Consider the following 115,343-nt stretch of genomic DNA (forward strand, 5'->3'; position numbering starts at 1 on the left):
GTTAAGGGTTAAAGTTTTGTGTTCTTTATTAGTGCCCCCTGATTTGGGGAAGAGCCGGGAAGAGCCAGAAATTTTGAAAATTATAGGTTAAGGGTTAAAGTTTTGTGTTCTTGATTAGTGCCCCCTGATTTGGGGAAGAGCCCAAGTTTTGTGTTATTGATTAGTGCCCCCGGAAATGGGGAAGATCCAACTCTTTCGGTTCGAACACTTCCGGGCCAATGACATTAGATGCCTTGGCTAAATCTCGGAGTGATTCTTTGCTTTTTGTTGATTTTATGAAAAATGGCGCGCCCGGAAGGATTCGAACCTCCGACCCCCTGGTTCGTAGCCAGATACTCTATCCAACTGAGCTACGGGCGCGTTGACTGGCGGAGAGAGAGGGATTCGAACCCTCGATGGGATTTCTCCCATACTCCCTTAGCAGGGGAGCGCCTTCGACCACTCGGCCATCTCTCCAATCAATGGTTGCGGAGTATATCAGGTATTTTGAAGCCGTCAATATCTCTTCTTTATAAATTAAATTTTAAAGCGTGCTAAAGTCTTTATATGCTTCATAGTGAGCAATAATTAATCAATAAAGGGTGAGTTACTTGCACAACTGGATAGTACTCAATTTTTCAAGAAGTTAGGATAATTATTTTTTTATATAATGCTTTATAAAATTTCCATATTTTTATGATTACTGCTAATCTTTATCATTCATAAATCAAAGCCAATTTCAGTGACGACTAATGGCGTGAAGTTAAAAGATTTAGGTCTTTTTTGTTACTTACAAGAGGGATGTCGTTATTTATTGAGCTTTGGAGTAACTGTTCTTTTAACAAAACATCATTGCAGGACTGCGACCCAATTTTAATATAAGGAGGATCGATGAAACAGAAGTCGAATTTACATGGTCGAGACGTGTATATAGTTGATGGAAATCGAACACCATTTCTCAAGGCCAAAGGAATAGGTCCTTTTTCTGGATCTGATTTGGCGGTAGCGGCAGGTACGACATTATTAAATCGACAACCTTTTGCTCCAACTGAGTTGGATGAAGTGATTATTGGCTGTGCTATGCCTAGTCCAGATGAGGCAAATATTGCTCGAGTGGTTTCCTTGCGCTTGGGATGCGGTGATAAAGTACCTGCGTTTACAGTAATGAGAAATTGTGCCTCCGGAATGCAAGCTCTGGATAATGCAGCAATGCAAATTGCAAGCGGTCGTAGTGACTTGGTGCTTGCCGGTGGTACCGATTCTATGAGCCATGCTCCTTTATTATTTAATCAAAAAATGGCCTCCTGGTTAGCTAGTTGGTATGGATCTAAGAGTTTCAGCCAAAAATTAGGACTAATCACTCAATTTAGACCTGCTTATCTTGCTCCTGTTATTGCTTTGCTACGCGGACTTACTGATCCCATTGTTGGTATGAACATGGGGCAAACAGCAGAAAAAGTTGCTTACCGTTTTAACTTAACTCGTGAGCAAATGGATGAATTTGCGAACCAAAGCCATTTAAAGCTGGCAACAGCTTATAGCGAAAATAGAATGACAGAAGTATCACCAATTATTGATTATAAAGGACGTGTTTATTCTCAAGATGATGGACTACGAGCAGATTCAACTGTCGAAAAATTAGCAAAATTAAAGCCATTCTTTGATAAAAAATACGGTATGGTAACGGCTGGAAATAGCTCGCAAATAACGGATGGTGCTTGTTTGTTATTACTAGCTAGTGCAGATGCGGTTAAGAAATATGGTTTAAAGATCCTAGCTAGAATAGTGGACTCACAATGGTCAGCACTTGACCCATCACAAATGGGACTTGGCCCTGTGCATGCGGTAACCCCTATTTTACAAAGACAGAAATTAAAATCTGAAGACATCGATTGCTGGGAAATTAATGAAGCATTTGCAGCGCAAGTTTTGGGTTGTGTCGCTGCCTGGAATGATGAGAATTATTGCCGCACTCACTTAGGTTTGGAAAAAGCATTAGGTGGCCCTTCATTAGAAAAACTTAATCGTGATGGTGGTGCAATTGCAGCAGGGCATCCTATAGGTGCAAGTGGTGCACGTATCGTATTACACGTTTTAAAATCATTGGAACAAAGAAATGAGTCGCGGGGTATGGCTTCTATCTGTATTGGTGGAGGACAGGGCGGGGCTATGTATCTTGAACGAGTGACTGAGGTGAAAGGACATGAATAATTACAAACATTGGGACTTGAAAAGAGATAGCGACAATATTCTGTGGTTAGGACTGGATAGAAAAGATACGTCTGTAAATAGCATCAATGAAGAGGTATTAGACGAGCTTAACAGTCTTCTGCATGAAATATCACAAGATAAAAATGCTATAGGTCTGATTATTTATTCAGCTAAAGAAAAAGGTTTTATCGCGGGTGCGGATGTGAATGCGTTCTCAAAATTTGAAACCCCAGCACAAGCGGTGGATTTTTTACGAAAAGGACAAGCGGTATTTGCTCGTCTACAGGCGCTAACAATTCCCAGCGTGGCTATGATAGATGGTTTCTGCATGGGCGGTGGTTATGAATTGGCTCTAGCCTGCACTTATCGAGTTGCCAGTGATGAAAAGGATTCCCGTATCGGTTTGCCTGAAGTGATGTTGGGCATACATCCAGGCTGGGGAGGGTCTGTGCGATTACCCCAATTGATTGGTGGTTTTCATGCCTTATCACAAATCATTTTGACTGGAAGTGCAGTGCCTGCTGTAAAAGCCAAAAGTTTAGGCATGATTGATGACGTGGTCCCGATTCGCCAGTTAAAGCGAGCTGCTGTTTATTTTATAAAAAACAAGCCACCAAAACATAAACCTTCATTCATACATGGATTAACAAATAGCTCTTGGATGAGGAAACCTATTGCTGCTTTAATGCGCCGTAACGTTGCCAAACGAGTACGAATAGAACATTACCCAGCGCCTTATGCCATTATTGATCTGTGGGAAAAAGAAGGTGGTATGGGCGATAGGGCATACTTGAAAGAAATAGATTCCGTAGAACATTTGGTATCTACTGGAATTACTTCAAAAAATTTGATCCGCGCTTTTTCCTTGCGTGAACGTTTGAAAGGTTTTGCAAAAGGTAGCGATTTTAAGGCAACCCACGTACACGTTATAGGTGCGGGTGTAATGGGAGGCGATATTGCTGCTTGGTGTGCTCTACGTGGTTTGCGGGTAACTTTGCAAGATCAAACTTATGCTCAAATTGCTCCAGCAATTGGTCGCGCTCATACTTTGTATAAGAAAAAATTACGTAAGCCTCGACTTATACAAGCTGCAATGGATAATTTAATCCCTGATCCTGAAGGTCATGGTATTGCACGTGCAGATGTAATTATTGAAGCTGTTTTCGAAAATCTTGCAGTTAAGCAAGAAATTATGAAAAAGGTTGAAAAACTTGCTAAAAAAAATGCCATCATTGCCACGAATACATCCAGTATTCCCTTGGATGAAATGAGTAGTGTCATGAGTAATCCGAATCGTCTGGTTGGTATTCATTTCTTTAATCCAGTTGCAAAAATGGACTTGGTTGAAGTAGTTAGTAGTGCAAAAACCTCCAAGACAGTTGAACTCGATTCCTGTGCTTTTGTCAATCAAATTGGCAAACTGCCGTTACCTGTTAAATCCAGCCCAGGATTTTTAGTAAATCGAGTGTTGATGCCTTATCTTATGGAGTGTGTCCAATTACTGGATGAAGGATATAGTGCTGAAACGATTGATGAAGCAGCCTTATCTTTTGGTATGTTTATGGGGCCTGTAGAACTTGCAGACACAGTAGGATTAGATGTTGGTCTTGCTGTTGCTGAAAATTTAACGGGGCATTTTGGTGGGACTGTGCCACAAAAACTTCGTGATATGGTTAAAGAGGGTAAACTTGGTCGTAAAACAGGTCAAGGATTTTACCAGTACAAAAATGGTAAGGCAGTTAAAAGACAACCCAGTACACCAATTAACCCGCATATTGCTGATCGATTAATTCTGAGAATGGTAAATGAGTCGGCTGCCTGTTTGCGAGAGGGCGTTGTAGCTGACGCTGATTTACTTGACGCAGGTATGATTTTTGCTACAGGTTTTGCTCCATTTCGTGGTGGTCCAATGAATTATGCAAAGGATTTCGGAACAAATAATCTGGAAAATTTATTTAAGACCTTGGAATCCAAGTATGGTGAGCGTTTTAAGGTAGATGAAAGTTTATAATTTTGATTCTACTTTTTTATGAAACTATGTTGAAGCTCAGGTATAGGCAGCTGTTATTAAGTTAATGATTTTTGTCATTCCCGCGAAGGCGGGAATTTATTCTCAAAAGTAGCACAATGCTCGCTAGAAATGGGTTCCCGTCTTCGCGGGAACTACATTTTGCCATAATATAATTGAAGTGCTGTTTCACTTCACCCAAGCCTTGAGGTTACGTTCCAACATGGGATATTCATTACAAATGATCTTAAACAAGCAAAATTTACTTTTTTTTATGTTCATACAAATTTTTTGCGTGTTTATTTCCCATGCGGCAACTTTAGTTTTACCAGTGACGGGTAATGTTGTTGGAGAGATTCAATATGCGTTAGCTGAGGCAAATGAAACAATTGATGAGATAGGCAGACGTTTTGATGTTGGGTATTATGAGCTCGTCAGAGCAAACCCGCAAATCGATGCCAGACAATCTTTAATTGCTAATTCTCGGCTTGTAATTCCTGCACAGTATATTTTGCCTAATGTTCCTCGAAAGGGAATTGTAATCAATTTAGCAGAATATAGACTGTATTATTTTCCTGAGAATGAGAATGTGGTAATTACTTTTCCAGTTGGCATTGGCCGAAAGGGATGGAGTACGCCTTTGGGAATAACCAAAATTGTAGCCAAAGAAGCAAATCCTAAGTGGCGACCAACAGAACGACTTCGTGTCGAAGCAGAGAAAAATGGTGATTTTCTTCCTGATGAATTTCCTTCTGGGCCATATAATCCCTTAGGTCAGTACGCCTTGCGCCTGGGATGGCCAACATTCCTTATACATGGTACCAACAGACTCAATGGAATTGGCTCGCGTGTCAGCGCGGGATGTCTTCGTATGTTTCCTGATGATATTGAGTATTTATTTCGAATGGTTCCAATAGGAACCCCAGTAAGGGTGATTAATGAACCAGTAAAAATTGGTAAACAGGATGGCACATGGGTCGTTCAAGTACATCCTATTTTAAGTGAACAAAAGGGTATGACGCTGCAATCAGCACTGGATAAATTATTAAAAGGCCATAATATTTCCAATTTAGGCCACAGTAAAGTAATTCAAAATGAACTTAATTATCCAACAGGCATAGTCCGAAAAATTTAAATTATTGTTTAGTCCAGTTAACTTGAGTTGAGCCGAGAAAAGTTAGAATTTTAAACAATCTTTCATCTGATCCCTGATGTTCGCTTTGCTGCTCTAATACTACTGTATTTCAAAGAATAGTAGCTTAAAAGCAAAACAATAAAGCCCCCTATGATATCGATTAAGTAATGCCATCCTAATAAAACACAAGATGCAATAAGCAAAAGATTAATTATAAATAATAGAATGCAAGGAATTGGCCATTCTCTAAGAAGATTCACACATAATATTGCCCAAATCGCGTGAAAAGAAGGAAGTGCTATTAACCCACCTTCATTTGTAGTTGGATTAATGTAATGATGAATTTGTTTGAACTTAAGGCCTGTATCGATTTGCTCAGGAGAAAAAAAAGGGCTATTGATAATACTCGCGGGAGCAGTAGTAGGGAAAAAATAATAAAATGCAAAACCAATTAAAACAGTACTCAACATATAAAAATAATATTCTCTGATTAAATGAAATCGACAGGTGAAAATGACCAGTAAGGGCAAAATGCTCATTTGATAGGTGAGACTATCATAAATTACACCGAGTATATATTTGAACTGAGGATGATTGTGAGTCCAGGCTAATATCGCTTCCATATGGATATCCATATGTTCTTCGATCGTGTTAATTAAGGGATCAATAATTGGGAATGGAGTTAATTGCACTGCATTTGTTGCGATGGCGATTAAACACATCACTAAAAAAAAATAAATCAGTTCTCTTCCGACTTGCCTGAGTTTGTCCCCCTTGGGGAAATAGAGAACGAGCCCAAGATTTATAAGAATTAATACTAGAGCTAGAAACGGGATACCCTCAGGAAAATAGTTATTACTAGGATATTTATAAAAAAAATGATTTATTGAAAAAACAATAGATGATAAAGCCAGGACTAAACCAGAAAGGATAATAATTGAACGCGATGACACTTGATACATTTCAGACGAATTATTCAACTGTTTCTAATAGCTGCTTTTGTTTAATGGCATGAAAGATCTCTTCTCTATGCACATTAACTGACCTGGGAGCATCTACACCAAATTTTATATTTCCATGCTCCTGTGTTTTAAAAGCTAAGATTTTAACAGCAGTATCACCAATATGAATCATTAAAGGTTCTTCAAATTGAAGAGAAATTATATCCATTAAAAACCTCTGTACTTTCAAATAAGTTGATTATAAATCAATGACATTTACTTTTTATGCACGGTAACCTAATTCATAGATATTTGTCACTAAAAATTAATACAAAATTAGTAAAAAAAATTTTATTAGAGAGTTTTATTTGCCTCGCATCATAATTTAATTATTTTTAATTGATTGAGAATTGTATGATGCGACCAAAATGGTTATAATTAGCAGCTTTTTTTAAACCTTGCCTTACTGTTATTTCAGATAACAGGAGGCTATTATCCATAAGGAGAAATCATGAGACATTATGAAATTATGTTTCTTGTGCACCCGGATCAAAGCGAACAAGTGCCAGCAATGGTAGAGCGCTATGAAGGGATCATAAGCAAGCACAATGGGGTCATCCACCGTAAAGAAGATTTGGGTCGTCGCCAGTTAGCTTATCCAATTTGTGATGTACATAAAGCACATTACATTCTTATGAACATTGAGTGTAGCCTTGAAGCTCTGGAAGAAATTAAAAATGCATTTAAATTTAATGATGCAATTATCAGAAATTTAATCACTCGTCAAAAACAAGCGATCACGACTGAATCAGTTTTGATGAAGAAAGAAAAAGAAACCAGATCTGCTTAAGAGGAGTTTTATTATGTCAGCTTATTTTCGTAGAAAAAAAATGTGCCGTTTCAGTGCTGAAGGCGGCAATGAAATTGATTATAAAGATATCAATTTACTGAAAAACTATATTTCTGAAACTGGTAAAATTGTGCCAAGTCGTATTACTGGTACTCAAACCCGTTTTCAAAGACAATTAGCTAGAGCAATTATGCAAGCCAGATTTCTTGGCCTGTTGCCATATTGTGATAGCCACAGATAAATAATAATGATGCGAGCAGGCAATTTTATAATAAAACAATGTAAGGTAATGCTTGAAAGTAAACAGCAATCAATTGTTTTTGCTGCAATTTTTTCAGTATTACCCTTTGCATCTTGGCTTTCAGTCGCTTTAGTGTGTTTAGTGACCTTAAGAAAAGGTGCTCGATCTGGTTTTGATATTTTATTGCCTGCACTTGTTATTCATTCTGTTCCATTGATGATGTTAATTCCATTGTCCGGAGCACTGATTAATACTCTAATCGCTTATCTTCCATGTTACTTTGCAGCATTGAGCCTGCGAAATACTGAAAAATGGCAGGTGGCCGCGGGAGTGTTTTTTATACTGGCCTTTTTGGGATGCTTACTCATTCAACTTTTAGCCCCTGGTTTTATTGTCGAACAATTTAGGCTGTTTAAATTAATTTTGACACAATACCAGGACTTAGTTGATCCCACTCTTAATGGCATAAACTCAGTAATTTTAGCGCAGTTATTCTTCGGAATTCAGATATTAAGTGTGATTGTTTCCGCAACAATTTCCTTGATGTTCGCGCGAGCAATTCAAGCAAGATTATTTTTACCTGGTGGTTTCAGGAATGAGCTAATGTTATTTCGTAGTGGTAGACTTTCATTTTTAGTTTTCATGGGAGTTTCATTGGCAACTTTTTATGAGATCCCTTTGGCTTTGAATGTGCTTCCAATTATGCTTTGTTATTTTTTGGCTTCTGGATTTGGATTGGTTTATTTTATCTTTTCTCAAAAAAGACAAGTGAAGGTATTTATTTTATTGATGTTATTAATATTAGTGAAACCAACTTTTGTATTATGTACCTACATCATCCTTGGTTTATTAGATAGTTTAGTTAATTTTAGATCGTATTTCCCTTCAAGGGTCGGCGAGTCAATTTAAGGGGTTATTAAGATGGAAGTTATCTTATTAGAAAAAGTGAGAAATTTAGGTAACCTGGGTGATAGAGTAAATGTAAAATCAGGTTATGGTCGTAATTTCTTGATACCACAAAATAAAGCGGTTTTTGCTACACCAAAAAATATTGAGTTATTTGAACAGCGCCGCGTTGAGCTTGAGAAAAAAGCCCAGCAGTCTTTTGCTGTTGCTGAGCAGCGTGCCGCCAAGTTGAATGATACTACTATAATTATTAATGCTATGGCGAGTGACGAAGGCAAATTGTACGGTTCCGTTGGTGTTAATGAAATTAAAGATGCTTTGGTAGATAAAGGTATCGATATAGTCAAGCGTGAAATTGTAATGCCAGAGGGACCTCTTCATTCAATCGGTAATTTCGTTGTTGAAGTACATGTTCACAGTGATGTTATTGCCAAATTGCACGTTGAGATTGTTCCTGCCAAGTAAGTTAATCTATCTTGTAGCCTGGGTAAAACGTATCGCGTAACCCAGGTTTTCCTAAAGTTACGCATCGATTTGTTTATTTTATACGAAAAGTATTCGGTAAAGAGCAAGCAATGCAATCGCTGTATTCAAAAACGCCCAAATATAAGAAGGATATAATCCTTTATACGCGTTATAGTAAGCATATATCGCGATAAATGTGCTCCCTGAAAAAAATATCCATTTATCATTGTAGGCAAAACCCATAGAAAGCAAAGCAATACCAAACACTCCCAATATTAAAAACACACTATTTTCTTTGCCAAACATTAAATAGAATGTGAGGAGTTGACAGCACATTAATATAGGCAAGAAAAACTGGGTATAAGGGCCACTACCTAATAGAATTGCGGCGTGTCCAGCAATAAGTATTAATTGTAGGGCTATAAAAAAAAACAACTTAAAATGAATGGCGGTTATGAGCAAGGCAACACCGCCAATGAAATAATAAAGTTGAGAATAAAAATGAGGAGGTGAAGTTCCGAAAAACTTCAAAAGGCCACTCAATATAATAAGTGAGCCAATGCATCCCAACAAAATATATGTATTTTTAGCCACGCATCACCATTTTAAGTAAATTCCTTTCGCCACTGATTCTTGGATAATTTCACCTTGGGATTTGTTAAATGAAATCCAATAATTTCCCATGTTACTTAGAGCGAACTTAACTCTTGGATATTCACATACTTCTAATACACTACGACAGTCCACAAGAGTAGTATTTTCATCAACGTGTTTATAACATTTAAAATTTAAGTTCCTAACATCAGAAGCAAATGCACCCCAACTCATTGGTTCGAATGTAGCATGCAAAGGGGGGCTCATAAATACTTCTTCAGTATTTACACGTTCCATTTCGATTTTAGAATCAGAATGATTTTGTATTAAATAATAAGACTGCTTTCCTGTTTCATTTAAAATCAGATAATTTTGACTATAGCCGAAACCTGTAACCTCGCATCCTCTTGGGAAGGTACTTGCAACTTGAGCTTGTGCCGCGCTAATTAGAACAGCAGAGAAAATAATCGATTTATTAATTTTGTGGAACACAGACATAAATACCTCAATAAGTAAACTTTGTGGGTTATTTTAATCATAAAAAATACAAAGTCTATCCCACAGCAAAAAAATAGGACCTATTCTTTTTGCGCAGCAATTTTAGCTTTAATCATAGGATAATAAGTTCTGTAAAAACTTAAAAATATGTACATTCCAACATAAGCTAATGAAAGTGTAAGGAAAATGATGTTTGTATTCGGATAACTAATGAGCAAACAAACTGAACTAATAGCATAGATAATAGAACAAACATGCATAAGCACTTTTAATATCCTGGATTCAGTTAAATAGTCGAGTCTTGAGGGATATACGTATTTTACAGGTACAAAAATAAGTATAGAAAGGATTGTTAATATAATGGCATTTGTTGTGGCAGTAGTATTAAAGATAAACATATATAAAATAGTAACGTTCCAATAACATGGAAATCCTTTAAAAAAATGGTCTGGGGTTTTTGCATCAGACTGACAAAATTGATAAGCAGAAGTTATTGAAACCGCCGCAATTAACAAAACTGAATAGGTAGGCGGAAGCATACCGGGCTTCACAAGCAAGAAAAAGCATGGAGTTATAACGTAATTTAAGTAATCAACGATATTATCAAGCAATGCGCCATCTATTTTGGGTAAAATTTCCTTAATATTAACTAAGCGAGCAAGGCTTCCATCCACTGCATCAATAACAACAGTAATAAGCATGAGCCACAAAGCAAAAATGTATTCATGTTGATACATTTTTACTAATGAAAAAACACCAATACAGGCTGCGCTTGCGGTAAAGAGATGCACTAACCAAGCCGCTACGTACTGTAATGGGTGGAATTTCGGTTTACTTAAGTTCATTAATAATCCTAGTGTTAATAGAAAACAATCATTAAAAGCTGTGCTATTAAAGATGGATTTCTGAAATATTTATTAATTGTATAAACATATTGGTTTAAACTATGTTGCTTTTAATGAAAAGCTAAAAATATAAAAATAGTATCAATAATCAAAAGTAGTACGCAAGGAGAGTTGGTAACTTTAATTAAATATACTTTATTCTGTATGGAGACATCATGATAATTCAAACTGTAAATCCCGCAACAGAACAGATCCTGAAAACTTATAATTGCTTGAGCAAGCAAGAAGTTAATGAAAAACTCAACAAAGCGCATGAAGCATATCTGGAATGGAAAAAAACCTCTTTTAGCAAAAGAAAAGCTTTAATGCTACGGCTCGCCCAACTGTTAAAATCAAAAACAGATGAATTGGCTCATCTAATGTCAAATGAAATGGGCAAGCCAATAACTGCAGGTATCGCAGAAATTAATAAATGTGCCTGGTTATGTGAGCATTATGCAGAACATGCAGAAGAGTACCTTGCTGCCAAAGTAGTGCAAACGGATATGAAAAAATCTAAAGTATGTCATTTACCACTTGGGGTGGTTTTTGCCATCATGCCTTGGAATTTTCCATTTTGGCAGGTATTTCGCTTTGCTGTTCCTACGCTCATGGCTGGCAATGTTGCTGTCTTAAAGCATGCACCTATCTCTTCTGGAACTGGCAATAAAATAGAAGAGTTATTTCTGGAGGCAGGATTTCCCGATTATGTTTTCCAACACTTAATTGTCGATAATGATGGAGCGGCTAGAATTATAGAGCATCCCTCAGTTATTGCGGTTACTTTGACAGGAAGCGGACGTGCAGGAAGCGCTGTTGCAAGTCATGCAGGAAAATTTTTAAAGAAAGCAGTATTAGAGCTAGGGGGGAGCGATCCTTATCTCGTTCTTGAAGATGCTGATTTAGATCTGGCTGCACGTTGTATTGTTAATTCAAGACTCAATAATTCAGGCCAAGTTTGTATTGCTGCCAAGCGCATCATTGTTTTAAAATCAATTGAAGAAGAGTTGATACAAAAAATAATTGAGCAAGTTTCTGCATTTAAAATGGGGGATCCACTTAATCCCGAAACCCAGCTTGGCCCATTAGCGCGTTCAGACTTGCGCGAAAACTTGCATATTCAAGTAGAAAAATCACTAAAACAAGGTGCTAAATTATTGCTAGGTGGTATAATTCCCGATGGAAAAGGTTTTTATTATCCACCAACTTTGTTAACTCATGTGACACCTGGCATGCCAGCTTTTGATGAAGAGTTATTTGGACCTGTTATTGCTATTATTACAGTCAATAATGAAAAAGAAGGCATTGCTTATGCCAATCAAAGCCAATATGGTTTAGGTGCCGCGGTGTTTACTCGCGATTTGGAGAGGGGAGAACATATAGCTACTTATGAAATAGAAGCTGGCGCGTGTTTCGTTAATGCTTTTGTGGCTTCTGATCCCAGATTACCATTTGGTGGAATAAAAGAATCAGGGTTTGGCCGTGAGTTATCAAAAGAAGGTATTTTAGAGTTTGTTAACACTAAAACCATAGCCATCGGTGATTCATAACATTAAAGTTTGCAGTCATTTACTCAAAGCGTAAATGGCTTCAACATGATTTTTTGGCCACTCTCATTAAACCAGTTTATTTATTGGCTTGGTGTGAGTGGCTGGTTATTTTTATTTAAACAATAATTCTCGCTGTAGGGCTGAGGCAAAATCGACGAGGTATAACAACAATGTCTTATAAATTTGAAGAAGGTAAAGATGTATTAATTGAAGCCATTGTAGATAAAATTAGAAGCTCTATGGGTGGTGATCAAATTGAGTTTTGCGCCGAATTTGCCAAACAGTTGTATGGTACTGTAGCAATGGAAGACCTGAGTTCATGGACTATTGATGATCTTTATGGTGCTGTAGTAAATTTTTGGTCTTTAATTAGTGAACGAGCTCCTCATGAGACAAAAATTAGAATCTATAATCCAGATTATGAACGTCATGGATGGCAAACTACTCATACTGTAATTGAGGTTATTTGTGATGACATGCCTTTTCTGGTTGACTCAATTCGTTTGGTAATCCATAGAATGGGGCTATCCTCTCATCTAACGATTCATATGGGGGGTATTCGCGTTAAAAGAGATAAAATGAATCGAGTCTGTGAAATTTTACCTCGTGCTCAAATATTAGATGAGAAAGACGTAATTCATGAGGCGCCAATATTTCTTGAAATTGATCGACAAACTGACCCTAAAGTGCTTGAAGAATTGCATAAGGGATGCGCGCGCGCTCTTGAAGACAACCGAGTAGTTTTTGAGGATTGGGAAAAAATGCGCGCTTCAGTTCGAGAAGCAATATCAGAAATTGATAAAGTATCTTCTGTACTCGATTTAGATGAAGTAGAAGAAACTAAAGCATTTTTACATTGGATTGAAGATCATCATTTTACCTTTTTAGGAATGAGAGATTATGAATTAGCAGAAAAGGGTAAAGAAACAATTTTACAAGCGGTTCCAAATACTGGATTGGGACTTTTGCGTGAAAGTGTTACTAAATCAATGACACGAAGTATTTCTGCAATGACACCAGAAGCACGCGAATTTACCTTATCTCCACGCATATTAGTTACTTCGAAAACAAATACCCTAGCAAGTGTCCACCGTGATGCGTATACCGATTATATAGGAATTAAACGATTTAATGCCCAAGGACAGGTAATTGGGGAACGAAGAATTATTGGACTTTATACTTCTGCTGCCTATCATACTAACCCAAAACAAATTCCATTTTTGAGACGTAAGGTAGCGCTCATTATGGAAAATTCCAAATTAAATCCACGCAGTCATGCGGGTAAAATTTTGTTGAATATTCTAGAAACGCTACCACGGGATGATTTGATTCAAGGAACAGAAGAAGAGCTTCTGGAAATTGCAATGGGTATATTTTATATGCAAGACAGAAAGCGTATACGACTATTCGCGCGAGTTGACGTTTATCGTCGATTTGTTTCTTGCTTGGTATATGTACCTAAAGATAGAATTAATACCGAATTAAGAATGGCGATGAAAAACATTCTTGATGAAAGCTTTAATTCTATTGAGACTACATATTCAACTCAATTTACCGAGTCTGTTTTAGCACGAGTACATTTTATTATTAAAATTAATCCGAATATACCACTCGAATATGATTTAAAAGACATTGAACGAAAACTAATCGAAGCAGGGCGGTCATGGACAGACGATTTGCAATCTCATTTAAATGAGACATATGGAGAGGAACAAGCCAATACCCTTTTTGCACGTTATAAAAATGCATTTCCGATTGCCTATTGTGATATGTTTTCTGCAAGAACAGCAGTTTATGATATTAAGCATATTGAGTTACTCACATCTGAGCATCCGTTGGGTATTAACTTTTATAAACCATTGGATGAGTCAGAAAATAGTTTTAGATTAAAAGTTTATCAGCATGATAATACGATACCTTTATCTGATGTTTTACCAATATTAGAAAAACTAGGTTTACGTGCAATAAGTGAGCGTCCTTATTCATTAAAATTTGAAGATGGTAAAGTTGCTTGGATTAACGATTTTGCCATGCAATATAATAAACCGATTGAGTTTGATCTGGATGAGATAAAAGAATTATTCCAGAATGCTTTTGCCAAAGTCTGGTTTGGTCAAGCTGAAAATGATGGCTTTAATCAGTTGGTTTTAGCGGCGGGACTTAATTGGCGTGAAGTAGCTGTATTGCGCACCTACGCCAAATATTTCAAGCAAATTGGTATTACTTTTAGCCAAGACTATATGGAAATGGCGTTAAATAATAATGTCACTATTGCTAAAAAGTTAGTGAAATTATTTGAAATTCGCTGTAATCCTGCTGATGATCCCAATAGAGAAGATCGTTTCACTGATTTGTCTATTGAAATATTAAACGATCTCGATACTGTATCGAATCTTGATGAAGATAAAATAATCAGACAGTACATCCATGCGATTAGTGCTACATTACGAACCAATTTTTATCAAGTAAATCAAGATGGACACCATAAACCTTATATTTCTCTAAAATTAAACAGCAAGATTATTCCTGGTGTGCCAAAACCACATCCTATGTTTGAAATCTTTGTTTATTCTCCAAGATTTGAAGGGGTTCACTTGCGTTGTGGCAAGGTTGCTCGCGGAGGATTACGTTGGTCTGATCGAAGAGAGGATTTCCGTACAGAAATACTTGGTTTGATGAAAGCGCAGCAAGTCAAGAACTCAGTAATTGTTCCTAGTGGCGCCAAGGGTGGTTTTGTACCCAAATTTTTACCTGTAAACGGTACGCGAGAAGAAATAATGGCTGAAGGGATCGGCTGTTATCAATTATTTATTCGTGGTCTTCTCGATATTACAGACAATTATGTTGAAGGTAAGGTAGTTAAACCAAATAATGTCGTCTGCTATGATGAGGATGATCCCTACCTTGTTGTTGCGGCAGATAAAGGTACCGCAACGTTCTCTGATATTGCTAATGCTATTTCTTTAGAGTATGGCTTTTGGTTGGGAGATGCTTTTGCATCAGGTGGCTCAATCGGTTATGACCATAAGAAAATGGGGATTACGGCCAAAGGTGCATGGGAATCAGTGAAACGACACTTTTATGAATTGAATATAGACATTGAAAATAATGATTTTACTGTCGTGGGTATTGGCGATATGGCTGGAGATGTTTTTGGTAATGGTATGTTGTTATCAAAACACATCAAGTTGGTTGGGGCCTTTAACCATATTCATATTTTTGTCGATCCTGATCCTGATGCAGAAGCCAGTTTCAAAGAGCGTGAGCGTTTATTCCATTTGCCACGTTCAAATTGGACTGATTATGATAAAAAACTTATTTCCAAGGGCGGTGGTGTATTCAATCGTAATGCCAAATCCATCCCTGTCAGTAAGGAAATGCAAGCTGTTTTCGGAATTAAACAGAATGAAATTGAACCCAATGAGTTAATTAAAGCGATTTTAAAAGCCAAAGTTGATTTACTTTGGAGCGCAGGAATTGGTACATATGTTAAGGCCAGTACTGAATCAAACGCTAATGTTGGTGACCGAACCAATGATACAACTAGAGTCAATGCCAAACAATTACGTTGCAAAGTTGTGGGTGAGGGCGGTAACTTAGGATTAACCCAATTGGCACGTGTTGAATACTCATTAAATGGCGGAATGGTTTATACCGACTTTATTGATAATTCTGGTGGTGTTAATTGTTCTGATAAAGAAGTAAATATTAAGATTCTTCTTAACAGTATTGTTGCAGTTGGTGATTTAACTCCAAAACAACGTAATGAATTGTTAATTGAAATGACTGATGAAGTAAGTAAATTGGTGCTTCGTGACAATTTCTTACAAACACGAGCAATTAGTTTATCTGCATCACAGCCTCTTCAGGCATTGGATCTACAAAGTCGCTATATCAGTGAATTAGAACGAACCGGAAAAATTGATCGTAATCTGGAATACTTGCCAGACGATAAGATTATTATGGAACGCAAATTAATGGGTAAAGGCCTGATGCGTCCAAGTATTGCCGTATTAATGTGTTACAGTAAAACAATTCTTAAAGAGCAAATTCTGGCCTCTGGTGTTCCTGAAGAAGGGTATATGACTCAATTTTTAATTAGTTCATTTCCCAAGCCTTTGCAAGAGCGATTTAGCAAGCAAATGCAATCTCATCCACTAAGAAGAGAAATAATAGCAACCAAGTTAAGCAATATTATAGTAAATGAGATGGGCTTTACTTACATTTACAGATTACAGGATGAAACTGGTGCTCCTGTTTCAGCGATTGTAAGAGCTTACGTCATTACTCGCTCTGTACTTAATTTAGAATCTGTTTGGAAGCAAATTGAGGAATTGGGCACGAAGATCAGTGCTAAAAAGCAAGTAGAAATGATGATGCTTTATGCTAGATTGGCGCGACGTATTACACGTTGGTTCTTGCGTAGTCAGCGTAGAACTGTTGATATTTCCGAGGTTGTAAAACTCTACTCGCAAGGAATTGTTGAGTTGAAGATGTCCATACCAGCAATCTTAAATGAAGAACGACGGGTAAAATATAATGAGGAGTATCAAGGGCTTGTTAATGAAGGTATTCCACCAACATTAGCACATGATTTGACTGTAACCCGAGGCTTATTTGCTGCAACCGACATTATAGAAATCGCTGATAAGAGAAATATGAAAGTCGCTCAGGTTGCTGAAATTTATTTTGGAGTAGGCGAGTTCTTGGATCTTGCATGGATTAGAAAACAAATTATTATGCATCCGAGTGAAAATCATTGGGAATCCTTGTCCAGAGAAGCATTACGAGATGATTTGGATTGGCAACAGCGTCAACTCACTGCTGGACTTATTAACTATGACGGTGAGAACCCCGATTTGCAGGCACGTCTTGCTTCTTGGGGAGAGTCTCATCGCGCATTAATACAGCGTTGGCGCTTTATTTTAGCAGATCTGAAAGCAAGCTCGGTTCTAAACTATACGATGTTCTTTGTTGCAATCAGAGAGTTGCTTGATCTGACGCAAACTACGTTGCAATCGTATGAGTTAGTTGAGCAAGAAGCATAATATTAGTCTGTTCATGTTGGTTGGGCCTTGGCTCAACCAACATGAACTTTGTATATACAAGAAGATTTTATTATGTAAGTGGATTTGATAAAGTAACTGATGGATTGGTCAATTCTATTGACTGATTATGTCCTTCAAGAAATACCGTCTGCTCATTTCCTTTCAATATACTTACTGCAATTAAATACCGCCCAGGCTTCAGAATCGAAAAGTCAACTAACTGACCCAGTTCTGTTCCCTCTGGATTTTCAAATAATTTTTGTCCAGAATAGATCTTTTGATCTGTCATAATTTCATAAAGTTTCATTTGGTGTTTTAAGGTAGCTTTATAGTGCATTCGTGCAATAATTTCCTGACCCTTATAGCAACCCTTATTGAAATTGATGTATGGAGTTTTTTGCAAATCGAGCCTGTGTGGTAAAAACAAACCTCGAGATTCGGGATAAATTTCTATTTGTTGTTGATATAGCCTTAAAGTATGCCAGGTTAAAGAACCAAGAAATTGTTCTTTTCTCATAAAACGATCTTGGATTTCATGTGCATGCTCAGCCAGCACTAGAAAAATATAGAATCCATTGCCTAAATGATAAATACAAGAGCGGGCATTGTATGTATGTGCATAAAGAGCATTAGGAAAAAACTCTGTATCGGGAATAATATCTTCTTGATTTTGGAGATAAAATCCAAAAATTTTAAATTGGGCGTTTGACTTAAGGCTAACACGGGATAATAGAGCATATTTACTTAATGAATGAATAGTCGCTTCTTGTAAATCTTCAGGCAGTATTAACTTGACTCCTTGCCAGTTAATAATATCCATCAAAGCGAGGATCCGTCCTTTAAGATTGCACTGTGCTCCTTGAATCATTTGTATATCAGATAAGGAGCCTAAGTCACAAGTTAATTGGCCTTGAAGAAAGTCAATGGCTTTATTTCCCTCAACATCAATAGCAGATAGATAAGATAAATCAAATAAATAATTCTTTTGAGGCAAGAGCTCTAACTCATTATTCAAGGCTTTAAAGGTAGTTAAGGCTCTGTTATTAATTAAATGTGTAAAAGTCGTACTCATTATTCTTACCTAAAAAACAGTTACTTTTATATTATGGATAACTGCGAATCAAAATCTTAAGAGTTTTTCTAATTCTTTAAACTCACCATACGAAATGTATTTTAAATGAAAATTTAATGATTTCCGTTTACAAAGACAGTAGTGTATCATTTGTCTGTAATAAGATCACAAAGAGATTTAACATGTTGGATATCAAGGAAAAAGCAAAACTTGCATGGCATTGCCGTCGGGGAATGCTGGAATTAGACCTTATTTTGCAACGGTTTCTTGAACATCAAGTGGATCATTTATCAACACAAGAACTTGCTGCTTTTAATTCATTATTAAGTTGTACTGATCCAGAGCTGTTTGCTTGGTTAATGGGCCATGAAGATCCTCAAGATAAAGAGTTAAAAGAAATTGTCACTATTATCCGAAATAATAATTGAGCCAGGAAAGTCAAAAATTTATTTACGTTTGATTTTAGTGGTATATCTCATTACAACTATTTTAATTCTTTTTTCATCCATATATCTATTGATCAAACTAATTTTGCTGGGTCTAATTTTCGTTTTATTGTACATTGATTGGGTTAATCAAAGTCCGTGGTCATCAATTAAAAAAATTCAATTTATTGGTAATAAATGGATTTTGGAAATGCAAAAAGGTAATAAAGAATCATATACCCAAGCCGTAGTTCTAATTCATAATCCTTTTTTTCAACTTATTGAATTTGTAAATTCCAAACAAAAAAAACGAATCGTTTTATTTCTTGATCAAATTACGAATCATCAATTACGCCTGCTACATCTCAAAATAAGCCAAAGTAGTATATAATTGAACATAAGGTACAAATAAAGACCAATCATTTAAATAATGGAATTATGAGGAAGTGATGAGTAAAGAAACTTCTTACAGTGATGAGGACTTGATTAATTTGGCGAGACAAGGTGACATGGAAGCTTATAATCTGTTGTTGTCGCGTTATAACAATAAAATACAACAAATTATTCACTTACATATTCAAGATAGAGCAAATGCTAGTGATCTGGCACAAGAAGTATTAATTAAAGTATATCGCTACTTACATTATTTTAAAGAAAAATGTCGGTTTTCTACATGGTTGTACCGAATTACTCAAAATACAATTAAAAATCACTATCGTGCTGCTAATCTACGTATGGATCTGGAAGCTGAATATGCTGATAATTATTATCCCTCAGTGCAGCTGTCTCCAGAATATTTATTAATTAATATCGAATTTGGTGAACAATTGGAGCTAGTTCTTTCTACTTTATCAAAAGAGTTACGTCTTTGTTATGCTATGTATATCCTAGATGGTCAATCTTATGAAGACATTGCAAAAAAGATGGATTGCCCAATCGGAACAGTGCGTTCTCGTATTTTTAGGGCACGAAAACTAATCATGGAATCAATAAGTCAATTTGTTTAATAGACATTTCTTCTTTCCACTATTATGATATGAACGCAATTTTTGATTATTTATTAATCAGTTACTTTTATAAATATTATGAAGAGTTAAATTCATGCCTAATCCTCTGGAAAGACGTTTAGAAAGTTGTCGTGATAAACTTTTACGGCTTTATATAGAAAACGAACATGAAACAATGATTCTGCAACAACTAACAAAAGTTGATGCGTATTATAAGCGTTCATTCGATAAATCAACCTATCATCCCCAGGCAATTGTAGAAGCTTATGAATTATTTGTTGAGCATCTAGTCAAAGTTAAAAATGGTGAGCTTTCTGCAGAACAGGCATTACAAAAAATTCAAGAGACTACCTTTAACAGAAAATTAGGTATTGTCTTTTATAATATTGCTAAGGCACTGGAAATGGCTTTTTGGGCTATAGCAACTCCTGTTTGCTTATTTTGTGCTACCTCAGTAACCGCACCCAATCCAATTTGTGGACTAAGTTTAGCAATCCTTTTCACTGCACTAATGATAAAATCAATAAATAAATTTTTTGAATGCATTGATGATTTCAAATCTTGTACTCGATTGTTTGAAGAAGATGAGCGAGAACGAAGCTTGGTATCATTTTTTAAACCAGACATTTCCTCCACACAGGAATTAAGAGTCGCAAGTTCACATGCGCAATTGTCTGTAGATATGACTCCAATATATGGTTAGTTTGGGAGATGAAATTTATTTTATTTTTAATGTTTTTTTTCAATTGGTTACATCATCTTTAATAGTCCTTTCAATTATGATATAAAACGCCCTGATTATTTACTAGGGTCTGTTGACAATTTCTCCATTAGCCTACGTTCTGCGCTTTATGCGCGGAATCCAGTAAAACCACATTAAAAATAGGTACATCTTAGTGTGTCTCTATATTGCCCGCGCATAAAAAACGGGAAATAAGAGGAATTAAATGAAATGTCAACGGACTCTAATCAAAGCCGTTGTTATTTTTTCTTCGTTAAATTAAGGGATGAATTATGACTAGTTCATTGGAAATACGTTTACAAGAATGCGATAAAAAAATTGATGCACTTTATAAAGGAGTGGCGCTGAATGAAGAAATTGAAAAACAATTAAAAACAATTAAAGCTTATTATCACAAATTATATATTGATGCGATTGATAAACAAGCAGAAAAAGAAAGCATTAAAATATATGAGCTCCTTGTTACTGGCCTCGAAGGACTAAAAAACGGGCAGCTAAAATCTGAGGACGTGTTAAAAGAACTTGATGAAATAAAAGCACTTAGAAAATCAAACATAGTTCTTGAAAATATTCTCACTTCATTAGAATTACTATGTTGGGCTACGCTTTCAGGTATATTCTTTTCTTATTGTGTTTTATTGGCGCCTCCACTGGTAGCAGTTAATCCTTTTTTTGCTCTTGCTATACTAACAATTGCTTGCATGACGGCAATCTACTCAACAGCGAACTTTTTTAATTGTATTGATGAATTTAAATCATGTACTCATGTTGAGCAGGAGTTTAAACGAGAAAAAAAATTAATATCATTTTTTAAGTGTACGCCACCTTCTGAGTCACCCTCTAAAGAATTTGAGTTGAATGAATATTCCAAAGAAGGGCAACTGCAGGTATTAATAAACTAACAAACTCAATTTACTCTACAAATACTTGACAAAATGAAGCCAGGATAAAGATTGATATTATCCTGGGCTCAGGTGAAATATCATTTCAACGAGGATATTTAGTTAAATTTTTAGATTTTCTCTGCATATATTCAACAAATAAGCTGCTAATAAAAAAACATATGATAAAATGCTAACATTCAATTGAACTCTAAAAGAACTTTTATGCTGGAAAGTGACCGCTTAATCAGTACTCAAAGTACTGCCTCGGAAGAGGCCATTGATCGTGCGATTAGACCCCTAAGTCTTCGTGAGTATATAGGGCAGGATGCCGTGAGTTCGCAGATGCAGATTTTTATTGATGCAGCCAAAAAGCGAAAGGATGCCTTGGATCATGTTTTAATCTTTGGTCCTCCTGGCCTTGGTAAAACTACTTTAGCCAACATTATTGCCCATGAAATGGGTGTTAATTTGCGTCAAACATCAGGTCCTGTGATTGAACGTGCAGGTGACATTGCAGCAATACTTACCAACCTTCAAGCAAATGATGTACTCTTCATTGATGAAATTCATAGACTTAGCCCTGTAATTGAAGAAATACTCTATCCTGCAATGGAAGATTATAAACTGGATATCATGATTGGTGAGGGGCCTGCCGCACGCTCTATCAAACTGGAATTGCCGCCTTTTACCTTGATTGGAGCAACAACCCGAGCTGGGTTACTTACTTCACCCCTCAGAGATCGATTTGGTATTGTGCAGCGTCTGGAATATTATTCTGTTGATTCATTAACACAAATTGTTGCACGGTCGGCACAATTACTTAATGTAAAAACTAAACCCGAAGGAGCAAAAGAAATTGCATTGAGGTCAAGAGGCACACCACGTATTGCAAATCGTTTGTTACGACGAGTTAGAGATTATGCGGAAGTTAAAGGTGGCGGCATCATTAATGTTGATATAGCGCAAAAAGCTCTAGAAATGTTGGATGTAGACAAATATGGTTTCGATCTCATGGATAGGAAATTGCTGTTAGCAGTAATTGAACAATTTAATGGAGGTCCGGTAGGAGTTGATAGCATAGCCGCAGCAATTGGTGAGGAAAAGGGCACAATCGAAGACGTTTTGGAACCATTTTTAATACAACAAGGATTCCTTATGCGCACACCAAGAGGTAGAATAGCCACACCACGAGCGTACCAGCATTTTGGTTTAAACACTGTGGAACAGGATTGATCAATGGATGCTACAACCGTGCATCAACAATCCTTTCGTGTTTACGCTGAAGACGTAGACTACATGGGAATTGTTTATCATGCGAACTATCTTTGTTATTTTGAGCGGGCTCGAACAGAAATGTTAAGGCAAAATAATTTAATTCTGTCTGATTTAATGAAACAGGATACTCTTTTTGCTATATACGATGCACATGTTCGTTATAAAGCACCTGCTCGATTAGATGATTTGTTAACAGTTAAAACTCAAGTTCAACAATTAGGAGCTTGTAGTTTTTTATTTGAGCAAACCATGCAAAATCAGCAAGGCAAAGTAATTTGTGAAGCTAAAATTCAAGTGGTATGTGTGGATAGCAAACTGAAACCAAAACGATTTTCACTTGATTAAAGAGTTGTTATCGTTGCCGGCTTGCAGGTAAAACTATAATCCGATGACGATTAATAAAATAAGATCTTGGTACTGGAGATAATATAAATGGGTAATCAAGCAAATGTATTAATGTACTTTATGCAAGCAGGTCTAGTTGTTAAATCAGTCATGATGTTACTCGCTGCTGCTTCCATTACTTCATGGACATTAATATTTCAACGCGCCTGGTTTTTTAATCGTAAAAAACAGCTCACTGATTCTTTTAATCAAAGATTTTGGGATAGCGGTGATTTAAGCAGACTTTATGCAGATATCGATAGTAATTCAGAAGAACGAGATGGTATGGCAGCTATTTTCCATGCTGGCTTTAAAGAATTTGTACGGGCTAGAAAACTAGGCAATGTAATTATTGAACCCATCCAACGAGTTATGCAAATTACCCATGCAAAAGAAGCAGAAAAGCTGGAAAAACATTTACCGTTTTTTGCTTCCGTCGGCTCTATTGCACCTTACGTAGGATTATTTGGTACTGTTTGGGGGATAATGACCTCATTTCAGGCATTAGGCCATGCTCAACAAGCAACCATCGCTATGGTCGCTCCAGGTATTTCTGAAGCGTTAGTAGCCACAGCTTTGGGCTTATTTACAGCAATACCGGCAGTTATTGCATATAACCGATATACAACGCGTGCTAATGATTTATTAAATCGATTTGACTTGTTTCAGGAAGAATTAATATCGCTTATAGAACAACAAAACAGTGAAACTGTAAGAGGGTAGAATTTGAAATGATCAGAGCAAAAACCAAACGTGAGCGTCCCATATCAGAAATTAATGTCGTACCTTATATCGATGTAATGTTGGTTTTACTTGTTATCTTTATGATCACAGCACCAATGCTAAGTCAGGGAGTAACTGTAGATTTGCCTAAAGCCGCAAGCCAGAATTTGGCACCTACAGATAGAGAACCTATTATTGTTTCAGTGAATCAGCAAGGTACTTATTTTCTTAATATCAGCAGCACACCCGCTGAGCCTATAGAGTCCCAAGCTTTAGTTGTTCGTGTCGCTGCAGAGTTGGAATTAGCAAAGCAATCAGGCCAAAAGCTTAATGTTTTAGTAAAGGGGGATCAGGGCGTTGCATATGGAAAGGTTGTTCAGGCAATGGCTTTACTTAAGCAAGCAGGTGCAGAACAAGTAGGATTGTTGACTGATTCAGAGCAAGAAAAATCAGAGGGGCAAGCATGATAATCGATCCAAGTTATCGTAAACCTTTTTTTGTCGCAATTGGCTTGCATCTTTTTTTAGTGGTGATGCTTTTGACTGATAACTCAAGCCAACGGCCTGTTTTAACTGCTGAAACGAAGAACACGCCTGGGGTAGAGCAACCAATCGCTGTGAAACCACAAACTGAAATAGTGAAAGCGGTTAGTGTCGATAACAAACAGGTTATGGAAACAGTCAATCGTTTGAAACAGGAGCGTGAGCAACAAAAAAGGGCCGAAATTAATCGACAAAATGAACTCAAGCGACAGGCTGAAGCGGCAAGGCAACAAAGAATAAAAGAACAACAACAACTTGCTCGACTTAAAGAAGAAGCGAATAGAATTGCTATTGCCCGTAAAAAACAAGCAGAGGAAGAAAAAAAGCGATTAAAAAAACTTGAAGAGCAAAAGGCATTGGAAGCTAAGCGTATTGAAGATTTAAAGAAACAAAAAGAAGAGTTGGTTAAGCAACAGAAACTGGAAGCGAAAAAGCTTGCTGATTTGAATAAGAAAAAAATGGCAGAGAAGGAACAAGCTGAAAAATTAAAAGAGGAACAAGCCCGAAAAGAAAAAGCTGCGCTTGCAAAAGCAGAAATGGAACGAAAAAATCAAGCTGAGGCTGCAGCTGCAGCAAAACAAGCACAAGCAGCAGAAAATGCCGCGAAGCAGGCACGTATTGCTGGTGAAGTTGATAAATATAAAGCGCTCATTGTTAATGCTATAGGTAGGAACTGGATATTACCTGAAAATGTTGACAGTAGCTTATCAAGTCAATTCAGAATACGCCTTGCTCCCGATGGAATGGTATTGGAAGTTACTTTAACCCGTAGTAGCGGTGATCCATTGCTTGATCGTTCAGCGCAAACTGCTATTTATAAAGCATCACCACTTCCTGTGCCTGCAGATCAAGAAACATTTAGTTTGTTTCGCGATATAAGTTTAACCGTTCGACCAGAACAAGTGAGGGGGTAAAACTCGTGATTAACCGAATTATTACACTGTTTTTAGTATTTTTTACGCAGCAAATTTTTGCTCTTGATTTAGAATTGACCCAAGGGATTAATTCAGCTTTACCTATAGCAATCAACTCTTTTGGCTCAAATAATACATCTCAAGAAATCGGACAAATTATTGAAAATGACTTAAATTTATCAGGTCAGTTTCGAATTGTTTCTGGCCCACAAGGCGCGAACTCACAATCATCAATTAGTACTTTAAAACAGCTCGGTGCTGACAGTGTTGTTACGGGGCGTGTTAACCAAGTAGGAAGTCATTATGAGGTGAGTTTTACTTTAACTGATGCAGTAGCTAATGGAGCGACTTTATTAACAAAAACCTATCAAATCAGCGCCAATCAAATCAGGCCTTTAGCACATCATATTAGTGATGAAATATACCAAAAGTTGACAGGTGAAAAGGGGATTTTCTCTACCCGCATTGCTTATATTTCTGTCCAAAGAACTAGGAGCAGTACCCATTACTCGCTTGAAGTGGCTGATGCGGATGGACATAATCCACAAAGCTTGTTGATTTCATCCGAGCCTATTATGTCTCCAGCGTGGGCTCCTGATGGTAAAACTATTTCCTATGTTTCTTTCGAGAAAAAACGAGCACAAATATTTACTGTTTCAGTTGAGACAGGCCAAAGACGTTTAATTACTAGTTTCCCAGGAATTAACGGGGCACCTGCGTGGTCTCCGGATGGCAGGGAATTGGCTGTAGTGTTATCTAAAAGTGGGACACCAAAAATATACAGTATAGACATCAATACCGGGAATATGAAGCAATTGACCTTTGGTGACGCTATTGATACTGAACCACGGTATGCTCCGGATGGAAAAAGCTTATTATTTACCTCAGGTAGAGGTGGTTCACCTCAAATATATCGATTATCTTTAGCCAATGGCCAAGTAAGTCGAGTAACGTTTGAAGGCAACTATAATGCGCGTGCTTCTTATACTCCAGATATGAAAAATATCATTATGTTGCATCGCGACGACAAGCAATTTAACATAGGATTACAAAGTGCAAGCGGTGGGCCAATTGTAAGCCTGACATTCTCTGGCCGCGATGAGTCTCCATCTATTGCACCCAATGGTCGTTTAATTCTATACGCGACCCATAATCAAGATAAAGGTGTACTGGGTATCGTTTCTCTGGACGGTAGAATAAGAATGAGACTCCCCGCGCGAGAAGGAGATGTACAAGAACCTGCGTGGTCTCCCTATTTGGGTTAATTATGTCACGAATTATTTATGTGCTTGTTTTGTGTTTAGGGTTTTTAAATTGCTATGCTTGGAATGCGGCAGGCCACAAGGTCGTGGCACAAATTGCCTACGATAATTTATCACCAAAAGCGAAAGACATGTGCTATAAATATCTTCGTTCGCGCAGGCATAACACACCTAACTCGAGTTTTGTTAGTGCTTCAACTTGGATGGATGAAATTAGGTGGAGGGAAGTATATTGGTATGATGTAATGCATTATATCGATATCCCTTTTTCCAGTGATGGAACTCGCTTACCTCCTGTTGAAAGTACTAATGCAATAAAGGCAATTAAACAAGCATCGTCTGTGCTTACCTCTAAAAAAACGAATCCATCAGACAAAAAACTTGCATTACGGATGTTAATTCATATTGCAGGTGATATACATCAACCTTTACATGCCGTAACCCACGTCAGTGCACAACACCCGAAAGGGGACCTAGGTGGTAATTTATTCTTTTTAGGGAAAAACCCAGTAGGGGCTAATTTACATCAATACTGGGACAATGGGGCTGGTTTTTTTCTTGGGCAATATGATGATGCGCGAATTAAAAGCACAGCGCAGCAATTAGAACAAAAATTACCTTGTTCAGATATTGATGCCCAGATTAAACCTGCTAAATGGGCAAAAATGTCCCATAAACTGGCCTTAAAAAATGTTTATCAAATTAATCCTAATGAAACGCCTAGTGATAAATATCAAGAAAATGCTCAGCTATTAGTTCAAAAACAGGCTACTTATGCAGGATGCCGGTTAGCTGCATTGCTGAATAAGATTGCACAAACATAGTTTTTTGTACTATTCAAAAGGAAAGCTTGTGATTGCTGTTGCAATAGCTGAAACTGAATCTGTGAATTAGCGATGTGTACAAAACTCAAGGCTCGTCTGCGGGAAATAGGTGGAATTAAATAAAAGGTCAACATATTCTATTTAGTGAACCGTATTTTCAATATACTCAAAAGTTCTTTTGTGTAAAATTATCTTTTGCACCTTCGTCAAGATTTTCCTGTAATGCTAACTGGTCATACAGTTCAACTAGCTTGCCTATTAATTTAGGAAAGTTATTTTCGAGCAGTTCCTTCTTCTTCACATTCTTAGCATGATGCAATCGAGTGACAGCATGGGGTTTATTGAGTGTTGAATAGGCTTTTTTGTGTGTTTTTTCAAAGTTGTTTTCTGCTTTTTCCAAGTCTATTATATTTTTATTGAAATCCTTAATCAGGTTATTCAACTGAAGTGAAAACTCCGTGCTTTTATCCTTATGCAATTTGATTTTAAGACTGATTAATTCAACAAAAATATTAAACAGCCATTGATAATGCAATAAATCGAATAAGTCTAGTTTGTAACAAAGACATGGAGCTAAATTGTTTTGCAAGAGTTTGATTGCTTGATCTGATGAGCATGGGGCCTCAAATAATGGAAGCTGTCTGCGAGTATTTTTTGTGAAGAAGGGTATAATTGAATATTTAGTAGTTTCTATTATTGCTGGTTTAGCACTTAATTCCTCACTAACCCAAGGTATGGTTTCCTTACAAAGATAAAGATGAAGTTTATATTGCTCTTCTGCATGTTTCTTCAGGTAAAAATCAAGTTTTTCTTCTTCTGTACTTGCTATTCCCGTGTTTATAACCTCAATTTTTAGTCGGTTACTTTGGGATTGATAGTGCTCTATAATTGTTTGAGGCTCAGTATCATCAAATACCACAAATTTAGCTTCATGTGCCTTCTTAAATTCGTCCTCATTAAGTAAAATAATGACATTTGAAATACCAACTTTATCAAGTTGGTACAAGTGTCCAAAAGGAATATCGGTATATTCTACGTTTGACCAAATTACTGCAGTTTTCATTTGTATTTACAATTTGGTTAGCATGCATATTTATTAAATATAGCTTAGGAAATGGAGTATTTTGATATAGACGATGATAATCAGTGGCGAATAGGTGGTTGGCAGTACTCAACAATTATTGCCGATATATGTTGCTTATGAATACTGTAATGACACATCCCTTTTCTCCGCACCTGATTTTGCAAAACAACCCAAGTCGGCAAAAGCATATTATAATTTGTTGAATAATGGCGAGAAAGATTCTTGGTTTCGTGAGGGTTCTATGTTGGTAGTGGTTCTGCTTTTAAGAGCATTGATATGAACCAAGAGTAGATGGGATCAGTTTTAGAACTGATTCAATCAAGTGGGTTTTATTGGTTTAGCAGAGTTTACCTAAATGTACATTGCGAACATACATTAATCTTAAGTCACTCCATTCTCATTTAATGTGTATTTAAACTTCGAAATATATGATGAAAAGCAGAATATAAATATTGTGCTATATTTTAGAGGCAATTGTTTAAAAATAGGATTTTTTCCTCAATGAAAAGGAATTATAAAAATGAATAAATTATTTGCAAAGATGGGTATATTTAGCTTATTAATGAGTGTTTCTTTATTTGGTTGGACCGGACCTTGCAAAGTCATTGCAATTACTTGTATGCAAAATGGTTATTTTAAAGGCGGGGAGAATGCGGGTAAAGAACTAGTCAAAGACTGTGTTTTACCTGTCGCAATGGGTAACAAACAATTACCAAATACCAATTTTAGTCCAGAACAATTGCAACAATGCAAAATGAAGTTAGCAGAAAAAGTAAAAAGTAAAATGCAACAAAAAATGCAACAGTAACATTTAAACTCCTCACCCCTTGAGGGAGAGGAGTTTTACCTTATTCCTTTTGTAATGATTCCATCACAGCCCCTAAGAAGCGAGTTGCTTCGCCTCCAGTTACTGCTCTGTGGTCAAAACTAAGTGATAGGGGAAGTATATTATGTGCTTCTACAGATCCTTGGGTAGTGACAACCGCTCCTTGATAGAGTCTACCCACGGCTAAAATGGCAACCATTGGCGGAACAATAATTGGACTTGCAAAGCGGCCAGCAAATTTTCCAAAATTAGAAAGGGTTATCGTTGCTCCTTTCAATTTATCTGCAGTAATTTCTCGATTACTGACAGATTTTTTAAAATCATTAATCATTTTTCGCAGATCGGCATCGGAAAGTTTTGCCGCATCATGAATAACAGGTACAAACAAACCTTCCTCATTATCCATTGCTAAACCGAGGTGCACCTGCTCAAAACATTGTCGTGCACTATGTTTTGTATCAAACCATGCATTTAAGGCGGGTTCTTTGTTAGCGGCATAGATTATTGCTCGAACAAGGCGAACTGTAATATCAGTACCAGGCTTCCAAGCACTAATATCTGCTTCATCAAAAATACTTACGGGAACAACTTCGGCGTGAGATTGAACCATACTGTTGAGCATTGCGCGTCTTACTCCGCGTAGAGGTTCAAAGCCTGCTGGAACTTCGGAGTTTTTATCTGCTTGCGCCTGAACATCATTACGAGTAATGACACCAAATTCTCCGGTTCCTTTAACTGTAGATAAATCAACACCAAGTTTTTTAGCAAGCATTTTAACAGCTGGTGTTGTCTTGATACGATTTCTACTACTGTGTTGGGCTCCAATAGTGAAGTTATCTTCAAAGATTTCACTACTTTCTTCTAAGTTACCGACAACTGTTCCTTTATCTGCAGCTTTGGCACTTGTTGATTCAAAAGCTACCAAAGGCTCACCCGTTTTAATTACATCTCCAGGGTTACCGTATAATTTGCTAATAGTTCCAGACTGAGGACAAGGTACATCAACTACTGCTTTTGCAGTTTCCATAGAAACTAAAGGTTGATCTGCTACTACTGTATCACCTTCTTTGACAAACCATTCATGAATCTCAGCATCCGGTAGGCCTTCACCCAAATCAGGTAGATTGAATATATTCATTATTACTCCATTATGCTCATAACGCTGTTTTTAATACGTGTAACACTGGGTATGTATTGTTTTTCCAGTTGGAAATACGGCATTACAGTATCATATCCAGTTACCCGTTGAACCGGAGCCATTAACTCAGTCATAGAATTTTCCATAATCTGTGCTGAAATTTCGGCACCAACTCCACAAGTTTTTGCTCCCTCATGAACGATAACACAACGTCCAGTTTTCTCAACTGAGGCTAGAATTGTTTCGATATCTAGTGGTTTAATTGTTGCTACATCAATGACTTCACAAGAAATTCCTTCATCACCCAATTGTTTCGCTGCTTGTTGCGTTTCGTGAATACTAGCGCCCCAACTTACTAATGTAACGTCATCACCTTGTTGCAAAGTAAAACATTTACCTAGAGGAAGAGCCTCGCCATTATCTTCCACAGGTTGTTTGACCAAACGATAAATTCGTTTTGGTTCAAGAAAAATTACGGGATCTGGATTACGCATAGCCGCTAAGAGTAAGCCATAAGCTCGTCGTGGAGAGGAGGGAATCACAACCTGTAAACCAGGAATATGAGCAAATAATGCTTCGGTGCTTTCTGAATGATGTTCAGGTGCTCGAATACCACCACCAAAAGGAGCGCGGAACACAAGTGGGCAGTGTAGTCGCCCGCGCGTCCTATTACGCATACGAGCGGCATGAGAAATAATTTGGTTCATGGCTGGATAGATAAATCCCATGAATTGGAATTCAGCAACAGGTTTCAGACCCTGTATTGACATACCAATTGCTAATCCAGCAATCATGGATTCTGCTAGAGGAGTATCAAAAACTCTTTTTTCACCGAATCGTTCTTGTAATCCTACTGTGGCACGGAAAACACCACCATTTTTACCGACATCCTCTCCAAAAACCACAACATTTTCATCATGTGCTAACTCATAAGCCAAAGCCTGAGTTACTGCTTCAATTAAAGTAATATCAGGCATGAGTTGCTTCCTCCATAGCTATTGCACGTTGCTCCACTAAATACTCAGGTAGTTCCGCATAATGATAATCAAAAATGCTACTAATCGGTTGGGTCTTCATACTTAAATATTCATTAACAGCTTCTTCAACCTCTTTAGAACACTGGATTACCAAACTCTCTTCATCTTGAGCATTCCAGATCTTATGTTCTATAAGAAATTCTTTGAATCGCGTTATAGGTTCTTTCGGTTTTGCTTTTTCAACTTCTTGACATGGTTGATACCGGGTTGCGTCATCAGCTGTGGTATGATCCGATAAACGGTAAGACAGGGCTTCGATTAAAGTCGGCCCCTCACCACGGCGTGCTTTTTCAATCGCATCACCAATAATTTGTCTTGTTGCAAGAATATCATTTCCGTCAATTTGCATGCCTGTAAAACCAGCAGCTATAGCTTTTTGGGCAATAGTTTGTGAACCAGTCTGTTGATTTCTGGGTACTGAAATTGCCCATTGGTTATTATTAACTATAAAAACTACAGGTAACTTCCAAGTACCTGCAACATTCATGGCCTCGTAGAAATCACCTTCTGAAGTACCACCTTCACCCAGGCATACTACCGCAACACGTGGTTGATTTCTGTATTGAAAGGCAAATGCAACGCCTGCTGCATGTAAGCACTGAGAGGCGATGGGCACACATATTGGTAAATCTTCCGAGTTACATGAAAACTGACTGCCGCGCTCATCTCCACCCCAAAATGCTAAGATTTCAGACATTTTTACACCGCGTTGAAATTGAGCCGCATAATCTCGGTAATAAGGCACAAAAACGTCTTCAGGACGCATGGCATGACCTATAGCTGCTGAAATTGCTTCTTGTCCATTAATCGGAGCATAAGTTCCCATTTTACCTGTTCTTTGCAAAGCGATAGCTTTTTTATCGAAAGTGCGTGTAAGAACCATGATTTTATAAAGTTCTTTGAGCGCAGAATGATCATGGGCAAAAGGAGGTAGTTGACCGACCAGTTTTCCATTCTCATTTAAAAATTGAGTATATGTAATATCAAATTGAGCAACTGTTGCCATGTAAGGCTCCTTGTCAATAAAGCGTTTGCATAGCATACTCACAAATTAATTCAAAAACCAGAGAATAAGTAAGAAACTTGTAGGCTACTGAAGCATAGAGGAACCTGCGAAATGTCTAAAATACTAATCATCAGGTTCGCGTCGCTTCACTCAGCATCTGTATTAAAGAAAGTTTTTGTAATAATTACCTAAGAGGAACATTTTGAGTCAAATTGTATTATATTCATTGGACTATAGCGATTCATTACATGAGTACTATCAAAAATTGCACCATTTACCGGGTTTTGTTCTTCTAGAAAGTACAGACCGTTTTCATGGACGTTATGATATTATCAGTGCTTATCCTTATGATTTTATTCAAATCGAACAAAATTGCCAAGATTTGCCGGGTTTATTAAAGAGAATAAATCAAATCTTATCGCCCGTACCTTCTGTGGTGGATCTTCCTTTTCAAGGCGGTGCTCTTGGCTATGTTTCATATGATCTTGGTGCAAAGTTAATAGGGATAGACTCTAGTATACAGCCTACATTAGAGAATATGCCTTTGCTGGACTTTGGATTATATGATTGGGCAATTATTGTAGATCATCATCAAAAAGAAATAACATTATTTGCTGCAAATATGCATCAATCAACTCCCAAAGTAGTTGATGAAGTATTGGAACTGTGGAATGCCGTTAGCAAGCAGCCTTGTGATGCGTTCATTAAAAGTGATTTTACTCCTTTGTTGGATAAACAGGATTACATGAATGCTTTTTCTTCCGTATATCAATTTTTAAAAGAGGGAAGAAGTTATCAGGTCAATCTTACTCAACCATTTCATGCTGCTTATGAAGGAAATAGTTGGGCATTTTATAAAAAAATCTGTATGAAAAACCCTGTGCCTTTTTCCGCCTTTCTAAGGACTCCCGCAGCTGATATTTTAAGTTTTTCACCAGAACGTTTTCTTTTCTACGACGAAGGAAAACTAGTTACATCGCCAATTAAAGGGACCATTGGACGCTCCACGAATGAAGCTGAGGATGATGGGCTAAAAAATAAATTGTCATCTTGTGAAAAAAATCGAGCCGAGAATGTAATGATCGTTGATTTATTGAGAAATGATCTGGGTAAAATTGCTAAATCTGGCTCGGTGAATGTGACTAATTTATGTGAAATACAAAGTTATAATTCAGTTCATCATTTAGTAAGCACAATTGAAGCTCAATGTTTGCCAACTATTCTGCCATTTGAAGCATTTTTGTCTTGTTTTCCAGGTGGTTCTATTACAGGAGCACCCAAAATTGAGTCTATGAGAATTATTGATGAACAAGAGTCTTATGCTCGCGGGGTTTATTGTGGGGCTATAGGCTATTTTTCGCGGCATGGGCGATTTGACACGAACATTGCTATTCGAACGATTACCGCTAAAGAGAATATTTTACATTTAGCTGCTGGCGGTGGAATAGTTATTGACTCAGACTGTGAAGATGAATATCGTGAATGTTTTATCAAAATAGCAGCGGTTATTAATGGACTTAAATGAATTTAAAGGGAAAAAACTTGAGCATTCGGCAGTAGTTGTCTTGTATGAACAATTATCTGATTCATTAATTCTGACGCAACGCAGCGATCAATTGCGCACCCATCCAGGAGAGATTTGTTTTCCTGGTGGTACATGGGAAGAGGGGGATGAGAATTATTATGTTACGGCGCTTAGAGAGTTGTATGAAGAGTTAGGTATTAACCCAGAACGCATAACCCTAATCAAAGAATTAAACACTCAAAAAACACTATTAGGAAGTATTATTCATCCTTGGCTTGCGAGCATCGAGTCGGTACACCCATATCAATTAAATTATCATGAAGTCGTCCGCTTAATCTCGATCCCAATGGCACTAGTACAAGATGCTCAAAATTATAAAGAATTTATGATTAAACGTGACGGTCGCCGTTATGTCACTTGTGAGTTTACTGCGAATAAGGATTGGGTGTGGGGAGCAACAGCTCGCATAATGAAACAATTGGTAAAATAAAACTTCTTTTGACACGTCACTAAAGAGTGACATTGTTGCGGAGTAGCGATACTAAGGGACGAGAGTTAATTCTATTCAATTTAGACATCCCGGGCTTCGCTGTGTGCTTCACCCGGGTACATATTTATATAGCAACAGCCGGTTTTTTTTCGGGGTGGCTGGGAGAAGTATGGGAATCTTTAAGTGCCCGACGAAGAATTTTCCCAACATTTGTTTTTGGGAGTTCATCATAGAACTCAACAATTTTGGGAACTTTATAAGCAGTTAGATGCTCTCGGCAATAAGCAATAACTTGTTCTTCAGTTAAATCAGGATCTTTTTTAACAACGCATGCTTTGACGCGCTCACCAGACTCCTTGTCAATTACACCCACTACACCAACTTCTAGAACACCAGGATGCATTGCAATAACTTGTTCCACCTCATTAGGATAAACATTAAAGCCAGATACGAGTAACATGTCTTTTTTGCGGTCGACTAAATAAATAAAGCCTTCTTCATTCATTTTGCCGATGTCACCTGTTTTTAAGTAGCCACTTTTAGTAAACACCAAAGCGGTTTCATCGGGTCGTTTCCAATATCCTGGGGTTACTTGTGGACCTTTAATGCATATCTCTCCGCTTGTTCCTATAGGTACTTCATGTTCGTCATCATCAAGAATAACGACATCGGTAGAAGGGATAGGCACTCCTATACTCCCGCTATATTCGGTCATATTCATGGGATTCATGATGGCCGCGGGACTGGTCTCAGTTAATCCATAAGCTTCCAGTACCGGTGTTTTGGTGACCTCACGCCATTTAAGAGCTACACTCTTTTGTAACGCCATGCCTCCGGCAAGTGAAATTTTTAGTTTACTGAAATCAACTTCTTTAAATTTGGGTTGGTTCAATAAACCATTAAAGAGTGTATTAACACCGGTAATTGCTGTAAAACCTACTTTTTTGATTTCTTTGATAAAATGTCCCATATCACGAGGATTCGTAATCAGTACATTTCTTGCTCCATGTTTCAAGAAGGTCAAACAATTAGCCGTGAGCGAGAAAACATGGTAAAGAGGAATCGCAGTAACAATAATATCATCGCCATTGATACCTATCACAGGTCTAATCCATGCATCTGCTTGCAAGACATTAGAGACCATATTGCCATGAGTCAAAATGGCACCTTTTGCAACGCCTGTTGTGCCTCCGGTGTATTGTAAAAATGCAATATCATCATGCTCTAAATCAACATGATGTATAGGTGCTTGTTTTCCCTCAAGTAACACATAGTTAAACGCGACTGCATGAGGAATGTTATAAGCAGGTACCATTTTTTTAACATACTTTATTATTGAATTAATAATTAGTCGTTTCGGTGTTGGGAAAAGATCTGCTATTTCAGTCACAATGACATGTTTTAATGTCGGAATGGAATTTAATCCTTTTTCAACCGTTTTTGCAAAATTAGCAAGCACGACGATCGCCTCGGCTCCAGAATCATTCAACTGATGAACAAGCTCGTCCGTAGTGTAAAGTGGATTTGTATTAACAACAACATAACCTGCCCGTAAGATTCCAAACAGAGCCACTGGGTATTGAAGAACATTAGGAAGCATGATTGCTACTCGAGTTCCTTTATCCAGTTTAAGCTGCTGGAGATAAGCAGCAAAATCTCGACTTAACTCATCCAGCTCACTAAAAGTAATACTACTCCCCATATTGCTATATGAGATTTTATTAGCATGACGCGTGCAGGATTCTTTAAACAAATCTACGAGGGAAGAATATTGACTTGGGTCAATTTCATGGGGAACTCCTTTCTGATATTGTTCAAACCACCGTTTATCCACCTTAATATCCTTCTGTTATTGGTTTTCACATGTTAGTATAAACAAAAATATTGGTTATGGATATCATACTCATGAGTGAAAATACAACACAAACTCAAGCATTTAGATTAAAAGGTCGCCTTTATACATTTACTGTATTACAAGTATTAAATACGGATCCTGAGGCTTTTAAGCATCAACTGGACGATACTATTGCCAAAGCCCCTAAATTATTTGAGCATACGCCAGTTGTTTTTGATTTATCTTCGGTACACCAATTAGAATTTGATTTACAGGCTTTACTCCAACTAGCTCGTTCCCATGGCATGATTCCTGTTGCCATTCAGGGAGGAAGTATAATACATGATACCCTGGCTCAATGTAACGGATTGGCCGTACTGCATGCTTCTTCAACGCAGGATAAACCCATTATTGAGCGACCAATTGAAAATAGTCATCATGAAACTACAAAATCAAAACTAGTTACTACACCTGTTCGCTCGGGGCAGCAAGTTGTAGCAAAAGGTGCTGATCTTGTAGTGGCTTCTTCAGTAAGTCATGGTGCTGAATTATTAGCTGATGGTTGTATTCATGTATATGGAGCTCTAAGAGGAAGGGCTCTGGCTGGGATTTCTGGTGATAAAGAGGCACGAATTTTTTGTCAATCACTTGATGCGGAATTGGTATCAATAGCTGGATTTTATCGCTTAAGCGATGCGATCGAACCTTATAATGGACCCTGTCAAATTTATTTATTGGATGAGCATATACATATAGAGCCCCTATGATAGAAGCTGTTTTTATTTCTGATCTTCATTTACACCCGGATGATCAGGCCATTCAAGAGCGTTTTAATCAATTTATTGAATGGGCTAGAGTTTCTGTCAAGAATGTTTATATTCTGGGCGACTTTTTCCATGCATGGGCAGGAGATGATACCGTCGATGAATGGAGCACGGTGATTGCTCGTCAGTTATATTCCTTAAAAATACAAGGAATTAACTTGTTTTATATGCATGGAAACCGTGACTTTTTGCTGGGAAAAGCCTTTGCTCATATGGCAGGGTGGACTATTTTATCTGAGCCAACTGTCATTCAGTTAGGACAGGAAAAAATACTACTGGTGCATGGAGATCGATATTGCACTAAAGATAGAGCACACCAACGTTTTCGTTTTTTAACCAGAAACAGAATCTTTTCTACCTTATTCTTAAGTTTACCATTGAAATATCGCAACCGATTAGTAAATCAAGTGCGATATCGTAGTCAGATGAATCAGAGCAAATCTATAGAGGAAATGGATGTAGTTGCTGAAGTGGTAATTGACCATATGCTATACTATCAAGTGAGTCAATTAATTCATGGTCATACCCATAAATTTGGCATGACAACTCATCAAAAAAATTCGCAAAAATTAAAGCGTTATGTTCTCAGTGATTGGGATGACAAACCCCAGTTATTGTGTTATGATAATACAAAAGGGCTCTATTTTGCCCACTTGTGATGTTTGTGGAGAAGCAGGTTATGGCGGCTAAAAGTAAAGACCAGATGGAAACAGAATTAAAGAAAGTGAATGAACTTTCTGCAAAAGGAATGGCTCAACTCCGAGAGGAAAAAAATAAGAAAGATCTCGATGATTATATTGCTGAAAAGCGTAAAGAAGAGCAGATGAAATATTCCAAATGGTTGGATGAGTTGAGAAATAAACATAAAAAAATAAACGAAAGAACAGGTAAGGAAACAACTTATGATGAGGAATTAAAGGAACTAGCTGATGCGGTGATTAATTCAGAGCAAAATGCCTATAATGACTGGCGCTCCAATATGATGTCCTTGTTGAATTTATTCGGAAAAATGAATAAAGCAGTAAGTATCTCAGCAGATCAAGTTGCTGGAGAGGCATGGAATAGACTTAAGAATCCAGATCTAGAGAATAGCTGGGCAGCTACACAGGGTATTGGATACCTAATTAACAAAGCAGGAGATGGCTATACTGGTGTTAAAGCTAAGATGTTACATGCAATAAAAGGGGAGGGTGAGCTTCAGCTACCTACCTTGGAACATAAAGTTACATTTAAAGATGGAAAGGTTATGGTAGCCAATTTGACTTATAACCAAGGTGTTCAAATCAATTCACCACAAAAGCAAGGCGAACCAGCCAAACCAGAGAATCAAGCAAATCAAGCATTTAGGTCAATGGTTGCTCTTTGGTTAGCAGAAAATGATTATCTTCCTGTTGATGGTAAAGAAGGAGAATATAAGCACTATGCGAGTGGTGCCGTATTGGATGAAGATACATTTAAAAGATTGAATGCTGATCCAGAAACTAGTTTATCCAAGTTCCTAAAAGATAATGCCAACTTGAAATATGAGGAGCAACAAGAATCCCGAGCTACTCCTACTCCTCCATAATTGGTGAATGATTTATTAAGTATTTATTGAATTTGCGGTATTCCGCTATGGAAGCGAAATACCGTATCATTTGCTAAAATAAAATCATTTTCTATAGTTAAGAACAATTTTAGACGTTCTTCTATATTCCCCCCATATAATTTCGCCAGTCGCAGATAATCTTCAAAATGACGCGCTTCCGATTTAATTAAAGTACCGTAAAATTTTACCAAATCCTGGTCTTCAAGGAAGGGAATAATTGCGTAAAACCGCTCACAAGAACGGGCTTCAATAATCGCTCCAATAATCAACTGATCACATAAACGCTGGAGAACATTTCTGCTCGTAACCTGCTTATGCATCTGAGTTGCATATCCTGATGGTTGTAAGGGGCAAAATTCAATGCCTTTGTTAGTCATAAAGGTAATGACTTTTTCAAAATGAAGTAGTTCCTCACGAGCTAGAGGAGACATCACCTCAACCAGTTCTCTTTTTTCCGGATATTTGCTCATAAAATTTATTGCAGTTGCAGCAGCCTTACGTTCACAGTGAGCATGGTCAATCAATAACAGGGGAATATGATCTGCTGCGAAATCTAACCATCTTTGCGGTGTTTTTACTTGAAGAAAGTCAATTAATATTTGTAAATCAGCATCTAATCGTTTTAACATCTGCGTAATACACTATACTTATCGAATAAACAGTCTTATATCATAGGACCTTTTTACAATTCTACTATTTCGGTGGTAATGCCTTGATTTTCTAGGCTCGATGCCGATGTATATTGTGCTTTCGTGCCAGGAATTTCGACTTAATCTAGCGAATTGTAAATAATCCTAATATTTTGAAAATTTAATTTGGATGAAAAATGAACGGGGAAAATGCTGATAATGAATTAAGCCATTGGTTTTCAACTTACGGGGTAATCACAGCTGAGCGTATATTAGGTAGGTACAAAGTCAATTTGGCGCAAAGTGAATTAGTAGAAGCAATTAAAAGTCCATATAGTTTTTATCATCGAATATTGCGTGTTCCTCTAAAAAGTGTACTTAATGGTATCGTGCTGCAACAAGCAAATGATTATCATGTCTATACTCAAAAATTATTTATCGACTATTTATTGTCTGGGGAAAATTCTAAAGGTGAGGAAGCACAAGGTGCTTCTATACGTGAAGATCTTGAAAATGAACGACAACAACTGGTTACGGTTGGTGATGAGTTTCATAATGTTAATGGGCAACATGATTATTTGATAGCTCACAGTCAGGCTGCGTTGATACGAGTAGCACAAATATTTAATGCAGAGATGGAAAAAGCGATTACCGCTTTGAGAACGTTACTCAAAAGTACTGGTCTTTCAGAGAAAAAAAGTAAAATTCGACAAGCAATTAATCATGCTTTGATTTATTGCAATATATTAGAAATCCAAGACAATCAATATCTTTTTATAGAGAAAATGAACGAAGTTCTTAATATTTCACTTACAGAAGATTTAGAGAAAAAAATGCTCATGATCTTATCTGAAATTTTGCAAATCGATATGGATTTTGATGAACAAATCAGTGATTTTGTTGCGCAAACTGAAGAGCTAAGTCGAGCAGCTAACTCATACCGAACTCTTTTTTATGAAACGATTCTTCGCGTTGTTGAGTTAATGAAATCTTTACCTGATTACAAAATTGATCCTGAACAAGATGCTATTAATAGACAACCTTTATACTTTGATAAAACGATTGGTGCATTAGAATAGTATTGTGCAAAGAAAAGTAAAACGAGTTCTATATATGAAATGGGTAGCTATTAGGGTTTTGCTTTATTTATGAAGACTATAATCAATTGGAATGAATTTATATTAGCCATATAGCTTGGATTTCGTGTATAATACTGCACTTTAACTAAACCCCTATGGAGCGCATGATGGCAAAAGAAACAACATTGTCAATTATTAAACCCGATGCAGTAGCTAAATCTGTTATTGGTCAAATCTATACTCGCTTTGAAAACGCAGGCCTAAACATAGTTGCTGCTAAAATGATGCAACTTTCTCGTGAACAAGCAGAAAGTTTTTATGACATTCATCGTGCTCGCCCTTTCTTTAAGGATTTAGTTGAGTTCATGATTTCTGGTCCAGTAATGGTTCAGGCATTACAAGGCGAAAATGCTGTATTGAAAAACAGAGACATCATGGGTGCAACAAACCCTAAAGAAGCTGCTCCTGGAACCATTCGTGCTGATTTTGCTGATAGTATTGATGCCAATGCTGTGCATGGTTCGGACAGTCTTGAAAATGCGGCTCGTGAAATTGCCTTCTTCTTTGAACCACACGAAATTTGTGAACGATAAGATCTGGTTTTTTGATATTTAATGACTCGTATCATGTAGCCTGGGTGCAGCGTAGCGAAACCCGGGTTTCTTTTAAATGATTGGAATCCCTGATTGCGTTATGCTCACCCAGTCTACAAATCGTTTATTATATTTTTATCTCTGTCATTAAATTTGGAGTAAAAATGACTGCACAAAAAGTAAATCTGCTGGATTACAACTATCAACAAATGCGTGAATTACTTAATAGTTGGGGTGAGCAACCCTATCGCGCTCAGCAGCTAATACAGTGGATTCATCAGGCAGGTTTTACTGATTTCACAAAAATGACTAATCTTAGCAAGACGCTAAGAGAAAAATTAACACAACTATCTTGCATTAAATTACCAGAAATTGTTGCTTGCCAAAAATCCAATGATGGTACCCATAAATGGCTTTTGAAACTGGACTGTGGTAACTGCATCGAAACGGTATTTATTCCCGAAGCCAATCGAGGCACTTTATGTGTTTCTTCACAAGTGGGATGTGCTTTAAACTGTTCTTTTTGCTCTACTGCGAAACAAGGATTTAATCGTAATTTATCCACCGGAGAAATTATTGGTCAAGTATGGTTGGCTGTGCGTGAATTATCACAACAGCAAGGAGCTCACGACAAAAGAGTAACCAATGTGGTGATGATGGGGATGGGAGAACCCTTACTTAATTTTGATAATGTCGTGTCAGCAATGGATATTATGATGGATGATTTTGCTTATGGCTTATCAAAGCGACGTGTTACTTTAAGTACTTCTGGAGTTTTACCCGATCTGGAACGTTTAAGAGAAGTCAGCCCTGTGGCTTTGGCTGTTTCATTACATGCACCTACTGATGAGCTGCGAAATGAACTTGTTCCTATAAATAAGAAATATCCTTTGGCCCAGTTGATGGCTTTATGCAAAACCTATTTTAAAAATGAACCACGAAGAAAAGTAACTTTTGAGTATGTAATGCTCAAGGGAGTAAATGACCAACCCGAGCATGCGAATCAGTTGATAAAATTACTGCGTAATATTCCATCAAAAGTCAATTTAATTCCTTTTAATCCTTTTCCGATGTCACAATATGAGCGTTCATCCCAGGAAACAATTAATGCATTTAGAGATAAATTAATAGCACACGGCATTAACACGATTACTCGTAAAACACGAGGTGATGATATCGATGCGGCGTGTGGACAACTAGCCGGAGAAGTAAAGGATAGGACAAGTCGCTCACAAAGATGGCAAAAACTACATTTTACGCCTAAAGAAAATCAGGAACCGCAGGCTGTAGAATGATGATTGTAGCAGAGCCAATCCCGATTAAGAGATCATCGACACTTGGATTCGCAGTATGCTGTATCTAAAATTCTGCCATTTGAATCAACAATAAAATCATTATTTGTGACAAATCATTTTTAATTTATTTATAAGCGGTTATAATGCGCAATCATTTCTAACCTTAGTGTGAAATATTGTGTTAAAAAAGTTTTGTCTTTTGTTTATTATGACCTGTCTGTTTTTACAGGCTTGTGTGCATAATGAAGAAGATGAAAAGCAAAATTTTAAAAAACCTGATCTCAGCAAAGCTGCATCGTATAATGTACAGTTAGGCCTAGGCTATTTAAAACAAGGTGATAGACCTAGGGCGAAAAAAAAGATCCTCACTGCATTAGAGCAAGAACCTTCATCACCTGATGTTAACTCAGCAATGGCTTATTATTTTGAGCAAACTAAAGAACTGGATCAGGCAGAAAAGTACTATTTGAAAGCACTATCATTAGCAGGAAATGGAGGCGCTCAGTTAAATAACTATGGAGCCTTTTTATGTCGAAAAGGCGATTATAAAAAAGCTGAAAGTTACTTTTTAAAAGCTGTTAATGATTTAAAATATGTGCATACAGCCGGAGCTTATGAAAATGCAGGTCTTTGTGCTCTATCAGCTCCTAATGAAAACAATGCTAAGCTTTATTTTGCAAAAGCATTAAATCAAGATCCTTCAAGAAAGGTATCTTTTTATGAATTACTGAAACTTGAAGTTAAAAGCGGAAATGATTCAGAAGCTTTTGCTCTGTTACAAAAGCATCCCGATTTAATTTTAAATGATAGAGTGCTCTTGTCTTTGGCCAAAGAGGTTTCTGAGAAAGTTGGACAATATACTCTTGCAGCAGAATATCAACAAAGCATTAATAATTTAAATTCCAATATCGACACTAGTGGAGTAAATAATGAATACAATAACCACACTGGATGAAAATATAGTTGAGCATAATAAAAATCCAGGCGAGCAGCTTGCCAGTATACGTGAACAAAGAGGGTATACAGTTGAGTACGTTGCCAATAAATTACATTTAAGAACTCGTATTATTGAGTTAATTGAAAGTAATGAATTTCATTTGTTGCCAGAACCTGTTTTCGTTAAAGGATATTTGCGTGCATATGCAAAATTATTAGGAACTTCACCTGAACCTTATTTGGCAATATTTAATGAACAGTATGTAGTTGAGAAAAAATCCGATAGGGCACTGTTATGGCAACAAAGTAAACGTGAATCTCATAAAGCGGAACATATTATTCGCTGGTTCACAATATTATTTGCTGTAGGTGTGCTAGTTGCTGTAGGAATTTGGTGGCAAAAAAACAGAGATACAGAGCAAGTGTTTCCAACTAAGAGTACTCCTGTTGATTTATCACTAAATCAAACACCAGCAGTAGAAACGCAAGAATTGAAACTTACTGACATATCAAAAATGCAATCTTTATTAAATCCCAAACCGGAAATGACTCCGATGGAGAAAATTGGTGGCTGATCGAATTCAAGCAATAAGAGGCATGAATGATATTTTGCCTGATACAACGCCATTGTGGCGTTCTATTGAACAAGTATTTATAAGTGTACTGTCCAGTTATGGTTATCAGGAAATACGCTTCCCGCTTATTGAAAGCACTCAATTATTCAAACGGACTATAGGTGAAGTCACTGATATAGTCGAAAAAGAAATGTATACTTTTAATGACTTAAATGGCGATAGCATTACTCTGAGACCCGAAGGGACTGCTGGTTGTGTGCGTGCTTGCCTGCAAAATGGACTATTACATAATCAGCAGCAAAAATTATGGTATATGGGACCCATGTTTCGTCATGAAAGACCACAGAAAGGACGATACAGACAGTTCAATCAATTAGGTGTTGAGGCATTTGGTATGCCTGGAGCCATGGCTGAATTGGAATTGATTTCCATTTGCCGTAAATTTTGGGAACAATTAGGTTTTGCAGATTTTGTACAATTACAAGTAAATACATTAGGTGAGTTAACAGAGCGTCAGCGCTATAAAAAAGTTCTTGTTGAATATTTGACGGATCATGAGCATCAGTTAGATGAGGACAGTAAGCGCAGGCTAACTCGTAATCCATTGCGTATTTTGGACAGTAAAAACCCAGAAATGCAAGAATTATTGGCTAATGCACCTAAACTGATTGATGTTCTTGATGAAAAAAGTCGCGCACATTTTCAATCTTTTTGTGATGGCTTAGACGCATTAAATGTACCTTATGTAGTTAACCCTGTTTTGGTTAGAGGTCTTGATTATTATGGGCATACGGTGTTTGAGTGGGTAACTGATAAATTAGGAAGTCAAGCTACAGTTTGTGCAGGAGGTCGATACGACATACTGGTGGAACAGTTAGGCGGTAATCCCACACCTGCAGTAGGTTTTGCATTAGGCATTGAAAGAATATATCTTCTCATGGAAACTCTTAATGTCTTAAGACAGGTGAATAAAAGGAATGGGTTGTATATTATTGCTACCAATGATAATGCTGTGGTACAAGGACTCGTGATTTCTGAATCAATACGTACTGCTTATCCGGAAATTGAAGTATCAGTAAATACCGCCGGCGGTAGCTTTAAAAGTCAATTCAAAAAAGCAGATAAAAGCGGGGCGCGACTGGCTTTAATTTTAGGTGAGGATGAGTTGGCAAATAAGCAAATTAGTATTAAGGATTTGCGTCACGAAGCTGAGCAAATCACGGTAGATCAAAACATGATCAATCAGGTTTTAAAAGATTATTTAGAGTGAGTGCAGGAGAGTGTTATGTCAGTGTATATGACTGAAGAGGAACAATTAGAATCGATAAAAAAATGGTGGAAGCAATACGGTACTCTCGTCACTGTAGTATTATCGCTTGTACTCTTTGGCATTGCCGGATATCGATATTTGCATTGGCATCAGGAAAAGCTTACCCAACAAGCTTCAGTTGCATATGAGCAAATGATGGTTGCTCTATCAAATCAAAATATCAAAGCAGTAAGAGCCTATGCGAATGAATTAATTCATGAACACGGCCGTACGGTTTATGCCGACGCAGCACATATGACACTTGCAAAAGTTTATGTGTCGAAAAATAAACTGGATAAGGCTGCACAAGAGTTGCAGGCTGTTGCTTCGAACAGTAAGATGCCGACTCTAAAGCAAATTGCCAAAATCCGTATTGCACGTATCCTTGCAGCTGAAAAATCTTATACAAATGCTCTTAAAGAATTGAGTAGTGTTGAGGATGATACTTATTTACCAGTTATTAATGAATTAAAAGGTGATATTTATGGAGCCACTGGGCAATATAAAGAGGCGATGAATTCCTATAAACTGGCTTTAGATCAAGTTAAAAATAACGGAATGGGTAATTTATTTTTGGAAATGAAAACCAATGCAATTGCGAGTAAGTCGCATTCGATGGTTTCTGGAGATAAAAAAGTAGAATCTGCATAACATTTTGTTATCAGCTTAAGAGGTTCATAAAAACATACACCATTTTGATGTTCTCTTTATCAGGGCTAAAACATAATGAGTGTGTTTATTGATATGTTTTGTAAAAATTGAGGTTTGATTTTCATGAAAGTGAAATTATTTATTTTAATTCTTTGTACCATAATCCAAGGGTGTTCAAAACTTGATGATTACATGTTAGGTAAAGATAACACGCCAAAACCTAAAGAACTCAAGCAAATTAAGGACAAAGTTAAAGTCGAGCAAAACTGGACAGTAGCTGTTGGTAAGTCATCAAAAAGCAAAGAATATTTAAGACTGAAACCGGTAGTTAAAGGAGGGGTTATTTACACTGCTGATGCCAGTGGGTTAGTTCAAGCAATTAATAAGCACAATGGCAAAATGAAATGGTCTACTGCATTGAAGCATGGTTTGGTCAGTGGACCTGCTGTGGCCAGTGGATATGTTGCTGTGGGCACTAATAATTCTTCATTAGTTGTATTAAATGAGAATAATGGTACTAAATTATGGCAAACAAAGGTTACCGGAGAAATTTTATCACCACCAGCTATTTTGGGTGGAAAGGTAATCGTTAAGACAATCGATGGTCGAGTTTATGCATTCAATGCAGCTGATGGCAAACAAATTTGGATGACAGAGCATGGTTCCCCTAGTTTAATCCTCAAGGCAAGTTCATCTCCTGTTGCCATGGGAAATCTGGTTCTAATTGGCTTTTCTGATGGAAAGCTAGATGCATTAGAGTTAAAAACAGGCCGTGTTATGTGGCAACGAAGTATTGCTTATGCGTCAGGACCAAGCGATGTAGAGCGATTAGTTGATATCGATGCAGATCCAATTGTAGAAAATAATGTGGTTTATCTTGCGAGCTATCAAGGCTATATTGGGGCACTGTCTTTATCAGACGGACAGTTTATTTGGAGAAAACCAGGTTCTGTATTCAAAAATATGATTCTAAGTGGTAATACTTTATATATTACTGACAGCCATGATGTCGTTTGGTCTATTGATAAACGCAGTGGACAAGTCAATTGGAAACAGACTGGGTTGAAGGCGAGAGTATTAACCGAGCCAGCATTGGTTAAAAATGATTTGGTAGTAGGTGATAAAACTGGTTATCTACATTTTATTGATTCACAGACGGGTGAAATTATAGCTCGATCAAAAGTTTCAAGCGGTGTTAGTATTTCTCCAAGCGTGAGCGGAAGAAAGTTATATGTATTAACAGACAACGGAATGCTAAATCAATTATCTGTGAGTTAATAAATGATCCCTGTGATTGCACTTGTTGGACGTCCTAATGTTGGTAAGTCTACATTATTTAATAGGCTGACTAAGACACAAGATGCCCTGGTTGCTGATTTTCCTGGCTTAACTCGTGACCGACAATATGGTCAAGCCATTCATGAAAATAAACACTATATTGTTGTCGACACCGGAGGTATCGGTGTTGACGATATTGCAGTTGATAATTTAATGTCTAAACAATCAGAAATTGCGCTCAATGAGGCTGATATTGTCCTTTTTTTGGTTGATGGAAGAGCTGGCTTGACTGGTATTGATGAAAAAATTGCTAGTAATTTACGTAAGTTAAATAAAAAGGTACACCTTGTTGTTAATAAAACTGAAGGACTGGACGATGATGTCGTTTGTGCCGACTTTCATGCTCTAGGCATTGCAGATATTCACTCTATTTCCTCATCGCATGGCAGTGGTATTAGAACCCTACTCGAAGAGGTTTTATCACCATTTTCAGCTCATATTGATGAAAATGAAGAAGATAATGCGATTAAAATCGCTTTTGCGGGTCGTCCTAATGTTGGTAAATCTACTTTGATTAATCGAATTCTAGGTGAGGAACGAGTCGTTGTTTATGATATGCCAGGTACAACCAGAGATAGTATTTCGATTCCTTTTGTAAGAGATGAACAAAACTATGTTCTAATTGATACAGCGGGTGTACGTAGGAAATCGCGCATTGATGAAAAAATAGAAAAATTCTCTGTGATTAAAACGCTACAAGCCATTGAAAAATCTAATGTATGTTTGCAAGTTCTAGATGCCAGGGAAGGGATTACTGATCAAGACATGAATTTACTCGGCTTTATTATTGAATCCGGAAAAGCATTAGTTATTGCGGTGAATAAGTGGGATGGCTTAGATGAAGAGCATAAAGAAAAAGTAAAAAGCGAATTATCTAGAAGATTACACTTCGCCAATTTTGCAAAAATAAGATTCATATCGGCATTGCATGGCAGTGGTGTAGGTGGTTTATTTAAAGATATAAATGAAGCGTATGCTTCAGCTGTCCAATCTTTTTCAACACCAAGATTGACTCGATTGCTTCAAGATATTAGCACGAAACACACTCCTCCTTGTGTGAATGGACGCAGGATAAAATTAAGGTATGCGCATCTTGGCGGTCACAATCCCCCGGTGATTGTCATCCATGGAAATCAATTGGCGGATTTACCTGATAGCTATAAGCGTTATCTTAGTAATGAATTTATAAAACATCTAGGATTAGTCGGAACTCCACTAAAATTTGAGTTTAAAGGCGGAACAAACCCTTTTGCAGATAAGAAGGTTAAGTTATCACAGCGACAAGTAAATAAAAAAAGAAGATTAATGAGTCACGTTAAAAAGAAAGCTAAAAGCAAAAAGAAGTAGGAGTATATTTTTGTGTTGTTTCTTGCTTCGTAGCCTCTGTTTCTTAATCACATCTTTGCCTACGCTGGGCGATTTGTTAGTGGGGCGTAGTGTTTTAGGGCAGACCGCCTAAATCCCATGGACAAGCCGCGGAACGTCGGAATAGATCTGGGCTGGTTATTTCTGCGATGTGTAGAAGATTCGGCTCATAGCTTGGCGGGAAGCAAAGTGGAGCCTGGTTTTTCTTATCGTAGATTTCCTGGGTTACGGCAAATTACCTCATCAAGTTATACTACCCCTAAGTTAGCGATTAATTTTTAGAGAGTGCATGGCATTGCGCAATAATCTGTTTCATTCTTGTCGCACTAATATTTAATTTGTTAAGAAGTTTAGGACTTTCACTAATTGTTTTGCATAAGAGAATGTTTTCTCCAAGCAAGAATTCAATTTCAGCTTTTGTAAAGTTAGTAATGCAGGTTATAGGGTATAGGCCAGAACACTCTATTAATTCTTTTAAACTTCCTTTTTGGGGATAGTCCCAGCCAATTAAATGTAAACCAGAACACTGACCATATTGTATTGCATCATTGGTAAAGCGAGTATTGGTCACAAGCCAACCCTTGAGTTGTTCATGATTTTCTCTATTGTATGCCTGTTCAATATCAAGAAATCGTGCCTTGATATACAAGGTAATCTTTACATCACAAGCAAGGCCCAAACGATTATGGTATTTGCATTCTACAAAAACATGCTCATTCTGGCGCTTTCCAACTACATCTACTTCATGATTAACGCAATATCCCTTAATAATTTGATTATTAAGGACATTAAATCCTTGATGGCGCATAATTTCAGCAACAAATTTTTCAAATGGATATCCAGAAAATCCAAGTTGCATAATTGCACGTTTTAGATGATATTTTCCAGCGATGCTTCTTGATTCATTGCGTAGGTGACGAAAGGTAATTCGATAAATTTCTTGTGTTGTCATTCCCTCGACTATCGATTGAGATACGTCATTAATGATCTTGTTAATGAGGGCTTCGTCAGTACCAACCCGTTTTAATGAGCGATAGATACGTTGGGGATCAAATGGTACTTTTTCTCCAGAGGTTTTAATTATATAAATAGGCTGTTCAGGCGTAGTCACTTTATTCATTTATGGTATTCCAATTAAGCAAAAAATAGATAATATCCTGACTGACATCGATATTATTTGATGTATGCGGAATTGTATTGCAGGTAATAATCTTTGTTGCACGGGACAGTAAAAGCTTTTGATATGCATTTTCTGCAAAAACGGCATGAACACCAATGCAAACAGCCGGTTTCATATTTAATGCACTTAAATGGGCTAATGTTTCCATCATAGTCATTCCCGTCGAGATTATATCATCAATAAGAATTGGCGTTGCGTTCTGGTATTGCTTTATTCCAGGGATAGAAATTTCTACTTGTGTATCGCTTGATCTTCTTTTTTCTAAAATAGTAAATGGTACGGAAGACTTTTGTGCAATTGATTCAACCCATTGTGCACTTTCAGAATCAGGTCCAATAAGAATTGGATTCGATACATGCTGAGATATCCAAGCTGAAATCTTATACGTTGCATGAAGTACTTTAGTTGGTATTTTATAAATCGCATTTAAATCTGGCCAGCGATGTAGATGTGGGTCAACTGTTATTAAGTAATCAAAATAAGAGGAAATCAATTCCGCAAAGTATAGGGATGTAATCCCTTGGCCTGGTTGAAATACTTTGTCTTGACGCATATATGTAAGATATGGAGTTATTAATACTATTTTCGATGCGCCTAAAGACTTAGCTGTTTGTGCAGCAAATAGAAGAGGAAGAGTTTTCGGATTAGGATGTACTAAATTGGCAACAAATATAACAACGCGCTTTGCTACATCGGATTCAATTTTCACAAGAGTTTCTTTATCAGGAAATTGATGGAAACTGATTTTTCCTAGCTCATAATGACATTTATGATGAATTGTAGATGTCAGCTCATCGTGTCCAAATAGTGCAAAAATGATGGGTGATTTTTTCATACGCTGGCCTCAATTTGAAATACTTCATGACCCTGCTTTAAGAAATCAAGAGCATAATTGAGCTCTCCTCGTGTGTCTGCATAGATTCTAAAAAGAGGTTCAGATTTTTTTACTATTGAATGCAGGGGAGTTAATAACTCAACGCCTGCAGCTTTTGAGCGTGGTGCCCCTGCCAATTTAGCTAATTGAGAAATGTGTCGATTATCAATGTTAATTATGATACCCGAGAGTTTTGATTCTACAGTATGAACAATTGGAGCTTTTTTAATCTCACGCAGGCCGCCTTGAGCCCTACAAATTGCTTCAAATTTAGCTAATGCCTTGCCACTGTTTAGAAGGTGAGTTGCAATACCCAATCCTTGTCCCGGTAAAACCTGAGGGGAAAATTCTATGATATGAGCCGCTAATACTAAAGCATGCTCACGTAGATCTTGTGGCGCATGTTTATCGCAATTCAGTACTGATAATACATCAAGTGCCTCAAGAACAGGTCCTATTCCACGGCCTACTGGCTGTGAACCATCACTTAATATTACTTTTGTTCTGATATCAAACTCTTCGGCAACAAATTTTAATAATTTTTTTAGCGAATTGGCGCGTTCAATTGAACGAACTTTAGCTGTAGTCCCTATAGGCATATCAATGACAAGATGATTAGAACCTGCGGCAATTTTTTTTGATAAAATTGAAGCGACCATTTGTCCTTCACTATCGATATTTGCAGTTCTCTCAATTCGGATGAGTAAATCATCTGCTGGGCTTAAAGCCATAGAGCCCCCCCAAACAAGGCAGCCATTTTCTTGCTCAACAACGTTTTTCATTTCATTAATGTTCAGGTCGACGTTAGTGAATACTTCCATCGTATCTGCTGTTCCTGCAGGTGATGTGATGGCACGAGAAGATGTTTTAGGAATAACTAAGCCGAAAGCAGCAACAATTGAAACCACAATAGGGGTCGTACGATTTCCTGGTAAACCGCCCACAGAATGCTTGTCAACAATGAAAGGCATGTCCCATGATAATTGCTGACCAGAATGAATCATCGCTCGAGTTAGATCAATAATCTCTTTATTTGAAAGCCTATCTCCGCCACTGGCGGCAAGATACATGGCAATATTAATGTCAGAGAGTTGTCCTGACACGATATCATTGATTATATGGGTTGTTTGTTCTGCAGAGAGCTCATTTCCATAAATCTTTGAGCGAATGTAACTTAGAGAGTCCAGTTGTTGTGGATGAGATAATGCAATTTTATCGCCTTCTTTTGCAGCGAGTAGTTCCCAAGCATAAATTGAAAGACCTGCTTCATTATGTCTTAATAAATTGGATTCAACTGTATTCACTGTGGCAACAATAGAACGTTCATTTAGTATTACTCTAACACGAGCCTGAGCAGTGAATCCTTCTGATTTACATATATAACAATCATCACGCATGTAAATGACAGGTTCCTTATGGGTATTAATCCCCAAATATTTCAGCGTCAAGGTAGTGTGCTTTTTGCTCATAATTGTTCTTTTTGTCCATATTCAGGAATATCGCATTGCCAACCGAGCTGTGTTTCAATTTTAGATTTTAAAGATAAGGAGGCCTCGGGCTCCCCATGCGTTATAAAAGTCTTTTTAGGTGGTTGTTGAAACTGATTAAGCCAACCAAGTATCTCGCCATAATCTGCATGTGCTGAGGTGCTGTGCATTGATTCAACTTGAGCATTTATAGGGATAATTTTGCCATGAGTTTCAATAAACTTTTTACCTGAGATTATCTCTGCGCCCAGAGTCTCCTCAGACTGAAATCCAGTAAATAATAAGGTATTACGTGGATCTGATGCGTACGCTTTGATGTGATATACGATTCGTCCACCAGAGGCCATGCCACTTGCAGAAAGAATTATTTTGGGTGATTTATCCAAGTCAAGCTCAATCGATTCTCCTACATCTTGCACGTATGTGGCTACATCACAGAGATCCTGACATTGGGTTGGAGTCAAGCGAAGATCTTCTATGTGTTTATATAAGATTTGTGTCGCATTGATGGCCATAGGACTGTCGAGATATATAGGTACATCTGGAATTGCATTTTCTTTTTTTAATTCAGAAAGATAGTGCAGTATTATTTGTGAACGCCCAACAGCAAATGCGGGAATAATTACTGAACCTCCTCGATGAATGGTTTTATTGATAATATTTTTTAAAGTCACCTTAGGTGGTTCTTTTTCATGAAGACGGTCTCCATAGGTTGACTCAATCACAAGATAATCAGTTTGCTTAATTTCAGTGGGTTTTTTCATAACGGGATCATGCATTCTACCCAAATCTCCACTAAAAAGAAGTGATGTATCTTGATGCTGTAGCCTTACAAAGGACGAACCTATAATATGTCCCGCTGGAATTAATTGAAAACTGATATTGTCATGTAGGTTAATTATCTTATTGTAAGCTTGGGGCTTAAATAGTTGTAATGCATTTTCTGCATCAGCTGCGGTATATAGAGGAAGAGCAGGGCGATGTTTGGAATAATGATGTTCATTAGCATGTCTGGCATCCTCTTCTTGTAAGTGTGCACTGTCAGGTAATAATATGTCACATAAATCTTTAGTCCCATAAGTGCAATATATTGGTTTATTAAATCCATTCTTAACTAACAGTGGTAAATATCCCGAGTGGTCAATATGAGCGTGGGTGAGAATAATGGCATCCAAGAGTTCAGGACTGAATGGGAGTGGATTCCAATTTCTTAATCGTAGCTCTTTAGGTCCTTGAAAAAGCCCACAATCTACCAAAATATTCTTTTTATTAAACGACAGAAGATATTTGGAACCTGTTACAGTTCCAGTGGCACCAAGAAATGTGATTTGCATCATTAATCCTTTAATAATAGCGCTGATAAAAAATTAATTTTTAAAGTCGTAATGTTAATACATCACAAGGGGCATGATTAACTGTAGCATGTGCTGTGCTCCCCAAGAACGAATGCAAACCAACAGAAGAATGACTGCCAATAATAATAAGCTGACAATCCAATTCTTTTACCTTATTAAAAATATGCTCTTTTACCGAACCTACTTCGACAAATTGATGGTTGCGTGGAATGTTAAAATTTTCTCCCAATAGGGCTAACACAGTCTGTGCATCGTCTTTAGCTGGGTTGGCTAACTCTGTAAAACCAAGTCCTTGAGCTAATTGGAAACTAGCAGGTAGTTCAATGACATGTAACAGATATAATTTGGCACTAAATTGCTTTGCGATAGCGATTGCTTTTTCTGTGAGATGATTATGTTCCTTGAGCAAATCCGTAGCAAATAAAATATTCTTATACATTGTAGCCTCACAATTAAAATTATTATTGTAAATAATAGTAGATTCCTTGATATAAGTACCTATTTTACATCACAAAATGTGAAAATAATTTACTTTGAGGTTGATGCTTGGCAGTTCGTAGTTTATTTATTAGGCATTAATCAGGAGTAGATGAGATAATTTTACAATCAAGATTTTTTAAATTTGTAATTGGGATTTATTTCCATTAAAGGAATTAAGACAAAATCTCTAAATTGAATCTGTGGATGGGGAATTACAAGTTTTTTAGATCGGATAATTTGATTTTCATAAAACAAAATATCAATATCAATAACTCTTGGTCCCCAGTGCCTTTTTCGAACTCGCCCCTGTTTCTTTTCAATTTTCTGGCATGCATCAAGTAATTGTGAAGGAGATAAACGAGTAGCGATCTCGATTACTGTATTACAAAAATCTTGTTGACCTTGCAATCCCCAGGCTTTATTCCAATAAAAAGAGGAAATTTTGGTAACCACAGTAGAGGGCAAAGCTTTTATAGATTTAATTGCTTTTCGAAGTTGACGTTCAGGCACTTGCTGATTTGAGCCCAGACCTAAATAACAAACATTCATTGTGGATCACTAACTTTATTGCTTTTGGGCTTACGGCGTCGCTTACGCTTAGGCATATCTGGTTTGAGTTGGGCTACCATTTTAGCTTGCTCTGCTTCACCAGCATCTTGAAAAGCTGTCCACCATTGCGCTAGCTCCATAGATTCATCGCCTGCAAGGGCACGTAACGCCATGAAATCAAAGGCTGCTCTAAAACGAGGGTGTTGCAAAAGATTAAAGGCTCTTCCTCCAAGTCTTTTTGCAAAGCGATACTGTAATAACCAGATTTCACGAATAATTTGTGTATAGCGTTTGGGAATTGAAATAATTTGATTTTGTTCTGCAATGACAAGTGACATTGCTTTATCTATAGAAGGCAGTGGATCTATTCCAGTTTTTTGTAGTTCCTGTGCGCGTTCAATCATGGGGAACCATAAAAGAACCGCAAATAAGAATGCTGGGGTTACGGGTTTTTCTTCATGAATACGAGTATCTGTGTTCTCAAGAGCAATAGCCAATAATGCATGTACTGGATGAGCGCTGTTCAATAGAGCATTTGTTTGAGGGCATAAATGTTGAAACAAGCCATATTGCATGAGCAATCTTTGAACTGCTACCGCATTGCCACATTGATATAGCTTCGTCATTTCATCAAATAAGCGTGAACTGGAAACATGAGTAATAAGATGACTAATCTCAGGAAAAGGTGCTTCCGTCTCTTGTGCAAGTTTGAAATTTAATTTGGCACTAAAGCGAATTGCACGCAACATGCGTACGGGGTCTTCCTGATAACGTTTTACTGGGTCACCAATCATGCGAATAAGCTTATTTTCAACATCTTTTACACCGCCAGTAAAATCAACAATAGAGGAATCATTGATGTTGTAGTAAAGCGAGTTAATTGTGAAATCACGTCTCCAGGCATCTTCATCAAGGGAGCCATAGGCATTATCACGCACTAACATTCCACGTTCATTTGTTTGTTGATTCTCATCCTCCGCCACATGACTTCGGAACGTAGCTACTTCAATAATTTCGCGATGGAACAGTATATGTACAAGCTTGAATCGACGCCCAATAATTCGTCCATTTCGAAACAAATTCTTAACTTGATTTGGCGTTGCATCGGTTGCAACATCGAAATCTTTGGGAGCCTTATGCAGTAATAAATCCCTAACGCTGCCTCCAACAATGTATGCTTGAAAGCCAGCACTAATTAAGCGGTTAAGCACTTTGAGCGCATTGCTGCTAATGTCCGCTTTAGATATGGAATGTTTATTCCTTGGGATGATATAAGCTGAGGCAACAGCTGGCACATGAGCCCTGTTTCTCTTTAATAGCTTTTTAATAAATTTGATGATCTTTCTATCTCACAAGACTAATAAAAAATTTATATTATATCGAAGCAAAAGAATAAAGTGAATCTTTTGTGCTTACAAACCTTGATCTTTCAGTAAAATTTTGTGTTGTGGATTATACAAAAAGATGTAGGTAAATATCTAGTTAAGAGTATATCATATAATTTTTCAATTTCTGACATCTGGGGATTTGATGGATTTTATTGATATTACAATAGGCTTAATTGTCTTAATTATATTAGAAATAGTTTTGGGAATTGACAATTTGGTAATTTTATCTATTTTGTCTGAAAAATTACCCCCAAAACAGAGAAAAAAAGCAAGGCGATGGGGGCTCACGCTTTCTTGGGTTATGCGTTTAATCTTGCTGGCGCTGGCAGTAGATCTCATCAAATTAACCAAACCATTACTTACCGTGGCTGACATGTCGTTTTCTGCTCGTGATTTTTTCCTCATGGGAGGTGGTGCTTTCTTAATTTGGAAAGCAACAGAAGAAATTCACCAGGATGTGACCGAAGAGCTTGTAGCAACGGATGAAAAGACAGTAACTTTTAAGGCAACATTTCGTGCAGTTATTTTCCAAATTGCATTAATGGATATTATATTTTCCTTAGACAGTGTGTTGACAGCAGTGGGCTTGACCTCATATTTTTGGGTGATGGCTGTTGCGATTACTTGCGCCATCCTAATAATGATTTTTGCAAGTGAAGTAGTAAGCGCATTTATTAAAGAACATCCTACAATCAAAATGCTTGCACTAAGTTATTTAATTTTGATTGGAATGGTCCTTGTTGCAGATGGGTTTTCTTTCCATATTCCTCGAGGATATATTTATTTTGCCATGGGATTTTCTTTAGGTGTTGAGTCGCTGAATTTGCTGAAACACTCACGGAAAAAACGAAAGCATCGTTCAGGAAATTAATTATGTTGTTTATTAAAGCATTTCATATTATTGCTATGGTTGCCTGGTTTGCCGGATTATTTTATTTACCCAGACTATTTGTTTATCATGCTGATACTCAGGATGAGACGAGTCTTACTCGTTTTAAAATAATGGAGAGGCGGCTCTATTATGGAATTACGTGGCCTGCTGCGATACTGACCACTTTATTGGGAATATGGCTTATTAGCTATAATCTGTCTTATTACATGAGTGTGGGATGGATGCATGCTAAATTGAGTCTGGTGGTTATTTTATGGATTTACCACCTCTTATGTGGGCATTATTTAAAGTTGTTTGCACAGCATAAAAATCAAAAAAACTCTCGTTTCTTTCGAATTTATAATGAATTACCAACTCTGCTGCTAATAGGGATCGTGATTTTGGTTGTGGTGAAACCGTAGTTCTAAACTCGTAGCCTGGTTAAGTGAAGTGGAACCCGGAACTCCTAACTTTCTAAAATCTCTTGATCCCGGGTTTCGTATGTTCTTGATAAAGGTACTAATATTGAAACTTATTCCATTTCCACCATATCAAAATCTTCTTTACCAGCGCCACAATCTGGACAGAACCAGTTTTCTGGTACGTCTTCCCAACGTGTTCCTGGCTCAATTCCATCCTCAGGCCAACCCTCAGCTTCATCATAAATAAAACCACAGATGACACAAATATATTTTTTATATTCTTGCATGATAATACTCATTTAAAATAGCGTAATTTAGCTATTGTGGACGTCGATGTAAAGATAAACTGCTTTTTTTGCCAATTTTTAATATTCTCTGTAATATTATACTGCAAAATTATGGAGATTTTTATGACTCGCTCAACAGATTTATTTCATCAGGCTCAAGCGCTTATTCCTGGAGGTGTCAATTCACCAGTAAGGGCATTTAAAGGTGTCGGTGGCGATCCGATTTTTTTTAAACAAGGTAAAGGTGCTTATCTTGTTGACGTTGATAATAATGAGTACATTGATTATGTTGGGTCGTGGGGGCCATTAATTCTTGGGCATTGTCATCCAGCTGTAATTGAAGCAGTAAATAATGTGCTGCATAGTGGCATGAGTTTTGGCGCGCCTACAGAGCTTGAAGTACAATTGGCTGCAAAAATAATCTCGTTAATTCCCTCGATTGAAAAAGTACGAATGGTTAATTCTGGTACTGAGGCAACGATGACTGCCATTAGATTGGCGCGTGGTGTAACCAAAAAAAATAAATTTATTAAATTTAATGGTTGTTATCATGGACATAGTGATAGTTTGCTAGTCAAAGCAGGTTCTGGTCTTCTTACATTAGGCATCCCATCTACGCCGGGAATCCCACAAAGCGTTACAGAACATACTTTAACTGCAAACTTTAATAACCTGGAACAAACGGCACAATTATTTGAAAAATTTCCTGATGATATTGCAGCAGTAATATTGGAACCAGTTGCTGGAAACATGGGGTTTGTTTTACCTGAACAAGAGTTCTTGAATGGATTACGTCAATTATGCGATCGATATAATGCTTTATTGATATTTGATGAAGTAATGACTGGTTTTAGAGTAGGGTTAACTGGAGCCCAGGGGGTATTTGGTATCACCCCTGATATTACTACTCTTGGTAAAGTCATTGGAGGGGGAATGCCTGTGGGTGCTTTAGGTGGTAAGGCAGAAATTATGTCCTTTTTAGCCCCTGAGGGACCAGTGTATCAAGCAGGTACTCTTTCTGGTAACCCATTAGCTATGGCAGCAGGTCTTGCAACTTTATCTGAAATTGAAAAACCAGGTTTTTTTGCACAGTTAAGTGAAACAACTCAAAGCTTAACTCAGGCTTTAGCTTCTGTTGCTGAAATGTTAAATATTCCATTTTTTACTGCTTCATTAGGTGGCATGTTTGGTTTTTGTTTTACAGAAAAAAAACGCATTGCGGATTATGCTGATGTTGCTGCCTCTGACGAGGTTTTATTTAAAAAGTTCTATCATGGAATGTTAGAGAAAGGTATTTATTTTGCTCCCTCTATGTATGAAGCTGGATTTGTATCCAGTGCCCATGGTGAAAATGAAGTCACTAAAACCCAAATGGCCGCCGAGGAAGTTCTTAATCAATTAAAAAGATAGCATTGTAAGGTGTCGACCAGATGCTTTTTTAGGCTGGGTGAAGCAATAGCGGCACCCAGTTTTAAAGAAGTTTATTTATCTCTCAATAAACGGATTTTGTTGTAATGCAGCATAATAACCTATTGAAATAATATATTTTTAAAATATATTTATTAAAATACCTAGACAGTGATTTTTCCACATGTCATATTCAAAGACGATCTTGAATAAACAAGGAAGGTCATATGTCGATAATGACAAATAAAAAGGAATTTATTAAGTCAATGCCCCAAGGAATCATTCCTCTTTTTTTTATTCAAATTGTTTCTACTTTAAGTTTTAGCGTTTTGTACTCTACACTTGTTTTGTATATGAAGGGTAAATTAGGACTCCAAATTAGCACCGCCAACAGTATCATGGGTGTTTTTATCGCATTTAATTATGGGTTGCATTTACTTGGAGGTTTTTGGGGTGGGCGTTTGCTCTCTAATCGTGCGTTGTTTTGTGCGGGAATGGTAGCGCAAATTATTGGCTGCGTCCTGTTGTCATTCGGCGATATTTCATTTCTCTATTATGGTTTGGCAGCTTTCTTAACCGGCTCTGGTTTAAATGTAACATGCGTGAACTGTATGTTAACTCAATGTTTCTCTCCAGAAGATACTCGACGGGAAACAGCATTTCTCATGAATTATGCAGGTATGAATATCGGTTTTTTTGTTGGTTTTAGTTTGAGTGGACTATTTCAGTTGACTCAGAACTATGAGCGACTTTTTTTGCTTAGTAGTTTAGGGAATTTGATTGCCTTAATCATTTGTTTATATTGTTGGCAGCAATTATCAGATAAAGATACAATTTTCTCTAAAAAAGATAAGGTTTCTCAGAAAAGAGCTGTTCTGTTAGGTTGCATCCTGATTTTAGTTCTTCCTTTCTTTTTAGGTCAAATGCTCCAATATGCTGACTGGGCTAAAAAATTAGTTTTGATAACAGGCATTGTAATGCTCGGAGTTATTTTATATCTGGCAAGAAAACAACCAACAAAAGAGGCTAAAGATAAAATAGTAGCATTTGCAGTGTTTATGGTTGTAGGGACTGTTTTTTGGATGCTGTACCAAATAGCACCCATGGGGCTTACATTTTTTATTGATCATAATGTTCAGCGTGAGTATGCAAGTTGGATTATTCCACCACAATGGTTCCAAAATATAAATACAGTCGCAATTGTTATTGGAGGTCCATTGTTAGGTGTATTGTTGCATAAAATGCGTAAAAATGGGGTTCAAATTAATATTCCAACCCAGTTTGCATTGTCATTGCTGCTTATTGGTATCGCTTTTGTAATATTGCCTATTGGTATTGCTTATGCCAATTATGAAGGACTAGTGAATCCCAGCTGGATTATCTTGAGTTATGTTTTGCAGAGTATTGGTGAGCTTTTAATATCTCCAATTGGTTATGCTATGATAGGATATTTGGCTCCTACAACATTACAGGGTGTGATGATGGGAATGTGGATGCTTAATTCTGGGGTTGGTGCAACTTTATCTAGCTATAGTTCAAATTTGATGATTGAAGGGCAAGATAGTGTTTCACCTTTAGTAACTAATAGTGGTTATAGCCATGTATTTTTAATGTTAGGATTATTTGCAATTGGTTCTTCAATTGTACTTTTTATCCTAGTGCCTAAGTTAAGGGATTTAATTCAGGAAAAAAAGCCAACTGAATTAAAAGAAGCCAAAGGGATGGCTACGAATCGAGTAGTTGTATGTGAGTAATTTTTTTGTACCTATAAATAAGGCAGAGGTGGATTGGCATGATACTCTGCCTTTCTCGACACGATATGATGACATTTACCATTCTTCTGAAGGCGGAATAAATCAAGCCCTTCATGTATTTGTTGATGGAAATGATTTAATTAACCGCTGGCAATCATTTTCTGATGATAAACCTCAAAGGTTTACGATTGCAGAAACGGGCTTTGGAATTGGTTTGAATTTTCTCGTAAGCTGGAGTTTATGGGAGCAATATGCACCCAAGTCCAGCCAGTTGCATTTTATTTCATGTGAAAAACATCCTTTATCTCTTGCTGATTTAAGAAAAAGTCTTGCCTCCTGGCCACAATTGGAAAAGTATGCCCTGCAGCTTATAACAAGCTATCCAGTCTTGACTCCTGGATATCATCATTTGTCTTTTTGTAATGGCAGAGTAACACTGACCTTAATGTTAGGCGATGCCCTAGAATGTTATGAACAACTACTAATTTGTGGCGAATCTACGCTAGAAAAGGAACTTAGAACGGCTTTTATTGATGCATGGTTTCTAGATGGCTTTGCCCCAGCTAAAAATAAAAGTATGTGGTCTGATGCTTTGATTAACGTAATAGCGATGTTATCTAAAGAAAATACCACTTTAGCAACCTATACCGCCGCAGGCTCTGTTAAAGCAGGATTAAGCCAGAATGGATTTGATGTAGAAAAACGTACAGGATTTGGGCCAAAACGTCATATGATTTGTGCTCGTTTTACGAAAACACCGATACAAAATAACGCGAAACGACACGCACCTTGGCATGTGGGGAAGCCTGAAAAGTATTTCAGCAAATCAGCGATTATTGTCGGTGCCGGTTTAGCTGGTTGTTTTACAGCTCATGCACTTAATAAGAGAGGGTGGAACGTAACAATTATTGATGAAATGGGTCAAGTCGGTAGCGGGGGGTCGGCAAATCAGCAAGCAGTTTTATTTCCTAAACTATCTGCCTACCGATCTCCTTTAACTCAATTTATGTTAACCGCGTTTTTATACGCTGCACGAACGTATCAATGTGTTTTAAATCAAACACAGATTGGTGAACTGAATGGCTCATTATTACTTGCATACTCTGAGAAAGAAAAAGCCGCTCAGTCCAGCTTACGTTCCTGGCTTACTCATTACCCCGAGTTGGGATCTCTCGTAGATGCAGAGCGGGCATCAGAGTTGACAGGACTATCTTTAGACAAACCCGGATTACATATCCCTTTATCAGGATGGATTAATTCTCCGGAATTATGTAAGTATTTAGTGAATGCAGAAGGTATTTCCTTGCTTACTGATACTTCTGTAAGCCAATTGAATTTTGATAAACGATGGTTTGTGAATGATTTAGAAGCAGAAGTGCTCATTTTGGCGAATGGTCACAAAATCAGCTCTTTTAAAGAAACAGAGTATTTGCCAGTTAAACCGATACGTGGGCAAATGACAGGAATTTCCTCAACAGAGCAAAGTGCTTGCTTAAAAATGCCTCTTTGTGGCGATGGTCATGTGCTTCCAGCAATACAAGGTATACACCTGCTCGGTGCTACCTATGAGTTAAAATCAGCGGACTCCCAAATCAAACCACAGGATGATCAAAGTAATTTAGCTAAACTTAAACAATTAGCACCTGAGGTTTTGTGGTCTGGAACCGTAAACAATCATTGGGCTGGAGTCAGAGCATCAACTCCCGATTATCTTCCTTTAGTTGGTAAAATTGCTGATGCCGAACAATTTCTACAGCAATTTGCTCGATTGGAAACTAATGCAAAACGTTGGATAGCCCAAGCAGGTCCTTATTATCCTGGTCTTTATGCTTGTGCTGGATTTGGTTCTCGAGGCCTGACAACAATTCCTTTATGTGCGGAATGGCTTGCATCTGTAATTAATAACGAAATAGGTTGTTTACCCAGAAACTTGCAATATGCTTTATCGCCTGCACGTTTCTTACGTAAAAATATAATTAGGGGTGAGATTAAAATCGATTGAGATGGTATTCTCATTAGAGCATAATATTATCCTTGTAGCTGGGATGAAACGAACTATCGATGCTTTGACGAAAGGCTCGAGTTCCATATTATTTTTCCAGCTGGATAGGTTTACATTACGATCAAGGAGTGACAGCTAATGGCAAGTTCCATGGGAAAAGCCTTCAAACAGACAGTCAAAGAAAATAAACCCTTACCCGTATTGGGTACCATAAATGCTTATTCTGCTATGCTCGCACAATCTGCTGGAGCTAAGGCAATATATCTTTCAGGAGCTGGCGTTGCAAATGCATCTTACGGCATACCTGACCTTGGCATGACCAATTTATCTCAGGTTCTTGAGGATGCACGTCGAATTACCGAAGCGTGTCCTTTACCACTGCTCGTCGATGTGGACACTGGATGGGGGCATGCGTTTAATATTGCCAGAACGGTAAAGCTCATGGAGAAAACAGGCGTCGCCGCCATTCACATTGAAGATCAAGTGTTGGCAAAACGATGTGGGCATAGACCCAATAAAGCCATTGTGTCTCTGAAAGAAATGGGTGATCGAATTAAATCAGCCGTTGATGCGCGCCAAGATCCTGATTTTGTAATTATGGCAAGAACTGATGCCTATGCTGTTGAGGGTATGAATGCGGCTATTGAACGAGCATTACTTTGTGTTGAATTAGGGGCTGATATGATATTTCCTGAGGCAATGACACGTTTAGAAGACTATCAAACTTTTACTCAGGCAGTTCCCGTACCCGTTTTGGCGAATATTACCGAGTTTGGGAAAACTCCTTTATTTAATCAAGAAGACCTTAAACAGGTAGGTGTATCATTAATTTTGTACCCCTTAAGTGCATTTAGAGCCATGTCACAAGCAGCGCTAAATACCTATCGTGCGATTCTTCTGGATGGAACGCAAAAGTCTATGCTCGATACAATGCAGACTCGAGAGGAACTATATGAAGTACTTGGTTATTATGAATACGAACAAAAACTAGACCAATTGATGGAGGAAGACAATGAGTGTTAAAAGCGGCGGTTTAGCCGGAGTTGTTGCAGGTCAATCAGCAATTTGTACAGTTGGACTAGCAGGGAAGGGTTTGAATTACAGAGGCTACTCAATTGATGATTTGGCAGAATATGCTACGTTTGAAGAGGTTGCCTATTTATTGTTTTATGGAAAACTACCTACTCAAAAGGAATTGGATGAGTATACAAAAAGACTGGTTAGTCTTAAAACATTGCCAGATACTTTAAAAACCGTACTTAAATTAATTCCTAAAAATACACATCCCATGGATGTTCTAAGAACCGCTTGTTCATTTTTGGGTACAATTGAACCAGAAAATAATTTTTCAGAACAATATGATATTGCAGATCGGCTGCTGGCTTTATTTCCAGGGATAATGTGCTACTGGTATGCATGGCATTTTCACAACAAAGAAATTTCTGGCTTAAGTGATGAGCAAACAATAGGTGCTCATTTTCTTGCTTTATTACATGGACATAAGCCAAGTAAAATCGAAGCTCAGATGATGAATGTTTCTTTGATTTTATATGCTGAGCATGAATTTAATGCCTCTACTTTTGCTGCACGGGTCACTGCAGCAACACTGGCTGATTTTTACTCCGCAATTACGAGCGCTATTGGTACATTACGCGGTCCTTTACACGGTGGGGCAAATGAAGCAGCAATGGAGCTTATAGGACGTTTTAATAGTCCAGATCAAGCTGAAACTGATCTCAAAAAAATGTTGCATGATAAAGCCCTTATAATGGGATTTGGACATCGAGTATATACCACCAGTGACCCACGTTCTGACATCATCAAAAAATGGTCATTCCGATTGGGTGAAGCTAAGGGCGATCTTCTTTTATACCACATCTCAGAACGCATTGAAGAAGTAATGTGGAATGAAAAGAAATTATTCCCTAATTTAGATTTTTATAGTGCTTCGGCATACCACTACTGCGGTATTCCTACATTCTTGTTCACACCCATTTTTGTTATGTCGCGTATCACAGGATGGGCAGCACATGTATTTGAGCAAAGAGCGAATAACAAGTTGATAAGACCTACATCTGAATATACTGGACCCGAACCCCAAAAATTTCCAGCTATTGAGACGAGAGGGTAGTTAATTAATACATGTAATTTGAATGTAGCCTGGGTGCTGTCAAACATAGCCCGGGAATGCTTTCTAATGAGAACATTATTAGATACAAGAGGTTATTATGCACAGTTATGTAGAAGATAACATTAAGCCTGATTACGATCAGGTTATGATTGATATTGCGGATTATGTGCTAAACAAGAAAATTGATAGCGCTTTGGCTTATGAGACAGCACGTTTATGTCTCATGGATACGTTGGGATGTGGTATTTTGGCGTTAAATTTTCCTGAATGTACCAAACTTTTGGGCCCAGTTGTTCCCGGTGCTACTCTTGTTGGAGGAGCACGTGTACCTGGTACAGGATATGAGCTAGACCCTATTCAGGCTGCATTCAATATCGGTGCTATGATACGCTGGCTGGATTTTAATGACACATGGCTTGCTGCAGAGTGGGGGCATCCTTCTGACAATTTAGGTGCTATTCTTGCAGTAGCAGATTATATGTGCCGGCAAAATTGTACTACGGGTAAAGCACCAATTTTAATGCAGGATGTGCTTACTGCCATGATTAAGGCGCATGAAATTCAAGGCTGTTTGGCTTTGGAAAACAGTTTCAACCGAGTTGGTCTGGATCATGTCTTTTTAGTTAAAGTTGCTAGTGCTGCTGTTGCTGCTCAGCTCTTTGGTGCAGATAGAGATATGATGTTAAGAACTTTATCTCAAGTTTTTGTCGATGGCCAAAGCCTCAGAACTTATAGACATGCTCCCAATGCTGGTTCAAGAAAATCATGGGCGGCAGGGGATGCTACGTCAAGAGCAGTACGGTTAGCATTAATTGCTAAAGCCGGAGAAATGGGTTATCCAAGTGCATTAAGCGTTCCTACCTGGGGATTCTATGATGTGCTTTTTGACAAAAAAATATTTAAGTTTCAACGTCCTTATGGCAGTTATGTTATGGAAAATGTTTTATTTAAGTTATCTTATCCTGCTGAATTTCATGCACAGACTGCTGTTGAGTGTGCTGTAATGCTGCATCCCATTGTGAAACATCGTTTTGATGATATTGCTCGAATTGATTTAGTAACCCATGAATCTGCAATTCGAATTATCAGTAAACAAGGTGCTTTGCACAATCCAGCTGATAGAGATCATTGTTTACAGTATATGGTTGCTATCGGTTTATTATTTGGTGATTTAAAGGCAGAACATTATGAAAATGACATCGCCGCAGATCCCAGGATAGATGCATTACGTGAAAAAATGCATGTTACTGAAAATGAACGTTTTTCTCGTGAGTACCACGATCCGGAAAAACGTTCGATTGCAAACAGTATCAAAATCATATTTAAAGATGGTACCGAAAGTGATTTGATTACTGTGGAATATCCAATTGGCCATAAACGCAGACGCGAGGAAGGAATTCCTGTTTTATTATCCAAATTTAAAAAGAACATAAGCACCCAATTTCATGCAGATCGTGTTGAACGAATTATGCAAGCAATGAGTGATACAAATGAACTTGCGGCAATGAAAGTGGATGATTTTATGCAGTTATGGGTTGTATCATAATTCTTTTCTATGGCCTCAATTCAACGTTATGGAACATTAGATTATTAATATCTAGAGTTCCATAACGTTAATTCAATTTACCATGAATCAATAAGTAGCACATTTGCGTATCCCGGTTATATGTATATAATTTAATCAGGTATCTACTAAGTAACCTGGGAGAAGTAATGAAATTACAAAAGACATGTCTCTCTGTGTTATCAGCCATATTGATGTTTGATTGTTCCATTTCTGCTGTACATGCTGATGTTGTACCTAATGAAAAAGTCGTCTCTGTCTATTTGCTTCTTGATACTCCTGAGCAGCTTCAGCGCTACGTTAACGATTTGCTTAAACTAAAAAAACCTAATTTCAACCGGGTAATCTTTTCATTTGTTAAGCCGACCTTGATCGATTATCAGCAGGGTAATTTAGCAGCAACAGGCATATTAGGTTACTTTACGGATCATGATGGCAAAGGTGCTCAGGCTTTTAATGCACTAAAATCTGCAATCAAATTATCTGAAGAGAAAAAGATTCAAACATTTCTGGCAGTAGGTGGTTGGAATTACAGTTGTAACTTCAATGAAGCACAAGAGGCTTGTGGCCCAGCACCTTCAGCTAAAAATCAAGTGCTCTATGATTGGTTTCCTGACCCAACAGACCCCGATCAGGCTGTAAAGGCAAAAACATCCTATGAAAATTTAGTAAAACTGGCAAATGACTTAGGTGTGGATGGTATTGATTTTGACTATGAGGAAGTTTGGCATGCAGACCAATATGCAGTTGCTTGGGGACCTAGTACAAGTGGTGAATGGTCAACTGATATTGCCCAAAGCATACTTAATGCTGGAGGTCCAACTTATAAAAATCTCATAAAGTATGGAATAAATTCTGGATCATCTTACGTGATGCCTAAAACAATTGATAAAGTCGATGCAATTTTGCATGCCATAATGAATAATCCCAATGCAAAATATCTTAAATTTACTACAGCATCACCACCCGTAGGGGCTCGTCCAATTACCGGTTTCGTATCTGGAGACAAATATCCGGACATCGATACAAAGGGAGGTCTTTGGTGGAAAGGAAACTTGAAGGGATTATGGTATGAGCTTACAAATAAGGATGAGGCAATCGTTTCACGCTTTGATAGCATGGGATTGATGACCTATGATCTATGTGGGGATAATCCGGTTGTGTGTGCGCCATATGCTAATGGGCCTTTAGATTTGCCTGGTCAAGTAAGTGCGTACATGAAAGATTATACCAATTGGCTTAAAGCAGAGCGCATCAGTAAACCCAGTTTAACAATTGATAGCATCGGAAAAGTAACTTTTTTACCAGCCAAATATCATATTAATGCCAAAATACAATTTGGTTTTCAAGTAAATCAACCCGCCTATCCTAAAAATATTAATGGGCAATTGCAGCTGACTAATCAATTGGTCGATAAAATTCTTGGACAACAGAGAGATAGTGGAGGTGTTATTATTTGGCAAATGTACTCCAGGAAAAATACTGCTGTATCAGATGCGACAACAGTAAAATATACTATCAATCAGAGTTGTAAGACCTTTTTAGCTAATGATAGTCGATATGATTGTAATGCAGATTTTCCTGGTTCTTCCGATTAACTTCTCACCTCGTGCGGTTGTTGTTCAATTTCCTGGGTTTTGCGTGCGCTCTACCCAGGATGCATTAAAATATGGATGAGGAAACGCAACCTACTCATATTTTACGTTGTAACCCTGATGCTGCAAGGATTTTGGTTGATATTTCCTCAATAGAATATTTTGTCGAATTAATATACGAAATCTTTTCCTTTTGATACATGGCTTCCACTTCCTTTACTTCCAAGCGACATTGTTCTGGGGAAGCATATTTACTGTTAGGTCTGCGTTCTGCCCTGATTTGTTGTAAACGCTGTGGATCAATGGTCAATCCGAACAGTTTATTTTTATAAGGCTTTAGTACCTCAGGTAATTTAAAACCAATAATATCTTCTTCAGTAAAAGGGTAATTTGCAGCCAAAATTCCATATTGAAGTGCCATGTACAAGCAACTAGGTGTTTTCCCACAACGCGAAACACCAATAAGAATAATATCTGCCTTGTCGTAGCCCCGAGTTTTTACGCCATCATCATGCGATAATGCAAAATCGATTGCTTCGAGTCGATGCAAATAGAGCTTACTGTTAACAACACCATGAGTTTTTCCGACTGTATAAGAAGATTTTTCATTAAGCTCCTCTTCCATGGGGCCAATAAAAGTATTAAACAAGTCAAATACGCGAGCATTTGCTTTTTTAAAATAATTTCTGACTTCTGGATCGATCAAAGTCGTAAACACAAGAGGTTTGATGCCTTGTTCCTCAAAGGCTTGATTAATCTGCGCAACAGCATGTTCCGCTTTTTTTAAAGAATCAACATAGGGAATAGTGAGTCGCTCAAATTTAGTATGTTCAAATTGGGTAATTAAGCTATGGCCTAAAGTTTCAGCAGTAATTCCTGTGCCATCGGAAATCATAAAAACATAACGCTTCATGTAATGCCCTATAATTAAAATATTATGTATATTCTATTTTAAAATGAATTGGTTAATATCACCAGCAAGTGTACTTATTTAAATCCATCTGCTATCTTAAATTAAGGAAAAGGCTATTTTAGGGGTGATATGGAACAAGATCGATTTAGTAGCAACAGCAAGCTCTATATCTTAGGCATGATTTGCTTAGTTTTTTGCTTGGGATTATTTTTCTTTAGTTTATATATATTACCCTTTCTTGCTTGGGGACTAAACTATAATGTTCCTGAAGTTATTATGACACTTTTGAGTTCTTTGCAAGATGATTATAACTATAGTGTTGGGTCTAGCAAGTTTATTGTTTGGTTAATATTTTTTGTACCTAGCCTAATTACTGGATTGATTTCTTATTTTGTATCTAATCATATTGATAATAATCTTTATAAGTCAGAATTAAACATTAAAGAAGAGCAAGAAAGTCCTCCTAGTAAACAAATTGGGAAGGAAATAAAAGAATCCGCTGGTTTTGGACTAAAGATTCTTGGTTTGATGATCTTGATTGTAATAGCGATTTTTTTATTACAATATTTGATCCAGATAACATCATAGTAAATGGCAGGAGAGTTTATGGCCTATTTAAAACGTTGGAAGATTAAAAGAATTACCAAGAAAATAAAAGCAATGCAGGCGAACCGGGTAAATAATCAACCCGGAGATGAAATGCTTAAAAAGGAAATTGCATACTATTTTGAATTGGCGGCTATTTACAATAAATTGAAACGAAATAAAAAATTTCCTTATGCATATTTAATGTACATGGAATGTTATAGAGCAGCCGCAATGCTTGATGATGCAGAAGCTAATTATCAATTAGGACAAATGGTTCTTGAGGAAGCCAAGTTCAGGCAAAATTTGGAAAAAGAAGGGGTTTTCAAAAGCGAATCGAATCTAAAAAAATGCAATCAGCTCTTTGAAGAGGCACATGCTTATTTATTGGCAGCAATAGCTCTAGGCCATATTGCAGCAAAACGTCTAAGAGGACTCAGTTTTATTAATGGCTGGGGATTGGACGCTGATAAAAAAACTGGGTTTGAGTTAATTGTTGCAAGTATTGAGGAAGAGGGTTCTTGGGATAAAGTACCTCAGATTTTTGCATCTATGGGATTAAACAAACCTGAATTTTTTTCGCAAATTATGCAGCGCAGAAAATCATCATAAATATTTAGTACCTATAAACCTACAGCCCAGGTGTTCAATAAAACAGCAACTCCTGGGCAATATATCGCATATTTATATTAAAGTTCTACGTAATGTAATAGAACGATTAGTTGGTATTAATATCGCTTTTAATGTAAAATTGTTAACCTCTCAGATTTGGGTTTATTCAAAAATAGCTCGCATCTCTATTGTTGATTTATGTCATTACATCAATACACAAAAAAAGTTCAACGTCCAATTACACCCAGTGAAAAACTGTATCTTGTTGGCGATGCAATGAACCACTCTTTTTCACTGCAGTTGGTACTTGAGATGAACTCGCAAGTGGATGTGTCATCTCTGAATAAGGCAATTGTTCAGGCGAGCTCAGCCAATCCATATGTTCATATGCGAGCAAAATTAAGATATATCAATTCAATTTGGTATAACGACCCAGAGAAATCAATAGATTCCGAGGCTTCTCAAGTTATAAAGATGGAATGGGATGGGAACAATATCCAAGGTCTATCATTGTTCCATGGACATAAGTTTGAACCGTCACATTCTGCGACACAAATTATCTATATCAAAGGAAAACGACATTTTTTGGTGTTCCGTGCCTTTCATGGAGTAATGGATGGTATGGGTTTATACCATTGGGTGAAGGAGATTTTTCGAGCGTGGAGAAAAAAGCCATTGATTGGTACAGATCTGACAATGACGGACTATGAATTTCTTATGCAAAAAAGGAAAATTGAATATCGTCCGAATTTTCCATTGAATTGCATTGCACCAACAGGTAACAACGGCTCTGCTCACACTCATTATTTATGGCATAAAGTAACGCTTTCTGGAAAAGTTAATGCGATAATCGCGAAGATTTGTCAAATATTATTAGAGAACAGTGCTGAGCTAGGTGCTGAAAAGGCTCGCTTTATGATTCCAGTAGATTTGCGTCATCATGTTGAAGCAAATACTACAGCAAATTTTTCAAATCCTATTTTTATTGAGGCAAAAAAGGGAGGGGACTGGTCGACCATTTATTGTGATATAGTCAAGCAACTTAGTTGTCAAAATGAACTGCATATTGGAACGTATGATGCTTATTTACATCATTTGCCTTTGTCCTTGTTAAAAGTCCTGCTTAACGCTTTAATTTACTATCAAAATAAAAAAAATCAGTACATGATGTCTGGAATTGTATCGAAACTATCGATTGATTTATCAGATCTTAATTTGGAACAGGACTGTAAAGCCATCGATGGATTTTTTTTGCCAATTAATGTTCCTATTGCGCCTATTGTTCTTATTGTGACGGAACATAACAGTGCAACAACCATTTGCTTCTCTGTCTCAAACGCGCATGCCACACTTGAAACATGTACCCATTTGGCCAATCAATTTAAAAAATTGGTTGGCGAGCCTGAGCTTGTTCCAGATAACAATTTACCTTATTGCGATACACTGTGGCCTGTATATAACAATACCTTGGTTGAATTTCCTCAAGAAAAAACAATTTTTACAAAAATATTGGAGAGCTCAATAGAACATTCTCATAAGCATGCTTTGATTTCAAAAGCACAAACTATAACTTACAAACAATTGAGTCATCGTGTTTTGGAAATTGCCAGTTTCTTTTCCGATATAGGTGTAGGATGTGGGGATAAAGTTGCTATTTATTTACCAAGAAATGAAGATATGATTTGTTCTATGCTCGCTTGCTGGTATTTAGGTGCAGCTTATATTCCAATTGATATAAAATCACCCATCGCTTGGGTTTTAGCGTTATTGGAAGATGCCCAACCTGCATTAGTGATTCATGAAGAGTTTGCTTTATTAAAACAGCATTATCCAGGATTAAGTACTCATATTCCATTACAAATTATTAGCTCCAAAACGCCGAGAAGCAATGGAAACTCGCTAACTCAGTTGGCTTATATTATTTACACATCAGGTTCCACGGGCACGCCTAAGGGCGTCATGATTAATCATGGTCAATTATTGAATTATTTGTCTTGGGCATTTAAGACATATCGGAATAATAATCAACCTTATCATACGGCATTATTTACAAGCATTGCCTTCGATTTAACAGTGACGTCACTTTTTTTACCATTACTGTCAGGCGGTAGTTTGATGTTAATCCCTGAGCCCATTAACACGGTAACATTAAAAGACATACTTACAAAGCAAACGATTAACTTTTTAAAGCTAACTCCATCCCATTTGCGAATGATAAGCCTTTTACCTATGAGCTTGGGGCATCAATTAACGTTGGTAGTTGGCGGCGAAGATTTGCCTTGTAAATTAGCTCAATCAATTGTTGAAAAGATACCTGCCGTTCGAATATTTAATGAATACGGGCCGACTGAAACTACTGTTGGCTGTATGGTTCATCAATTTGATGTAACAAAGGATCTTCACGGCAGTGTCCCCATTGGTATTCCCGCAGCAAATACACGCATCTATTGTTTGAACAGCGAACTTAAACCAGTCAGACTCGCAGAAGAGGGAGAAATTTATATTGCTGGTTGTAATGTTGGAGTTGGTTATTTAAACGAACCTCAGTTAACAAGTAAATATTTTATGGATGATCCTTTTTTTCCAGGAGAACGTATGTATCAAAGTGGTGATTTAGCGAAACATCGAGAAGATGGTTTGCTTGTTTACCTGAGGAGAAAAGATCAACAAACAAAAATTCGTGGTCATCGCATTGAATTGGCTGAAATTGAAAATGTTTTATTAGCAATTGAGGGTATCTCACAAGCCGTAGTAACGCTCATAAAACAGAAGTATTTTTTGGATGAAGAACATAATGAGTTAGCTGCATATGTAGTATCAGAGTCAAAAGGGCAAGAAATCAATTTGCGTGGTGAGTTATCTGCAGTTCTTCCTTCTTATATGATACCGAAATATTTTATTTATTTGACTGAGTTGCCTTTAACAATTAATGGAAAAGTTGATTACAAAAAACTACCAGACCCTGCTTCTGAATTGATTGATAAAAACATAGACGGTCATGATGATTTATTAGCGCAAATTCGCCAATTATTTGCTAACGTATTATCGTTACCTCTTGAAGTTATTGATAATCATGCTACTTTTGGCGACATGGGTGGAGATTCCATGCAAATGGCTTACATGATTAATGAACTGATTACCAAAATGATTTCTCCGCAGCATCATATTGTTTTTTCTAATGAATTAGAGCGGTTATTAGTTCGTGCAACGCCGTATAATTTTTATAAACATCTGTCAAAAATTATTTAAAAGAATATTATCGTACTAAGGAGAACTGAGGCAAAATATCTTTATCTTTTATATTAAATGCTGGATTTGCAAGGTAGATTAATTGGTTTAAAGGAAGTGATGTAAATGAAGATTTTAGTTACTGGAGGTAGGGCGCCGGCTACTATGGATATTATGCGCAGCCTCATTAATCAGGGATATGAGGTTTATGGTGCCGAGAGCATGCTTTATCCGCTCGCGCGATTTGTTAAAGGAGTAAAGAAGCATTTTGTTATTCCTAAGCCGAACCAAGACCTGACAGCTTTTTTAAAGGCAATTAAAGAAATAGTAATTCAACATAAAATAGATCTGATTATTCCTACATGTGAGGAGATTTTTCATATAAGCCAAGGCTATGAAGAATTATCAAAGCATACCAAGATATTTTGTGAATCTTTTGAACGACTGAATCAATTGCACGATAAATACGCATTTAACCACCTCGTTAGTGAATATGGTTTAACAGCACCCCAAAGCTGGTTAATTAATACAGATAAAGACAAGGAGCATCTCCCCAAGGATATAGGATTGGTACTAAAGCCGGTATTCTCTCGTTTTGGCTCGCGTACACTTATTAAACCGTCACCAAAAGTCATAGCAAATCTTACAATTAATGAGCCTTATATTGCTCAACACTTTATTCAAGGAAAAGAATACAGCACTTATACTATTGCTCATAAGGGTGAGGTATTAATTCAATCGTGCTATCACTCTAAATATCAAGCTGGCCGCTCTACAGGAATATACTTTGAACCCGCAGAAATTAAACCGATAACTGAGTTTATTAAGGTATTTTGCAAACGGTTTCAATTCAGTGGCCAAATTGCCTTTGATTTTATTTTGATGAACGACAAGGCATATGTTTTAGAGTGTAATCCGCGGGTAACCAGTGGACTTCATCTGCTTACTGATAAGATTGATTGGCATACCATTTTGAGTGGCCAAAGACAGTATGATATACCTAATATGCAACATATGCAGCCTTTCATGTTGGGGCAGGGAATGATGCTCCATTGTTTGAAATATATACTGAAAAATCCACGTCAATTCATTAAAGATTATCGAAGAGCACATGACATATTGAAACATAAAGCTTATCCATTGTTTAAGCTGAAGAGTATGCTGATGATGCTTAATGTACTTTGTAGAGCTATCAGAGTGCGGAAGGGATTTTATCCTGCTTCAACGTATGATATTGATTTTAATGGAATTGAAAATCTGTAAATAAATTTAATCTCCAATATTTGATATCAAAGGAGTAGTTAGTCGATGAAAATAGCAGTATGCAGTGATGAGCTCTATCCAGTCAATGAGTTCGTTGTGCGAGAACTTGAGCGTTTAGGGCATCAGGTTATCCCATTTGGTGCAATCAAATCACGTCAAAATGAATCGTGGATTCAAACTGCTCAAATTGCTGCTGAAGCGATTCGTCATGGTGAATGTGATGAGGGTATTTTCTTTTGTTGGACAGGTACAGGCATTTCTATTGTAGCGAATAAAATTCCGGGTATCAGAGCGGCGTTATGCACCGATGCCCAAACAGCAAAAGGTGCAAGAATATGGAACAGAGCTAATGTCTTGGCACTATCCAATCGGCTTCTAACCCAGGATTTAGCAAAAGAAATCTTGGACTCTTGGTTTAATACCAAAACTGATGAAGACGATAAGCAAATCATTAAGGAAATTGAAGCAATAGAGCGAAAACATTACTAGAACTGTTGACATTTCATTTAATTCCGCCTATTTCGCCCGCTTTATGCGGGGCTCTATACAGAGACATACTAAAATGTACCTATTAATACGGCCTCTATTGGATTCCGCGCATTAACTGGGGAGATAGGCGAATAAAGTAATTATCAACAGAGCCTAGTTTATTTATCACTAGGAACGTATAGTGCAATCGCTACCTAATCAGAGAGAATATCTAAACGTAATTAGCTGATAGTAAAATATTTTTAAGAAGTATTTGTAATATATCGAATTATTAAAACTTGTATAATGAACTACTTTCTGGCTAAATTGGAGTATCACCTTTCACATAGGTTTTTATGTTAAAACGGGATATTTCAACGGCTAATATTCTCATTGCCTCTGCTGGCGGAATGATTGGATCCGGGTGGTTGTTCAGCCCGTTTATTAGTGCCCAAATGGCGGGAAGTAATTCATTAATTTCATGGATTATTGCTGCTGTTTTTATGATCTTTATTGCTCTGCCGCTATGTGAACTTGGTACAATGTTTCCGATCTCCGGAGGGATGTCTAATTATCCTACTTTTACCCATGGGAAGGAAGTTGGGTTTTTATTTGCGTGGACATCATGGCTGTCTTATGTTGTGATGACTCCCATAGAAATACAGGCAATTCTGCAGTATTCAAGTCATTTTTTTCCAATATTAATTGTGAAAAATTCAACAGCATTCACACTTTCTGGGTACGGCTATGTTGTAGCAATGGTGATCATGCTCTTTGTCGTGATATTGAACTCTTATGGAATTAAATTGCTTGTTGAGTGTAATAAATATGCAAGTATCATTAAATTTATATTACCAAGTATTGCAATCGTTTCCTTGCTTCATGTTGCACCAACGCTGGATAACGTCAAAATTAATTTGTCAGATAAAGAAAGTTGGGTAAATATTTTTACGGCACTTTCAGCTGGAGGTATTGCTTTTGCCTTTACTGGATTTCAAAATGGCTTGGTATTAGCAGGAGAGGTAAAAAATCCACAACGAAATATACCCCTTGCTATTTTAGGTGCTGTACTGATTGGATTTATTTTGTATTTCATGCTGGAACTAAGTTTTATCGCTGCAGTGCCACAAAAATATTTAACACAGGGTTGGCAAGCTCTGAGTTATCCAGGAGATAGCGGACCTTTAGTGGGCTTAACTTTGCTTTTAGGTTTAGGGGTTGTAGCCACTTTGCTGATGATAGATGCTGCTTTTTCTCCCTTTGGAACAACCTTGGTTTATACAGCTGCAACTTCACGAATTGTATATGGAATGGCATTAAATGATCATTTACCCAAAATCTTTTTAAAGGTAAATCGTCATAAAATCCCCTATGTGACTCTTTATGCAAATTTATTAGTTGGAATGTTTTCATTTCTCCCATTTCCAGGATGGCAGAAGTTAGTCGCTTTTCTTTCTTCTGCAAGTATTCTTTCTTACAGTATTGGTCCAATATGCCTTTTGGCAATGCGTAAATTACAGCCATTATCACCGAGACCCTTTAGGCTCGCAGGAGCACTGTTTTGTTCGCATATTGCATTTTATTTTTGTAATTTAATGCTTTATTGGTGCGGATTTTCGATCATATGGAAGTTGGATATTGCTTTACTCGTTGGTATTTTTATTTATTGTATCTATCATCGCAGAAACTCCTGGGATAATGGTTCACTTTTATACTGGTTCTTATCTTACATGGTTGCCATATTTGTTGTTTCCTATTTAGGTGCTTTTGGTGGCATAGGTATTCTAAAGTTTCCTTTTGATCTCTTGAGTCTATTACCCATAAGTATCGTGATTCTGTACTTATCTCAAAGATTGCTATGTCCAACACGACATAAGCATGTTGTTTCTATAGTAGAAGAGTCAAATGCTGTAATAAAGAATGAAATTCTTACATAAAGACTCTTCAATGATATGATTGCACTTTATTTTATTTTCCCAGGTTTATTTTATGGCAGCGGAGTTTCTTGGACAGGGGATAGGAAAACTCCTGCTGATAAATTTATAGATGATGTATCTCATAGTGGGTATAACACTTGGGTTAAAGGAGATACAGATGCTAAAAGTTATGAATCGATGCTAATTGATGCATGTAGGAACCTATGGATGAGCCTCATTTATTAAAACTACTTCATTGGTTGGATAAAACGCAGCATCCATATATTTCCATATCAAACTAAATATACTTTTAAAAGCGTAGACCAAAATACTTGGATTAGGGGTTGCACTTCGGCTCTGAATCGGTAAAGCTATACTTCATGGATCTTATTAGGGTAAATGCCGTGCGCTATTCTAATTATTTATGTTTCTTTGCCGCTTTTTTCTTCAATCAAATAGGAAATTCTCAAACGCTTTCAGAGAAAATAGATGGGATTATTGCACAAAAATTGCCACATGCAACCGTTGGTATTCTCATTAAAGAGGCGGAAACTGGCCAGGTAGTTTACAGCAGGAATGCGGATAAATTACTTTCTCCAGCTAGTGGCATGAAGTTATTTACCGCTGCAGCAGCCCTATACCAATTAAAACCCGATTATCGTTTTATAACAACGCTTTCTCGCAAAAATCAAGATTACTATGTTCAATTTACAGGGTCACCTTCGTTTACTGCAGATAATTTAACTTCATTAATGATGAACTTGAAAAAGAATAATATAAGCTCCATAAAAGGAAATATAATAATTGACAGTTCACAATATCAAACTCCAAATTATCCAAGTGGAACTTCTTATGACGATTTAGGGTGGTATTACGCTGCTCCAGATACAGCAGCAATATTGAATGAAAATAAAGTGCCTTATGAACTCATCAGTGCGAAAGAACTAGGTAAACCCACCGAAATTAAACCGAAAACACTACTTAAAGCACTGACGGTTGTTAATGAAGTAGTAACAGTAAGTAAAGAAGAGGGGAAAGATCATTGCAGTTTGAATCTTGAAATCAAACCCAATAATACCATTCGCTTATATGGATGTATGATTCAGGAGAAAAATCCAAAATTAATAGAGCTTGCTATCCCTGATCCTTTGTTATTAGTAAAGCAAGTGATCCAAAAAGCGTTTAATAAAAACAGTATTGCGCTGAAAGGTAAAATTATTAACGGAACATCTCCTGGTGATACGGATTTTATTGCGAGTTATCAATCAAAAGCGCTGAGTAAGCTGATTACTCATATGTTACAACAATCGGACAACCTCTATGCAAACAGCCTTACCAAAAAGCTTGGTTATTCGCTAACTGGAAAAGGAACCCATAAAGAAGGTGCTTATGCAATTAAAAAAATATTATCGGAACACACTCATCTGGATATGTCGCAGGTGGATATCGTTGATGGTGAGGGAACTCGTTATAATTTAGTGACCCCAGAGCAAATGGTAGTCTTGCTTAGCGATCTCTATCATGATCAAGCGATGAAAGATATTTTCTTCAAAGCACTACCTCAATCCGGTGTTTCAGGAACGTTAAAGGACAGAATGAAGAAAACCATGCTTGAGAAAAAAGTTTATGCCAAGACTGGTTCAATGCATGATATATCTTCATTGTCAGGTTTTATTATTAATCCACATGAGAAAACATTCATTTTTTCTATTATTATCAATGGAGTGAATAAACCTTTAAATAAAGCGAAGTCTCTTGAAGAAAAAATTTTGTTAGCTATAGATGAATACAGTTTAGAGGAGAGTCCTTCCTAATAGCTTACTCTTTAAGTTCTTGCTTTAAATTACGTTTCTGTATCGATAGAGGCATCTAATTCTATCTATAAGTTTTTCTTTGGCTTATACTATTTTTTATAGCTAAGGAAAAGAATATGGATGGAAAAGTATACTATAGGACTGTAACGTACTTAATTGGGGGAGTTTGTTCCCTCATGGGGCTTTTGGATTTATTTGCTTGGTATTTCAATCCTCATTTATCAGTAAATCTCCCTGGATATATCTTCATGAGACCAGGTACAGCCTTGGGTTTTATTTTATCAGGGCTATCTTTAATTTGTTTAAATAAAAAATTATTGCAAACCAGCCGAATTCTTAGTTGTTTTCTTTTATTATCTTCTGGACTTGTTTTATATGAGCACATTATAAATGTTAATCTGGGTATAGATGTATTTTTCATTAAAATTTTTGTATTGGACCCTACTCAATATCCAGGCTCTGCGGCACCTGGTGTTGCTTTGAGTTTTATAATTACTGCCCTTTGTTTTTTAATTGTTTCATTTAATTTTTCCACTAATTGGCTTTGGCTGAGTTTATTCGGTGTATTCTTCATTTTAAGTTTGGGATTTATCGCCGCGGCTGATCATTTTATTGATTTCACAACACGTTTTGGTGTTGGACGATGGATGAAAATTTCAATTTCCACTGCTGTTGGTCTAATCCTTTTAAGCCTGGGAATAATTTCTTACATTAATTCAAAAAATATAAAACACTCTCGCATATCTCTTCCATTAATAACCGTTTTTGTCATTTTAAACATCACTATTTTAGGATGGCAGTTCACTAAAAAAAACCAAGAAAATTCATTAAATATGTTATTAGAGTTAAAAGTTGAAAATGTAGAAGATGTGATTGAGTCCCATTTGCAAGAGCTCACGTCCTATTTTTCCAGGATCGCTCAACGCTGGCTAAGTAATCAAACAACATCTGAAAGCGAATGGCATACGGATGTAATGCACTATATTCATGATCAACCAGGTTTTCGCGCAATTGAATGGGTAGACAATAAATATAATGTACGCTGGATTACCCCTGAGGAGGGTAATGAACAGATAAAACGATATAATCTATACAATGATATCAGTCGACGTAAAGAATTATTAAAAAGTTTGGAAAAAAATGAACTGCAAATGAGTTCTCAGTTTGAACTTGACGGGCAAGAAAAGATATTCTTATTGTTAAGTCCATTGCATAAAGACAATCATTTTCAAGGATTTATGGTTGGTATTCTTGATATAGAAACTTTTTTAGAAGAAATTTTAAAGAAAATGGATATTCAAGGATATAATTTAAGTATCTATGACTCCTCAGGGCTTTTATATACTAATGCTCGAGATAATAAATTTTATTCGAGTTGGCAACATACTATTATTCTTCCTACATATGGTCAAACTTGGAAAATAAGCCTTTGGCCTTCTATTGAACTTTATGAACAGGTTATTACCTCTTTTTTCCCTGCCATGATCTTAATAATCGGAGTAATCATGGCTGTACTCTCTGGATTTTTGATTTATACCCTCCAGGTTATAAGAGCGAACTCTGAAAAGTTAAAGCGAGCACAAGTAGAATTAGCAAATGCTCGTGAACGCTTGCAAGGAATTATTGAGGGCAGTAATGATTTAGTTGCTGCAATTGATTTGAACTACAATTTTATTGCTTTTAATACAATGTATAAATGTGAAATTTATCGTATTTTCAAAATTGATTTAGAAATTGGTATGAATTTCAGTGTACTTTTACAGAAAATGAGCGCCGAGAATCAAACAAAATCGATGTCGCTTTGGAAAAAAGCAATTAAAGGTTCCGCATTTACTGTGATTGAGTCATTTAAAGACAAACGATATGACGGATTGGACTTTGAAATACATTATAATCCGATTCATGATTCAGATGGTAATCTTATTGGTGCAAGTCATTTTGCAATTAATGTCCATCAGCGTATCCAAAATGAACGAAAACTCGAGGAATCTAAAATAGAGCTTGAAAATCTCGTCAAAAGTCTTGAAATGCAAAATAAAGAACTGGAGTTATTGAAAGAATTAATGAGTTTATTGCAATCCAGTCTTTCCATGGACGATGCGATTGAGATAATAAAAAATTACAGTAAACGTATCCTATCTGGTACATCTGGAATTGTTTATCTTATTTCATCAGATAATTTGAACGTGATTAGTAGAGTTTTAAGCTGGGGTGAGCCCGTTTCCAATTTATTTCTTTTTACTTCTAAGGATTGTTTGTCTTTATTACGACACCAATCCTATTATATTTCAGATACAATTGAAGGGTTATTGTGTAATCATATTAAAAAAGCTGGGAAAAAGCCTAAAAGCTATGCCTGCTTTCCTTTATTAGCCCAAAATGAAATGTTAGGTTTGTTTTATGTGGAGTTTGGCGTAAATACAGACAATCAACGATTAATTGCTTTGGCACAAATTATTTCCGAGCAGTCTGCACTGAGTCTTTACAATATTAAACTTCATGATGTCTTGAAAACCCAATCTACTCAAGATAGCTTAACAGGTATTTATAATCGACGTTTTTTTGAAGAATACTTGCAAAAAGAAATTTTAAAATCGAAAGATTGTCCGTTCACATTTGCTCTATTATTAATTGATATTGATTATTTTAAAAAAGTAAATGATACCTATGGTCACTTGATTGGCGACCAGGTTCTTTTTGAATTTGCTACAAAAATAAGGCAAATATGTCGAGAGGATGACTTGGTATGTCGTTGGGGCGGTGAGGAATTTATGATTTATTTACGAACCAGTAATTTGGAACATGCCAAAACAAAGGCGGAAGCACTACGTGAGTCGATCGAGAAACTTACAATTGAAATCAATAAGGAAGAACCTATTTCTGTTACCATATCAATCGGTATCGCTTTTTATCCTTATGATGGTAAAAGAGTCGATGATTTAATATCAAAAGCAGATGAAGCACTGTATCAGGCAAAAAAAATGGGTCGTAACAAAGTAGTAGCTAGCTCCAGTGTGAATCAAAATAGAAATCACTAAATACTAGATGGGCTGGTCTCTTCTTAAATTCTGTTCTTTCTGAAGTTTTAAAATGGGCCTCAATTTGGACAATATTATTTGTTTGAAAATTTGCCTGTTAGTTTATTGATACCTTTGATGATTATAAATGAACGAATACCAAATATAAATGCAGCTGGACAATGATAATCGAATTATCTTTAATAAATCACATCTCATTAAAAGTAAAAAAGGGATTCAATCAAAACTGGAACTTTCTATGAAACGGGTCAAGTATATTTATCTTGTCATTATTAATAAAAACCAGATAATCGAGCATTATTTATATAGGTAAAGCGATGAATACTGAGAAACTATTTTCTTATGGCACTTTGCGCTATGAAGCAGTGCAAATGAGTAATTTTGGACGAAAATTGCAGGGGGCCGTAGATAGTCTGCCAGGATTTGGTATGTCCAAAGTAAAGATTAAAGACCCCTGTGTAATTGCTATGAGTGGTGAGCAAGAGCATCCCATCATTACGTATACTGGAAGGGCCGCAGATAATGTTGAAGGCATGGTATTTGATGTGAGTACCGAAGAGTTAGAAAAGGCAGATTCATATGAGGTAGCAGACTATAAACGAGTCAAGGTGAAGTTGGCTTCAGGTGTATTCGCTTGGGTCTATGTTCATGTTGAGAGTATTGAATAATCATCTGATTTTAATTCATTAATTTAGCGATCAAAAAGTTTATTAATCAATCTACAGAGGAGGTTGAAGTAAAGCAGATTAATATGCGTTAATACAAAATGAACTAAAAGAACTTATTATTTGAAGCCACATACCCAGTGAATTATCTGATTATGACCATGAGAAATTTAGACTAGCTTTAGTCTAGGTCAAGTTTAATATGAATTCGAACACAGTGTCTAAACAATAGCCATTCACCAATATAATTAAAAAATGAATCATTAAGTTTATTAAACTTAATGATTCATTGCATACTTAATGAACCGTATGATGTTCATCTTTCACCCATCGCATCAAAAATGCACCAATTATTTGATATAAAGGTAAAATAGCTAATGCAATATGATAACTAAATAGTGAAAAATCATGAGAAGTACCTGCGTTACTAAAAGTATCAAGCAGCTTACCTATTGCTGGCTCAGTAATTGCATCCAAAAAAGCATCACTGGCATTGATTAAAGAACTTACTGTACCCGCCAGATATAACGGATTTGATTCTTTTCCAATTACAAATACTATTGGAAATGCTCCTAAACTAAAACCGAAAAGAAAAAGCAATACACTCAGTAGCCAAATTGGCATAGGATGAGCGAAGATTATCAAACTAATCGATAAAGCAGAAACCAAAGTACTGTAAAAAATAAATGCGCAGCGATTTTTTATTCGATTAATAAATAAAGCAAATAAGGGACATGCAATCGCTAATCCTACAAATACTAATGAAATGAGCGAGGGGGCAACCAATTTATCTAAATGATATGCTTTTTGCAAAAAAGGATTTCCCCATAAACCACAAAAAATAACGATGGGAGAAAATGCTAAACCACTATATCCAGTTAACAACCAGTTTTGTTTGTTTTTTACAATTAATAAAATATCTTGCCATAAATGTGGATTTTTAGTTGCATGCTGAGTATCTGATTGTGATGTTTCAATGGAAACGGATGGTTTATCTTTAACAATAAATAAGAACAAGAAAGCCAAGATTATTCCCATCCAGGCTACATCAACTAAACTGGCTCTCCATCCTATTTGGCTAACCAGCCATGCCAGTGGCATTTGTCCAAAAATTGCACCGATCATGGCGGCAGTAACAAGTAGTGAGGTCAGTAAAGCATAATATTTTTTGGGAAACCATACTGCTGCCAATTTGAAATAAGCAATGGACGCAAAGGAAACACCTACACCCGTTAAAGAACGCCCCAAAATAGCGGTATTTAATTCCTGGGCCTGAGAAAAAATATAAATACCAAAAGCACAACAAAAAATGGCTCCCGTAGTCACCCATCTCGTGCCGTAATGGTCGAGGATAATCCCTACAAATAGAGGTACGATAAGATAGGTCCAGAAGTACACTCCTGATAAAACCCCAAGACCTAAACCTTGGAGGTGAAATGTATCCATCAACTGTTGAGGCATTACACTTGGAAAGTTTTGGAGAATGTACTTATAAAATAAAAATGCTGCACATAAGCTAATGATAAAAATAGCGCGACTGGTGATTGTTTTTTGTTTTTGCGATGCTTTTGCATCTAGTGCGGTTTCCAAGGTTGATCTCCTCAAAATAGTTAAAGTCGTATCGCCTGATTATTTGGCCTTTCCCTAGAGAGGCCGAATAATCAAAAACGCAACTCTAGGGTGAGGAGAGAAAGACCACGACCACCACAGAAACGACAGAAACAATAGCACCCATCAACCCTACAGAGCTGTTTAAAGTTAAGTGATGTTGGAAGCCATTGTTCATATATAAAACAGAGTGCGGAATAAATTGGTAATTGTATCATGTTAACAATTAGTATTAGATATTGTCAAATAGATTATCGAAAGATTTAATATTTGGGTCTGAATAGTTCTTTGATCTCTGTTGAGCTGGGGAAATAAGCTAAATCACTCAGAATTTACCAAATTTGGATGTATTATCTCTAGGGGCTGTTGAGCATTGCTTGATTAGCCTACTCCTCGCGCATAAAGCGCGGGGAGTAGGTGGGATTAAATGAAATGTCAATAGAGCCTAGTATTTTAGAAACATTTATTTTTTCGGATATTTCAAACTCGAATCTAATTCGGGTACAGGAAGATCCGGTATCAGTTTCTTAACTCTATGGAGCCAACCAAGTCGTGCATCTGGAGCCATAATTTCCCCTGGTCTCACTTCGCTTATTAGTTGTTTTAATTCACGTTTGCGTTCTGGCTTAACTACTGCCTCAAGTGCATTTCTTGCCTTAATAATATCTTCGGGACGGGGGGCTGGGGCATGAGTTGGCACCAAACTCTTTAACATGAGCGAGTAGCTGCTTTTAGGTTCAAGTTTAGAAATTATTAGTTTGGGTTGTGGTTTAAGTGCCATAGCTAAAGGTGTCGGCGATTTAATAAGTTGTATTTGTTTTTCTTGATGGCTATCTATACGACTCATCAAGTCTTGTAATCGACTTTGGCAATTTTGAGAACGAGTCCTAAACATTTCTGTTTGATTTTGTTTGCGGTTATTGTGGAAAAAGGTAACGGTACAAATATCTGGTTTTAGCTTTTCATAGTTTAGTTTGGCCTGTAACAAGTCTTTTTCACTGGCATGATCGGGATCCATATTTTCTGAAAAAACAGCATATGAGTCTCCATACCGTCGATAACGAGCCTTTTGACTTGGGTCAATAATAAATTGGGCTTGACTGAAATCGTTAACAGGCTCTAACTGAGAGTTAAGGAGAATTTTTTCTTTTCTTATAAATTGCAGTGCTTGTGAAAATCCGCGTTCTTGCAATCTTAAACCTTCTATTTGACCTGCGCGATGCGTAGGCAATTGTATTTCTTCGTTTGACGCTACTTGTTCATTTAATCGAGCTTTAACCCGATCAATTAACTGTTGATATAATTCTTCACGAGTTTGAGGCGGCTGTTCTAGTTGAGATTGAAATAAAGCAAGTCGCTTTTCCAAATGTTGCATTCTTTTATCAAGGCGGTGTACGGTTGTTTCCTGTACTCTATCAACATTGCTTGCAGTAGGCGCTTGTGCCGTTTGCAGTGCTCTAAGGGTCTCTAACTCTGCTGATAGTGATGTTACCTGTTTGTTTGCATGCGTAATATATTCAGCTATAGGCTGATCGATTAATAGAGGTATTTGAAGAAACTCGTTGAGTTCTTCCAGATAGTCGGAAATATCAGCATTAATTTCTTCTATCTCCAACCATTCTTCTTCGAGCTCTTGTAGCTCTTGTTCCAAGTTAGTTAATTCACTTTCTAGTTTTTTAAGTTCTTTGTCAAGCTTTAGAATTTCATTGGCCCGCATATTAGCATCGGCAATATGCATTTCAATTAACGAGTTCTTTTTCGCTTCAGCTTTGGTTTCTTTAAGCTGTTTATCTATTTGCTCTTGGGTCATCTCATTAACATGTTCTACATGTGCTTTATTCTTGGAAATTAATGTCATGAGAAGAAAAAGCAAACGCTGCTGTCGGAGCATTTCATCTGCTGTACTTTCTCTAATCAATTGAGCTTTCGCCTCTTCCTTCATTAGTTCTTGGGCTATCATATTGATAGTTTCGTTTCCGCCAGTTGTTTTCAGAAACTCAACTACTTGTTTGGCTTCTCTTAGTCCAAAACGTGCAAGAAATTGAGTAGCTAAATGAGGATTTGTTTCGGATGTATTTGGTGCATTGTCTCTTTCTATAGTAGCAAACCATTGTTCAAGCTGACTCGAATTCAATGTCATTGAGACTGATTGCGCAGAGTTAGGCACAGAGAACTCCTTTAGGATAATTATTCTGTACAAATTATAGTCTTATTTTCATCTTAAGTAAAGAATACTTTTAGTAAAGGACTGATAAATCAAGATGTTAATCTATGATCTCGTTGACGCCTGAATTTAGCTCGCATGAGATCCTTTAGATAATTCGTTAGTCACTCGATCATAAAGAATTTTTTTCCATAACATCGCTGAGGAAGTGATAAGTAACAAACAGCTAATAATAAATAAATCATAATGCAGCAACGAGCCATATTTTAGCGAGTTAGGAGGAGTAAAGCTAATGGCGAGTGAAATAGTAATGCCAATAAATCCGAGAATCGACGATAAAATAATGAACCAGGAACCGTGTTTTTTTTCTCGCCTGGCTAATCGTATTGCACCAGCAAACATAAACACATACATAAACAAATACATTTGGGTAGCCAAAGTTATCATGAACCAATAGGATGTATTAATACTCGGTAATAATAAAAAAAGGGTACTGATAAATGATACACCACATGCCTGTATAATCAGTAATCCAGAGGAGGATTGTTTGATTGAATTATTGAGCTCATTACTTGCAAATAATAGACCTTTAATCGGGGAGATTAGCCAATTATTGGCACAACCAATACAACCTACCACGATTAAAACATTAACAATGAAACTCAGTTTAGCAAATTGTATTTGAGTAAAAAAAACTTGAAATAGCTGAGGGATACCACTAATAAAATTTAATTGACTCGGCGAAAGTAGCAAAGCCAAAGTCAATGAACCAAAGAGCATCGTAACAAAAATAATAATTACTGAAAGAGCAATAGCCTTGGGAAATGCTCCAGGTTTGCAATCTTGCGTATGAACGCCAGCAATTTCAATACCACAAAAAGAAAGGATGATTGCTGTTAGAGATGTCCATGAATCTTGATGAGAATGTGTTACAAGGTTTAGAGAATGAGGATAAATAATTACCCAGATCAATCCTATAGTCAAAATTAAAATGAAAGGGAGTAAAAGTCCAAATATGGAGCAAAAAATGGTCAATCGATTAGATAAATGGAATCCTTATATATTGATCCAAGTTAAACACCAGATGAGTATGTTAATTATAATAAACAGGAGCGTTTTATTTTCAATAAGATTTGGATTAATGCAATACAAAAATGCACCTGCTATAAAACTGAAAAATGTAGGATATATAAGGACGTTCTGCATCCATTGAAACCAAATAGCGATAAACCCCGCTTTTTTCCCCAAGCTAATTTTTACCCACCCATAAATTCCTTCATGGGATTTAGAGGAAAACCAGCTTGCAATAATGGCACTGGGCAATAAAAAGAAAAACAAAGCCAAACCGAAATACCAAAAAATATCTGTTCCAACTAATGCCGCAGCAGGTAAATTACGAATGCTGTCTACTGAACCCACGGTCATTAGTGTCAAACTAAAAATAGTTAGCTTTTTATTCATTAAAATCTCAGGGATAAACAGCTTAAGCCACCATCAATTTTACGAAACTCGCTTACATCTGTAGTGATTACATGAAAGCCGGAATTATGAACCATTTCTATAGAACGAGGGAAACCTTGAGGCATAATGACGGTATTATTAACGTTAATGCAATTGGCAGCATACGCTTCACTATCATCAATAATTAATTGTTCAAATGACTTAAAGGCAGGATGGTTCACTAATTCACCATTGACCAGTAAACATTTATTCCCAAGGTATGAAACACCTGTTTTTAGATGTAAAAATTTTTTAAGTTCGATCACGGTACTTTTGAACCCATATTGTGCCAATAAAGCTGTCAATTGTGCCACGCCTTCTTTATTGGTGCGTTGCGAAAGTCCTATGTAGAAATGATCTTCTACTTGCATGACATCACCTGCTTCTAAGGTTCCAGGTGCTTCTATTTTATGGGTTCTGGTTTTATAAAAAGTTTGAATACAAGGTTCAATTAAATTGACTTCTTCCTGTCTTGATTGTGCACCCGGACGAGTGAGGAGGGCGAATCTATCTGTAAGGAGTGCAGGATCTTCTACAAAGCAAGAATCAGGAAACGCATCTGATGCGGGTAAAACTGTTACTTCCAGGCCACAGCGAATTAATGTATTGATATAATTTTGGTGTTGCTCCAGGGCTTTTATATAATCAGGTTGGCCTAAGTCTATCGCAGATGTTAATCCATGAATCAAACTGGGTGAAGGTGTTCGTACTATTGCTTGTTGAAACATAATAATTCCCTTTGATGAGTAAATAATCCTTGATGTCGATGCTCCCAAATATTTTGAGTCAAGGCAAGAACCTATGGATGTTTTTCAGTGAGTATTCTAAATAGGTAAATATGTTGGATTTGCAATATATCAATATAACCATCTAATAGATTTGGTAAAAAAGTGACGTCACTTGATTTCTAATCTTCAGGACTTACGAAAAACCCCACTCTCTTCGTTAAAAAATGTTTTTAATTCGGTCATTTAGTCTATCTAAACTCCCTCATTAAAAACATTTTTTGCCTCGACCTTGGGGTTTTTCGTAAGTCCTGATCTTAATAACTGCTGCGCCTGTAAACCGCCCATGACGCAGATCATCAAGTGCTTGATTGGCTTCACTTAATGGATACGTATGAACTTCTGTTTTAACAGGGATTTTCGGTGCAAGCGATAAAAATTCTTCACCATCTTTTCTGGTGAGATTGGCTACAGAACAAAGAACTCTCTCCCCCCAAAGGATATTATAGGGAAAACTGGGAATATCACTCATGTGAATTCCAGCACAGACTACTATCCCTCCTTTTCCTGTATTACGAAGCGCTAGCGGGATAAGTGCTCCTACGGGTGCAAAAATGATTGCAGCATCAAGAGGATAGGGCGCATCTTGATCTGAGTCTCCAGCCCATACTGCACCTAACTTATAGGCAAACTCTTGAGCTTGGTTATCACCAGGACTTGTAAAGACATAAACTGTTCGTCCTTGTTTTTTAGCTACTTGAATAAGAATATGTGCTGCTGCACCAAATCCATATAATCCCAAATGTTTGGCGTTATTTGTTTTCAATAAGGCCCGGTAACCAATTAATCCTGCACAAAATAGCGGAGCAGCTTGATCATCAGAATAACCATCAGGTATAGGAAAACAAAATCGCTGGTTAGCCACACAATATTCTGCAAAACCACCATCAATTTGATAACCAGTAAATCGAGCGTGGTCACAAAGATTTTCACGTCCTGATAGACAAAATGGACACTTTTCACAACTTCCACCTAACCACGGAACCCCAATCCGTTGTCCAATGACAAAATTGGTATTCAATGAACCTACTTTTGCAACCGTGCCAACAATTTGATGACCTGGAATCAGAGGTAGCTTGGGATTGTTTAATTCACCATCTAACACATGTAAATCAGTACGACAAATGCCACATGCATGAACTTTAATGAGTACTTCATTTTCTTGAGGTTCAGGTTTTTTTACTTCTTTATAGATTAACTTTTTGCCTGATTGTTCCATAACCATGGCATGCATCATAATATTTTCCTTAAATCGTATTGAACTATAAATTAAATGATATTTATTAAACTGTAGACTAAATTAAAAGTATTTTGACTTGACAAATTACTTTTGTATATCAAACTGTATTTGGTGTATTTGCAAACGTTAATGGAAATTAATTGGACGGAGTCGATAACATGAATGCGCTATTAAAATGGAAAAATGGTACCCCTATTTCAATTGAACATCCCCATAATCCTTTTTTAGGTCTTCAGCAGGAAGTTGATAAAGCATTTCATGATTTTTATGAAATGTTTGCACCAAGTAAAAGCCTGGATCAGTTCGAAAATCTTAATCTTATGCCATCAATGGATGTTGTTGAAGATAAAGATCACTTTACCATTCAGATGGAAATGCCTGGTATGGATGAAAAAGACATCAATGTGTCTATAAGTGGTAATTCGCTCACCATCACAGGCGAAAAATCAACTTCTAAAAAAAATGAAAAGAAAAAATATATTTCCCGAGAAATTAGTTACGGTAAATATGAGCGTTCACTTTCTTTACCTTCAACAATTGATGCAGACAAGGCGAAAGCAACTTTTAAAAAAGGAATGCTCTGGGTAGAATTACCTAAAAAAGCAGAAGCTAAAGGTAAATCTCGAGACGTTAAGATAGAAGCTGCGAAATAAATATACATGCCCCATGTTTTTTATTGTGGGGCAACTATTTTTCACGTTACAAATAACGACCACACAACCAAGTGGATTATGAATTTTTTATTATAACAGGCATACAGATGAGCTACATTGAAAATCATGTCTTTGATGAACTAACCATTGGTAAATCAGCAAGCTTAGTACGTACATTAACTCCGGAAGATATAGAGCTTTTTGCCATCATGTCGGGGGATGTAAATCCAGCGCATGTTGATGCAGAGTATGCTAAAAATGATATCTTTCATAAAATTATCGCTCACGGAATGTGGGGGGCATCGCTTTTATCTACTGTTTTAGGAACTGAGTTACCCGGACCTGGTACCATTTATCTAGAACAAACTTTAAAATTCGAACATCCCGTGACTTTGGGCGACACAATTACAATTACACTCGAAGTAGTGAAAAAAATACCGGAAAAACATATCGTTGAGCTTAATTGTAAGGGAGTTAATCAACTTGGTAAAACGGTGATTAGCGGCCTTGCAACGGTTATAGCGCCAACAACCAAAATAAAAAGAAAGTGTGTTGAATTACCTAAAGTGGAACTTAAACCTAAACAGGAGCATTGGTATCAGCGCTTGATTATGGCAAAAGATTCACTAAAACCACTTATAACTGCTGTGGTACACCCAGTGGATGTACTGTCACTTAAAGGAGCAATTGCTTCTGCCGAAGAGGGATTAATTACACCGATTCTAGTTGGCCCTAAACAGAAAATTCTTGCTGCCGCAAAAGAGGGTAATATTGATATTTCGGCTTATGAGCTTATTCCTACAGAACACAGCAATGAGGCTGCTGAAACAGCGGTAAAATTAGCAGCAACACAGAAAGTTGAAGCAATAATGAAAGGAAAACTTCATACAGAAGAGTTGATGAAACCAATCGTTTCCAAGGATAATGGATTACGAACGGGACGTCGTATGAGCCATGTATTTTCCCTTGAAGTTCCTAATTACCCCAAACCTATTTTTTTGACTGATGCCGCAATTAATCTATTTCCTAATCTCAAAGAAAAGTGTGACATTGTGCAAAATGCGATCGATCTATTTCACGCACTCGAGCTAGGTACACCTAACGTTGCAATTCTTTCTGCAGTTGAAACTGTAAATGAGAAAATTCCATCTACACTTGATGCTACGGCATTGTGTAAAATGGCTGAGCGCGGACAGATTACTGGGGGTATTTTAGATGGCCCATTAGCATTTGATAATGCTATTTCAATGGATTCAGCGCGTGAAAAAGGTATTTTTTCTCCTGTTGCTGGTAATGCAGATATCTTAGTTGTTCCTGACGTTGAATCAGGTAATATGCTTTATAAACAAATGACTTATTTATCAGGCATCGAAGCTGCAGGAATGGTATTGGGTGCTCATGTCCCCATTATTCTTACCAGCCGAGGTAGTGATGAGTTATCGCGAAAAGCATCATGTGTTATGGCTTTATTGTATGCACGAAGAAAAAAATAATGAAATTAAAACAAATTGATGAAGCTATCCTAGTGATTAATGCAGGTTCTTCCAGCATTAAATTCAGTCTTTTTATTTCTTCTTTAACTTTAATTTATCACGGCGAAATAGAAAGTATTCATGATAATCCTAAAATTGTGATTTCTAATGAACAACATGAACAAGTTGCTAATGAATCCATTTCATCACCGGGATATGAATCTGCATTAAGCTATTTATTTGAATGGCTCAAAAATTTGCCAACACGCTATTTTTTAAGAGCGGTTGGCCATCGAGTGGTTCATGGTGGACTTTATTTTCAAGCTCCAGCACTAATTAATACAGATTCCATTAAAAAACTAGCGTCTTTAAATCCTTTAGCGCCACTTCATCAACCACATAATGTGGCTATTATTGAAAGTATCTTGAAACTTTATCCTGAACTACCACAAGTTGCTTGTTTTGATACTTCATTTCATCAAACGCAAGATAAGCTGGCTACTCTTTTTGCTATACCCAGGGTATTAAGTGAAGAGGGCATTATTCGCTATGGCTTTCATGGTATTTCTTATGAATATATCGCTTCAGTTTTACCTGAGCAAATAAAAGATAAAAAAGTAATTGTTGCCCATCTTGGTAATGGAGCAAGCATGTGTGCCATGGAACATTGTAAAAGTGTTACAACCTCAATGGGATTCACTGCTTTAGATGGTTTAATGATGGGAACTCGCTGTGGCGTACTTGATCCAGGAGTAATTTTATATTTACTTCAGGAAAAGAAATTATCAATAGATGAGGTTAATACCATTCTATATAAGAAATCAGGCCTTTTGGGAGTTTCTGAAATCAGCAGTGACATGCGTGAACTTCAATCAAGCAAGGAAGCAAAGGCAATTGAGGCGGTTGATTTATTTTGTTATCGGGCAGCACGAGAGCTTTGTGCTTTAGCCAGTAGTTTACAGGGATGTGATGCAATTATTTTTACTGCCGGAATTGGTGAACATTCAGCGCCAGTGAGAAAAAAAATATGTGAACGTCTTGCTTGGTTGGGTGTTATATTGGATGAACATGCAAATCTAAAAAACGAGCCGGTGATTAGTCATCCTGATAGTAGAATCTTCATTGGTGTTATTCCTACAAATGAAGAGTATATGATTGCAAAGCATACATTGAATCTAGTGTCACATGCATAAACTATCTGGAGTTATTTATGATTCAGTTGTTTTTAAGGTTTCTTTTAGTTGTTTCAGGAGCAATCGCGAGCTGGTTTGTTGCACATGATGAACTGAGGTTTCCTATCGTTCAAATGGTAATTGCAGTTATTTTATTTACGCTTATGATAGGCATCATCGCTTTTTGGCCTGAATTAAAAAGTTGGTTAAAACGAGTACGCAAGAAGTATTAAGAGATAGGACAGATTTGAATTGGATTTGATCTTAATTTTTTAAAAAATACTCTGTCAAGACTGTTTTTAAATTTTTTCTCTGCTATTATATACGACCAATTTGTAAATCCCATCATCTCCCTATCCTGTGGATAACTTTTCTGGAGAAATTTTATATTTTCTTGTTTTTTTTCATTAAAAATTAATATAACCCTTATCCAGAGCCACGTCATTTTTTTTCATTGATATAATTAAAGTAAAGTTTATCCACAAAATCTGTGGATAACATTGTGAATAGTACTGTGAATTACTTGATAAATAAGCGCATTTTTGGTTGTCTCAAAATTAACCAATGAAAAGAGATTGTTATCCTTTACTAAAATACAGTAAAGCAGAACATAAACATGTTATTTTATTTTATGCAGCGCTATAATGGTGAGGTTAATTTGTACATCGTGGGTTTTGTCATAACAAATTACCATGACAAATATAAATTGCCTGTGGTACTCTCTAACATCTTGAAAAATGCAATCTTTTCCTAACGATTGCAACTGATAATTCAGGTTGATTTATAGATTTATTTGTTGAGAACATTTCATGAGAAGAGCAAAGTCCAAACTTAATCCTACCCCTCAAACTGCTCAAATTGATAATTTAAGCCATGAAGGAAAAGGTATTGCGCGTATTGATGGTAAAGCGACTTTTATTCAAGGTGCATTGCCGGGCGAACTTGTCGAGTTTCAATATACCAGGATAAAAAAAGATTTTGATGAGGGTGTCTTGCTTAAGGTTCATGAGCCATCTTCTTTACGTGTTGAGCCAAAATGTCCTCATTATTCGATGTGTGGTGGTTGTTCATTACAGCATATGAGTGCAGAAGAGCAAATTCATTTTAAACAAGAACAATTGCTCGATTTATTGTCACGATATGGCCATACTAAACCACAAATTGTGCTGGAACCTTTAGTTTCAGGGTACTGGAATTACCGGAATAAAGCTCGGCTAAGCGTTCGTTATGTAGAGAAAAAACAAGCTTCAATGGTTGGATTCAGGGAGCGTAGTAATCCTCGTTATATTGCTGAGATCACTCAATGTCCTGTTTTAAATGCAAAACTCGATGCCGATATTATTCCATTAAGACAATTGATTGACTCAATGCAAGACAAACATTGCATTGCACAAATTGAAGTGGCTGCAGGAGACGAGGAGATTGCTCTTATTTTCAGAAACTTAACTGATTTAAGTTTTGACGATGAGTTGAATATAAAAAAATTTGCGGAAGAATACCAATATACAATTTTTCTCCAGCCAGGTGGCCCAGACAGTGTCTATTGTTTTTATCCGTCTAAATCAAGTGAATACCTCACATATACATTGCCAGATTATCAAATTACTTTCTCATTTCATCCAACAGACTTTACCCAAGTAAATTCGGCATTAAATCGCTCTATGGTGTCACAAGCAATGCAGCTTATGGACTTAAAAAGTACAGATATAGTGCTAGACTTATTTTGTGGGCTGGGTAATTTTTCACTTCCAATGGCTAAGTTTTGTACCAAAGTTCTAGGTGTTGAAGGCAGTAAAAATATGGTTGAGAGAGCCTATATGAATGCAAAACTTAACCATATTCAGAATGTAGACTTTTATGCTGCAAATTTGGATGATGTAAATGAAGTAAAAAAGCTGGTTCAGCAACCTTGCAATAAAGTGTTGATTGACCCACCTCGATCTGGTGCACTTGAAATTGTGAAACAAATTGATTCAATTAATCCAGAGCGTATTGTATATGTATCATGTAATCCCGTAACATTAGCTCGTGATACAGATATATTAGTTAATCAAAAAGGCTATACGCTGATAAAAGCAGGGGTAATGGATATGTTTCCCCATACTGCTCATGTTGAATCAATCGCATTGTTTAAAAAGGATATAACTGATGGTTAGAGTAAAAGATACTGTCCCCTTGTGCGAAGATGGAAGCATCGATGTTGATTTGTGGCTTCATCAGTTAGGTGCAAAGGGTTATTTGGATAATCTTGAACTCATTCGTAGCGCATGTACTTTAAGTCAACTTGCAGGACAAGAACATGCTACAGAAACAGGACAATCTTGTTTGCAACAAGGATTGTCTATGGCCGATTTACTTGCAGATCTTGAGGTTGATCAAGAAACACTTGCAGCAGCAATTATTTTTGAAAACGTACACTATGCTGATCTGTCCATTGATGATGTTGTCGAGCAATTAGGTCCTAATATTGCTAAATTGGTCAAGGGCATAGAGCGCATGAGCGCAATGCACAGCTTTCAAGGATTAAACAAATACCCACAAAATAAACAACAAATTGATAACATTCGTAAAATGTTATTAGCCATGGTAGATGATGTTCGCGTTGTGTTAATTAAACTTGCAGAACGTCTATGCGTTTTAAGAACTGCAGGGCATTTATCTGAAGAATTACGCAAGCAATTAGCTACTGAAGCGATGGAGATTTATGCTCCTTTGGCCAACAGACTGGGAATTGGGGCAATTAAATGGGAAATGGAGGATATGGCTTTTCGTTATTTACATCCTGAGGAGTATAAAGCGATTGCCAAAGGCCTTAAAGCAAAACGGTTGGAACGAGATAGTTTTGTTGATGCTATTGTGGCTCAGTTGAATGAGCAGATTAAAGCAAATGGTATAGAACATTTTGCCGTTTATGGACGTTCAAAACATATCCATAGTATCTATAAAAAAATGACACGCAAGAATGTATCACTAGATGAAATTTATGATGCAACTGCAGTGCGAGTTCTTGTCGATACCCAGGCTCAATGTTATGAAGTCTTAGGTATGGTCCATACGCTATGGAAGCAAATTCCGGCTGAATTTGATGATTATATTATTAATCCTAAGCCTAATGGCTATCAATCGTTGCATACTGCTGTTAAAAGCACCGAAGGGAGGGTTTTTGAGGTGCAAATCAGAACATTTCTGATGCACGATTTGGCCGAAATGGGGGTTGCAGCGCATTGGAAGTATAAAGAAGGTGGCTTCAAACAAAAACAAAGCCACGAGCGTAAAATTGAATGGCTACGTGATGTATTAGCGTGGCATCGGGAAATGGCAAGCAATAAAGGTGTTCCCGAAAGTACTACTACAGAGTTTCTTGAAGATAGAGTTTATGTTTTTACTCCAGACGGAGATGTTCTTGATTTACCTCAAGGTGTAACATCTTTAGATTTTGCCTATCACGTCCATAGTGATTTGGGACACCGCTGTCGAGGTGCACGTGTTAATGGACACATTGTGCCATTGACTTATCAACTGAAAACAGGCGATAAGGTAGAGGTTTTGACTGGAAAAGAAAGAAAACCTTCTCGCGATTGGATCAACCCCCACTTAAATTATCTCAAAACCTCGCGCGCAAAAGCAAAAGTTTTGCATTGGTTTAAAATGCAAGATTATGATAGAAACATTCAAGATGGGCGTGAGCTGCTTGATAAAGAATTAAAATCTTTAGGAATAAAATCTGATAAACTTAATGAAGTTGCAACAGCACTCCATTTCAAAAAACTTGATGATCTTTATGCCAATTTGGGACGTGGCGATATTAAGATAGGTCAAATTGTTAGCAAGCTTGCTCCACCCATTACTTCAGAGCTCAATCTTGAACGATTTGTTAAACAACATGCCAAACCAGAAATTACTGGGAGTGATCTTCGTATCGAAGGCGTTGGGAATTTATTAACTTTTATGGCGCGTTGCTGTCAACCTGTACCAGGTGATCCAGTAATTGGTTATATCACTATAGGCCGAGGTGTATCAGTACATAGACAAGATTGTCCTAATATTATTCATGCCAGTGAACGACAAAAACAACGTTTCTTGCAAGTAAGTTGGGGAAGTGCTACCCGTGAAAACTATGTGGTTGATATTTTGATCAAAGCGTTTGATCGCTCCGAGCTTTTGAAAGACGTCACTTCGCTTCTTGCTAATGAAAAAGCACATGTTTATTCATTACAAACACAAAGCAATAAGCAAGAAAACATGGCTTATATTACTTTAACTGTAGATGTTGATGGACTAAGTAGTCTATCTCGACTACTAACAAAGCTAGAGCAAATTCCTAATGTGCTCGAAGCGAGAAGACAAATCTAATTGTAATCTATTGTCGCCTGGTATCGCTTCGGTGCACCAGGCTATCCTTATTTAAAAATAAACCCAGCAACAACAGCACGATGCTCACTTAATAAAACATTATAGGTACGACACGCTGCACCTATGGACATGCATTCTATACCTATTCGTTGCTCTGCAAACTGTTTCATAATTGACAGAGGCAGGAGTTTTCCGGTATGTTCATGGCCAATGATGATGATTTCCGGTTTAAATTGCGTTAATAAATTCATATAGTGTTCATCAATTCCTTGAATGTCTTTAATTGGCAGATCACTAATGATTTTTGTTTTAGAAACAATTAAACTGCTTTCATAAATAATGGAATTAATCTGAATTTTATTATCACTATAAGCTTGCACTGCATGTAGTTCTGCGGATTCTAAATTGATGTTCATGGTTTAGAGTGGTTCAATGAATTATATATGGCTGTAAGTATACTACAGAGGTCAATATTATGAGTCAATTTCCACGTATAAATCGTTTGCCACCTTATGTTTTTAATACATTAGCTCAATTAAAAACAGAGGCGCGAGCGCGTGGAGAGGATATTATTGATTTTGGTATGGGAAATCCTGATCAGCCAACTCCCCCACATATTGTAAATAAGTTAATCGAAGCGGTTCAAAGGCCAGATACTCATCGTTATTCCATGTCCAAAGGAATTCCAAGGCTAAGACGTTCTATGGCTTCCTGGTATCAACGCAACTATGATGTACAGTTAAATAGCGAAACACAAATATTAGCTACCATTGGTTCCAAAGAGGGACTAGCACATCTGGCATTAGCGATAAGTGGACCCGGGGATACGATTTTAGTTCCTGATCCAGCGTACCCCATTCATACTTATGGATTTATCATTGCTGGTGCTAACGTAAAACAGATTCCACTTATTAACGAAACTCAATTTTTAGCTTCAATAGAAGATACGATTAATCGTAGCTTGCCTAAGCCTAAAGCATTGGTAATTAATTTTCCGGCAAATCCAAGTACACATTGTGTGGATTATTCATTTTTTGAGCAAGTTATCGATTTAGCAAAAAAACATAAAATTTGGGTGATTCATGATTTAGCTTATGCTGATATTGTATTTGATGGGTATAAAGCGCCTTCAATTCTTCAAGTTCCAGGTGCTACAGATATAGCAATTGAAACTTATTCAATGTCTAAATCATATAATATGCCAGGTTGGCGCGTTGGGTTTGCTTGCGGAAATGAAGAGTTAGTTGCAGCACTTACTCGGATTAAATCTTATTTAGATTATGGTACGTTTACGCCAATCCAAGTCGCAGCTATTGCCGCATTAGATGGTCCTGATGAGTGTGTACATGAAATTAGAGAACTGTACGAAAAACGACGTAATATTCTTTGCGATGGCTTAAATGAAATTGGCTGGGAAGTTACTCGCCCTAAGGCAACTATGTTCGTTTGGGCGCCTATTCCCGCTCATTATCAACATATGGGTTCACTTGAATTCAGTAAATATTTATTAAAAGAAGCACATGTAGCTGTATCTCCCGGAATAGGTTTTGGTCAAGGGGGTGATGGTCATGTTCGTTTCGGTCTAATAGAAAATAAAGATCGTATGCGCCAGGCATTAAGAAATTTAAAAGCGTTGTTTCGCAGAGATGGACTGATTAAGGCCGAACAAATATGTATGTTGTAATTAACTCAGAATGTAGTTCGATTCCTGAGCGTGCCAAGCCACTCAATTCGGAAGGGAATGCATTACTCAATTTTTTGCTGTGTCTTGGCTATGATCCTATAGATCCACCATACGCTGACTTATTAAGACAATATCATAATTTGGAAGGTGAATGGGTTGTATTGACTCCGGTTTATTGGGAAGCTACGCATAATGACGCCATGATTGTTGCATTGGGTGGTGAGCTGCAACTCGAAGAACACGAGGCAAAATCATGGTTTGATTTATTCTCAGAATATCTGGCAGAGGAAGATGTCGTTCTTCATTACCATAATGCACAAACCTGGTTGCTCAATAATAAAAAATATTCATTACATGCAAAACCTCCGCATCATTTATTACATCAATCATTAATGCCCGAATTAGCACAATTGGATAATACGATGTATTGGCAAAGGTTTATCACTGAAAGCCAAATGCTTTTTGCATCCAAACCCAATCAATCCTTGGCTAATGGATTATGGACATGGAGTAGTGCAAAACTTAAGAATAAAATGCCGATCAAAATTTGTGTTGATGGCCATTTTGATTCATTAGCAAAAATATGTAGCACACAAGTTTCTTTATATAGCCCATCAATAACACTTAAGGATTATCAAATTTTATTGCTCACCGAGTTTTCTGTGCTCAGTGAGCAACATCAAAAAGAATTGAATGAAATGCCAATTCATTGGTATTGGAACAATGAGGCTTACTCTATAAGTGCTAATCGTTGGTATGTTCGTTTATGGAGAAAACTAATACATGCTTATTAAACAACGCCCCAAAGTATCAGACCCATTTGATTTACCTAATATTCCAGACGTATTGAAACGAATATTCGCAAACAGGGGAATTACTGAGCTTTCTCAGCTGGATAAACAACTCCAGGCTTTATTGCCTTTTGATAGCTTAATGGGAATAGATAAGGCATGCTTACGCTTGGAAAAAGCGTTACGTGAACAGCATAGGATTTTAATAATCGGTGATTTTGATGCCGATGGAGCGACCTCAACGGCACTTGCTATTACTGCGCTACGCTCAATGGGTGCTCAGTTTGTAGAGTATTTAGTTCCTAACCGTTTCGAGTTTGGTTATGGTTTGACACCGCAAATAGTTGAAGTGGCCAGCAAATGGAATCCCGCGTTGATTATTACTGTAGATAATGGAATTGCTAGTATTGAGGGTGTAGAAAGGGCGAATCAATTAGGTATCGATGTTTTAATCACAGATCATCATTTGCCTGCGGAAACTCTTCCAAAAGCTTATGCTATCGTGAATCCGAACCAGCGAGATTGTAAATTTCCTAGTAAATCGATTGCTGGAGTTGGAGTTATCTTTTATGTCATGCTGGCTCTGCGCAGACATTTGGTGAATACCAATTGGTTTCGTGAGATGAATATTACCGAGCCCAATATGGCGAGCTTTTTGGACTTAGTTGCTTTAGGGACAGTGGCTGATGTTGTAGGGCTGGATCAAAATAATCGTATTATGGTGAATCAAGGTCTATCAAGAATACGTCAAGGTCTCTGTCGAGCAGGGATTAAAGCTTTAATTGAAGTCTCTGGACGTGAATTTTCGCGACTTAGAGAGTCTGATTTGGGGTTTGCCATTGCTCCGAGACTCAATGCGGCCGGGCGATTGGACGATATGGCTTTGGGTATCGAATGTTTAATTACCACAGATCCGCAACAAGCTAGAAATTATTGCCAGCAATTAGATGAATTAAATGAAGAACGAAAGCAAATTGAAACGGAAATGAAAGAACAAGCAATGCTTGCGTTGGAAAAACTTGCTCTAAGTGCTGAGTACAACAGTACTCATTTACCTATAGCTTTGTGTCTTTTTGATAAGACCTGGCATCAAGGAGTCATTGGCATTTTAGCCGGACGAGTGAAAGAACGTTATCATCGTCCTGTTATTGCTTTTGCAGAAGTAAGTGACGATGAGTTGAAAGGATCAGCTCGTTCAGTTCCTGATTTAAATATTCGGGATGTATTGGCGGCAATAGATAAGGACCACCCTGGACTTATTAATAAGTTTGGTGGCCATGCTATGGCAGCTGGTCTGAGTATCCACCCGCGTTCCCTTAAAGCATTTCGAGAAGCCTTAATTTCTGAAGTGGGTAAGCACATTGATTTGTCGCAATGTGCAGGAGAGTTACTTACAGATGGTCCACTACAGCCAGAAGAGTTTAGTCTTGAGGTTGCTCAGTTAATCCAGCAGGCAGGTCCATGGGGGCAGCAATTTGCTGAGCCTGTTTTTGATAATGTCTTTGAAGTTTTAGATCAACGATTGGTTGGGAAAAATCATTTAAAAATGACTTTGGCGACAACACAAGGTGACCAACAAGTAGATGCGATTGCTTTTAATGTAGACTTAAAATCCTGGCCAAATCATAGAGTTAAATTTGTACACGCAGCTTATAAGTTGGATATCAATTTTTATCAAGGTCGAACACGGCTACAATTACTTATTCAAGCAATGAATGCTGTAAATCAAGAATAATTGTGAACATATAGCCTACGTGTACCCAGTATACTGATTCAGTTATATTTTTGTACAAACTTTTTTGGATCAGGTTATAATTGTCTCTTTTTTTAATTGAATAATAATAGTGTCTAACATTTTGCTATCACCTTTATCTATTGCCCCAATGATTGATTGGACTTACAGTCATTTTCGGGTTTTTATGCGTATTTTGGCGCCACATGCACTTCTGTATACAGAAATGCAAACTACTGGGGCGATACAAAATAATCCAGTACGCGCTTTGCAATTTAGTGAAAGAGAACATCCAATAGCACTTCAACTTGGAGGTTCAGACCCTAAGGCGTTAGCACAATGTGCTCAATATGCAGAGCAAGAGGGATATGACGAGGTTAATCTTAATCTGGGTTGTCCCAGTGATAAAGTTCAGGCAGGGCATTTTGGTGCGTGCTTAATGAGAGAGCCAAAACAAGTTGTCGCTTGTATCCAGGCCATGCTACAAGAGGCCACTATACCTGTTACCGCAAAAACAAGAATAGGCATAGATCATCAAGACAGTTATGAGTTTTTTAGTGATTTTGTACATCAATTGCTTGAGGCCGGAGTGCAAAAAGTTATTGTGCATGCTCGCAAGGCTTGGCTAAATGGTTTAAACCCCAAACAAAATCGAACAATACCGCCGATTAATTATGAATATGTTTATCGACTTAAGAAGGAAATACCCGACGTTCCGGTAGTGGTCAATGGTAATATATCGAATATAGAAGAGATCAATGACCATCTGCAATATGTTGAAGGAGTAATGCTTGGTCGTTTAGCATGTGATAACCCCTTTCAAATAGCAAAAATACATCAAGCACTTTATCCTGAAACTCAAACAAGCACGCGCAGCGAGGTATTTAATCGTTATTTGGATTATTTGTATGGAGAATACACTAAGGGAGTTTCCCTAAGTTTACTGATTAAGCCTGTATTTAATTTAGCTTTTGGATTACCTGGTGCCAGTCAATGGAAAAGAAAACTGATGCTTATTTTGCAGACTAAAAATCTTTCTTTGTTTCGAGAATTAGGTGAGTATTTACAGGAGATCGAGATGCATGCAGAGACTTCATAAAGTGAAGCTCGCTTGCATTATCATGATATATTGAGAGATATGCATTATTTCCTATTCGAAATATTGTATAATATGAAAAGGAATTGTGGAAAATCATATCGTGGTTGTCTGTTTCGCCAGAAACTTTTCTCATCACTAAGTTATATCATGAAGATTCTCTTAAATTATAAGGTATTCATGGTATTTTTCCCCAAATTTTAGTACATTAACAAATTTGTTATTTGAAATCTCCAGAGGATTATTTAGGCCATGCTGAATACGTTGATTAAGAAAATGTTTGGAAGCCGAAATGAGCGTACATTGCGGCGTATGGAAAAGGCAGTAATGGCAATCAATGCATTTGAACCCCAAATGAAAGCATTGACTGATGCTGAGTTGGCTGCAAAAACCCAACATTTTAAAGCACGTTTTGCGGAAGGTGAAAGCCTTGCTGAAATGTTGGCTGAGGCTTTTGCTACAGTAAGAGAGGCATCTATACGGACTTTGGGTTTGCGTCATTTTGATGTGCAATTAATTGGTGGAATGGTGTTGCATGAAGGTAATATTGCTGAAATGCGCACGGGGGAAGGTAAAACATTGGTAGCAACTTTGCCTGCATATTTAAATGCAATTACTGGCCATGGTGTACATGTTGTTACTGTGAATGATTATCTTGCTAAACGTGACAGTCAATGGATGAAGCCTATATTTGAATTTTTGGGGTTAACTGTGGGTGTGATTTATCCCGATATGTCCCATTCAGCAAAACAAGAAGCGTATCGGTGCGATATTGTTTATGGAACGAACAATGAGTACGGCTTTGATTATTTACGCGATAATATGGCATTTAGTCTTGAAGACAAGGTACAACGAGAGTTGAATTTTGCTATAGTGGACGAAGTAGACTCCATTCTTATTGATGAGGCACGTACACCTCTCATTATTTCGGGTGCGGCTGAAGATAGTTCTGAACTTTACATCAAAATCAATACATTGATTCCCCATTTGAAGAAACAAGAGGAAGAGGGTGGTGAAGGGGATTATACTGTCGATGAGAAGCAAAAGCAGGCACATCTTACTGATATAGGCCATCAACATATAGAAGAGTTACTGGTTAAAGCAAAACTTCTGGATCAGGGTGAGAGCTTATATCATGCTAGCAACATTATGTTAATGCATCACGTAAATGCAGCATTAAAGGCCCATGCTATGTTTCATCGCGATGTCGATTATATCGTGAAGGATGGACAGGTTATTATTGTTGACGAACATACTGGTCGAACAATGCCTGGTCGGCGATGGTCTGAAGGCTTACATCAGGCCGTTGAAGCTAAAGAAGGTGTTTCGATTCAAAATGAAAACCAGACTCTTGCTTCAATTACATTCCAGAATTTTTTCCGTATGTATAATAAATTGTCGGGCATGACTGGAACCGCTGACACAGAAGCTTACGAATTACAGCAAATCTATAATCTTGATGTAGTTGTAATTCCAACCAATAAACCTATGGTGCGAAAAGACGAGTCGGATCTGGTTTATTTAACACAGAAAGATAAATTCGAGGCCGTTATAGCGGACATCCGTGAGTGTATTGCTCGCAAACAACCTGTCCTTGTGGGTACTGTTTCGATTGAAGCATCTGAGTTTTTAAGTCAACTTCTTAAAAAAGAAAATATTAAACATCAAGTACTTAATGCCAAATTCCATGAAAAAGAGGCGCAAATTATTGCTGAAGCAGGTCGCCCAGGTGCAGTAACTATTGCTACAAATATGGCTGGACGAGGAACGGATATTGTTCTTGGTGGAAGCATGTCTGCTGATTTAGCGCAACTGCCTGAAACTGCAAGCGCTGAAGAAATCGACGCTGTAAAACAGTTATGGCAGAAACGTCATGATGAAGTAATTGCGGCAGGTGGATTAAGAATTATAGGTTCAGAACGACATGAGTCGCGTCGAATCGATAATCAGTTGCGGGGACGCTCAGGCCGTCAGGGTGATGTGGGGAGCAGTCGCTTCTACTTATCTCTTGAAGATAATTTAATGCGAATATTTGCTTCAGAGCGTGTTGCGTCGATGATGCGTCGTTTGGGAATGAAGCCAGGGGAACCGATTGAACATAGTTTAGTAACCAAAGCAATTGAGAATGCTCAACGGAAACTTGAGGGGCATCATTTTGATGTGAGAAAGCAGTTGTTGGATTACGACAATGTGGCTAATGATCAAAGACAGGTTATCTATACGCAACGAGCCTCAATCATGGCTATGACAGATACTGAAGAAGTGGTCAATATTATGAGAGAGGAAGTCATATCAAATCTTGTTGATACTTATATTCCTCCACAAAGTCTGGAAGATCAATGGGATCCAAAATCTTTAAGTGAAGTGTTGACTGATGAGTTCAAACTTAAGGCTCCTGTGCTTGAATGGATTGAAGCAGATCATCATATTCAACCAGAACAAATAAAAGATAAAATTCTTGACATTTCAGCTAAGAAATATGATGAAAAAGTAAAACAGGCTGGCAGAGCCACGATGTCTCAGTTTGAAAAATCAGTGATTTTGCAAACTTTAGATAATCAATGGCGTGAACACTTAGCTGTAATGGATCAATTACGTCAAGGAATTCATTTGCGCGGCTATGCACAAAAAGATCCAAAGCAAGAGTATAAAAAAGAAGCCTTCGCCTTGTTTACTACCATGCTTGATAATTTAAAGTATGATGTAATTCGTTTGATTTCTTCAGTTGAAATTCAAACTGAAGAAGATGTTAACGCAGTTGAAGAGCAACGACGTGCTGAGCAAGTGAGTAAGATGAGCTTACAACACGGTAATTATGTTGATGAAAATGAAGAAGAGACGACTCAAACATACAGAAGACATGAGAAGAAAATCGGTCGAAACGATCCTTGTCCATGTGGTTCGGGTAAAAAATATAAAACATGTCATGGAAGCTTGGCTTGAGCATTGAAGTTGCTGTAGCGGTTATTGTTGATGAACAGCAGCGTATCTTGATTACCCAACGTCCTTTTAATGTTCCTCATGGAGGATGTTGGGAGTTTCCTGGCGGTAAGTTGGAGGCTGATGAGCCTTCAGGATCCGCACTGATTCGAGAAATCAAGGAAGAGGTTGGATTAGATGTTTTACAATACAAATTATTGAGTGAAATTAATCATCAATATTCTGATAAAGAAGTAAAATTAATTATTTTTCTTGTAAGCCAATTTGCTGGTGCTCCTTCATGCCTGGAAGGGCAATTGGCCATGAAGTGGGTTTATCCGCATGAGTTAAATCACGAACATTTCCCTGAAGCCAATCGGAAAGTAATTGCAATGGTACAGAACTATTTATGTTGTAATGAATCTTTATAAAAGGCTGTCGCTTGGGTGAATGGATGCACTTATTTTGGTAAAGCTATTTAGTTTACATATACAAAATAGATTTCGATTTTTATAATGAGGTTGAAAAACCGAGTTTTTTAAAGATGAATTATAGAGTAGAGCTAGTTGTTGAAGTAATATTAACAAACCAACCTTTGTCCAGGAACGATCTGGCTAACACCTGCCTTATAACCTTTGCTTATTCAAATTATAACATGAGTCTTCAAATGCAAATCCTTTAGCTAGGGCGTGACCTCGAATTAATGCTTGCTGGCTAAGGTGCACTAATTGTTAGATAAGCTTTCTAAAATAAAAGTAAATTAATTTAACTTTTATGCTAATATTTGATTATCTAGATTCGTTTTTGATCATTACTTTGGTGTGATAAATGTTCATGACGACTTAAGGGAGTAATTATCAAATGTTAAACGAAAATCCCATCGAGTTTAAATCTGAAAGTGGTGCTGTGTATACGGTTAAGGAATTGAATGAATGCATTGATACATATGGGTATCTCTATGATTTTAAGAGTCCACAATTATCATTGCAGCAGATCAGGCCATTTTCGGCTAAAGATATTAATCAAATACTAGCAATTGAGGATGTTTACATAAACTATAAAAGAAATGTTGAAGAAAGAATGGGATTGAGTGTTCTTAAAAGTAGCAAAATTCAGGGGGATACATTGCAACTCATGTTGAATTTACTTACTGCTTTCGAAAAGGGAGCTGAAGAACGTGGTGGTTTAAGTATGTTTTTAGTATCAAGTGATTTTGCACCTGCCCTTGCAGAACCATTAGAAGCTCTTTACACTCACTTAGAAAAATACCCGGAGGAAAAGGATGCTTTGCGGTATATTTCCAACTCATTTCTTATAGACCAAGATAACTTTGTTACTTACCTAAGTCAAATTATAAATAATTACCAATGTTCTAGTTTATTTCCATTTCAAGTATCTACGATGCTTTCAGTTGTGTTAAGCCACAACTTATATTTACTTAATGGACATCGAAGAGAGCTTTCTAATGAAGAAAATGAAAGTGAAAAAACGGCTCAGAGACAGGCCTTTTTTGATAGAAAACCAATGACTAATTATATGGGTATTCAAATTACGGGTTTGACAACGTCTGATTATCAGACTGAAAAGGTAATTATGAAACTAGTTAGTTATCTAGATAATTTACATATTACCTGTAAAGACATTCCTGAGATTTCTCTGGTACGTAATCAACTACTAATTACTACTAAACAAGACCGAGAATTTAAGACGGAACTAAGGGATAAAACTCTTGAAAAAGGTCTGGATATAACCGTTAATAATGTTGCTGGACACTATCAATTCTATATTCCCGATATAAATGTACTAGATAAAAAATTGTCTAATGTCGAAATAAAAACAAGGGAAATGAATTCAATATATAAAAATATATAGTGGGCAATTGGGTGCTTATTGGCTTTAAATTTTTGGCTAAATAAAATCAAGATATAATGGAGCGTGATCTGAGACTTCATCTTCCATAACAGTGAATTCATTAACAATAATATCCGGTGAAGTCAGAATATAATCTGCAAATTTTTCTTCCTTTTTGTAATAACTTGTTCTTGTTGAGCTAACATTATTATTTTTTATTAAATTATTCATCCTTTGCTCTAGGATATGCATGCTTTTCGTGTCAGGTCTTAAGTTAAAGTCACCACATAATATTTTAGGTGTATTAATGGTATCCATAAAATGTCGAATACGTTGTGATTGATTGATTCGCTCCGGAGTGTCATTTTTACCTTGACCATTCCAGAGTCCATGAACATTAAGTATGGAGTAAGTTTTTTTATCTACTTCACATTCGACCCATTGCAAATTTCTAGGGTGATTTAATCCTATTCCTGGATAATGTTGTTTTTGATGAATATTTATATCTCCTTCTCCTAATATATCGATGTTATTTTTCAATAACATTGCAATTCCATAAATGTTTTCGACAGCAGGTTTAAAAATGGAAAAATGATTAGGAAGGAGCTGCTGCAGATCAGAAAAAATATTTAGACTAAGTTCTCTATCTTCTTCGGTTACAGTACGATGAGCGTTGTAATATACCTCCTGAAAACAAAAAATATCAATATCACGATGTTTATTGATAAAGTCTAATAAAGGGCCTCGTATGCGGCCTCCCCATAAATTTAAAGTAATTAATTTCATTGATTTTGAATTCCTTTTTCCTTCATTTGAAAAAAATTGACAAAGCTCGGGCTTTCTATTGCTGGTACAGGGATAAGTATCGGTCACATGATATTTTTTGACTTCCGGAGGTATTTATCATGTAAATCATTAACTGATTTAGTTAATTCGTCAATATTCATGTAGTTATCTATTATATCATCTGCGTTTCCTAAGCGAATATTAATATTCGGCTGAGCAGATAAAATTGCCTGGGCTTGTTCTTTACTGCATTGATCCCGTTGCATTAATCGGGCTATTTGTATTTCTTTTGGTGCACAGACAAGCAAAATTCTATTGATATAAGGATATGCTTGTTTCGTAATCAGTAAAGGGATTTCTACCATACAATAAGGTGTCGTGCAGGTATCAACTCTTTTTTTTATTTCTTGTCGGATAAGCGGATGTAAGAGTCCCTCAAGCCAGTCTCTCTCTTTATGATTAGAAAATATTATTTCTCTTAGTTTGCTACGATCCAACTCGTTATCTTGTTTTAGAACCTTATGGCCAAAATGTTCCAAAATTTTACTATAAGCAAGTTCATTCTTTTGGGTCAGCTCTCTTGATATTTTGTCGGCATAAATTACATCAATACCAAGTTTTGAAAAAAGTTCAGCAACAGTAGTTTTCCCACTCGCTATATCGCCTGTTAATCCCACACAATAAACCATATTGTTTAAATCTCATTCTTATTAATACAGGTTACTACATTAATATAACATGTAGAAGGTACGGGACTTTTATGTTTGCAATATGCTTGGGCCGCTAATGCTGCATCATCACGATTAGGATAGTGATTACTATTCCATCTCATGGCTTCTCTATCAAAAGCAGTACATTGCCACATGGGTGTTACATTAGTGCCATGAATAAATCGGACGCAACTGGCATTAGATGTTTTACACGTAGCGGGTTTGTTGCTGTTTTTTTTGCATTCTGAGTAAGAAAGATTTAAAGAAATTTTTTGGTAAGTACTTTGAGAAGTCCATTTTGTGTGGGTTTCATCGTGAGTTGAACATTGCCAATAATTACCTTCTGTGTTTATTAGTTCAGCAAAACTTGAACCTGAGATACCTAGAACAAGAAAAAAACAATATCTTATATACTTATTCATTTTTTTTTTCTCCTTGAAGCAGTTCGATTAACTGTTCTACATGTAAAGCTTTAGAAAAATACCAGCCTTGCATAAGCCGAACCCCGTTTTGTAATAAATAATTTAATTGTTCTTCTGTTTCTACTCCTTCTGCAATAATCGTTAAATTAATTTTTTTGGCTAAATGAATAATCGCATCATTTAATGTTTCTGCAACAGCTTTTGTACCAATAGCATGAATGAATAATTTGTCGATTTTAAGGAAATTGAAAGGATAGTGTTGCAAATAACTGATACTCGAATGTCCCGTTCCATAATCGTCTATAGCTAATGAATACCCAATATCTCTGAGCTCTTTTAATCTGTTGAAATATATTTCATTATTCATATCAAGTAAATTACGCTCTGTTATTTCAAATAATATTTGTTTAGGTGAAATAGCATATTGGAGCATTAGCGTATAAAATTGAGGAAAAAATTGACTATCAGTGAAATGTAGGGCACAAATATTAAATGCAAGATGAAAATTATGTTGGGTATCCAAGATATTTTTAGATTCTTTAAATGCTATTTCAATAATTTGCAGGGTAATGGGGACAATTAAGCCAGTATCTTCAGCTTCCTCGATAAACAGATCTGGCATTATTATTTGATTACCATGATCTTGCCATCTTAATAAAACTTCTGCTCCAGTATAGGTATTGTATTGCGTGTTAAATAATGGTTGATATACAGGGTAAAATTGTTCACTTTTAATAGCCTGTTTTATCGCACCGTGTAATGAATAATATTTATTAAATTTATTTTTAATCAAAAAATATAAAGAAATCGAAAATACTAAAATATCAAGAATGAGCAGGATTTGATTATACCAGAGCTTGTTAATTGAAGTTTGATCGGGTCCTTCCACAGTAAGCACAATACCATCAAGGCTATTTAATTTGATACTAGCAAATATTCTTTCTCCTGCAATGGGAAATTTATCTATCCAGGAATTAATTGCAGGTTTTCTAATCTGAATAATTTCTTTTTTCTGATTCACATCGTATAACGTAGTTGTATTTATCCCGCTCTCTGGATTATTCAATTCATTTTGGAGTACTGGGGACAAGACAATCATTTCTATGTTAAAGATACCTATTTTTTTTTGAATTACATAGATGGGATCAACAAACATAGGTATTTTTAGCGGTCCTATAATTGACTGATTGATATCGTGATTTAGATGAAATGTTTGATTTTGTGGTAATGTGGAGCATGTAATCTGGTGCTTTTGATCATGAATTGCTAATCCAGAGATTTGAGGATGATTGATTACGATATGTTGTAAATAAGGATTGAAATCATCCTTGCAATTTAGATTATTCTTTTGATATGCAGGTATTTTGTATAGTTCATTAAAAACGTCATTGATAAAAACATCAATATCTTGAGCTCGTTTATGGGTTATATCTGTAATAAAATTAAAAGAGTTTGCAACACTGTTATGCCAATAAATATAAGAAAACGTTAAAAGTAAAAAAATGGTGAAAAATATCCAGAATAACCTCAATCTCTTGTAGACAATAAATACCATGTTTCTGAATATTTTTCGCATGATTTACGGCGTTACATAGGCTCCCTTTATAGAGTGTAGTGTTATTTCCGCTAATTTCCCAATTACTTCATGATTCGTATTTAATGGAGGAAGCCAGTAAAGGGTTTTACCTATAGGTCTTATTAAGGCGCCATGGTTTAGTGCTTGCTGATAAACCTTATTACCTATTCGGTGATGTTCAGTACCCTCGAGATCTGCTGCGACGACGGCTCCAATTCCTCGGACATTACTTAATTTACCAGAGAGTTTGGCTACTTCTGTTAAGGCCGTAAACATATATTTACCCAGATTTTGAGCGTGCTCGATTATTTTTTCTTCACGCATGACACGAATGGTTGCCAATGCGGCGCTGACTGCGAGGGCATTTCCACTATATGTATGTGAATGTAAGAAGGACTTTCCACTTTCATAATCTGCATAAAAAAGATCAAAGATGGAGCTGTCGATCATCACGCAGCTTAGAGGAATAGACCCTGAAGTTAATCCCTTGGATAAACAAATGAGATCCGATTCAACATCAGCATGGTGTGAAGCTAACCATTTACCTGTTCGCCCCATGCCAGTCATTATTTCATCGGTAATAAGATAAATATTTTTGCTTTTAGCCCAGGACGATAGTCTTTTAAGGAAATCGGGACTGTAACATAACATCCCACCTGCACCTTGAACTAGGGGTTCTACTACTATGGCACAGACTTTATTACTAATCGCCTCTAATTTATTTTCTAAAATTGACCAATATGTATCGCAATTACTCCATAAAGAATCCTCTTTGCCAGAAATATAAGGAATATCCTCAATATAATGACAGCTAAGAGAAAATGATTTATAGGGTTCTTTATAAAGACCTAAATCACTGATGCTCATTGTACCTAGTGTTTCCCCATGATATCCGTTCTTAAGTGCAATAAACTGATTTCTATCTGTATAGCCTTTGATTTGATTGGCATGGATTGCTAGTTTCATCGCAATTTCAACAGCGCTGGAGCCATCACTGGCGAAGAATACATGTTGCTTTTTAGTAATTTGAGCTAACTCTTCAGCTAACTCTACAAGTTGTGGATTTGTGGTATTTGCTGTAATGACATGTTCAAAGCGATTCATTTGATCTTTTATTGCACCAATAATAGCAGGATGGCCGTGACCTAAAGATTTACACCACCAACTGGAGATGGCATCAATCAGTGGACCTTTATTGGTATAGAGGTAACTACCATGAGCTTTTTCAATAACCAACGGAGGGCATGATTCAAAATCTTTCATTTGCGTGCAAGGGTGCCAAAAATGCTTTAAATCTCTACTGATTAATCGATTTATGTTGACCATTTTAAAAATTTTGGTTGACAAGATGAGGCGGAACTTTATCATGTCCGTTACTTAAATAAAATGAAAACAATACAAAATGTAGGGAAGTTAGACTTTCGCTTCGTTTAACATCCTTGATTAGGAGGAAACCTGTTGTGACTCAAGATAAGAAGCACTGGTCTGTTTCTGAAATTAAAGCTCTTTATGAACAACCATTTAATGATCTTTTACATCAAGCGCATGTGGTACATAGAGAATATCATCAACCTAATTCGTTACAATTTGCTACATTATTAAGTATTAAAACAGGGGCTTGTCCTGAGGACTGTGGTTATTGTTCTCAAAGTGGACATCATAAAACTCATGTTGAAAAAGAAAAGTTAATGTCGGTTGCTGATGTTTTAAAAGCCGCTCAGGAAGCAAAAGAAGGTGGCGCCAAACGTTTTTGTATGGGGGCAGCCTGGCGATGTCCACCTGATAAGGCCATGAGTGAGTTACAAGAAATGATTAAGGGAGTTAAGTCATTAGGTCTAGAAACCTGTATGACTTTGGGCATGTTGAATCAAGAACAGGCTGCCAGTTTAAAGGAAGCTGGTTTGGATTATTATAATCACAATATTGACACTTCACCTTCTTATTATGAAAAAGTAGTTACAACACGTAAATTTAGTGATCGTTTAGATACATTAAATAATGTTCGATCAGCTGGAATTAATGTCTGTTGCGGCGGTATTTTGGGCTTGGGTGAAACACGTGAAGACCGAATTGAATTTTTATTAACTTTAGCAAATATGGAAACACCTCCTGAAAGCGTTCCAATTAATCGTTTAATACCTGTAGAGGGAACACCTCTTGCAAAAGCGCAACCAGTAGAAGGGATCGAGTTAGTTCGTACAATTGCTACCGCCAGAATCCTAATGCCGCAAAGCGTCATTCGACTAACAGCTGGAAGGACGGAAATGAGTGATGAATTACAGGCCCTTTGTTTCTTTGCAGGTGCGAATTCAGTATTTCTTGGTGATAAGTTATTAACTGAAGAAAATCCACAGCGTGCTAAAGATAAGGTTCTTTTTAATAAGCTTGGTCTAACTGAGATGGTTTAAATGCCTCTAACTCATAAGATTAGGAATTATACTAACCAGCTGGCAGATGAAGGTTTATTAAGAACTAGGTTCGTGTCAGCTGAGGATTCCTCGTTAATTCATTTTGATAGCAATGATTATTTATCACTAGCAAGAGATAAACGTATTTCTGAAGGATACCAACGAGGATATGCTCTGTACCCTAGTGGTAGTGGGGCTTCGATGTTGCTGAGTGGATATCACCCCAATCACCGAGCTGTTGAAGAGGCATTCTCCAATTTATTGGCCGTAGACGATTGTATTTTATTTTCTTCGGGATATGCGGCAAATCTTGCCGTTACAGCATTACTTGGAAGGTTAAAAGTTCATTGTTTTATTGATAAAGAAATTCATGCCTCAATTTATGATGGCTTAGTTTTATCGCAGGTAAACTATACGCGTTATTTGCATAATAATTTAGATGATTTAAGTCGTAAATTTACCTTGGATTTTAAGAATTCAGCTTTAATCACTGAAGGTATTTTTAGCATGAGTGGCCAATTGTCTCCATTGGCAAAACTATCTTCTCTTTGCAATGCGAATGATGGTGCACTTTTGGTTGATGAGGCGCATTCTTTTGGTGTTCTTGGCAATCAGGGAAGGGGGGCAACGGCCTATCATGGGCTAACTCAAAATGAAGTTCCATTACGAATAATTCCTTTAGGAAAAGCTTATGCGGCACAAGGCGCCCTTGTTGCAGGCAAAGCAGACTGGATCTATGCTTTGTTACAAGCAGGACGCTCCATTATTTATTCAACAGCAGTTAGCCCTGCTTTAAGTTATGGCTTATTGAATACATTGGAATTTGTAGTCAATGCCGAAGATAGGCGCTCTAAACTAGCACAACTAATATCTTTATTTAGATCATACGTGAAACAATCGCCTTTAAACTGGGCTGATTCTATGAGTCCAATTCAACAACTCCAATTAGGATGTCCACATTTAGCTTTGCATTATGCTCGCGAGTTGAAGAAAAAGGGGATAAGCTGCTGTGCTATAAGAAAACCCACTGTGAGTGTCAAAGCCTCTGGATTACGTATCATTTTGAATTACAATCATACTCCCGAACAGATTCGTGAGTTATTTAATCAGATAAGTGTAATGTATGAACATAAGCATCCATAGTTACGGAGAAGGATATCCTCTTATTTTTTTTCATGGATGGGGATTCGACAGCCAGGTCTGGTCACCATTAATACCTAAGCTCCTCATGGATTATCAACTGATATTCGTTGATTTGCCAGGATTTGGTCATAGCCCAATCATGGATTGGGATAAATTTAAAACTCTCTTGGTCAACCAGTTACCCGAAAAATTTGCATTAATAGGTTGGTCTATGGGGGGATTATATGCAATGCGTTTTGCAGTAGAAGAACCTGATAGGGTAGGTTATCTTATTAATGTGACTTCATCCCCTCGATTTTTATATACCGATCTGTGGCCAGGTGTTTCTGATGAAGTTTTTAAAAAATTTTATAAGAAATTATCAAAAGATCCACATGCTACATTAAAAGAATTTTTAGAGCTCAATGGAATAAAATCTAATGAAGAGTTACATCATCTGCCTCATAAATTGCCATCTGCAGAAGGCTTGGAATCTGGTCTTAAGATTTTAGAAACTTGGGATTTGCGTGAACAATTAAAGCAGTTTAACAAGCCAACCTGCTTTATATTTGGTCGACTTGATCCGATTGTGCCAATTAAAGCAATGAACTCCATGCAATTGGCCTATCCTGAAGCTCATTATGTGTTATATAAGCGAGCTGCCCACATGCCATTTTTATCACATGCAGACTTATTTATTGACGAAGTACGAGGATTTATTAAATGAAGCATTTTTTTATCACTGGTACTGACACGGATTGTGGTAAAACCTATGTTACAGCACGTTTGGCAAATCATTTTTCGGCTTCAGCTGCAATTAAACCTGTAGCAAGTGGATGCATGGAAATAGAAGGTAAACTGGTTAGTAGTGATGCACAATATATACAAAAAAATAGTATCAATTTGGATGTAATCAATCCTTGGCGATTTAAGATGCCTGTATCGCCTCATATTGCTGCATATTG

Annotated in this window: 104 protein-coding genes, 2 tRNA genes and 1 pseudogene (1 of these 107 running past the window's edge); 73 read left to right on the plus strand and 34 right to left on the minus strand. The window is 37.0% G+C overall.

The annotated features are described in order from the left end of the window. Positions 1-283: 283 nt before the first annotated feature. Positions 284-360, minus strand: a tRNA-Arg gene (locus ELY20_RS08475). 6 nt (positions 361-366) lie between these two features. Beyond that, positions 367-456: transfer RNA gene (locus tag ELY20_RS08480), tRNA-Ser, on the minus strand. Between the two features lie 414 nt (positions 457-870). On the opposite strand from ELY20_RS08480, the gene ELY20_RS08485 reads away from it, so the two are divergent. The 3 genes from ELY20_RS08485 (at position 871) to ELY20_RS08495 (ending at position 5,333) form a co-directional block, all read left to right on the plus strand. Further along, a complete protein-coding gene (locus ELY20_RS08485) occupies positions 871-2,190 on the plus strand; it encodes an acetyl-CoA C-acetyltransferase (protein WP_110143044.1) in 1,320 nt (439 codons plus the stop codon). Further along, entirely contained in the window at positions 2,183-4,201 is a 2,019-nt protein-coding gene (locus ELY20_RS08490; protein ID WP_110143043.1) for a 3-hydroxyacyl-CoA dehydrogenase NAD-binding domain-containing protein, read from the plus strand. Before ELY20_RS08485 ends, ELY20_RS08490 begins: the two co-directional genes overlap by 8 nt. Before the next feature lie 220 nt (positions 4,202-4,421). Next, positions 4,422-5,333, plus strand: coding sequence for a L,D-transpeptidase family protein (locus tag ELY20_RS08495; RefSeq protein WP_233590532.1), 912 nt, complete (start codon positions 4,422-4,424; stop codon positions 5,331-5,333). 62 nt (positions 5,334-5,395) lie between these two features. On the opposite strand, the gene ELY20_RS08500 is transcribed toward ELY20_RS08495, so the two are convergent. Beyond that, positions 5,396-6,295 carry a phosphatase PAP2 family protein gene (locus tag ELY20_RS08500; RefSeq protein WP_110143047.1) on the minus strand — a complete coding sequence of 300 codons (900 nt, stop codon included), beginning with the start codon at positions 6,293-6,295 and terminating at the stop codon, positions 5,396-5,398. Between the two features lie 10 nt (positions 6,296-6,305). Further along, positions 6,306-6,503, minus strand: coding sequence for a carbon storage regulator (locus ELY20_RS08505; RefSeq protein WP_058469454.1), 198 nt, complete (start codon positions 6,501-6,503; stop codon positions 6,306-6,308). Between the two features lie 282 nt (positions 6,504-6,785). Between ELY20_RS08505 and rpsF the strand changes: the two genes are divergently transcribed. The 4 genes from rpsF to rplI are packed head-to-tail and all read left to right on the plus strand — an operon-like array spanning position 6,786 to position 8,736. After that, the gene (gene rpsF / locus ELY20_RS08510; RefSeq protein WP_058469455.1) at positions 6,786-7,124 is read left to right on the plus strand and encodes a 30S ribosomal protein S6; all 339 of its coding nucleotides are present in this window, start codon (positions 6,786-6,788) and stop codon (positions 7,122-7,124) included. Between the two features lie 13 nt (positions 7,125-7,137). Beyond that, the gene (rpsR, locus tag ELY20_RS08515) at positions 7,138-7,365 is read left to right on the plus strand and encodes a 30S ribosomal protein S18 (RefSeq protein WP_058469456.1); all 228 of its coding nucleotides are present in this window, start codon (positions 7,138-7,140) and stop codon (positions 7,363-7,365) included. A 6-nt stretch (positions 7,366-7,371) separates the two neighbouring features. Next, a complete protein-coding gene (locus ELY20_RS08520; protein ID WP_199739247.1) occupies positions 7,372-8,274 on the plus strand; it encodes a hypothetical protein in 903 nt (300 codons plus the stop codon). A 12-nt stretch (positions 8,275-8,286) separates the two neighbouring features. Continuing rightward, positions 8,287-8,736: a 50S ribosomal protein L9 gene (gene rplI / locus ELY20_RS08525; protein WP_110143042.1), complete on the plus strand. Its 450-nt coding sequence runs from the start codon at positions 8,287-8,289 to the stop codon at positions 8,734-8,736. 78 nt (positions 8,737-8,814) lie between these two features. On the opposite strand, the gene ELY20_RS08530 is transcribed toward rplI, so the two are convergent. From ELY20_RS08530 to pcsA, 3 genes are all read right to left on the minus strand, one after another. Next, a complete protein-coding gene (locus ELY20_RS08530) occupies positions 8,815-9,330 on the minus strand; it encodes a hypothetical protein (protein ID WP_110143041.1) in 516 nt (171 codons plus the stop codon). Positions 9,331-9,333: 3 nt separating this feature from the next. Next, positions 9,334-9,828 (minus strand): enhanced entry protein EnhB, encoded by a 495-nt coding sequence (locus ELY20_RS08535; RefSeq protein WP_110143040.1) that lies wholly within the window; start codon positions 9,826-9,828, stop codon positions 9,334-9,336. A gap of 80 nt (positions 9,829-9,908) precedes the next feature. Then, positions 9,909-10,673, minus strand: coding sequence for a phosphatidylcholine synthase (gene pcsA, locus ELY20_RS08540; RefSeq protein WP_110143039.1), 765 nt, complete (start codon positions 10,671-10,673; stop codon positions 9,909-9,911). A gap of 215 nt (positions 10,674-10,888) precedes the next feature. On the opposite strand from pcsA, the gene ELY20_RS08545 reads away from it, so the two are divergent. After that, positions 10,889-12,262, plus strand: coding sequence for an NAD-dependent succinate-semialdehyde dehydrogenase (locus tag ELY20_RS08545; RefSeq protein ID WP_110143038.1), 1,374 nt, complete (start codon positions 10,889-10,891; stop codon positions 12,260-12,262). Positions 12,263-12,432: 170 nt separating this feature from the next. Beyond that, positions 12,433-17,310: an NAD-glutamate dehydrogenase gene (locus ELY20_RS08550; RefSeq protein ID WP_110143037.1), complete on the plus strand. Its 4,878-nt coding sequence runs from the start codon at positions 12,433-12,435 to the stop codon at positions 17,308-17,310. Positions 17,311-17,380: 70 nt separating this feature from the next. On the opposite strand, the gene ygfZ is transcribed toward ELY20_RS08550, so the two are convergent. Next, a complete protein-coding gene (ygfZ, locus tag ELY20_RS08555; RefSeq protein ID WP_110143036.1) occupies positions 17,381-18,382 on the minus strand; it encodes a CAF17-like 4Fe-4S cluster assembly/insertion protein YgfZ in 1,002 nt (333 codons plus the stop codon). Between the two features lie 182 nt (positions 18,383-18,564). Between ygfZ and ELY20_RS08560 the strand changes: the two genes are divergently transcribed. From ELY20_RS08560 to ELY20_RS08615, 12 genes are all read left to right on the plus strand, one after another. Further along, positions 18,565-18,810 carry an FAD assembly factor SdhE gene (locus ELY20_RS08560; RefSeq protein ID WP_110143035.1) on the plus strand — a complete coding sequence of 82 codons (246 nt, stop codon included), beginning with the start codon at positions 18,565-18,567 and terminating at the stop codon, positions 18,808-18,810. Between the two features lie 208 nt (positions 18,811-19,018). Next, on the plus strand, positions 19,019-19,198 hold the full coding sequence (locus tag ELY20_RS16990) for a hypothetical protein (RefSeq protein WP_233590533.1): 180 nt from the start codon (positions 19,019-19,021) through the stop codon (positions 19,196-19,198). Positions 19,199-19,256: 58 nt separating this feature from the next. Then, a complete protein-coding gene (locus tag ELY20_RS08570; protein ID WP_110143033.1) occupies positions 19,257-19,814 on the plus strand; it encodes a sigma-70 family RNA polymerase sigma factor in 558 nt (185 codons plus the stop codon). Between the two features lie 94 nt (positions 19,815-19,908). Beyond that, entirely contained in the window at positions 19,909-20,517 is a 609-nt protein-coding gene (locus ELY20_RS08575; RefSeq protein ID WP_110143032.1) for a DUF5638 domain-containing protein, read from the plus strand. A gap of 311 nt (positions 20,518-20,828) precedes the next feature. Further along, on the plus strand, positions 20,829-21,458 hold the full coding sequence (locus ELY20_RS08580; protein WP_110143031.1) for a DUF5638 domain-containing protein: 630 nt from the start codon (positions 20,829-20,831) through the stop codon (positions 21,456-21,458). A 204-nt stretch (positions 21,459-21,662) separates the two neighbouring features. After that, a complete protein-coding gene (gene ruvB / locus ELY20_RS08585; RefSeq protein ID WP_110143030.1) occupies positions 21,663-22,673 on the plus strand; it encodes a Holliday junction branch migration DNA helicase RuvB in 1,011 nt (336 codons plus the stop codon). A 3-nt stretch (positions 22,674-22,676) separates the two neighbouring features. Next, positions 22,677-23,060: a YbgC/FadM family acyl-CoA thioesterase gene (locus ELY20_RS08590; RefSeq protein ID WP_110143029.1), complete on the plus strand. Its 384-nt coding sequence runs from the start codon at positions 22,677-22,679 to the stop codon at positions 23,058-23,060. Between the two features lie 87 nt (positions 23,061-23,147). Continuing rightward, positions 23,148-23,822 (plus strand): protein TolQ, encoded by a 675-nt coding sequence (gene tolQ / locus ELY20_RS08595; protein ID WP_058469471.1) that lies wholly within the window; start codon positions 23,148-23,150, stop codon positions 23,820-23,822. Between the two features lie 8 nt (positions 23,823-23,830). Next, positions 23,831-24,289 (plus strand): protein TolR, encoded by a 459-nt coding sequence (tolR, locus tag ELY20_RS08600; RefSeq protein ID WP_110143028.1) that lies wholly within the window; start codon positions 23,831-23,833, stop codon positions 24,287-24,289. Next, positions 24,286-25,278 carry a cell envelope integrity protein TolA gene (gene tolA, locus ELY20_RS08605; protein ID WP_110143027.1) on the plus strand — a complete coding sequence of 331 codons (993 nt, stop codon included), beginning with the start codon at positions 24,286-24,288 and terminating at the stop codon, positions 25,276-25,278. The genes tolR and tolA overlap by 4 nt, the downstream gene beginning before the upstream one ends. 5 nt (positions 25,279-25,283) lie before the next feature. After that, a complete protein-coding gene (gene tolB / locus ELY20_RS08610) occupies positions 25,284-26,543 on the plus strand; it encodes a Tol-Pal system beta propeller repeat protein TolB (RefSeq protein WP_110143026.1) in 1,260 nt (419 codons plus the stop codon). 2 nt (positions 26,544-26,545) lie between these two features. Then, positions 26,546-27,364: a S1/P1 nuclease gene (locus ELY20_RS08615; RefSeq protein ID WP_165831612.1), complete on the plus strand. Its 819-nt coding sequence runs from the start codon at positions 26,546-26,548 to the stop codon at positions 27,362-27,364. A gap of 166 nt (positions 27,365-27,530) precedes the next feature. On the opposite strand, the gene ELY20_RS08620 is transcribed toward ELY20_RS08615, so the two are convergent. After that, positions 27,531-28,427, minus strand: a complete 897-nt coding sequence (locus tag ELY20_RS08620) for a hypothetical protein (RefSeq protein WP_110143024.1) — start codon at positions 28,425-28,427, stop codon at positions 27,531-27,533. A 94-nt stretch (positions 28,428-28,521) separates the two neighbouring features. Here ELY20_RS08620 and ELY20_RS08625 point away from each other — a divergent pair, with 94 nt between their 5' ends. Both ELY20_RS08625 and ELY20_RS08630 read left to right on the plus strand, forming a co-directional pair. Next, on the plus strand, positions 28,522-28,728 hold the full coding sequence (locus ELY20_RS08625) for a hypothetical protein (protein WP_110143023.1): 207 nt from the start codon (positions 28,522-28,524) through the stop codon (positions 28,726-28,728). Between the two features lie 240 nt (positions 28,729-28,968). Continuing rightward, positions 28,969-29,256 carry a hypothetical protein gene (locus ELY20_RS08630; protein ID WP_110143022.1) on the plus strand — a complete coding sequence of 96 codons (288 nt, stop codon included), beginning with the start codon at positions 28,969-28,971 and terminating at the stop codon, positions 29,254-29,256. Between the two features lie 40 nt (positions 29,257-29,296). Here the strand turns inward: ELY20_RS08630 and ELY20_RS08635 are convergent, their stop codons facing one another. Genes ELY20_RS08635 through pdhA form a run of 3 tightly spaced genes read right to left on the minus strand, consistent with a single transcriptional unit; the run spans position 29,297 to position 32,455 of the window. Further along, complete coding sequence (locus ELY20_RS08635; protein ID WP_110143021.1) at positions 29,297-30,412, minus strand: dihydrolipoamide acetyltransferase family protein; 1,116 nt, start codon at positions 30,410-30,412, stop codon at positions 29,297-29,299. 2 nt (positions 30,413-30,414) lie between these two features. Next, positions 30,415-31,389: an alpha-ketoacid dehydrogenase subunit beta gene (locus ELY20_RS08640; protein WP_110143020.1), complete on the minus strand. Its 975-nt coding sequence runs from the start codon at positions 31,387-31,389 to the stop codon at positions 30,415-30,417. Next, the gene (gene pdhA / locus ELY20_RS08645) at positions 31,382-32,455 is read right to left on the minus strand and encodes a pyruvate dehydrogenase (acetyl-transferring) E1 component subunit alpha (protein WP_110143019.1); all 1,074 of its coding nucleotides are present in this window, start codon (positions 32,453-32,455) and stop codon (positions 31,382-31,384) included. The genes ELY20_RS08640 and pdhA overlap by 8 nt, the downstream gene beginning before the upstream one ends. Before the next feature lie 202 nt (positions 32,456-32,657). Between pdhA and pabB the strand changes: the two genes are divergently transcribed. Both pabB and ELY20_RS08655 read left to right on the plus strand, forming a co-directional pair. Next, positions 32,658-33,980 (plus strand): aminodeoxychorismate synthase component I, encoded by a 1,323-nt coding sequence (gene pabB / locus ELY20_RS08650; RefSeq protein WP_110143018.1) that lies wholly within the window; start codon positions 32,658-32,660, stop codon positions 33,978-33,980. Then, positions 33,967-34,470, plus strand: coding sequence for an NUDIX hydrolase (locus ELY20_RS08655; RefSeq protein ID WP_110143017.1), 504 nt, complete (start codon positions 33,967-33,969; stop codon positions 34,468-34,470). The genes pabB and ELY20_RS08655 overlap by 14 nt, the downstream gene beginning before the upstream one ends. Before the next feature lie 124 nt (positions 34,471-34,594). On the opposite strand, the gene ELY20_RS08660 is transcribed toward ELY20_RS08655, so the two are convergent. Beyond that, complete coding sequence (locus ELY20_RS08660; protein WP_110143016.1) at positions 34,595-36,304, minus strand: AMP-binding protein; 1,710 nt, start codon at positions 36,302-36,304, stop codon at positions 34,595-34,597. Positions 36,305-36,375: 71 nt separating this feature from the next. Between ELY20_RS08660 and minC the strand changes: the two genes are divergently transcribed. The 3 genes from minC to ELY20_RS08675 are packed head-to-tail and all read left to right on the plus strand — an operon-like array spanning position 36,376 to position 38,695. Beyond that, complete coding sequence (gene minC, locus ELY20_RS08665) at positions 36,376-37,071, plus strand: septum site-determining protein MinC (RefSeq protein ID WP_165831611.1); 696 nt, start codon at positions 36,376-36,378, stop codon at positions 37,069-37,071. Next, complete coding sequence (locus tag ELY20_RS08670) at positions 37,068-37,787, plus strand: UDP-2,3-diacylglucosamine diphosphatase (RefSeq protein ID WP_110143014.1); 720 nt, start codon at positions 37,068-37,070, stop codon at positions 37,785-37,787. The genes minC and ELY20_RS08670 overlap by 4 nt, the downstream gene beginning before the upstream one ends. 20 nt (positions 37,788-37,807) lie before the next feature. After that, positions 37,808-38,695 carry a hypothetical protein gene (locus ELY20_RS08675; RefSeq protein WP_110143013.1) on the plus strand — a complete coding sequence of 296 codons (888 nt, stop codon included), beginning with the start codon at positions 37,808-37,810 and terminating at the stop codon, positions 38,693-38,695. A 23-nt stretch (positions 38,696-38,718) separates the two neighbouring features. On the opposite strand, the gene miaE is transcribed toward ELY20_RS08675, so the two are convergent. Then, complete coding sequence (gene miaE, locus ELY20_RS08680; protein ID WP_110143012.1) at positions 38,719-39,345, minus strand: tRNA-(ms[2]io[6]A)-hydroxylase; 627 nt, start codon at positions 39,343-39,345, stop codon at positions 38,719-38,721. Positions 39,346-39,542: 197 nt separating this feature from the next. Between miaE and ELY20_RS08685 the strand changes: the two genes are divergently transcribed. From ELY20_RS08685 to der, 9 genes are all read left to right on the plus strand, one after another. Then, complete coding sequence (locus tag ELY20_RS08685; protein WP_110143011.1) at positions 39,543-40,424, plus strand: hypothetical protein; 882 nt, start codon at positions 39,543-39,545, stop codon at positions 40,422-40,424. 167 nt (positions 40,425-40,591) lie between these two features. Then, a complete protein-coding gene (ndk, locus tag ELY20_RS08690; protein ID WP_110143010.1) occupies positions 40,592-41,017 on the plus strand; it encodes a nucleoside-diphosphate kinase in 426 nt (141 codons plus the stop codon). A 164-nt stretch (positions 41,018-41,181) separates the two neighbouring features. Continuing rightward, positions 41,182-42,312: a 23S rRNA (adenine(2503)-C(2))-methyltransferase RlmN gene (rlmN, locus tag ELY20_RS08695; protein WP_110143009.1), complete on the plus strand. Its 1,131-nt coding sequence runs from the start codon at positions 41,182-41,184 to the stop codon at positions 42,310-42,312. A 178-nt stretch (positions 42,313-42,490) separates the two neighbouring features. Next, positions 42,491-43,267, plus strand: a complete 777-nt coding sequence (gene pilW, locus ELY20_RS08700) for a type IV pilus biogenesis/stability protein PilW (RefSeq protein ID WP_110143008.1) — start codon at positions 42,491-42,493, stop codon at positions 43,265-43,267. Beyond that, a complete protein-coding gene (locus ELY20_RS08705; RefSeq protein ID WP_110143007.1) occupies positions 43,242-43,823 on the plus strand; it encodes a helix-turn-helix domain-containing protein in 582 nt (193 codons plus the stop codon). Before pilW ends, ELY20_RS08705 begins: the two co-directional genes overlap by 26 nt. After that, entirely contained in the window at positions 43,813-45,093 is a 1,281-nt protein-coding gene (gene hisS, locus ELY20_RS08710; protein WP_199739248.1) for a histidine--tRNA ligase, read from the plus strand. Before ELY20_RS08705 ends, hisS begins: the two co-directional genes overlap by 11 nt. A gap of 15 nt (positions 45,094-45,108) precedes the next feature. Next, positions 45,109-45,783: a YfgM family protein gene (locus ELY20_RS08715; protein ID WP_110143005.1), complete on the plus strand. Its 675-nt coding sequence runs from the start codon at positions 45,109-45,111 to the stop codon at positions 45,781-45,783. Positions 45,784-45,906: 123 nt separating this feature from the next. Beyond that, complete coding sequence (gene bamB / locus ELY20_RS08720) at positions 45,907-47,061, plus strand: outer membrane protein assembly factor BamB (protein WP_110143004.1); 1,155 nt, start codon at positions 45,907-45,909, stop codon at positions 47,059-47,061. A gap of 3 nt (positions 47,062-47,064) precedes the next feature. Further along, positions 47,065-48,468: a ribosome biogenesis GTPase Der gene (gene der / locus ELY20_RS08725; protein ID WP_110143003.1), complete on the plus strand. Its 1,404-nt coding sequence runs from the start codon at positions 47,065-47,067 to the stop codon at positions 48,466-48,468. A 289-nt stretch (positions 48,469-48,757) separates the two neighbouring features. Here the strand turns inward: der and ELY20_RS08730 are convergent, their stop codons facing one another. The 7 genes from ELY20_RS08730 to pcnB form a co-directional block, all read right to left on the minus strand. Continuing rightward, positions 48,758-49,606 carry an ATP cone domain-containing protein gene (locus ELY20_RS08730; protein WP_110143001.1) on the minus strand — a complete coding sequence of 283 codons (849 nt, stop codon included), beginning with the start codon at positions 49,604-49,606 and terminating at the stop codon, positions 48,758-48,760. Next, positions 49,599-50,501, minus strand: coding sequence for a ribose-phosphate diphosphokinase (locus tag ELY20_RS08735; RefSeq protein WP_110143000.1), 903 nt, complete (start codon positions 50,499-50,501; stop codon positions 49,599-49,601). The genes ELY20_RS08730 and ELY20_RS08735 overlap by 8 nt, the downstream gene beginning before the upstream one ends. After that, positions 50,498-52,009: a thymidine phosphorylase family protein gene (locus ELY20_RS08740; RefSeq protein ID WP_110142999.1), complete on the minus strand. Its 1,512-nt coding sequence runs from the start codon at positions 52,007-52,009 to the stop codon at positions 50,498-50,500. The genes ELY20_RS08735 and ELY20_RS08740 overlap by 4 nt, the downstream gene beginning before the upstream one ends. Then, positions 52,006-53,361: an MBL fold metallo-hydrolase RNA specificity domain-containing protein gene (locus ELY20_RS08745; protein ID WP_110142998.1), complete on the minus strand. Its 1,356-nt coding sequence runs from the start codon at positions 53,359-53,361 to the stop codon at positions 52,006-52,008. The genes ELY20_RS08740 and ELY20_RS08745 overlap by 4 nt, the downstream gene beginning before the upstream one ends. A 40-nt stretch (positions 53,362-53,401) precedes the next feature. After that, positions 53,402-53,821: a universal stress protein gene (locus tag ELY20_RS08750; protein WP_110142997.1), complete on the minus strand. Its 420-nt coding sequence runs from the start codon at positions 53,819-53,821 to the stop codon at positions 53,402-53,404. Between the two features lie 167 nt (positions 53,822-53,988). Beyond that, entirely contained in the window at positions 53,989-54,411 is a 423-nt protein-coding gene (folK, locus tag ELY20_RS08755; RefSeq protein ID WP_110142996.1) for a 2-amino-4-hydroxy-6-hydroxymethyldihydropteridine diphosphokinase, read from the minus strand. After that, on the minus strand, positions 54,408-55,706 hold the full coding sequence (pcnB, locus tag ELY20_RS08760; protein WP_199739249.1) for a polynucleotide adenylyltransferase PcnB: 1,299 nt from the start codon (positions 55,704-55,706) through the stop codon (positions 54,408-54,410). The genes folK and pcnB overlap by 4 nt, the downstream gene beginning before the upstream one ends. Before the next feature lie 235 nt (positions 55,707-55,941). On the opposite strand from pcnB, the gene ELY20_RS08765 reads away from it, so the two are divergent. Together ELY20_RS08765 and hemJ are read left to right on the plus strand one after the other, a co-directional pair. Further along, entirely contained in the window at positions 55,942-56,670 is a 729-nt protein-coding gene (locus ELY20_RS08765; RefSeq protein WP_110142994.1) for a TerC family protein, read from the plus strand. Between the two features lie 2 nt (positions 56,671-56,672). Next, positions 56,673-57,092 (plus strand): protoporphyrinogen oxidase HemJ, encoded by a 420-nt coding sequence (gene hemJ / locus ELY20_RS08770; protein WP_110142993.1) that lies wholly within the window; start codon positions 56,673-56,675, stop codon positions 57,090-57,092. Positions 57,093-57,202: 110 nt separating this feature from the next. Here the strand turns inward: hemJ and ELY20_RS08775 are convergent, their stop codons facing one another. After that, positions 57,203-57,379, minus strand: a complete 177-nt coding sequence (locus ELY20_RS08775; RefSeq protein WP_019232400.1) for a rubredoxin — start codon at positions 57,377-57,379, stop codon at positions 57,203-57,205. Positions 57,380-57,502: 123 nt separating this feature from the next. Between ELY20_RS08775 and hemL the strand changes: the two genes are divergently transcribed. From hemL to ELY20_RS08810, 7 genes are all read left to right on the plus strand, one after another. Further along, positions 57,503-58,789, plus strand: coding sequence for a glutamate-1-semialdehyde 2,1-aminomutase (gene hemL / locus ELY20_RS08780; protein ID WP_165831610.1), 1,287 nt, complete (start codon positions 57,503-57,505; stop codon positions 58,787-58,789). 224 nt (positions 58,790-59,013) lie between these two features. Further along, positions 59,014-60,540, plus strand: coding sequence for a peptide MFS transporter (locus tag ELY20_RS08785; RefSeq protein ID WP_110142991.1), 1,527 nt, complete (start codon positions 59,014-59,016; stop codon positions 60,538-60,540). Continuing rightward, positions 60,533-62,542 (plus strand): bifunctional tRNA (5-methylaminomethyl-2-thiouridine)(34)-methyltransferase MnmD/FAD-dependent 5-carboxymethylaminomethyl-2-thiouridine(34) oxidoreductase MnmC, encoded by a 2,010-nt coding sequence (gene mnmC / locus ELY20_RS08790; RefSeq protein WP_110142990.1) that lies wholly within the window; start codon positions 60,533-60,535, stop codon positions 62,540-62,542. Before ELY20_RS08785 ends, mnmC begins: the two co-directional genes overlap by 8 nt. A 138-nt stretch (positions 62,543-62,680) precedes the next feature. Continuing rightward, positions 62,681-63,565 (plus strand): methylisocitrate lyase, encoded by an 885-nt coding sequence (gene prpB, locus ELY20_RS08795; RefSeq protein ID WP_110142989.1) that lies wholly within the window; start codon positions 62,681-62,683, stop codon positions 63,563-63,565. Then, positions 63,555-64,673: a bifunctional 2-methylcitrate synthase/citrate synthase gene (gene prpC / locus ELY20_RS08800; RefSeq protein WP_110142988.1), complete on the plus strand. Its 1,119-nt coding sequence runs from the start codon at positions 63,555-63,557 to the stop codon at positions 64,671-64,673. The genes prpB and prpC overlap by 11 nt, the downstream gene beginning before the upstream one ends. Positions 64,674-64,770: 97 nt before the next feature. Next, positions 64,771-66,219 (plus strand): bifunctional 2-methylcitrate dehydratase/aconitate hydratase, encoded by a 1,449-nt coding sequence (locus tag ELY20_RS08805; RefSeq protein WP_110142987.1) that lies wholly within the window; start codon positions 64,771-64,773, stop codon positions 66,217-66,219. Positions 66,220-66,386: 167 nt separating this feature from the next. Continuing rightward, positions 66,387-67,835 (plus strand): glycoside hydrolase family 18 protein, encoded by a 1,449-nt coding sequence (locus ELY20_RS08810; protein ID WP_110142986.1) that lies wholly within the window; start codon positions 66,387-66,389, stop codon positions 67,833-67,835. A gap of 94 nt (positions 67,836-67,929) precedes the next feature. On the opposite strand, the gene ppsR is transcribed toward ELY20_RS08810, so the two are convergent. After that, positions 67,930-68,745 (minus strand): posphoenolpyruvate synthetase regulatory kinase/phosphorylase PpsR, encoded by an 816-nt coding sequence (gene ppsR, locus ELY20_RS08815; RefSeq protein ID WP_110142985.1) that lies wholly within the window; start codon positions 68,743-68,745, stop codon positions 67,930-67,932. Positions 68,746-68,874: 129 nt separating this feature from the next. Here ppsR and ELY20_RS08820 point away from each other — a divergent pair, with 129 nt between their 5' ends. The 10 genes from ELY20_RS08820 (at position 68,875) to ELY20_RS08865 (ending at position 82,337) form a co-directional block, all read left to right on the plus strand. After that, a complete protein-coding gene (locus tag ELY20_RS08820) occupies positions 68,875-69,333 on the plus strand; it encodes a hypothetical protein (RefSeq protein ID WP_110142984.1) in 459 nt (152 codons plus the stop codon). Between the two features lie 18 nt (positions 69,334-69,351). Next, positions 69,352-69,942 (plus strand): SEL1-like repeat protein, encoded by a 591-nt coding sequence (locus ELY20_RS08825; protein ID WP_110142983.1) that lies wholly within the window; start codon positions 69,352-69,354, stop codon positions 69,940-69,942. A 198-nt stretch (positions 69,943-70,140) separates the two neighbouring features. Beyond that, entirely contained in the window at positions 70,141-73,191 is a 3,051-nt protein-coding gene (locus ELY20_RS08830) for an amino acid adenylation domain-containing protein (protein WP_110142982.1), read from the plus strand. Positions 73,192-73,296: 105 nt separating this feature from the next. Further along, positions 73,297-74,433: an ATP-grasp domain-containing protein gene (locus tag ELY20_RS08835; RefSeq protein WP_110142981.1), complete on the plus strand. Its 1,137-nt coding sequence runs from the start codon at positions 73,297-73,299 to the stop codon at positions 74,431-74,433. A 45-nt stretch (positions 74,434-74,478) separates the two neighbouring features. Next, positions 74,479-74,922: an RpiB/LacA/LacB family sugar-phosphate isomerase gene (locus ELY20_RS08840; RefSeq protein WP_110142980.1), complete on the plus strand. Its 444-nt coding sequence runs from the start codon at positions 74,479-74,481 to the stop codon at positions 74,920-74,922. 335 nt (positions 74,923-75,257) lie between these two features. Beyond that, positions 75,258-76,838, plus strand: coding sequence for an APC family permease (locus ELY20_RS08845; RefSeq protein ID WP_110142979.1), 1,581 nt, complete (start codon positions 75,258-75,260; stop codon positions 76,836-76,838). Between the two features lie 15 nt (positions 76,839-76,853). Continuing rightward, the gene (locus tag ELY20_RS08850; protein ID WP_110142978.1) at positions 76,854-77,063 is read left to right on the plus strand and encodes a hypothetical protein; all 210 of its coding nucleotides are present in this window, start codon (positions 76,854-76,856) and stop codon (positions 77,061-77,063) included. A gap of 158 nt (positions 77,064-77,221) precedes the next feature. Beyond that, entirely contained in the window at positions 77,222-78,631 is a 1,410-nt protein-coding gene (dacB, locus tag ELY20_RS08855) for a D-alanyl-D-alanine carboxypeptidase/D-alanyl-D-alanine endopeptidase (protein WP_110143045.1), read from the plus strand. A gap of 116 nt (positions 78,632-78,747) precedes the next feature. After that, the gene (locus ELY20_RS08860; RefSeq protein WP_110142977.1) at positions 78,748-81,669 is read left to right on the plus strand and encodes a sensor domain-containing diguanylate cyclase; all 2,922 of its coding nucleotides are present in this window, start codon (positions 78,748-78,750) and stop codon (positions 81,667-81,669) included. A gap of 317 nt (positions 81,670-81,986) precedes the next feature. After that, entirely contained in the window at positions 81,987-82,337 is a 351-nt protein-coding gene (locus tag ELY20_RS08865; RefSeq protein WP_110142976.1) for a gamma-glutamylcyclotransferase family protein, read from the plus strand. A 294-nt stretch (positions 82,338-82,631) separates the two neighbouring features. Here the strand turns inward: ELY20_RS08865 and ELY20_RS08870 are convergent, their stop codons facing one another. From ELY20_RS08870 to ELY20_RS08890, 5 genes and pseudogenes are all read right to left on the minus strand, one after another. Beyond that, on the minus strand, positions 82,632-83,924 hold the full coding sequence (locus ELY20_RS08870) for an MFS transporter (RefSeq protein WP_110142975.1): 1,293 nt from the start codon (positions 83,922-83,924) through the stop codon (positions 82,632-82,634). Between the two features lie 481 nt (positions 83,925-84,405). Continuing rightward, a complete protein-coding gene (locus ELY20_RS08875) occupies positions 84,406-86,109 on the minus strand; it encodes a hypothetical protein (RefSeq protein ID WP_126955686.1) in 1,704 nt (567 codons plus the stop codon). A 126-nt stretch (positions 86,110-86,235) separates the two neighbouring features. Beyond that, a pseudogene (locus tag ELY20_RS08880) lies at positions 86,236-87,567 on the minus strand (APC family permease). Further along, positions 87,567-88,334 carry a dimethylarginine dimethylaminohydrolase family protein gene (locus ELY20_RS08885; protein ID WP_110143764.1) on the minus strand — a complete coding sequence of 256 codons (768 nt, stop codon included), beginning with the start codon at positions 88,332-88,334 and terminating at the stop codon, positions 87,567-87,569. Before ELY20_RS08885 ends, ELY20_RS08880 begins: the two are co-directional and overlap by 1 nt. Positions 88,335-88,599: 265 nt before the next feature. Beyond that, positions 88,600-89,625, minus strand: coding sequence for a zinc-dependent alcohol dehydrogenase family protein (locus ELY20_RS08890; RefSeq protein ID WP_110143797.1), 1,026 nt, complete (start codon positions 89,623-89,625; stop codon positions 88,600-88,602). A gap of 164 nt (positions 89,626-89,789) precedes the next feature. On the opposite strand from ELY20_RS08890, the gene ELY20_RS08895 reads away from it, so the two are divergent. From ELY20_RS08895 to relA, 6 genes are all read left to right on the plus strand, one after another. After that, positions 89,790-90,284 (plus strand): Hsp20/alpha crystallin family protein, encoded by a 495-nt coding sequence (locus ELY20_RS08895; RefSeq protein WP_110143763.1) that lies wholly within the window; start codon positions 89,790-89,792, stop codon positions 90,282-90,284. A gap of 107 nt (positions 90,285-90,391) precedes the next feature. Beyond that, entirely contained in the window at positions 90,392-91,777 is a 1,386-nt protein-coding gene (locus tag ELY20_RS08900; RefSeq protein ID WP_110143762.1) for a bifunctional enoyl-CoA hydratase/phosphate acetyltransferase, read from the plus strand. Then, positions 91,777-92,949, plus strand: a complete 1,173-nt coding sequence (locus ELY20_RS08905) for an acetate/propionate family kinase (RefSeq protein WP_110143761.1) — start codon at positions 91,777-91,779, stop codon at positions 92,947-92,949. Before ELY20_RS08900 ends, ELY20_RS08905 begins: the two co-directional genes overlap by 1 nt. 17 nt (positions 92,950-92,966) lie before the next feature. After that, positions 92,967-93,161 (plus strand): hypothetical protein, encoded by a 195-nt coding sequence (locus tag ELY20_RS08910; protein WP_110143760.1) that lies wholly within the window; start codon positions 92,967-92,969, stop codon positions 93,159-93,161. A 576-nt stretch (positions 93,162-93,737) separates the two neighbouring features. Next, entirely contained in the window at positions 93,738-95,084 is a 1,347-nt protein-coding gene (gene rlmD, locus ELY20_RS08915; protein WP_110143758.1) for a 23S rRNA (uracil(1939)-C(5))-methyltransferase RlmD, read from the plus strand. After that, entirely contained in the window at positions 95,077-97,281 is a 2,205-nt protein-coding gene (gene relA / locus ELY20_RS08920) for a GTP diphosphokinase (protein ID WP_110143757.1), read from the plus strand. Before rlmD ends, relA begins: the two co-directional genes overlap by 8 nt. A 47-nt stretch (positions 97,282-97,328) precedes the next feature. Here relA and ELY20_RS08925 read toward each other — a convergent pair whose 3' ends face one another. Then, a complete protein-coding gene (locus tag ELY20_RS08925) occupies positions 97,329-97,697 on the minus strand; it encodes an Mth938-like domain-containing protein (RefSeq protein ID WP_110143756.1) in 369 nt (122 codons plus the stop codon). 59 nt (positions 97,698-97,756) lie between these two features. Here ELY20_RS08925 and alaC point away from each other — a divergent pair, with 59 nt between their 5' ends. From alaC to ELY20_RS08960, 7 genes are all read left to right on the plus strand, one after another. Beyond that, positions 97,757-98,965 carry an alanine transaminase gene (alaC, locus tag ELY20_RS08930; protein WP_110143755.1) on the plus strand — a complete coding sequence of 403 codons (1,209 nt, stop codon included), beginning with the start codon at positions 97,757-97,759 and terminating at the stop codon, positions 98,963-98,965. Further along, the gene (locus ELY20_RS08935; protein ID WP_110143754.1) at positions 98,953-99,759 is read left to right on the plus strand and encodes a hypothetical protein; all 807 of its coding nucleotides are present in this window, start codon (positions 98,953-98,955) and stop codon (positions 99,757-99,759) included. Before alaC ends, ELY20_RS08935 begins: the two co-directional genes overlap by 13 nt. Further along, entirely contained in the window at positions 99,749-101,491 is a 1,743-nt protein-coding gene (gene recJ, locus ELY20_RS08940; protein ID WP_110143753.1) for a single-stranded-DNA-specific exonuclease RecJ, read from the plus strand. Before ELY20_RS08935 ends, recJ begins: the two co-directional genes overlap by 11 nt. Before the next feature lie 109 nt (positions 101,492-101,600). Continuing rightward, positions 101,601-102,587, plus strand: coding sequence for a tRNA dihydrouridine(20/20a) synthase DusA (dusA, locus tag ELY20_RS08945; RefSeq protein ID WP_110143752.1), 987 nt, complete (start codon positions 101,601-101,603; stop codon positions 102,585-102,587). A gap of 249 nt (positions 102,588-102,836) precedes the next feature. Then, a complete protein-coding gene (secA, locus tag ELY20_RS08950) occupies positions 102,837-105,527 on the plus strand; it encodes a preprotein translocase subunit SecA (protein ID WP_126955685.1) in 2,691 nt (896 codons plus the stop codon). Beyond that, positions 105,524-105,934: an 8-oxo-dGTP diphosphatase MutT gene (gene mutT / locus ELY20_RS08955; protein ID WP_110143795.1), complete on the plus strand. Its 411-nt coding sequence runs from the start codon at positions 105,524-105,526 to the stop codon at positions 105,932-105,934. Before secA ends, mutT begins: the two co-directional genes overlap by 4 nt. A gap of 430 nt (positions 105,935-106,364) precedes the next feature. Further along, entirely contained in the window at positions 106,365-107,375 is a 1,011-nt protein-coding gene (locus ELY20_RS08960; RefSeq protein ID WP_110143794.1) for a hypothetical protein, read from the plus strand. A gap of 36 nt (positions 107,376-107,411) precedes the next feature. Here the strand turns inward: ELY20_RS08960 and ELY20_RS08965 are convergent, their stop codons facing one another. The 5 genes from ELY20_RS08965 to bioA form a co-directional block, all read right to left on the minus strand. Then, the gene (locus tag ELY20_RS08965; RefSeq protein ID WP_110143793.1) at positions 107,412-108,140 is read right to left on the minus strand and encodes an endonuclease/exonuclease/phosphatase family protein; all 729 of its coding nucleotides are present in this window, start codon (positions 108,138-108,140) and stop codon (positions 107,412-107,414) included. Between the two features lie 83 nt (positions 108,141-108,223). Continuing rightward, complete coding sequence (gene coaE, locus ELY20_RS08970; protein WP_110143792.1) at positions 108,224-108,829, minus strand: dephospho-CoA kinase; 606 nt, start codon at positions 108,827-108,829, stop codon at positions 108,224-108,226. 5 nt (positions 108,830-108,834) lie between these two features. Next, complete coding sequence (locus ELY20_RS08975) at positions 108,835-109,272, minus strand: hypothetical protein (protein ID WP_110143791.1); 438 nt, start codon at positions 109,270-109,272, stop codon at positions 108,835-108,837. Next, the gene (locus ELY20_RS08980; protein WP_110143790.1) at positions 109,265-110,848 is read right to left on the minus strand and encodes an EAL domain-containing protein; all 1,584 of its coding nucleotides are present in this window, start codon (positions 110,846-110,848) and stop codon (positions 109,265-109,267) included. Before ELY20_RS08980 ends, ELY20_RS08975 begins: the two co-directional genes overlap by 8 nt. A 3-nt stretch (positions 110,849-110,851) precedes the next feature. Next, positions 110,852-112,174 (minus strand): adenosylmethionine--8-amino-7-oxononanoate transaminase, encoded by a 1,323-nt coding sequence (gene bioA, locus ELY20_RS08985; protein ID WP_199742191.1) that lies wholly within the window; start codon positions 112,172-112,174, stop codon positions 110,852-110,854. A 134-nt stretch (positions 112,175-112,308) separates the two neighbouring features. Between bioA and bioB the strand changes: the two genes are divergently transcribed. The 4 genes in view from bioB to bioD are tightly spaced (each overlapping or abutting the next) and all read left to right on the plus strand, a layout consistent with a single transcriptional unit that may run on beyond the window. Continuing rightward, on the plus strand, positions 112,309-113,256 hold the full coding sequence (gene bioB / locus ELY20_RS08990) for a biotin synthase BioB (RefSeq protein WP_110143788.1): 948 nt from the start codon (positions 112,309-112,311) through the stop codon (positions 113,254-113,256). After that, the gene (locus tag ELY20_RS08995) at positions 113,257-114,399 is read left to right on the plus strand and encodes an aminotransferase class I/II-fold pyridoxal phosphate-dependent enzyme (protein ID WP_110143787.1); all 1,143 of its coding nucleotides are present in this window, start codon (positions 113,257-113,259) and stop codon (positions 114,397-114,399) included. It abuts the gene before it with no gap. After that, on the plus strand, positions 114,380-115,105 hold the full coding sequence (locus ELY20_RS09000; RefSeq protein WP_110143786.1) for an alpha/beta fold hydrolase: 726 nt from the start codon (positions 114,380-114,382) through the stop codon (positions 115,103-115,105). The genes ELY20_RS08995 and ELY20_RS09000 overlap by 20 nt, the downstream gene beginning before the upstream one ends. After that, positions 115,102-115,343, plus strand: partial view of a dethiobiotin synthase gene (bioD, locus tag ELY20_RS09005; RefSeq protein WP_110143785.1) — the beginning only. Its footprint extends 394 nt past the window's final position; the window shows 242 of its 636 coding nt (coding positions 1-242); it begins with the start codon at positions 115,102-115,104; the stop codon falls past the right edge of the window. The genes ELY20_RS09000 and bioD overlap by 4 nt, the downstream gene beginning before the upstream one ends.

The sequence above is a fragment of the Legionella qingyii genome (genome assembly GCF_003990155.1).
GTDB classification, from domain to species: domain Bacteria; phylum Pseudomonadota; class Gammaproteobacteria; order Legionellales; family Legionellaceae; genus Legionella; species Legionella qingyii.

Bases quoted from the DNA above. Each gene is read 5' to 3' on its own strand.
- ELY20_RS08560 (WP_110143035.1), top strand. From the start codon at position 18,565: ATGTTGGATATCAAGGAAAAAGCAAAACTTGCATGGCATTGCCGTCGG.
- ELY20_RS08765 (WP_110142994.1), top strand. From the start codon at position 55,942: ATGGATTTTATTGATATTACAATAGGCTTAATTGTCTTAATTATATTA.
- ELY20_RS08590 (WP_110143029.1), top strand. From the start codon at position 22,677: ATGGATGCTACAACCGTGCATCAACAATCCTTTCGTGTTTACGCTGAA.
- bioA (WP_199742191.1), bottom strand. From the start codon at position 112,174: ATGGTCAACATAAATCGATTAATCAGTAGAGATTTAAAGCATTTTTGG.
- ELY20_RS08505 (WP_058469454.1), bottom strand. From the start codon at position 6,503: ATGGATATAATTTCTCTTCAATTTGAAGAACCTTTAATGATTCATATT.
- ELY20_RS08740 (WP_110142999.1), bottom strand. From the start codon at position 52,009: ATGAGCAAAAAGCACACTACCTTGACGCTGAAATATTTGGGGATTAAT.
- ELY20_RS08995 (WP_110143787.1), top strand. From the start codon at position 113,257: ATGCCTCTAACTCATAAGATTAGGAATTATACTAACCAGCTGGCAGAT.
- ELY20_RS08925 (WP_110143756.1), bottom strand. From the start codon at position 97,697: ATGAACATCAATTTAGAATCCGCAGAACTACATGCAGTGCAAGCTTAT.
- ELY20_RS08835 (WP_110142981.1), top strand. From the start codon at position 73,297: ATGAAGATTTTAGTTACTGGAGGTAGGGCGCCGGCTACTATGGATATT.
- ELY20_RS08570 (WP_110143033.1), top strand. From the start codon at position 19,257: ATGAGTAAAGAAACTTCTTACAGTGATGAGGACTTGATTAATTTGGCG.
- ELY20_RS08910 (WP_110143760.1), top strand. From the start codon at position 92,967: ATGATTCAGTTGTTTTTAAGGTTTCTTTTAGTTGTTTCAGGAGCAATC.
- ELY20_RS08500 (WP_110143047.1), bottom strand. From the start codon at position 6,295: ATGTATCAAGTGTCATCGCGTTCAATTATTATCCTTTCTGGTTTAGTC.
- ELY20_RS08750 (WP_110142997.1), bottom strand. From the start codon at position 53,821: ATGTATAAGAATATTTTATTTGCTACGGATTTGCTCAAGGAACATAAT.
- tolQ (WP_058469471.1), top strand. From the start codon at position 23,148: ATGGGTAATCAAGCAAATGTATTAATGTACTTTATGCAAGCAGGTCTA.
- ELY20_RS08715 (WP_110143005.1), top strand. From the start codon at position 45,109: ATGTCAGTGTATATGACTGAAGAGGAACAATTAGAATCGATAAAAAAA.
- ELY20_RS08840 (WP_110142980.1), top strand. From the start codon at position 74,479: ATGAAAATAGCAGTATGCAGTGATGAGCTCTATCCAGTCAATGAGTTC.
- ELY20_RS08895 (WP_110143763.1), top strand. From the start codon at position 89,790: ATGAATGCGCTATTAAAATGGAAAAATGGTACCCCTATTTCAATTGAA.
- ndk (WP_110143010.1), top strand. From the start codon at position 40,592: ATGGCAAAAGAAACAACATTGTCAATTATTAAACCCGATGCAGTAGCT.
- ELY20_RS08850 (WP_110142978.1), top strand. From the start codon at position 76,854: ATGATTGCACTTTATTTTATTTTCCCAGGTTTATTTTATGGCAGCGGA.
- ELY20_RS08865 (WP_110142976.1), top strand. From the start codon at position 81,987: ATGAATACTGAGAAACTATTTTCTTATGGCACTTTGCGCTATGAAGCA.
- ELY20_RS08845 (WP_110142979.1), top strand. From the start codon at position 75,258: ATGTTAAAACGGGATATTTCAACGGCTAATATTCTCATTGCCTCTGCT.
- tolR (WP_110143028.1), top strand. From the start codon at position 23,831: ATGATCAGAGCAAAAACCAAACGTGAGCGTCCCATATCAGAAATTAAT.
- ELY20_RS08630 (WP_110143022.1), top strand. From the start codon at position 28,969: ATGAATAAATTATTTGCAAAGATGGGTATATTTAGCTTATTAATGAGT.
- ELY20_RS08545 (WP_110143038.1), top strand. From the start codon at position 10,889: ATGATAATTCAAACTGTAAATCCCGCAACAGAACAGATCCTGAAAACT.
- ELY20_RS16990 (WP_233590533.1), top strand. From the start codon at position 19,019: ATGCAAAAAGGTAATAAAGAATCATATACCCAAGCCGTAGTTCTAATT.
- der (WP_110143003.1), top strand. From the start codon at position 47,065: ATGATCCCTGTGATTGCACTTGTTGGACGTCCTAATGTTGGTAAGTCT.
- ELY20_RS08775 (WP_019232400.1), bottom strand. From the start codon at position 57,379: ATGCAAGAATATAAAAAATATATTTGTGTCATCTGTGGTTTTATTTAT.
- ELY20_RS08975 (WP_110143791.1), bottom strand. From the start codon at position 109,272: ATGAATAAGTATATAAGATATTGTTTTTTTCTTGTTCTAGGTATCTCA.
- ELY20_RS08785 (WP_110142991.1), top strand. From the start codon at position 59,014: ATGTCGATAATGACAAATAAAAAGGAATTTATTAAGTCAATGCCCCAA.
- rlmN (WP_110143009.1), top strand. From the start codon at position 41,182: ATGACTGCACAAAAAGTAAATCTGCTGGATTACAACTATCAACAAATG.
- rplI (WP_110143042.1), top strand. From the start codon at position 8,287: ATGGAAGTTATCTTATTAGAAAAAGTGAGAAATTTAGGTAACCTGGGT.
- recJ (WP_110143753.1), top strand. From the start codon at position 99,749: ATGCTTATTAAACAACGCCCCAAAGTATCAGACCCATTTGATTTACCT.
- ELY20_RS08735 (WP_110143000.1), bottom strand. From the start codon at position 50,501: ATGAAAAAATCACCCATCATTTTTGCACTATTTGGACACGATGAGCTG.
- relA (WP_110143757.1), top strand. From the start codon at position 95,077: ATGGTTAGAGTAAAAGATACTGTCCCCTTGTGCGAAGATGGAAGCATC.
- ELY20_RS08905 (WP_110143761.1), top strand. From the start codon at position 91,777: ATGAAATTAAAACAAATTGATGAAGCTATCCTAGTGATTAATGCAGGT.
- prpC (WP_110142988.1), top strand. From the start codon at position 63,555: ATGAGTGTTAAAAGCGGCGGTTTAGCCGGAGTTGTTGCAGGTCAATCA.
- pdhA (WP_110143019.1), bottom strand. From the start codon at position 32,455: ATGGCAACAGTTGCTCAATTTGATATTACATATACTCAATTTTTAAAT.
- secA (WP_126955685.1), top strand. From the start codon at position 102,837: ATGCTGAATACGTTGATTAAGAAAATGTTTGGAAGCCGAAATGAGCGT.
- alaC (WP_110143755.1), top strand. From the start codon at position 97,757: ATGAGTCAATTTCCACGTATAAATCGTTTGCCACCTTATGTTTTTAAT.
- ELY20_RS08825 (WP_110142983.1), top strand. From the start codon at position 69,352: ATGGCCTATTTAAAACGTTGGAAGATTAAAAGAATTACCAAGAAAATA.
- ELY20_RS08705 (WP_110143007.1), top strand. From the start codon at position 43,242: ATGAATACAATAACCACACTGGATGAAAATATAGTTGAGCATAATAAA.
- ELY20_RS08655 (WP_110143017.1), top strand. From the start codon at position 33,967: ATGGACTTAAATGAATTTAAAGGGAAAAAACTTGAGCATTCGGCAGTA.
- ELY20_RS08535 (WP_110143040.1), bottom strand. From the start codon at position 9,828: ATGTCTGTGTTCCACAAAATTAATAAATCGATTATTTTCTCTGCTGTT.
- ELY20_RS09000 (WP_110143786.1), top strand. From the start codon at position 114,380: ATGAACATAAGCATCCATAGTTACGGAGAAGGATATCCTCTTATTTTT.
- ruvB (WP_110143030.1), top strand. From the start codon at position 21,663: ATGCTGGAAAGTGACCGCTTAATCAGTACTCAAAGTACTGCCTCGGAA.
- ELY20_RS08890 (WP_110143797.1), bottom strand. From the start codon at position 89,625: ATGCATGCCATGGTTATGGAACAATCAGGCAAAAAGTTAATCTATAAA.
- ELY20_RS08485 (WP_110143044.1), top strand. From the start codon at position 871: ATGAAACAGAAGTCGAATTTACATGGTCGAGACGTGTATATAGTTGAT.
- rpsF (WP_058469455.1), top strand. From the start codon at position 6,786: ATGAGACATTATGAAATTATGTTTCTTGTGCACCCGGATCAAAGCGAA.
- ELY20_RS08965 (WP_110143793.1), bottom strand. From the start codon at position 108,140: ATGAAATTAATTACTTTAAATTTATGGGGAGGCCGCATACGAGGCCCT.
- ELY20_RS08575 (WP_110143032.1), top strand. From the start codon at position 19,909: ATGCCTAATCCTCTGGAAAGACGTTTAGAAAGTTGTCGTGATAAACTT.
- ELY20_RS08640 (WP_110143020.1), bottom strand. From the start codon at position 31,389: ATGCCTGATATTACTTTAATTGAAGCAGTAACTCAGGCTTTGGCTTAT.
- ELY20_RS08900 (WP_110143762.1), top strand. From the start codon at position 90,392: ATGAGCTACATTGAAAATCATGTCTTTGATGAACTAACCATTGGTAAA.
- ELY20_RS08830 (WP_110142982.1), top strand. From the start codon at position 70,141: ATGTCATTACATCAATACACAAAAAAAGTTCAACGTCCAATTACACCC.
- ELY20_RS08670 (WP_110143014.1), top strand. From the start codon at position 37,068: ATGATAGAAGCTGTTTTTATTTCTGATCTTCATTTACACCCGGATGAT.
- prpB (WP_110142989.1), top strand. From the start codon at position 62,681: ATGGCAAGTTCCATGGGAAAAGCCTTCAAACAGACAGTCAAAGAAAAT.
- ELY20_RS08620 (WP_110143024.1), bottom strand. From the start codon at position 28,427: ATGAAAACTGCAGTAATTTGGTCAAACGTAGAATATACCGATATTCCT.
- ELY20_RS08580 (WP_110143031.1), top strand. From the start codon at position 20,829: ATGACTAGTTCATTGGAAATACGTTTACAAGAATGCGATAAAAAAATT.
- rpsR (WP_058469456.1), top strand. From the start codon at position 7,138: ATGTCAGCTTATTTTCGTAGAAAAAAAATGTGCCGTTTCAGTGCTGAA.
- ygfZ (WP_110143036.1), bottom strand. From the start codon at position 18,382: ATGAGTACGACTTTTACACATTTAATTAATAACAGAGCCTTAACTACC.
- miaE (WP_110143012.1), bottom strand. From the start codon at position 39,345: ATGTTAAAACGATTAGATGCTGATTTACAAATATTAATTGACTTTCTT.
- folK (WP_110142996.1), bottom strand. From the start codon at position 54,411: ATGAATGTTTGTTATTTAGGTCTGGGCTCAAATCAGCAAGTGCCTGAA.
- ELY20_RS08685 (WP_110143011.1), top strand. From the start codon at position 39,543: ATGAACGGGGAAAATGCTGATAATGAATTAAGCCATTGGTTTTCAACT.
- ELY20_RS08675 (WP_110143013.1), top strand. From the start codon at position 37,808: ATGGCGGCTAAAAGTAAAGACCAGATGGAAACAGAATTAAAGAAAGTG.
- rlmD (WP_110143758.1), top strand. From the start codon at position 93,738: ATGAGAAGAGCAAAGTCCAAACTTAATCCTACCCCTCAAACTGCTCAA.
- ELY20_RS08490 (WP_110143043.1), top strand. From the start codon at position 2,183: ATGAATAATTACAAACATTGGGACTTGAAAAGAGATAGCGACAATATT.
- minC (WP_165831611.1), top strand. From the start codon at position 36,376: ATGAGTGAAAATACAACACAAACTCAAGCATTTAGATTAAAAGGTCGC.
- ELY20_RS08730 (WP_110143001.1), bottom strand. From the start codon at position 49,606: ATGAATAAAGTGACTACGCCTGAACAGCCTATTTATATAATTAAAACC.
- ELY20_RS08935 (WP_110143754.1), top strand. From the start codon at position 98,953: ATGTATGTTGTAATTAACTCAGAATGTAGTTCGATTCCTGAGCGTGCC.
- ELY20_RS08615 (WP_165831612.1), top strand. From the start codon at position 26,546: ATGTCACGAATTATTTATGTGCTTGTTTTGTGTTTAGGGTTTTTAAAT.
- ELY20_RS08860 (WP_110142977.1), top strand. From the start codon at position 78,748: ATGGATGGAAAAGTATACTATAGGACTGTAACGTACTTAATTGGGGGA.
- bamB (WP_110143004.1), top strand. From the start codon at position 45,907: ATGAAAGTGAAATTATTTATTTTAATTCTTTGTACCATAATCCAAGGG.
- ELY20_RS08885 (WP_110143764.1), bottom strand. From the start codon at position 88,334: ATGTTTCAACAAGCAATAGTACGAACACCTTCACCCAGTTTGATTCAT.
- ELY20_RS08820 (WP_110142984.1), top strand. From the start codon at position 68,875: ATGGAACAAGATCGATTTAGTAGCAACAGCAAGCTCTATATCTTAGGC.
- ELY20_RS08745 (WP_110142998.1), bottom strand. From the start codon at position 53,361: ATGCAAATCACATTTCTTGGTGCCACTGGAACTGTAACAGGTTCCAAA.
- tolA (WP_110143027.1), top strand. From the start codon at position 24,286: ATGATAATCGATCCAAGTTATCGTAAACCTTTTTTTGTCGCAATTGGC.
- ELY20_RS08550 (WP_110143037.1), top strand. From the start codon at position 12,433: ATGTCTTATAAATTTGAAGAAGGTAAAGATGTATTAATTGAAGCCATT.
- hemJ (WP_110142993.1), top strand. From the start codon at position 56,673: ATGTTGTTTATTAAAGCATTTCATATTATTGCTATGGTTGCCTGGTTT.
- ELY20_RS08635 (WP_110143021.1), bottom strand. From the start codon at position 30,412: ATGAATATATTCAATCTACCTGATTTGGGTGAAGGCCTACCGGATGCT.
- coaE (WP_110143792.1), bottom strand. From the start codon at position 108,829: ATGGTTTATTGTGTGGGATTAACAGGCGATATAGCGAGTGGGAAAACT.
- ELY20_RS08520 (WP_199739247.1), top strand. From the start codon at position 7,372: ATGATGCGAGCAGGCAATTTTATAATAAAACAATGTAAGGTAATGCTT.
- ELY20_RS08810 (WP_110142986.1), top strand. From the start codon at position 66,387: ATGAAATTACAAAAGACATGTCTCTCTGTGTTATCAGCCATATTGATG.
- hemL (WP_165831610.1), top strand. From the start codon at position 57,503: ATGACTCGCTCAACAGATTTATTTCATCAGGCTCAAGCGCTTATTCCT.
- ELY20_RS08980 (WP_110143790.1), bottom strand. From the start codon at position 110,848: ATGCGAAAAATATTCAGAAACATGGTATTTATTGTCTACAAGAGATTG.
- ELY20_RS08805 (WP_110142987.1), top strand. From the start codon at position 64,771: ATGCACAGTTATGTAGAAGATAACATTAAGCCTGATTACGATCAGGTT.
- pcsA (WP_110143039.1), bottom strand. From the start codon at position 10,673: ATGAACTTAAGTAAACCGAAATTCCACCCATTACAGTACGTAGCGGCT.
- ELY20_RS08495 (WP_233590532.1), top strand. From the start codon at position 4,422: ATGGGATATTCATTACAAATGATCTTAAACAAGCAAAATTTACTTTTT.
- ELY20_RS08960 (WP_110143794.1), top strand. From the start codon at position 106,365: ATGTTAAACGAAAATCCCATCGAGTTTAAATCTGAAAGTGGTGCTGTG.
- ppsR (WP_110142985.1), bottom strand. From the start codon at position 68,745: ATGAAGCGTTATGTTTTTATGATTTCCGATGGCACAGGAATTACTGCT.